This is a genomic window from Rhizobium lentis, from assembly GCF_014200175.1.
GTDB classification, from domain to species: Bacteria; Pseudomonadota; Alphaproteobacteria; order Rhizobiales; family Rhizobiaceae; genus Rhizobium; species Rhizobium mulingense.
Window position 1 is genome coordinate 57,672 of the sequence record NZ_JACHBD010000013.1, and the last position, 97,849, is coordinate 155,520.

The 97,849-nt window shown below is 58.1% G+C and carries 78 protein-coding genes, 24 pseudogenes and 1 riboswitch (1 of these 103 running past the window's edge); of the genes and pseudogenes, 69 read left to right on the forward strand and 33 right to left on the reverse strand.

What is annotated here, in order from left to right; genetic code table 11:
- Together GGI60_RS26140 and GGI60_RS26150 are read left to right on the forward strand one after the other, a co-directional pair.
- Positions 1-575, forward strand: a pseudogene (locus GGI60_RS26140) (lysozyme); it begins 103 nt to the left of the window's first position.
- 71 nt (positions 576-646) lie between these two features.
- On the forward strand, positions 647-1,090 hold the full coding sequence (locus GGI60_RS26150; protein WP_183919301.1) for a hypothetical protein: 444 nt from the start codon (positions 647-649) through the stop codon (positions 1,088-1,090).
- A gap of 601 nt (positions 1,091-1,691) precedes the next feature.
- On the opposite strand, the gene GGI60_RS26155 is transcribed toward GGI60_RS26150, so the two are convergent.
- The gene (locus GGI60_RS26155) at positions 1,692-3,308 is read right to left on the reverse strand and encodes an amidohydrolase family protein (RefSeq protein ID WP_246720486.1); all 1,617 of its coding nucleotides are present in this window, start codon (positions 3,306-3,308) and stop codon (positions 1,692-1,694) included.
- 180 nt (positions 3,309-3,488) lie between these two features.
- Entirely contained in the window at positions 3,489-4,709 is a 1,221-nt protein-coding gene (locus GGI60_RS26160) for an endonuclease/exonuclease/phosphatase family protein (RefSeq protein WP_183919299.1), read from the reverse strand.
- Positions 4,710-5,188: 479 nt separating this feature from the next.
- Between GGI60_RS26160 and GGI60_RS26165 the strand changes: the two genes are divergently transcribed.
- The 5 genes and pseudogenes from GGI60_RS26165 to GGI60_RS26185 all read left to right on the forward strand — a co-directional run bounded on the left by GGI60_RS26165 (position 5,189) and on the right by GGI60_RS26185 (position 11,048).
- Positions 5,189-6,025: a hypothetical protein gene (locus GGI60_RS26165; protein WP_183919298.1), complete on the forward strand. Its 837-nt coding sequence runs from the start codon at positions 5,189-5,191 to the stop codon at positions 6,023-6,025.
- Positions 6,022-8,370 carry a hypothetical protein gene (locus tag GGI60_RS26170; RefSeq protein ID WP_183919297.1) on the forward strand — a complete coding sequence of 783 codons (2,349 nt, stop codon included), beginning with the start codon at positions 6,022-6,024 and terminating at the stop codon, positions 8,368-8,370. The genes GGI60_RS26165 and GGI60_RS26170 overlap by 4 nt, the downstream gene beginning before the upstream one ends.
- Positions 8,371-8,998: 628 nt before the next feature.
- The gene (locus tag GGI60_RS32535; RefSeq protein WP_183919296.1) at positions 8,999-9,907 is read left to right on the forward strand and encodes a DUF3616 domain-containing protein; all 909 of its coding nucleotides are present in this window, start codon (positions 8,999-9,001) and stop codon (positions 9,905-9,907) included.
- A gap of 102 nt (positions 9,908-10,009) precedes the next feature.
- Positions 10,010-10,237: pseudogene (locus GGI60_RS26180) on the forward strand (integrase core domain-containing protein); the annotation flags it as partial.
- A gap of 394 nt (positions 10,238-10,631) precedes the next feature.
- A complete protein-coding gene (locus GGI60_RS26185) occupies positions 10,632-11,048 on the forward strand; it encodes a hypothetical protein (protein ID WP_183919295.1) in 417 nt (138 codons plus the stop codon).
- Positions 11,049-11,285: 237 nt separating this feature from the next.
- Here the strand turns inward: GGI60_RS26185 and GGI60_RS26190 are convergent, their stop codons facing one another.
- On the reverse strand, positions 11,286-12,191 hold the full coding sequence (locus GGI60_RS26190) for a serine protease (RefSeq protein WP_183919294.1): 906 nt from the start codon (positions 12,189-12,191) through the stop codon (positions 11,286-11,288).
- 119 nt (positions 12,192-12,310) lie between these two features.
- On the opposite strand from GGI60_RS26190, the gene GGI60_RS26195 reads away from it, so the two are divergent.
- From GGI60_RS26195 to GGI60_RS26205, 3 genes are all read left to right on the forward strand, one after another.
- Entirely contained in the window at positions 12,311-13,930 is a 1,620-nt protein-coding gene (locus tag GGI60_RS26195) for a trypsin-like serine peptidase (protein ID WP_183919293.1), read from the forward strand.
- Positions 13,931-14,007: 77 nt separating this feature from the next.
- Entirely contained in the window at positions 14,008-17,613 is a 3,606-nt protein-coding gene (locus tag GGI60_RS26200; RefSeq protein WP_183919292.1) for a hypothetical protein, read from the forward strand.
- Between the two features lie 10 nt (positions 17,614-17,623).
- Complete coding sequence (locus GGI60_RS26205) at positions 17,624-17,851, forward strand: hypothetical protein (RefSeq protein ID WP_183919291.1); 228 nt, start codon at positions 17,624-17,626, stop codon at positions 17,849-17,851.
- Between the two features lie 351 nt (positions 17,852-18,202).
- Here the strand turns inward: GGI60_RS26205 and GGI60_RS26210 are convergent, their stop codons facing one another.
- The gene (locus GGI60_RS26210; RefSeq protein WP_183919290.1) at positions 18,203-18,850 is read right to left on the reverse strand and encodes a hypothetical protein; all 648 of its coding nucleotides are present in this window, start codon (positions 18,848-18,850) and stop codon (positions 18,203-18,205) included.
- Positions 18,851-18,926: 76 nt separating this feature from the next.
- On the opposite strand from GGI60_RS26210, the pseudogene GGI60_RS26215 reads away from it, so the two are divergent.
- From GGI60_RS26215 to GGI60_RS26230, 4 genes and pseudogenes are all read left to right on the forward strand, one after another.
- Positions 18,927-19,157, forward strand: a pseudogene (locus tag GGI60_RS26215) (transposase); the annotation flags it as partial.
- 49 nt (positions 19,158-19,206) lie between these two features.
- A complete protein-coding gene (locus tag GGI60_RS26220; RefSeq protein ID WP_183919289.1) occupies positions 19,207-19,860 on the forward strand; it encodes a hypothetical protein in 654 nt (217 codons plus the stop codon).
- Complete coding sequence (locus GGI60_RS26225; RefSeq protein WP_183919288.1) at positions 19,857-20,483, forward strand: pyroglutamyl-peptidase I; 627 nt, start codon at positions 19,857-19,859, stop codon at positions 20,481-20,483. Before GGI60_RS26220 ends, GGI60_RS26225 begins: the two co-directional genes overlap by 4 nt.
- Positions 20,484-20,678: 195 nt before the next feature.
- A pseudogene (locus tag GGI60_RS26230) lies at positions 20,679-21,335 on the forward strand (phosphoketolase); the annotation flags it as partial.
- 233 nt (positions 21,336-21,568) lie between these two features.
- Here the strand turns inward: GGI60_RS26230 and GGI60_RS26235 are convergent.
- Both GGI60_RS26235 and istB read right to left on the reverse strand, forming a co-directional pair.
- A pseudogene (locus GGI60_RS26235) lies at positions 21,569-22,029 on the reverse strand (type III polyketide synthase); the annotation flags it as partial.
- Positions 22,030-22,101: 72 nt separating this feature from the next.
- Positions 22,102-22,629: pseudogene (gene istB / locus GGI60_RS26240) on the reverse strand (IS21-like element helper ATPase IstB); the annotation flags it as partial.
- Between istB and GGI60_RS26245 the strand changes: the two are divergent.
- Positions 22,601-23,128: pseudogene (locus tag GGI60_RS26245) on the forward strand (DNA polymerase Y family protein); the annotation flags it as partial. The pseudogenes istB and GGI60_RS26245 overlap by 29 nt on opposite strands.
- Positions 23,129-23,725: 597 nt before the next feature.
- On the opposite strand, the gene GGI60_RS32190 reads toward GGI60_RS26245, so the two are convergent.
- The 3 genes from GGI60_RS32190 to GGI60_RS26260 form a co-directional block, all read right to left on the reverse strand.
- A complete protein-coding gene (locus GGI60_RS32190; RefSeq protein ID WP_246720487.1) occupies positions 23,726-24,112 on the reverse strand; it encodes a hypothetical protein in 387 nt (128 codons plus the stop codon).
- Positions 24,113-24,452: 340 nt separating this feature from the next.
- Positions 24,453-25,160 (reverse strand): hypothetical protein, encoded by a 708-nt coding sequence (locus GGI60_RS26255; RefSeq protein WP_183919287.1) that lies wholly within the window; start codon positions 25,158-25,160, stop codon positions 24,453-24,455.
- Positions 25,157-25,726 (reverse strand): hypothetical protein, encoded by a 570-nt coding sequence (locus GGI60_RS26260; protein ID WP_183919286.1) that lies wholly within the window; start codon positions 25,724-25,726, stop codon positions 25,157-25,159. Before GGI60_RS26260 ends, GGI60_RS26255 begins: the two co-directional genes overlap by 4 nt.
- A gap of 622 nt (positions 25,727-26,348) precedes the next feature.
- Here GGI60_RS26260 and GGI60_RS26265 point away from each other — a divergent pair.
- The 13 genes from GGI60_RS26265 to GGI60_RS26325 all read left to right on the forward strand — a co-directional run bounded on the left by GGI60_RS26265 (position 26,349) and on the right by GGI60_RS26325 (position 39,662).
- The gene (locus tag GGI60_RS26265) at positions 26,349-28,583 is read left to right on the forward strand and encodes a hypothetical protein (RefSeq protein ID WP_183919285.1); all 2,235 of its coding nucleotides are present in this window, start codon (positions 26,349-26,351) and stop codon (positions 28,581-28,583) included.
- Positions 28,584-28,808: 225 nt separating this feature from the next.
- Positions 28,809-31,652 (forward strand): hypothetical protein, encoded by a 2,844-nt coding sequence (locus tag GGI60_RS26270; RefSeq protein WP_183919284.1) that lies wholly within the window; start codon positions 28,809-28,811, stop codon positions 31,650-31,652.
- 298 nt (positions 31,653-31,950) lie between these two features.
- The gene (locus GGI60_RS26275; RefSeq protein ID WP_183919283.1) at positions 31,951-32,208 is read left to right on the forward strand and encodes a hypothetical protein; all 258 of its coding nucleotides are present in this window, start codon (positions 31,951-31,953) and stop codon (positions 32,206-32,208) included.
- Between the two features lie 50 nt (positions 32,209-32,258).
- Positions 32,259-32,735, forward strand: coding sequence for a hypothetical protein (locus tag GGI60_RS26280; RefSeq protein ID WP_183919282.1), 477 nt, complete (start codon positions 32,259-32,261; stop codon positions 32,733-32,735).
- On the forward strand, positions 32,732-33,556 hold the full coding sequence (sctJ, locus tag GGI60_RS26285; protein WP_088396738.1) for a type III secretion system inner membrane ring lipoprotein SctJ: 825 nt from the start codon (positions 32,732-32,734) through the stop codon (positions 33,554-33,556). Before GGI60_RS26280 ends, sctJ begins: the two co-directional genes overlap by 4 nt.
- A gap of 2 nt (positions 33,557-33,558) precedes the next feature.
- Positions 33,559-34,188, forward strand: a complete 630-nt coding sequence (locus GGI60_RS26290) for a hypothetical protein (protein WP_088396739.1) — start codon at positions 33,559-33,561, stop codon at positions 34,186-34,188.
- A complete protein-coding gene (gene sctL / locus GGI60_RS26295) occupies positions 34,185-34,748 on the forward strand; it encodes a type III secretion system stator protein SctL (RefSeq protein WP_088396740.1) in 564 nt (187 codons plus the stop codon). The genes GGI60_RS26290 and sctL overlap by 4 nt, the downstream gene beginning before the upstream one ends.
- Complete coding sequence (locus tag GGI60_RS26300) at positions 34,741-36,060, forward strand: FliI/YscN family ATPase (RefSeq protein ID WP_088396741.1); 1,320 nt, start codon at positions 34,741-34,743, stop codon at positions 36,058-36,060. The genes sctL and GGI60_RS26300 overlap by 8 nt, the downstream gene beginning before the upstream one ends.
- On the forward strand, positions 36,057-37,076 hold the full coding sequence (locus tag GGI60_RS26305) for a FliM/FliN family flagellar motor switch protein (protein WP_088396742.1): 1,020 nt from the start codon (positions 36,057-36,059) through the stop codon (positions 37,074-37,076). The genes GGI60_RS26300 and GGI60_RS26305 overlap by 4 nt, the downstream gene beginning before the upstream one ends.
- Entirely contained in the window at positions 37,076-37,729 is a 654-nt protein-coding gene (sctR, locus tag GGI60_RS26310) for a type III secretion system export apparatus subunit SctR (RefSeq protein WP_088396743.1), read from the forward strand. The genes GGI60_RS26305 and sctR overlap by 1 nt, the downstream gene beginning before the upstream one ends.
- Positions 37,730-37,788: 59 nt before the next feature.
- Positions 37,789-38,058: a flagellar biosynthetic protein FliQ gene (locus GGI60_RS26315; protein WP_183919281.1), complete on the forward strand. Its 270-nt coding sequence runs from the start codon at positions 37,789-37,791 to the stop codon at positions 38,056-38,058.
- Between the two features lie 10 nt (positions 38,059-38,068).
- Positions 38,069-38,878: an EscT/YscT/HrcT family type III secretion system export apparatus protein gene (locus GGI60_RS26320; protein WP_088396745.1), complete on the forward strand. Its 810-nt coding sequence runs from the start codon at positions 38,069-38,071 to the stop codon at positions 38,876-38,878.
- Entirely contained in the window at positions 38,865-39,662 is a 798-nt protein-coding gene (locus GGI60_RS26325; protein WP_183919280.1) for an EscU/YscU/HrcU family type III secretion system export apparatus switch protein, read from the forward strand. The genes GGI60_RS26320 and GGI60_RS26325 overlap by 14 nt, the downstream gene beginning before the upstream one ends.
- 60 nt (positions 39,663-39,722) lie before the next feature.
- Here GGI60_RS26325 and GGI60_RS26330 read toward each other — a convergent pair whose 3' ends face one another.
- The 4 genes from GGI60_RS26330 to GGI60_RS26345 form a co-directional block, all read right to left on the reverse strand.
- Positions 39,723-40,298, reverse strand: coding sequence for a pectate lyase (locus GGI60_RS26330; RefSeq protein ID WP_245303157.1), 576 nt, complete (start codon positions 40,296-40,298; stop codon positions 39,723-39,725).
- 213 nt (positions 40,299-40,511) lie between these two features.
- Positions 40,512-42,446, reverse strand: a complete 1,935-nt coding sequence (locus tag GGI60_RS26335; RefSeq protein ID WP_183919279.1) for a flagellar biosynthesis protein FlhA — start codon at positions 42,444-42,446, stop codon at positions 40,512-40,514.
- A 23-nt stretch (positions 42,447-42,469) separates the two neighbouring features.
- On the reverse strand, positions 42,470-43,438 hold the full coding sequence (locus GGI60_RS26340) for a hypothetical protein (protein WP_183919278.1): 969 nt from the start codon (positions 43,436-43,438) through the stop codon (positions 42,470-42,472).
- An 88-nt stretch (positions 43,439-43,526) separates the two neighbouring features.
- Complete coding sequence (locus tag GGI60_RS26345) at positions 43,527-43,694, reverse strand: hypothetical protein (protein WP_007636000.1); 168 nt, start codon at positions 43,692-43,694, stop codon at positions 43,527-43,529.
- Positions 43,695-43,949: 255 nt separating this feature from the next.
- Here GGI60_RS26345 and GGI60_RS26350 point away from each other — a divergent pair, with 255 nt between their 5' ends.
- Together GGI60_RS26350 and GGI60_RS26355 are read left to right on the forward strand one after the other, a co-directional pair.
- Positions 43,950-44,498 carry a hypothetical protein gene (locus tag GGI60_RS26350; RefSeq protein ID WP_183919277.1) on the forward strand — a complete coding sequence of 183 codons (549 nt, stop codon included), beginning with the start codon at positions 43,950-43,952 and terminating at the stop codon, positions 44,496-44,498.
- Between the two features lie 9 nt (positions 44,499-44,507).
- Entirely contained in the window at positions 44,508-44,921 is a 414-nt protein-coding gene (locus GGI60_RS26355) for a hypothetical protein (protein WP_183919276.1), read from the forward strand.
- Between the two features lie 144 nt (positions 44,922-45,065).
- On the opposite strand, the pseudogene GGI60_RS32820 reads toward GGI60_RS26355, so the two are convergent.
- Positions 45,066-45,401: pseudogene (locus GGI60_RS32820) on the reverse strand (hypothetical protein); the annotation flags it as partial.
- Positions 45,402-46,048: 647 nt separating this feature from the next.
- A riboswitch (TPP riboswitch) is annotated at positions 46,049-46,179 on the forward strand.
- A gap of 244 nt (positions 46,180-46,423) precedes the next feature.
- On the opposite strand from GGI60_RS32820, the gene thiO reads away from it, so the two are divergent.
- The 4 genes from thiO to GGI60_RS26375 are packed head-to-tail and all read left to right on the forward strand — an operon-like array spanning position 46,424 to position 49,011.
- On the forward strand, positions 46,424-47,404 hold the full coding sequence (gene thiO, locus GGI60_RS26360; protein ID WP_183919275.1) for a glycine oxidase ThiO: 981 nt from the start codon (positions 46,424-46,426) through the stop codon (positions 47,402-47,404).
- Positions 47,401-47,598: a sulfur carrier protein ThiS gene (gene thiS / locus GGI60_RS26365; protein WP_007635990.1), complete on the forward strand. Its 198-nt coding sequence runs from the start codon at positions 47,401-47,403 to the stop codon at positions 47,596-47,598. The genes thiO and thiS overlap by 4 nt, the downstream gene beginning before the upstream one ends.
- A gap of 1 nt (position 47,599) precedes the next feature.
- The gene (locus tag GGI60_RS26370) at positions 47,600-48,373 is read left to right on the forward strand and encodes a thiazole synthase (RefSeq protein ID WP_183919274.1); all 774 of its coding nucleotides are present in this window, start codon (positions 47,600-47,602) and stop codon (positions 48,371-48,373) included.
- Positions 48,370-49,011, forward strand: a complete 642-nt coding sequence (locus tag GGI60_RS26375) for a thiamine phosphate synthase (protein ID WP_183919273.1) — start codon at positions 48,370-48,372, stop codon at positions 49,009-49,011. The genes GGI60_RS26370 and GGI60_RS26375 overlap by 4 nt, the downstream gene beginning before the upstream one ends.
- 194 nt (positions 49,012-49,205) lie before the next feature.
- Here the strand turns inward: GGI60_RS26375 and GGI60_RS26380 are convergent, their stop codons facing one another.
- Both GGI60_RS26380 and GGI60_RS26385 read right to left on the reverse strand, forming a co-directional pair.
- Positions 49,206-50,453 carry a type II toxin-antitoxin system HipA family toxin gene (locus tag GGI60_RS26380; protein ID WP_183919272.1) on the reverse strand — a complete coding sequence of 416 codons (1,248 nt, stop codon included), beginning with the start codon at positions 50,451-50,453 and terminating at the stop codon, positions 49,206-49,208.
- Entirely contained in the window at positions 50,446-50,781 is a 336-nt protein-coding gene (locus GGI60_RS26385; protein WP_007635986.1) for a helix-turn-helix domain-containing protein, read from the reverse strand. The genes GGI60_RS26380 and GGI60_RS26385 overlap by 8 nt, the downstream gene beginning before the upstream one ends.
- Positions 50,782-51,685: 904 nt before the next feature.
- On the opposite strand from GGI60_RS26385, the pseudogene nifH (GGI60_RS32195) reads away from it, so the two are divergent.
- A pseudogene (gene nifH, locus GGI60_RS32195) lies at positions 51,686-51,878 on the forward strand (nitrogenase reductase); the annotation flags it as partial.
- A 251-nt stretch (positions 51,879-52,129) separates the two neighbouring features.
- Positions 52,130-52,615, forward strand: a complete 486-nt coding sequence (locus GGI60_RS26390; RefSeq protein WP_183919271.1) for a NifX-associated nitrogen fixation protein — start codon at positions 52,130-52,132, stop codon at positions 52,613-52,615.
- A gap of 187 nt (positions 52,616-52,802) precedes the next feature.
- On the opposite strand, the pseudogene GGI60_RS26395 reads toward GGI60_RS26390, so the two are convergent.
- The 4 genes and pseudogenes from GGI60_RS26395 to GGI60_RS32540 all read right to left on the reverse strand — a co-directional run.
- Positions 52,803-53,421, reverse strand: a pseudogene (locus tag GGI60_RS26395) (integrase core domain-containing protein); the annotation flags it as partial.
- Between the two features lie 4 nt (positions 53,422-53,425).
- Complete coding sequence (locus tag GGI60_RS26400) at positions 53,426-55,573, reverse strand: peptidase domain-containing ABC transporter (protein ID WP_054185923.1); 2,148 nt, start codon at positions 55,571-55,573, stop codon at positions 53,426-53,428.
- Between the two features lie 27 nt (positions 55,574-55,600).
- Positions 55,601-56,686 (reverse strand): HlyD family secretion protein, encoded by a 1,086-nt coding sequence (locus GGI60_RS26405; protein ID WP_088396771.1) that lies wholly within the window; start codon positions 56,684-56,686, stop codon positions 55,601-55,603.
- Between the two features lie 117 nt (positions 56,687-56,803).
- Positions 56,804-56,929: a hypothetical protein gene (locus GGI60_RS32540; RefSeq protein WP_280950513.1), complete on the reverse strand. Its 126-nt coding sequence runs from the start codon at positions 56,927-56,929 to the stop codon at positions 56,804-56,806.
- 589 nt (positions 56,930-57,518) lie between these two features.
- On the opposite strand from GGI60_RS32540, the pseudogene GGI60_RS32825 reads away from it, so the two are divergent.
- Positions 57,519-57,920 (forward strand): annotated as a pseudogene (locus GGI60_RS32825) (Tn3 family transposase); the annotation flags it as partial.
- Positions 57,921-58,041: 121 nt separating this feature from the next.
- Here GGI60_RS32825 and GGI60_RS32200 read toward each other — a convergent pair.
- Positions 58,042-58,316 (reverse strand): annotated as a pseudogene (locus GGI60_RS32200) (serine recombinase); the annotation flags it as partial.
- Between the two features lie 94 nt (positions 58,317-58,410).
- Here GGI60_RS32200 and GGI60_RS26410 point away from each other — a divergent pair.
- Positions 58,411-58,632: pseudogene (locus GGI60_RS26410) on the forward strand (transposase domain-containing protein); the annotation flags it as partial.
- Complete coding sequence (locus tag GGI60_RS26415; RefSeq protein WP_054185944.1) at positions 58,632-58,928, forward strand: hypothetical protein; 297 nt, start codon at positions 58,632-58,634, stop codon at positions 58,926-58,928. The pseudogene GGI60_RS26410 and the gene GGI60_RS26415, both read left to right, overlap by 1 nt.
- A 325-nt stretch (positions 58,929-59,253) precedes the next feature.
- Here the strand turns inward: GGI60_RS26415 and GGI60_RS26420 are convergent, their stop codons facing one another.
- On the reverse strand, positions 59,254-59,826 hold the full coding sequence (locus GGI60_RS26420; RefSeq protein WP_245303158.1) for a hypothetical protein: 573 nt from the start codon (positions 59,824-59,826) through the stop codon (positions 59,254-59,256).
- 356 nt (positions 59,827-60,182) lie between these two features.
- Here GGI60_RS26420 and GGI60_RS26425 point away from each other — a divergent pair, with 356 nt between their 5' ends.
- Positions 60,183-60,878: a DUF6875 domain-containing protein gene (locus tag GGI60_RS26425; RefSeq protein ID WP_088396759.1), complete on the forward strand. Its 696-nt coding sequence runs from the start codon at positions 60,183-60,185 to the stop codon at positions 60,876-60,878.
- An 83-nt stretch (positions 60,879-60,961) separates the two neighbouring features.
- Positions 60,962-61,483 carry an aminoacyl-tRNA deacylase gene (locus GGI60_RS26430; protein ID WP_054185946.1) on the forward strand — a complete coding sequence of 174 codons (522 nt, stop codon included), beginning with the start codon at positions 60,962-60,964 and terminating at the stop codon, positions 61,481-61,483.
- Positions 61,484-62,181: 698 nt separating this feature from the next.
- Here GGI60_RS26430 and GGI60_RS32830 read toward each other — a convergent pair.
- Positions 62,182-62,262, reverse strand: a pseudogene (locus GGI60_RS32830) (IS5/IS1182 family transposase); the annotation flags it as partial.
- Between the two features lie 404 nt (positions 62,263-62,666).
- Positions 62,667-62,774, reverse strand: coding sequence for a nitrogen fixation protein NifQ (locus tag GGI60_RS32835; RefSeq protein ID WP_141098812.1), 108 nt, complete (start codon positions 62,772-62,774; stop codon positions 62,667-62,669).
- Positions 62,775-63,585: 811 nt separating this feature from the next.
- Between GGI60_RS32835 and GGI60_RS26440 the strand changes: the two genes are divergently transcribed.
- Complete coding sequence (locus tag GGI60_RS26440) at positions 63,586-63,942, forward strand: hypothetical protein (protein WP_082366430.1); 357 nt, start codon at positions 63,586-63,588, stop codon at positions 63,940-63,942.
- Between the two features lie 91 nt (positions 63,943-64,033).
- Here the strand turns inward: GGI60_RS26440 and GGI60_RS32210 are convergent.
- Positions 64,034-64,399: pseudogene (locus tag GGI60_RS32210) on the reverse strand (ATP-binding protein); the annotation flags it as partial.
- Between the two features lie 120 nt (positions 64,400-64,519).
- Here GGI60_RS32210 and GGI60_RS32215 point away from each other — a divergent pair.
- The 4 genes and pseudogenes from GGI60_RS32215 to nodD3 form a co-directional block, all read left to right on the forward strand.
- Positions 64,520-64,679 (forward strand): annotated as a pseudogene (locus tag GGI60_RS32215) (IS110 family transposase); the annotation flags it as partial.
- A 226-nt stretch (positions 64,680-64,905) separates the two neighbouring features.
- The gene (locus GGI60_RS26450) at positions 64,906-65,370 is read left to right on the forward strand and encodes a hypothetical protein (protein WP_141098810.1); all 465 of its coding nucleotides are present in this window, start codon (positions 64,906-64,908) and stop codon (positions 65,368-65,370) included.
- A gap of 458 nt (positions 65,371-65,828) precedes the next feature.
- Positions 65,829-66,854: an LLM class flavin-dependent oxidoreductase gene (locus tag GGI60_RS26455; RefSeq protein ID WP_088396762.1), complete on the forward strand. Its 1,026-nt coding sequence runs from the start codon at positions 65,829-65,831 to the stop codon at positions 66,852-66,854.
- Positions 66,855-67,004: 150 nt separating this feature from the next.
- The gene (gene nodD3 / locus GGI60_RS26460; RefSeq protein ID WP_088396763.1) at positions 67,005-67,913 is read left to right on the forward strand and encodes a transcriptional regulator NodD3; all 909 of its coding nucleotides are present in this window, start codon (positions 67,005-67,007) and stop codon (positions 67,911-67,913) included.
- A gap of 598 nt (positions 67,914-68,511) precedes the next feature.
- Here nodD3 and nodD2 read toward each other — a convergent pair.
- Complete coding sequence (nodD2, locus tag GGI60_RS26465; protein WP_088396764.1) at positions 68,512-69,456, reverse strand: transcriptional regulator NodD2; 945 nt, start codon at positions 69,454-69,456, stop codon at positions 68,512-68,514.
- A gap of 271 nt (positions 69,457-69,727) precedes the next feature.
- Between nodD2 and GGI60_RS26470 the strand changes: the two genes are divergently transcribed.
- A complete protein-coding gene (locus GGI60_RS26470) occupies positions 69,728-69,922 on the forward strand; it encodes a nodulation protein NodZ (protein WP_409527280.1) in 195 nt (64 codons plus the stop codon).
- A 226-nt stretch (positions 69,923-70,148) separates the two neighbouring features.
- Positions 70,149-70,736 carry a nodulation N-acyltransferase NodA gene (gene nodA / locus GGI60_RS26475; protein WP_004679687.1) on the forward strand — a complete coding sequence of 196 codons (588 nt, stop codon included), beginning with the start codon at positions 70,149-70,151 and terminating at the stop codon, positions 70,734-70,736.
- Positions 70,737-71,832: 1,096 nt separating this feature from the next.
- On the opposite strand, the gene GGI60_RS26480 is transcribed toward nodA, so the two are convergent.
- Entirely contained in the window at positions 71,833-72,270 is a 438-nt protein-coding gene (locus GGI60_RS26480; RefSeq protein ID WP_183919270.1) for a GDP-mannose 4,6-dehydratase, read from the reverse strand.
- Positions 72,271-72,640: 370 nt separating this feature from the next.
- On the opposite strand from GGI60_RS26480, the gene nifH (GGI60_RS26485) reads away from it, so the two are divergent.
- The 13 genes and pseudogenes from nifH (GGI60_RS26485) to GGI60_RS26545 all read left to right on the forward strand — a co-directional run bounded on the left by nifH (GGI60_RS26485) (position 72,641) and on the right by GGI60_RS26545 (position 86,687).
- A complete protein-coding gene (gene nifH / locus GGI60_RS26485) occupies positions 72,641-73,534 on the forward strand; it encodes a nitrogenase iron protein (RefSeq protein ID WP_183934862.1) in 894 nt (297 codons plus the stop codon).
- A gap of 106 nt (positions 73,535-73,640) precedes the next feature.
- Positions 73,641-75,143: a nitrogenase molybdenum-iron protein alpha chain gene (gene nifD, locus GGI60_RS26490; RefSeq protein ID WP_183934863.1), complete on the forward strand. Its 1,503-nt coding sequence runs from the start codon at positions 73,641-73,643 to the stop codon at positions 75,141-75,143.
- Between the two features lie 122 nt (positions 75,144-75,265).
- Complete coding sequence (nifK, locus tag GGI60_RS26495) at positions 75,266-76,807, forward strand: nitrogenase molybdenum-iron protein subunit beta (RefSeq protein ID WP_183920303.1); 1,542 nt, start codon at positions 75,266-75,268, stop codon at positions 76,805-76,807.
- Positions 76,808-76,865: 58 nt separating this feature from the next.
- Positions 76,866-78,356 carry a nitrogenase iron-molybdenum cofactor biosynthesis protein NifE gene (nifE, locus tag GGI60_RS26500; protein WP_183920299.1) on the forward strand — a complete coding sequence of 497 codons (1,491 nt, stop codon included), beginning with the start codon at positions 76,866-76,868 and terminating at the stop codon, positions 78,354-78,356.
- Positions 78,357-78,365: 9 nt separating this feature from the next.
- The gene (nifN, locus tag GGI60_RS26505; RefSeq protein ID WP_183920297.1) at positions 78,366-79,721 is read left to right on the forward strand and encodes a nitrogenase iron-molybdenum cofactor biosynthesis protein NifN; all 1,356 of its coding nucleotides are present in this window, start codon (positions 78,366-78,368) and stop codon (positions 79,719-79,721) included.
- Positions 79,718-80,212 carry a nitrogen fixation protein NifX gene (gene nifX, locus GGI60_RS26510; protein ID WP_183920295.1) on the forward strand — a complete coding sequence of 165 codons (495 nt, stop codon included), beginning with the start codon at positions 79,718-79,720 and terminating at the stop codon, positions 80,210-80,212. Before nifN ends, nifX begins: the two co-directional genes overlap by 4 nt.
- A 3-nt stretch (positions 80,213-80,215) precedes the next feature.
- Positions 80,216-80,704, forward strand: coding sequence for a NifX-associated nitrogen fixation protein (locus tag GGI60_RS26515; protein WP_183920292.1), 489 nt, complete (start codon positions 80,216-80,218; stop codon positions 80,702-80,704).
- A gap of 27 nt (positions 80,705-80,731) precedes the next feature.
- Entirely contained in the window at positions 80,732-80,983 is a 252-nt protein-coding gene (locus GGI60_RS26520) for an acyl carrier protein (protein WP_183920291.1), read from the forward strand.
- Positions 80,983-82,176 (forward strand): acyl-CoA dehydrogenase family protein, encoded by a 1,194-nt coding sequence (locus GGI60_RS26525; RefSeq protein WP_183920289.1) that lies wholly within the window; start codon positions 80,983-80,985, stop codon positions 82,174-82,176. The genes GGI60_RS26520 and GGI60_RS26525 overlap by 1 nt, the downstream gene beginning before the upstream one ends.
- Positions 82,177-82,181: 5 nt before the next feature.
- Positions 82,182-83,090, forward strand: coding sequence for an amino acid--[acyl-carrier-protein] ligase (locus GGI60_RS26530; protein ID WP_183920287.1), 909 nt, complete (start codon positions 82,182-82,184; stop codon positions 83,088-83,090).
- 2 nt (positions 83,091-83,092) lie between these two features.
- Positions 83,093-84,055 (forward strand): DUF1839 family protein, encoded by a 963-nt coding sequence (locus tag GGI60_RS26535; RefSeq protein ID WP_183920285.1) that lies wholly within the window; start codon positions 83,093-83,095, stop codon positions 84,053-84,055.
- 63 nt (positions 84,056-84,118) lie between these two features.
- A pseudogene (locus GGI60_RS26540) lies at positions 84,119-85,599 on the forward strand (glycosyl hydrolase 2 galactose-binding domain-containing protein); the annotation flags it as partial.
- Positions 85,600-85,671: 72 nt separating this feature from the next.
- A pseudogene (locus tag GGI60_RS26545) lies at positions 85,672-86,687 on the forward strand (1-aminocyclopropane-1-carboxylate deaminase).
- A 2-nt stretch (positions 86,688-86,689) separates the two neighbouring features.
- Here GGI60_RS26545 and GGI60_RS32220 read toward each other — a convergent pair.
- Both GGI60_RS32220 and GGI60_RS26550 read right to left on the reverse strand, forming a co-directional pair.
- Positions 86,690-86,830 (reverse strand): annotated as a pseudogene (locus GGI60_RS32220) (IS66 family insertion sequence element accessory protein TnpB); the annotation flags it as partial.
- Between the two features lie 5 nt (positions 86,831-86,835).
- Positions 86,836-87,120 carry a hypothetical protein gene (locus tag GGI60_RS26550; protein WP_246720488.1) on the reverse strand — a complete coding sequence of 95 codons (285 nt, stop codon included), beginning with the start codon at positions 87,118-87,120 and terminating at the stop codon, positions 86,836-86,838.
- 124 nt (positions 87,121-87,244) lie between these two features.
- Here GGI60_RS26550 and GGI60_RS26555 point away from each other — a divergent pair.
- Both GGI60_RS26555 and GGI60_RS26560 read left to right on the forward strand, forming a co-directional pair.
- A pseudogene (locus GGI60_RS26555) lies at positions 87,245-87,385 on the forward strand (transposase domain-containing protein); the annotation flags it as partial.
- Entirely contained in the window at positions 87,343-87,633 is a 291-nt protein-coding gene (locus GGI60_RS26560) for a hypothetical protein (RefSeq protein WP_183920307.1), read from the forward strand. The pseudogene GGI60_RS26555 and the gene GGI60_RS26560, both read left to right, overlap by 43 nt.
- Here the strand turns inward: GGI60_RS26560 and GGI60_RS26565 are convergent.
- Positions 87,557-87,719, reverse strand: a pseudogene (locus GGI60_RS26565) (IS5/IS1182 family transposase); the annotation flags it as partial. The gene GGI60_RS26560 and the pseudogene GGI60_RS26565 sit on opposite strands and share 77 nt — an antisense overlap.
- A 177-nt stretch (positions 87,720-87,896) precedes the next feature.
- Between GGI60_RS26565 and GGI60_RS26570 the strand changes: the two are divergent.
- A complete protein-coding gene (locus GGI60_RS26570) occupies positions 87,897-88,928 on the forward strand; it encodes an aspartate-semialdehyde dehydrogenase (RefSeq protein ID WP_183920283.1) in 1,032 nt (343 codons plus the stop codon).
- Complete coding sequence (locus tag GGI60_RS26575) at positions 88,925-90,091, forward strand: uridylate kinase (protein WP_183920274.1); 1,167 nt, start codon at positions 88,925-88,927, stop codon at positions 90,089-90,091. Before GGI60_RS26570 ends, GGI60_RS26575 begins: the two co-directional genes overlap by 4 nt.
- 269 nt (positions 90,092-90,360) lie before the next feature.
- On the opposite strand, the gene GGI60_RS32225 is transcribed toward GGI60_RS26575, so the two are convergent.
- Both GGI60_RS32225 and GGI60_RS26585 read right to left on the reverse strand, forming a co-directional pair.
- Positions 90,361-90,570 (reverse strand): hypothetical protein, encoded by a 210-nt coding sequence (locus GGI60_RS32225; RefSeq protein WP_246720489.1) that lies wholly within the window; start codon positions 90,568-90,570, stop codon positions 90,361-90,363.
- A gap of 1,270 nt (positions 90,571-91,840) precedes the next feature.
- Positions 91,841-92,781, reverse strand: a pseudogene (locus tag GGI60_RS26585) (IS630 family transposase).
- A 374-nt stretch (positions 92,782-93,155) separates the two neighbouring features.
- Between GGI60_RS26585 and GGI60_RS32680 the strand changes: the two are divergent.
- On the forward strand, positions 93,156-93,905 hold the full coding sequence (locus tag GGI60_RS32680; RefSeq protein ID WP_409527281.1) for an aminotransferase class III-fold pyridoxal phosphate-dependent enzyme: 750 nt from the start codon (positions 93,156-93,158) through the stop codon (positions 93,903-93,905).
- A 518-nt stretch (positions 93,906-94,423) separates the two neighbouring features.
- Positions 94,424-94,953 (forward strand): annotated as a pseudogene (locus tag GGI60_RS26595) (transposase); the annotation flags it as partial.
- Between the two features lie 260 nt (positions 94,954-95,213).
- On the opposite strand, the gene GGI60_RS26600 reads toward GGI60_RS26595, so the two are convergent.
- A complete protein-coding gene (locus GGI60_RS26600) occupies positions 95,214-95,585 on the reverse strand; it encodes a hypothetical protein (protein ID WP_183920272.1) in 372 nt (123 codons plus the stop codon).
- On the opposite strand from GGI60_RS26600, the gene GGI60_RS26605 reads away from it, so the two are divergent.
- On the forward strand, positions 95,572-95,748 hold the full coding sequence (locus tag GGI60_RS26605; protein WP_183920270.1) for a hypothetical protein: 177 nt from the start codon (positions 95,572-95,574) through the stop codon (positions 95,746-95,748). The genes GGI60_RS26600 and GGI60_RS26605 overlap by 14 nt on opposite strands.
- A pseudogene (locus GGI60_RS32235) lies at positions 95,735-97,794 on the forward strand (recombinase family protein); the annotation flags it as partial. The gene GGI60_RS26605 and the pseudogene GGI60_RS32235, both read left to right, overlap by 14 nt.
- Positions 97,795-97,849 lie beyond the last annotated feature (55 nt).

The window sequence follows — 97,849 nt, forward strand, 5'->3', positions numbered from 1 at the left end:
TGCTGGAGGACACGAAAGCTGTACTTCCTCAGGGCGTTGCCCTCAGAAAGGTCTATCGAAAAGGCATAGAGCTTACGAAGCAATGGGAAGGTTGGGTGCCGCGGCGCTACAATGATGCTGCGGGCTTCTGCACTGTTGGGTATGGCCATCTGCTGAAGAAGTCTCTCTGTGACGGCACTGGCAATGAAGTCAAGTTCTTAAATGCTATTTCTGAACAGCGCGGAGAAGAGTTGCTGGTGCAGGACATGATGAAGGCACAGATCGCTGTGCAACTGGCCGCGCCGAAAGACCTTACCGATGGACAGTTCGCCGCACTTGTCGATTTCACCTTCAACGCGGGTGGCGGAAATCTCAAAAAATCCTAGTTGCTGAAGGTCGTGGTCGCGAAGCAATTTGATCGAGTGCCTGCCCAGTTTCGCAGATGGACAAAAGCCGGCGGCGTAGTGTTCCAGGGACTTAAGAACCGACGCGAAGCTGAAATCGTTGTCTTCTTTGATGGAAAGCCTGTCCCAAAAGCCGCACCGATGCAAGGCGAGGACCTTTCGCTTGAGGATGTCGATGTGAAGGTGAACTGAATCTAAGATCGGCCACAAGACGAACGACCAAGCAACTGACGGCGTGGCTGCGCGAGGTGGATGCCGGTGAGATGGTGATGATCATCGACGCCTGCCATTCGGCAGGAAGCGTGCCGGCCGGCTTCAAGCCGGGTCCGATGGGCGACCGGGGGCTGGGTCAGCTGGCCTATGACAAGGGCATGCGGATCCTGGCGACCACGCAGGCTGCCGATGTCGCGCTCGAGAGCGGCAAATACGGGCAGGGACTGCTGACCTTCGCGCTGAAGGAGGCACTGACCCGTCCCTCCGGCACCAGGGCGCTTGCCGATGCGGACGGCCGCGACGGCGTGTCGATGAAGGAATGGCTCACCTATGCCGAACAGCGGGTCCCCGGCCTCTACCAGGAGATCATCGACGGCAAGAAGAGCACAAGAGACCCCATCGTCGATCCAACCCTCATCGAGGACGTCACACGACACGCACAAACACCGGCGCTCTTCGATTTTGGGAAGGTGAATACACAGGTTGCAAATTAGCGGTGTAATCAAGGGAGAGAACGTGTGTGGCCGGCAACAAGGAAAAAAGGAGAACTAATCCACTCAATACGCATAGCGCAATATCGGATCTGATCGCATTGCCTGATACGATGGAGGACGTGTGGATAGCTAATCATATGTCGCTTGGCATTTAAACGTGAGAAAGCAGCCGTTTTAGCCAAGTTTGGCTGTGAACACCATCGTGCCGAAATCGCTGTCCAAGAAGCCTACTGAGATCGCTTGATTCCTCGATCCGCGGATAAATGAGGGGCTGGTGTTAGACCGTTTAGCCGCGGCCGCACTGCTTCGACTGATCAAAATGCAGGCGGCCAATTTCCAAAAGGAGGACGCGTGGCGCCGGGTTCCATGCTTGGTTTGGCGGACAGAATCGGTTCAGATCCAAATATACCTTCTATGACTGCGGGATTGCAGCTTTCCAAACCACATTCTCCAATATTTGAAGGCGTTAGCCAAGCTTAGGCGACTTGTCACCGGTTCGGATCCTTTCAAGGCGTACGACCGGAAACCGGCCGTTGGACAGCACCTGGAGAGGAAAGGCGATTACCGTGCGCGTTTCCTCCTTTTCTCAATATTGGGTCGTTCACCGACCAAAGAGACTGGCGACTAGGCGCGAGCTCGCGGAGGGAAGGCGACTCTCATCCAATCTATTTGTTCGATAGTAGGTCAGAAGCCGCTCCCGCCCCAAGCTTCCCCTTTCTAGCGGAAGGAACCGAAGCGCGTTGCGACGGAAGATCTTGTCGCAAATATCGTCCGAAAGACCACAGTCGCTGCGCAGGAAGGCGTTCACGCTTTTGATATAGTGGTTATAGCCTGCTTCCTTCCCGAGCATGATCCAGTCGCTTCCATAGACGATGTGATCGCAACCACGGTCGAACAACTCCAGCCACTTGTTGAAGGATTTCGCGAGGAAGCCCCGTTCTCTCGGTGTGGCCGAAAGTACCTCGGAAAAATAGCTGATGTCGGCGACCACGTTCCGGTCAGAGTTTTCCTTGATGAATTCACCCAGCCTCCATTCCCAACTGCCGTCTGGCAAAGGCATTTCTTCCCGCCCAGCCGACCGAGCGCTGAAACGACCAAAGTGCGCGATACAGACCCGAAGCTTGGGGAATTCCTTGAACACGGGGATCCAGTAGGCCGGGTCGCCCCGCTTCGCGTAATCTGGACCGGAGCCGTTTGATGAATAGCCGTGAGCTAATATTGGGGCATCAAGATCGACACAGAGCGCGTAGAGGTCCCGAAGTGCAGCATCGAGTTGCTCGCTCGGATCAAACCCCAGGGTCTTCACTGTTCGGTCCGGATATGGCGGCTGGTTGCCCGCGGGACGAAAGCCCATCGGCGGATAGAGCTTGATGCCGATGAAGCCATGTTCCATTAAAGCTGAACGGGCCGTCGCAAGGGAGCTGACGCGACTTTTCCCTTTCCGGAAAGCCACTTCCCGGAGTGGATCAAAGCCCATGTAGCCGTGGACGACGGGACCGGATTTCGCATTTGCCATGCGCTGCGAAATCCGATCCATCACCACCATTTGGCGTGGTAATGGCGAGGAATCCACATCTTCATAGAGCCACTCATCATAGTCGACGAGTGCCGGCGTTAACAGAACCGGATCGAAGCCTTGGGCCTTGCTGTCGGCCGCCAGGCGATCGACAAGGACGTGCCGGTAAAGGCGAAAGAGACTGAACCAGTTGAGATACCGACCGACGGGATCTTGCCTGAGGAAGGCGCGCTGACTGGCGCTGCGGGCTTCTCCGATCGTGAGCGCTTCGTTCAAACGCAGAGTCTTGATCGGGTCACCGAGCATGTAGTTGAGGAACTTTTCCTCGGCGGTAGAGGATCGTGTCGCCAGATCGCCCGGGGCCGCCATTGTGACGATCCGTCGTCTCTTCCGATCGAGTTCCAAGAGATGCTGGCTTGTCTCTTCGACCGCCGCTGCGCGTGCCTTCTCGATCGTGAGAGATGCGTCCTTTCCGTTTCTCCCGGTATCGAGAAACGCGATCTCTTCATCCGCCGTTGGTGCGCTACTCGTGCCGAGAAGCTTTAGAAGAAGCGCGATGAATTCGTCGGTTACGTCGGGATCGCGCACTGCGAGAATGCGGGCGGCGGACTGCTTTGGAAAATCTTCGAAAACGACTTGCCGCAGGAAACGGGTAGTCGGCAGATCTGACGCATTGAAAACGTGGCAATGAGCATCGATCAACGGGACGCCGTCTCCCGGGACCGAAGGGCTTGACGGTCCGCAGCCCGCAGTCAATGCGAGAGCAGACAAGGATGCCTGCGTTAGGAAAGTTCGCCGCAACATAATAATCCCCCAACCCGATCTTGATGCAATGTAGACACAAAATCCCCGTCAACTGTTCTGATGGTAACAGGCGAGGAGTCAAAAATTCAGCCGGGCGATCATTGGGCAGTGATCCGAAATCCCCAGCATCTGGTCTTTGCCGTTCGGTGTGCCTGCTTTGTTGGCACCTAGATTTCCAATGCTCAGATGCTCCGCGGGGCCATCGCTGTTGATACCGGGACCGACGAGGATATGATCAAGGCCTACCGGATTACGGCATCCGAGATAATTTTCCGATGCGAGCAGCTGCGTCTCCGGCGTGGTCAGGTCGCGGATTTCAGCCTGGGTGCAAAGTGCCTGCCCGGCATCGCCGATCTGGCAGTGCTCGTCGAGAACCTTGAGATTGGCGGCCGCCGGCTGCCCATCGGCGACTTCTTCTATGAGAGACCGGGAAAGCACGCCCGCCGGTCGCGGCGACGAGGTTCCGCTGGCATCGGTCCTGGCCGGGCGCGGATCCCGCAGTTCATTGTTGAAATCACCGAGGAGAACGATCTTGGCTCCGTCGGCCGGCGCGCCTTCGATCCAGCTTTCGAGCGGATCGATCTGTTGCTGCAGGATGGTGCAGTCCTTGCCCAATCCTTCAAGATTTCCGCCGTCGAAGGGCGACACGCAGCTCGACTTGAGGTGCACATCCATGATGCGCAGCAGTTTGCCATCGATCTTGAGCGTGAGCGCAAGACCTGGACGCGGCCGCTTGTCGTCGGGATTGGAAGGGAGGCTGAGCGCGTCCTCGATGGCGCAGGACACCTTTTCACCGAGCGTCTTGTTCCAGGCGATGACCAGGCGCTGCACCTTGTAGCCCGTCACGGGGCAGAAATCATAGTCGGCACCGCCATTCGGAAGGACCTCCCCGATTGCCTGCTCGCCGCTGACCTCCTGGAACGCGATGATGTCGGCAGGAATGGAGCGCGAGATGAAATTCGCGATCTGCTCCTGCCGCTTGCGGTAGGCCTCCAGATTGACGCGGACACTCCCCCCGGCAAAGTAGACATTGCAGACCGGCAAGCGGCTGACGTCCCAGCCGTCGATCTTGAAGGCGTCGATGTCCCAGCCCGGTTTGAAGCCCGCCTCCTGCGATGGTTTGAACTTGCCAGTGGCAGTATCTTCGACATAGTTCTTCGAACATTCGTTGATCCAATGCTCGGCCGTCAGCAGGTCCATGTGCCAGCCGAGGTTCCATCTCGCAATGCTGACCTGGCTCGCCAGCGCCGCCGTGGATCCGAACAGAACAAAAAGGCATGCTGCTAGATACCTGATCATCGACGTTTCCACCTCGCCCCATAGTTGATCGCGAGGAGTGAATTACAATTTCCTAATCTCTGCAAGAGCTCCGTCAATGCACGGACGTGATTTTCAAACTTGCGGTGCTTGCACAATAGCGAATGGCCTCCCCTCAGGGATAGCCCGACTCAGCTTATCTGCTCCACCGACAGCATTCCAGCCTGACAACGTCGTTGACGTCGGCCTTGCCATTTCGAGAAGTTAACGCAGCCAGCAACTCCAAGGGAGAGTAGCAGCGCCTGAACGCAGTATCTAATGCGAATCACAAATTGTAACAGAGTAAGTATACAACTAGCCCCTATCTCCGATACGATGTATCGTTACGAAATCCTCGGTGAAAGAGGAAATGAACAAAAGTTTCTTAAATAACTGAAATTTTTATAGAAACTAAGCTTCTGATGAAGAACAACTATGTAGGTGTGATCAACTGAAAATCTGTACAGGCAGGATGAATCCCTATGAGCACAAACACAATATGCTACATTGCTGCGATAGTGTTGCCTGTAGCTGTAAATTTATCGGAAGTATACGCACAGGAGCCCGAAACCCTATCAGTTATTCCGCTTGATAGGGCCGCCCCGGAGGCAATCGAGCTCGACACTGCTAAGAAAAACGCCGATTTCATGTCGTTTGCCAAGGGTGGCCCGGCGACCCGCAAAACGGGCAATCTTGGCCAAGCGGTGGTCCAAAACGCTGCCAAAGCGCTTCAGCGCAGCGCCCCTGCTGCGCTTCTGACCCTGACGAATCTGGACACCACGCTTCCGGCCAACCAGGAGAACGAGTTCTTTGCTGTCATTGATGTGCCATCCATCGCAAGGGGCAAAGCTGCGGGTGCCCGAGTATTCAAACTCGAGGAAAGGGCTACCGAGGTCGAAGGAGACTTCCTTACAATAGAGGATCGAACGCAATTCGGCTCACCCGGTCAGGGATGGTTCTCGACCAACTATCCGGAGCTCCATGCAAATCTGCGATGTGATTGGGTCTACAATACGCGGATTTCGCAGGCGATTGGAGACGAAGATCTTAAGGCTCGTGAGGCCCAGCTGGAGGCTGATTATCGTGCTCGGAAGCTGGAAAGAGACAATCCCGACATTAGCAAGCCGCAAGAACCGGAAGCCGGTAACGACCAGGCGGAGGAAGGCTTCATTGGCATGGAGCGGCAGTTCACGCTTGCGGGCAGACCCTGTCTGCTGACGTACCTTTGTGATGACCGGCAAAATGTACCGTGCTCGGAGGAAATTGCCGATGAACTCGTCGAACGTGTCGTGCTTATCAGAACGGGTAGCGAGTCATGAGAGCGATCGTGTGCATTCGAATACTCGCGGCCGCGGTCGCCCTCCTCTCAGCGCAGCCTGCACTTTCGATCGAGATTACCGATCTCGAGCGCTCCCCCGTCACTTTTTCGTACTACAATCTCGGTCATCTTGTTCCGACCGATGGCGGTACCGGGCCGAATGCCAATCCACGATTTGTGGTCAATCCGAACATTCGTCTGCCAATGGCCATCAACCCGGCAGCCGGAGAGCACATGTACTGTAACTCGCAGATCTTCGGATACGGCGGCAATGGTTGGGGAGACAATCGGCCACCGTCCGGTACAAACAGCAATGACCAGCGAAATTACCAGTTTCCGTGGACGACGAACATCTGCGAGATCCGGGGTTATAAGGAAAGGCCTTCCGTCTGCCCGACGAAATACATCCATCAAGGTCAGGATTGTCGCCCACCTCGGCCACAGGACCAACGCTTTGAAGCCGTTGCCGTGGAGGCTGGGACGTCAGTCTTCATGGGCGGGCGCGCAAATACAGTCAGCCTGACCGGGGATAGCAAGGTGATCTGGAACTTCCTTCACATGCGCGATATCGCTTCTGACGGACGGAAGGCTGTCGGTGCGAAGCTTGGGAAAATTTCAAATGTGGCGGAAGGCGGGACATCCATCCATCTGCACATCGAGGCGAAGGTACCTCTGCCAGGTGGTCAGGGCTACAAGCATGTCGATCCCCTGCCATCCTTGATTGTGGCGTATCAGAAGGCCCTCGGCAACCCGGTGACTGTCGACGCCAATGGCTTGCTCGCATACGATCCCCGGTTCGAGATTAGGTCCGGATCCAGCGGCATTGCGAACGTCGATTCGGTTCCGTCCTCCTGCGCAGCCGAGGGTGAGCCATCTATCGGTACCGAACTCACCAACTCTTTCTCGTCGCTCTGGTGTCACAACGGATCCATTGTTGGGTTGGCAAAACAAGGCCAAAATAGGCGCTTCGTTTACTACAAACCGCGTCGCGATCTCGCCGCCTATGTTCGAGACAATCCTATCCTCTTCGATGGCTCGTCCGACAATATAACCTATCAGGGCAGGGCGCGGCACTACAGCAGCCGCTGTGGCGACCAACTCTATGATGTTTCCGGCCCCATCTCTCCATCATTCCAATTCGTGGCCGTTTCAGGTACCAGGAAGGTCTTTTCCGGTGGCACTCGACCGGACGGCACGCCTGATTGCACGTTTGGATTTGTGCAGGACCGACTGGAGTTCTCCTATATCAAGGAGTTCGTGGGTGGCGGCCAAGCTAGCGATACCCCGGAGGTTGGAACAACTGAGTCGACGAGCCCAACACCGGAATGCTCGGGCGTCGACCTGGCCTCAATTACTCCCGGCTCCAGCACCACTTTCGACAGCTTCTGGTTCCACAATTGTTCGATACTAGGCTTGCAAGCTTCGAGTTCTGGCGACCGAAGGCTCGTTTATGTTCGGCCACGGAGCGAGCTCGTCGCCGCAGCCATGCGCCAGCCTGTCCTTTATCGAGGCCGGATTTCGGGAGGCCAATACCTAGGCGAAGCCATCCACGTCGACGACCGATGCGGGGACACTTTTTATGCTGTCACTGGTCCCGTAGATGCCGACCGTCGAGGCGTCAAGATACGTGGGCGAGAACCGCAGTTTGCCCTCCAAACCGGAGTTTGCCATCCTCTTCCTCCAGTCGAATCCTGTCTGCGGATTGTTTTTGCCGGGCGAACACTGGCTGAAGCGCTGTCAAAGCCGCTAGCTGGGCCCTCTTGCCCTGCGGACGATCAGTCCGGATCGGGGTCTGGACCTGGAGATGGCAGCCTTAATTTGTCGCTCGATTGTAGGCCGAAGTCTGTCTGCTCAAATAACTTCGCCGCACTAACGCCGAAGGCAGAACCTGAGGACTATCGAGCTAAGGACTTCGGCTACATCGTCGACTGGCCCGGGTTCACATTGAAGAGCGACTTCCGCGACAGCAAGGGGTTTGTTATTCCCGGCTTTGACAACAGAATCTCGGGCGCCGGCATCTGGTGGTACTGGGTTCGAAAGCGAGCTGGTTTCCAAATCACCGACAAACCGACCTTTCGCAAGATCGCCAAGCTATATGCCGGCATAGATGATGATTCGGCACCGGCAGTGGTCGAATATGCCGGCGCATATCAGACGCACTCGATCCATTATTTCGGCCACCGCGTTGGCCTCGATGAACCGCTACCGCTTGTCGATGCTGATACGCGCTGGCGATTAGCTAAGACGATGTTCCATCATGAGGCCGGGCGGAACGTGAGTGAAGTCACGCGCACCACATTCGACGACGGCATTGAACAGGCTGAGCGAATCCTAGCCGATAACTAAATCCTAACAGCGAGGAAGCTGATGTACAAGGCAACATGCTGCGCAACTGCTTCGGCGATTTCATTGCTTGTGTCTGCTTGCAGTGCAACAGCTCCATCAGGTGAGCAGGCCACTATTTCGACTCAAGCGATCTCTCAATCGCAGGTTCTATGTGGATTTGTCCCCGCCGCGGAGACTGTAATTGCGCTTTTGGCGACGGGTCGGCCCGAACTCAGCGCAGCCGCTGGAATCGCGCAGGCAATATGCGCGGCCGTGGCTCCGACCGAACGCAAAACCCATACGCGTGCAACGCCGATGGTGGCTGGTGTACAGATCAAAGGGCAGTTTGTGCGCTAGGAACCGAACGACAATGCACATTGCGCTAAGGACAACAAGTAACCCAGGGCCTGCCACTACGATCTTGCGCCTGAATTGAATGGAGAGGGCTCAATTGCCGCAAACAGGCTGACGCGAATGATGCCATTGAATTGATTCACGAGCCAAAATGCTGGACTGCCGCCAGCCCTAAATATTGTGCTGCGATAACGGGGATCTAAAGAACGATTCACGCAGTGGAGCAGAAGCCAGTCTAATTTCGCGGGGGCTCCCACGTGATCGGCAACGTCAAGCTTAGGGAAGGGGAACTGACGTGACATCCAAAAGTTGGTTATCTTTGGGCATCGTCGTATTGGGGACCACTTCGTTGGCGGCGCAAAACGCACCGACCAGCTACAAAGGTCTGTGTGAGGCCTCGGCAGGCGTCTACATCGACGACAATCATTTTGTCGTCGCGAGTGATGAAACGAACGTTTTACGCCTCTATGTCCGTGACGATACCTCAATCGGCATAGCGTTGGATTTTCAAGGCGCGAGCGGCTTCGACAAATCCGACATCGAAGCTGCCGCGAAGGCCGGCGACACAGTTTATTGGATCAGTTCACATTCGTTAAACAGCAACGGCGAAGATAAGAAAAAGCGAAAAATCTTCTTTGCAACGAAAATTGTGACGAGAAATGGCTCCACGACCCTGGAATGGGGCGGTTCATTCCTCTTACTTCGTGATGAAATACTCGGCGTCGCCGGAATCCAGCAGTCGGATCTCAACATTGAGGGCATGGCCGCTGCCCCCGACGGTGGATTGTTCATTGGCCTTCGAGACACTCTCGGTGGCAATGCCCTCATTATTCCTTTTAAAAACCCATCCGAAGTGATTGAGGATCCCGACAAGAAACCGAACTTGGGAACGCCATTCACTCTGGCGCTAGCCGGCAAAGGGGTGCGCGGCATGGAACAGACGGAAAACGGGTACCTCATCGTCGCCGGTCCCGAGTCAGACGAAGGTGATTTTTCGCTTTACAGGTGGCCAGGGGGAGCCAAGCCGGCTGTGGAAGTCAAGGAGGACAATTTTGCACCTCTGAGGCCGGAAGCGATAATGCGGGTGCCTGGAAAAAATATCATGCAGGTTCTAAGCGACGACGGGGGGGAGGATTGTGATGACGAAGTGTCGCCAGTCTCGAAAAGAGCATTCAGAAGCCGCGATTTCGAAATAAACGATTGATAGAATCACAATTTTGCTTTGGTTACTTCCAAAAAAAAGATGTCGAAAAAGTTCGTGTTAGTTCTCGAAATTGCTCCATGTGACGTTTTCTGCGTGCCGGACAAGGGCTACACGCCGAAAACAAACGGCAAGGCCGACCGCGTCATTCAGACCGCTCTGCGCTAATGGGTCTATGCGCAGGCCTATCCTTCCTCAGAACATCGCAAGGCGCATCTGCTCAACTGGACCCACATGTACAATAGGCACCGCCGTCACTGCAGTCTGAAATCAAAATCACCAATCAGTCGCTTCGGTCTAGACCGGGACAACCTCTTGAGGCTCCACAGCTAGATCAAAGCTTCGAGCACAGCAATCCCAGCCGGATTGCTACGACGCTTCGTCAAGCTCCTGGTCGACGAGTGGGTGACCGCGCTCGGCCTGCGTCGGGAGGAGTAGGGTTCCCCTCGCTTCGTCGCACCAAGGCACAATGGCTTCGGTAGCCGCGATGGCTGGTTTCGGGGTGCTTCTCAGCCGTACTGTTACGCTGGCCGGCGAGACCTTGTGCGTTTTCGTCCCCTTCGACTGCGCGCTCGGCCGCATCTGAGGCGCGGCCATCATCGACCTCATCGGCCTCGCAGTCGCGCTCGTCTCGGTCCCTATCCCCTCACTAACCTCTTAAACTCAAGTGGTTCTGAGCAGCATGAGCATATGATGGCTCTCGTCAACTGGCTCCGGGATCGGCCCTTTGTCCTTCATCGTCGCATTGCTGATGGAGCCCATCTACCTATATGGCCGGCGTCTTTCAGCGAAGCGAAATCTACAGTTTCCCGTTTGGGACCGGTCGCGTGCCTTCCACGCCAAGATCGCCGCGCTCGATCTCGGCCGGATGTTATATCGAAAAGACCTTCGGCATCGGCGCGCTGACGGCGCACGTTCGAACCACCCTGCGGCACAGGATCCGCGTCGAGAGCCGGCCAAGAACGAGATGGACGGCTTGACCGTCGCAATGCTGCACCAGCTCGTCCAGCAAGTTGAAGAAGGCACCAAACTGACGCCTAATGAACATGATCTGGTCGTGCTGTTCGCCCGGCGCGCCGGCCGCGTCGTCACCATAGGACATTGTGACCTTCGGCTGGCGCGTCGCTCATGGCGAGGATGCTGAAAACTATGGGTCTGCTTCGGCCAGATCCGCGCAAAATCAAACATCGCGTGGCCGAACTGGAGTTATCCGCACTAACCCGGGCGTCGGCTTTAGGTTCATGTCCGGCTGAGCACGATTGCTAGGTAGCCGGTGACACACCGGCGTTATAGCCAGACCTAGCGGAAGGAGAGCCTGGCGAAAGCAACAGGCCTCCCCAAGTCACAGGTCGGCTGTTGAATCCGCAAGCGAGCGGCTTCGTTAGAAGTTCCGCTGCACCTCGGCAATCCATTGCGTGTAATTGGCAACGCGGGTGTAGACGCCGAACAGGCTTGGGCGCGCGCAACCGATGCCGAAGCTGACGACGCCTAGTTGCACCCAGCCCTGACCGTCCGGCTTGACGCCTATAAAGCCGCCGCTGTCTCCCTGGCAGGAATCTGCCCCGCCCTCCGGCCGACCGGCGCAGAACATGTTCTGAGTGATCGTTACGCGCCCGGCACCCGGCATCATATCCGTGAAATCGTCGTAGTTGGTTTGGCAGAGCGCATTATCCTGGATCGCTACTTTGACCTTCATGAGGTTTGGCGTCGTTGAGCCTCCCTCCGTTACCAGACCCCAACCGATCACATCAACATCCATTCCCGTCGAGGGCATTGCGGCGGGCGAGTCCGGGACGCTCGCCGGCTTCAGCGTGTCCGGAAGGGGTTCGCCCAGCTTGAGCAAGGCAATGTCGTTGTCGCTGGTGTCCGGGTTGTAGTTTTGATGGGAAATGACCTTTTCCACGTTTCTACGGATGCCCAGTTGGCCGCCAGCCGCGCCGCTCCCGGTCGGTAGCACGGTTGAGCCCGCGTAGACGTCTATTTCTTCCGGCTTCGTGTCCGGCACGCAATGCGCCGCTGTCAAAACCCAGCCGTTTCCGATCAGTGAGGCGCCACAGAACTGGCCGCTCTGCTCCTGCCCCTCCGGCGCGAGCGCGCTGATTAGCGCCACCTGGAATGGGTATTCGCCGGCCGAAGCGGGCTCCCCGCCTACGATCTTGTCAGTGGTGGTAGTCGCCGTGCCGCCATTGGCGACGCGATCAACCGGTCTGAGTTTTTTTACTTCTTGGGCTGCTGTCTCCGCAACCACAATCGAGAGGATTGCGCACAATGAGAGAAGAATACGCATCTTGGCCTCCACAAATGCCCCTTCCGGAGCCTGCAGAAATCCGCCTCAACTTGCAAGCGAAAAGTATTGCAATTTATGCGGAATCATAAACAATAGGTCATAGAGTAGAGGAGGACATTATGCTTCCCCGGCTTTTCTTGACGCATTCAACTATAGCGATGAGCTTGCTCTTTGCTCTTTTGCTAGGCGGAGTAACGCGGGCCCAGTCGGTCAGCGAGCAAGTCGACGAAAAACTGCGGGCGGCTGCCGCGCGGCTGGCCGATGCGTTCGGACGCGGAGCGGTGTTCGGGCAGTTCGTCGAGCGGGCGCCTGGGAGCTATGTCTTTGCGCCGGAGGATCGCTCCCTGCCGATCCTCGCCGTCGAGAACTCAGCGCGGATCGGCTCGATCGCCGTCGGTCCCAAAGTCGCGGCAATGGCGGAAATCGACGCCGAACAGCGGACGATCAGAATCCTGTCCTATCAGTTGGATGTGCGCGGCGCGGCGCCACCGGATTCGAGGAATGCATCCGGCCCTTTGAAGGATGCCGCGGAAAGCGCCCGCAGCATCATCACTCGCCTGCAGAGCGCCGCCCAACCGGGAGCGATGAGCGTCGAGTCGCGAACGCTCGATAGTGACACGCCTCTTGGAAACGCGACCCTGAAGGACATCGATAGCTTCGTCGCCGCCTACCGTACCGCTCTCGACGCCAGCAGAACGGCTGACGTCGAGGCCATCGCAACGCAATGGCGCACGCTGCGCGGGCAGATTGTTGCAGCTCTGCCCGACGGCGACCATCCGGAATACAAAACCCTGTATGGCGCCGCGGACAATTATGCCCCGTGGCGCTATGATCGTATCTTCACCGACGCGGCGTCCGTCGTGGCGCTCGGCGAACCGGGGGCCAACACACCCCTCTGCAGTGGGGTGCTGGTCGCCGCCGATCTGGTGCTGACCGCGGGGCATTGTTTCGGCGGCGCGCGGGTCAGGCCACCTGAAACGCTGGAGGTCTGGTTCGGGTTTGCGGAGCGGCCAGATGGGAGTTCTCCAAGTCCTGTCAGGCGACCCGTCGCCGAGGCCATCGCGCCGGCTCAAGAAAAATGGCCGGACGTGTTTGCCGGCAAGTTTAGCCAACATCTCTACGACTATGCGCTGATCCGTTTCAAATCGCGACCTGGCGAGGACGTAGTCCCCGAAATAACGATCGTGCCTGGCAAGGTCGTTCGGCCGGCGCCACAATGTCTGCGCGAAACGCCACCGCAGCGGGCTGATCCACTCTACGTTATCGGCTACCCTAGAGGCCGGCCAGCAACCATCCATGACAACGGGCGCGTAGAATTGCCCTATCGGGTTCAAGGGACGGATTTCGATACATTGAGGCTCGACGTCGACGCCGATTTTGTCGGTGAACCCGACCACGACCAGATCCTCTCGGACTTCGACAACAGCTACGTTCTGGATTCGTCAGGCGTGCTGAAATGGCGGTACCTTTTCGATGTGCGCGACAACGGCCAGCCCCGGATGGGAGTCATCGCCGACACATTCCGGGGCAACTCGGGCGGACCCGTCTACGATCACGAGCGCGACCAATGCGTCGTCGGCATATTGAACCGGGGCATGGGCGACACCGGCCAGAGACGCGAAGCGGATTGGAAGGTCCACGAGCGTGTCCTGCCTATGCATGCAATTATAAAGGACCTCGAACAGAATCCCGTAGTCGCCCCGCTGCTGGCTGACGGCACAATCAAGGTGATCCAATGATCCGGACGTGTGTTCGCCTTCTGGTCATTCTGTGGGCGACCCAAGCGTGGGGCGCCGAGGTCAAGAGACCGGACGTGATGTCCTTCATCGTGGGCGTCGAGAACTACGACAACGCCGAACTCAACAGGCTTGTCTATGCGTCGGACGATGCGCAGAAAGTCCACGACCAGCTTGCGATCGTGTCCAATCTGGACAGCAATAGCCGACTGTTCGTCGCGGATGACACGACCGGATCGAAGTTCACGGATGACGACCTGCGGCGAGAACTGATATTGTTCTCGCGCCAGATAAAAAGGGATAGAAACAATCTGAATATCGTTGTTTATCTCGGCGGCCACGGCACTCTATCGCCGGGAAAGAAACTTTGGTATCTCCCGAGCAATTATGACCCGGTCAACCAGCTAAATTTTGTTCCGTTCTCGGAGATACTTGAGTATTTCACAGACCAGGTGGCGACCACAGGTGTCTACGGAACGAAGATTACATTCCTGGTGAACATATGCGGCGCTGGCAACGCGGAGTCGCTCGCAAATCCGGCGCTACGCAGCCAGAACGTTGACAATGAACTGATATCGGTATCTCAACAGATCTATCGTGAACTCGAATTCGGCAGACTGAGCCTGGCGATCGTTCCTGCGACGCCCCGAGACCGAAACGCCTTTGAGGACGAAGCGCTCAAGAGCAGCCGGTTTGCCCATTACCTTCTCGAAGGCATGAAAGGACGGGCCGCTGGCGCCGACGGCGTCCTCACCGCCAACAGTCTTTTCGGATACATCGAGAAAGGTCTGAAGGAGGAGCTTCCCAAAAACACGGGTTTCGCTGGCAATGTCCAGCTGGGCGTCACACGAGGCTTGGAAGGTCGCGCCAGTCTTGAACTGGGCACTGCTCTCTTCGCCGCCGCCGAAAATCTACGCGCCATGGCTGCGCCTCTACCTCCCGACGTCTTGGATCACATCGCGCTTATGCAGGATCTAGCGTCCCTCCAATTGGCTCGGGTCGAAACACGAAATACAGATCTTGGTCCCCGATCGAAGCTTCGCAAGATCAAGGTCGACGCCACTCGCGGGGCGGTTACCGATGTCGGCGGGTCCATGACAGATGGAGAGGGACAACTCCTCGATGCCGCCGAGCTCAAGGAACTCGGCGCTCTGTCGGAGACGGCGAAAACGTTCAACACCCTTCGGCAGTTCAGGGACTCCCTGAAGTCAAATCCCGGATCGAAGGCGCTGCTGCTGGTCGATGACACGCCCGACAGGGGACAAGAGGTCGCGGTCTGGAAAAGGATATTGGCGAATTTGGTCCGCGAATTCGAGTTTCAGACGCTCGATGCGGCTGCCCCCAGGGACCTCGCCTGGGTCGAGGTGTTGCAAAGGGTCCGGAAGGCCGACGACCTACGCCGACGATCCGCGGGGCCGTCTCCATTGCTGGTTATTTATGTCGGTCGATCAGATTTGAGACCTTTGGAAACGAGTCCGATTGCAACGTGTAATCGTCTCGAGAGGAGCCCCGAATGCGACCTCATCCCTTTTGGTATCCGAGATCTCCAGCTTGTTCAGCAAGTATGGGGCGCGCCGTTCACCTTTATTCATGACGCGCCGTTCGGGGGTCATCTTCTCGAGGATCAGCCGGCTCAGGTTTCCTTGCTGGTGGGCGCAAGAGAGTTCAACGGAATGACGTTCGGCGGCTCCCGCGGTTCATCATCTTTGGCTTTAGCGACGGCGTTCGAGGAAGGTGCCGAAGATCCGGCAACCCATCCTCTGGTCCAGAAGACAAGGGCGTCTTTTGTCGACACTTTTGGCTCAACCGGCAACGACTTCGTGGTGGGCACCCCGCTCTGGAAGCCACACGGAACTTTATTGATGGATATTGCCGCGAACCAATTCGGTGCGGCCTCACAACTGGTCTTCCAAGCCGCGTCGGGATGCCTCGCCAAGTCCGACACCGATTGCGGCGCGGCGATAAAAACTCTGATAGGCGAGCAGAATCCCCTAAATGAGCTCGAAGAAGCATCAAAGCACGATCTCAGATCCGAATCCGGCGAAGCGGCCAACGGGTACCATAAGGCCGAACAAGTATTCACCGCACTCCAGCAGCTGCCAGATGCATACGGTGCGGCCGCTACCGGGGCGGAGGTCTCCAAACTCACAGGACTTATCGCGAAGCGGCTCATGGGCGTGCGAAGCAAATTGGGTCGCCACGTGACCCTAGTCACACTATCGATCGGCGACTACCGCTCTCCGCTAATCGCGGACCTGAACAACACGGCCGACGACATCGAGGCATATCAGGAGGCCTTCGCCGAATTTTTCGGTAGGATCGAAAATATCGAGTTCGAGCATATCGCTTTGCCTGAAGACTCCAGCGCCGATGCCATCCTCCAGAGGTTGAGTACACTACGAGAGGCCTCGAAGGACAGGCCAGCTGATCTGATCGTCTTCGTCTACAGCGGCAGGGGGATTGAAATCGGAGGTCGGCGCTTCCTGGTGACGACGCAGGCCGAACCCGGGGAAACCGAGGATCAGATAGGGGGTTCTTTCGCGGGTTTCGCGGGCGGCCTTCGGCAGCAAAACGTTGTCTGGCAACCAACGACGCTGGTCGATTTGGCCGACATCGCCGAAGCGATGCGGGATGTCTGGTTTTTCGGCATCTACGACGCGCAGTTTGCCGCACCTATCCGGGACGGCGCGATAGACAGCCTTCTCCAGAAGCACGTCGATTCCGTCAGGTTGCCGACGAGCCCGGCGCCTACGACAATTACCGCGCAGTCGAACACCTTCCTGTTCGCACCCAGAGGAAACATTCCGGCGCGGCAGGTCCACCTTTGGTTGGAAGGCAAGCTGGTCCAGTCTAGCAGCGCGCCGAACGGGTGCTTGGCGCAGATCGGCGAACCATTGAAGGGCCCGGCTTCTCCCCTTGCGGCCGCCGTCGTTTCGTCATTTGAGACATTCAAGCAAGGGACCTATCGCGACTGGGTGAAGAATGTAGCCCAGGGCAGTTGCCTTCGGAAGGGCGATGCCATCGATGGCGTTCTCACGGCTCAGGGCGACCTCGATGTGCCGTTTCTCGCGAGCGGCGACGGCGCGGATCTCGTGAGCTATTTTCAGGACGGTTCGGCGCGGCGCGAACTAAATATTTCTGCGGCGGCGGCGGTCGCGAATGATGTCCTCGAAACATTCCCCACTGAATTGAACCGGTTGTCCGTGGGGGCTTTAATGATCGCCCTTATGCAGCAAAGCAAACAGCGCAATGACCTGTCGGGACAGACAGCGATGAGCGCCGATTGGTCGGCGACCGCAAAAAAGGTTCTCGAACGGGATATGGACCCGCCCGGGCCTCTTTCGCCTGGAGCCGACGCCGAGAACGCCGAGCTCGAAGCCATGCGCGTTGAACTCATCAGCCGATTCGACATGCTTAACGGTGAACCGGACCGGGCAAGAGACACTCTTTTATCCGCCTCGCCGGACGTGCTCTCGCGGCGAAAATTACCCCAGCGGCTTGCCGAGATCGCGGGAGAGGCGCTGCGGAGGCAGCCTACCGAGATTCTAGGGCAGGCTAATGCCAAGATCGCAAAGCTCCTCGAGTCGCCGAGCCGACAGGCCGCTCTTACGTCTCTCGCCGCCCAGATCGATGCCGAACGCCGGCTGAGAGGCGAGCCCTACAGGATAGGGGTACCAACGCGATGAGCGTCTGAGCGTGCCGCTGTTTGGCTTTTCGCTATTAGATCTTGCCGGTTTCGAATTCGTGCTGGTTCCACAAGGTGCTAAACCGGAGAACGCCATTACAAGGGAGAAGGTTATTTCTGGTATTAAGGATGGGCCATTGGATGACCTTCCAAACAATACCAACCTCGGGGAGCACTTGAAATTCCTGGTGTACCTGCTGAGAGGTAGATACGACGATATCAAGCAGAAATGCTTCTGACGACGACAGGAACGGAGCGACCATATCTGGACCTCATGACATTGACAGAATGACATGCGACGGTGCGGTTGCGCACGGCGAGAAAGGCCATTTGGCCGACGAAGGTTGAACTGAGAAGGTATGGGCGCATTGTGCTGAGCGAGCGTGACGTCCAAGGGAACCGTTCTTCACCAGCCCTATGCCCGGGCATTGTTGCGGGGATGTTCACGTTTTGAGCTAAGAAGATCGCATAATGGATCAAGCGGACTTGCGGCATTTCCGCCTCCGCTCAGGAATCTTTGAGGGGAGAGAGGAAATCAAGATCAATTTGCTGGCTGGTAAACCACTTGCGAGCGCTAATGGAGTCCGGTGTCACGACCCTAAAAAGCGGAACGGCGCGCTCAAATTCTTCCGGCCAATTGAACTTCGAAGACGCTGCGACGGAGTCGAGTTCTTCTTTATCTCCGTTGTCGTAGCCTCGAGCCGTGCTTCTTCGTCAAGCACCGCAATAAACTGGATCTCAGCCCCTCTTGTATTGAAATCAGGAGATGCTGAGACTCGAATGCAACGAAGCGATCTGTAAACTCGCCCAGAATCAGAATTCCTTTTATGCTTGTCCTTCGATTGGCTGCGGATCGCAATTACGGGTCCATCACTCAGGGCGTCGGGAAATGCGAAGCGGCCGTACCGACGTTCCAAGGTGTGAGCGAACGTGCAGCGTGTTTCATCGCTACTGAAGCCTATGGCACGTCTCATGCCTGCAAGGGCCTTCTTTTGGACGGCACAGAGTTTCGTCAGGTCAACAACGAGGTTCTCGCCCGGCGAGTTCTCAAGTTGGGCCGCAGCGGGCGTCGTGCCTTTGGCAACGGCCTGCATCAAGCCCAGCTTGGCTTTGACTAATGGTGCAACAGCAACAAGATCGCGTCCTTCAGCGAAGTTCACGATATCGCATGTCTGAGTCAGAACCACCCAGCCCTCGACCCAGGCCACGTCCATGGAACCATGTTCATTTACGAACATGGTCGGGAACTCGCGCGCGTCGAGAGTGTAGTCTCCCTGACGCCACGATCTGAGTATGTCCTTTTCGTCTTCTAAAAGGCTAACGCAAAAGCGCATGATCTGCAGGGAGTGCGACACGGCGGTAGCGGGTCAGATGCCGACCCTGCCGATCGAACGCGGCAAGCCCGGACCGGGATTGCTCGCCCATATCATGGTCGCCAAATTCGACGATCATATCCCTCTCTACCGCCTATCCGAGATGTACGACCGGCTGGGAATAGACATCTCTCGCTCTGTCATGGCGGACTGCGTTGACCTGTTGCGAGCTGAGACTGGATGAAGCTCGCGAACTCCTTCGCGGGATGCAGAAACTCTGCATGAATAACGAACACGAGTCTCTCTACATGGCGCTCTGCGGGGAGCTATCAGCGATCGAGCAGGACCATGAAAAGACTGTGCAGTACCACGAACGAGCATGGATCAAGCCCCGGGCGGTGACGGCACCATGCACCGCAGAAATGGTGCATGCGATCGCCGTGAATAGGGCGCTGCTCGGAAACGCGGACAAAGCGGCAGCTTGGCTCGCCTTGGGGGAGCAGGCCGACTTCGTGCAACACTTTTGCGGCATTCGAATTACCTTGGTCAAGGCTTGGCTGGATATCCTCGCGGTAGACGGAATAGCCTCCGGTGTGCGATTTGTGGAGATCGAGGACGCCATCTTTAATATACAGGCGCCTGAGTTGCAGATAGAGATGTTGGAACTCCTTGCACGTGCGGAGGTTAGGGGCATCTATGCACCTGCGCGGATCAAGAGCTGGAACGATTATTTCCGGTCGGTTAGACCATTGATGCTCTGCCCTAAGTTCCGGCGGGATTTCTGGCTCGGATTGAGCCGTGTGAAACACGAGGCCACCCGACTCGACCTTGATGCGGGAGCGCGGGCCCGCCTGCTGCAACGGTCCACGTGGGCGAAGGATTGGGGGAACCGAGCAGTCGAGCGAAGAGATTGTTTCCGGAGGGATCCGCAATGAAAGCGCTAGTGACCGGATTCGACGCGTTTGCCGGGCTTCCGTTTAACCCGTCCGAAGAGATTTTGAAAAGCCTAAGACGGCATCCCCCAAACGACCTGTTCGATCTGATCGAGTTTTCGGTCCTTCCAACTTCATACGCGGGAGTCGACAACTGGCTCGAGCGAAGCCTCGATCTCGCCCTGGACGCAGATCTAATCCTAATGCTTGGCCTGTCTGTGTCGACAGATAGGCTTATGCTTGAGCGCTTTGCCATCAACGTAGCCGATTGTGGCGTAGCGGACAATCGCGGCGAGGTTCGCAGTGGAGTCGCGATTGTCGATGGCGGCCCCCGCGCATACGGGACCTCTGTCAATCTTGAACGTGTCGGAGCGCAGCTGGCGGTGGCTGGCATCCCCTATTGCGTGTCGAACAACGCGGGCGACTACGTCTGTAACTATATCTATTACCGCGTACTTAGACGCTTAGACGAAGTGGCGTCGACCGCGAAGGCCCTGTTTGTCCATATACCTTGGGCTTATCCCGTGACGATACAGGAGCATTTCGATTTGCCGCAACGGGACAGGCATCTAGCAGCCATCGGAAAATTACTGCTGGCATGCCGGATGTATCTAGATGAGTGCTGAACTGCACGGCTGTGGTTCGGCGTTGACGGATGACCCCGTGGTTCACGTGGGAGGCGCAGGCGATCAGATCTTGGACCACCGCAACGGGAACTTGCACCCCGCGCATGGGCGGAGGCGGGACAACGGCAGGGAAAACTCGTCATCCATTTTGTGGCCAACAGTGACCGACGCCCGCAGTGAGATAGGATTAGCAGCATACCGCCGGACGCCAATACCCTCCTGTGGGTCGGCGATCACTGCCTGAAGACATACGACCGCGTCAACGTGATCGTTGCCGGCAAGCAGCCGGAGTCCCAGTACCTTACGATCGACGAGGCGGTGAAGCATTGTGAAGAGGGCATTGGCGTCCGGGACTGGGCAAGCTTCGAAAACAATACAATCGCGCCGGACGTCGTGATGGCATGTGCGGGCGACGTGCCAACTATGATAAGGACGGTCAACGTCGTCGATCTACTCGCGCTGCAAGGTCCGAAGGTGCATCCTCATGGCCTCGATGATGCACGGTTCGATAGTATCTTTACGCAGGACAGGCCGGTCATCTTCGCCTACCACGGCTATCCCTATCTCATCCACCGGTTGACGTGCCGGCGCACCAATCACGGCAACATCCACGTGCGCGGGTTCGTGGAGGAGGGAACTACGACGACGCCGTTCGACATGACCGTATTGAACGAGCTGGACAGGTATCATCTCGCTCTCGAGGCGATCGCGCGAGTGCCCGATCTCGCCGAGAAGGTGCCAGATGTAGTGGCAGACCTGCATGCAAAGCTCGACGAGCACCGGGCGTTCGTGCGGGAGCGTGGAGAAGACATGCCGGAAATCCAGAATTGGCGCTGGGCACGCTCCTCCTAGCGCCACCGATGACCGGATTTGGGTAGCGACTGCCACCGCATACTGCCGCAGCCACGCTGGCAGGAGAGAGGATTCGAGTGCGAGGTGGCAACCTCGCCTTCGACTTGGGGTGTCCCAACGGCAAGCGCAGCCTTTGCAGCGTCAGCTTCAGCCTGTTTCGAGTCCTTTTCGCTCTGCAGACGATGCGATCCCAAAACGTCGTAGAGAATGATCGCCGGATCATGCTGCAGCCGTCAACGAGAGGCAGCTAAGGGTGAAGCCCGTAGAAGCTTCTCGAGTACGAACAGCGCGGTTGGCGAGGACATGTTCCCATAGTCCGAGAGAACCTCACGTTCCTGATGAGGGTTCCATGGCTTAGTTTAAGCGCCGATTCCAAGGCGGTGATAACCTTGGATCCACCGGGGTGGCACGCAAACCGGTCAACGTCGGCAGGAGTAAGATCTGATCGGGCGAGTATGGACGTTACGCCCTTCAGCACATGAGTTTCGGCGAACGGTGGTATCGCACGGTCGAAGATCACGCCCAGACCCTCCGGATCGACGCTCCATCCCATGATGTCTAGCGTGTCGGGCCACGTATGCTGGCCTGCAAGTTCGACCTCGGCCAGACCGGTCTCACTGGCACGCACCACGCAGGCGGCGGCCCCGTCGCCGAAGAGGGCGGTCGCCACGATGTTCGCCTTCGTAAGCTTGTCTGTTGGTTTCCACGCGGAACTGAGCCGGTTTTTCCACCGAGAAGTGAGCCACCTCTAAGTATGGTTTTCTGATCAGGCTTTGGTCAATGGGTTGGCCTTTTCTCCTCTCTTTTGTGCCGCGGCAGCCGAGCTGGCTTTGAAGCGGAAGCTGTCGTTCCCGGTTTCCGGGATATGGCAACGGTGGGTCAGGCGATCGAGAAGAGCCGTCGTCATCTTGGCGTCGCCGAAGACTGTGGCCCATTCACTGAAGCTAAGGTTGGTGGTGATGACGACGCTGGTCCGCTCGTAGAGCTTGCTCAACAGGTGGAAGATCAGCGCTCCGCCGGAGGCGCTGAACGGAAGGTATCCCAACTCGTCCAGGATCAGCAGATCGAGGCGAACCAGCGTCTCGGCGATCTGTCCAGCCTTGCCCTTGGCCTTTTCCTGCTCCAGCGCATTGACCAGTTCGATGGTCGAGAAGAAGCGGACCTTTCGGCGATGATGCTCGATCGCTTGAACTCCGAGAGAGGTCGCGACATGTGTTTTTCCTGTGCCCGGCCCGCCGACGAGCACGATATTCGGCGCTCCGTCCATGAACTCGCATCGGTGCAGTTGGCGCACCGCCGACGTGGCTGCCAGACAAGCCGGCGTTCATGTCGGCATGCCGGCGGCGAAAGCGCAGGCGTTATTCCGCGGCCTGATGCTGGTCGATGCGGATCCTGCAACGGATGCCGCAGCACTCGAGCGGATCACGCTCTGGGCTCTGACGCTCTATTGCCCGACCGTCGCGGTCGATGGGATCGATGGCATTGTCATGGATACCGAGGGTGCCGATCACCTGCAAGGCGGCGAACTGCCGATGGTGACGAAGATCGCCAATCAGTTTCTGGCCAGAAAGCTCACGCCCGGCGTCGCCGATACCTGGGGAGCAGCTCATGCCTGCGCGCGCGCCATCAGTCGGGCTACGGTTATCGTGCCACTCGGTGAGACCGTGCGCGCCGTCGAAAACTGCCGATATCGCTTTTGCGCCTTCCGGGGAAGGTCGTCAGCGACCTTCGTACGCTCGGCTTTCCAGACGATCGGCGAATTGGCCCACACGCCGCGCGCGCCGCTGACGCTATCACCTAGCACGTTGCAAAGCGGTCCGCTTCACTCTCCTCGTCGCGGCTTTGTTGCGCCGTCCAGGCCCGATCATCGTGGCCAGAAGCGTATAACCGACTTCATGTGCAAGGATCCATTCGATCGCCCGGAAGAAGAATACGTCGCCGGCGATTAACCTATCGGACCGGAGGTCGGGTTTCGGGAAATAGCTGTTCCATCGGTGGCCCCGCGGCTTGGCCAGCGCCCTCGCCTCGTGGATGAAATGGTAACCGAGTTCCTCCTCCGAACCTTCCACGAAATCCAAGCGAGCCTGGCCGGAGCGACGGGCGTTGAACATCGCTGCACACAAGCGGCCGACACCCGGCGACATGGCCCAGAGGCTGGCAATTCCGTGCCAGTCCGCCGTTACCGAGGCCTCGCTTGGCTTGCACTTGAAAAGCATTGATGAGTGCTTCTCGGTGAACTCTAGCTTAAGAGGAAGATTAACGCTCGACGTTGCGACAATGCTATCGAAGGTCGCTCGGATTCTTGCTTCATAGCCAATGAAGAGGTCTGAAAAATTCGGCAGCGTGTCGCCCATAAATTGTCCCCTCTTCCATCACTTACTGCTCCTGGGTTATTTCTGGGGCGCTGGAGTCCGCACGTAAAAATTGGTCGATCCACCATCTTCCAGCAAAATTTCGGACGGCTCCTCGGCGGAAAGACATAATTGTAGCACGCTGCGATCATCTCTCTCTGCAGCAGTTGACTGGCCGCCGCCAAGGAAGGCTTCCTGCTCGCTTTCTGTCAATTCCGCCCAGAAGCCATCGGTGGCAAGAAGAAGCGTGCCACTGGCCTTCTTTTCCGCGAGGACGTCTGGGGCCATGAACTCCCTGGAACGAAAACTCTGGGTGAGAAGGTGCCTCCTGGTGGATCTTGCGATGGCATCGAGAGGCATGTCGGCCAAGGCGTTTGCAAGGGTGTGGCTTGACTTGCCAGTGTACTTGGCCGTCGTGCCTGCCAAGAAGGCAATCTCCTGAGTGGAGGACCGTCAAGGAGCCTTTGTCCGTTACGTGAAAGAGGATAATGCTGGCGGAACCCCTCGGAAACGATTTTGCGAAGGGCTTGATGAATCTCCCGGAGCTTGGCTTGCATGACCTCGTGGCCCCATGCATCGTCCGTTCCGGCAAACCAGTCGACGACAGCTTCGACGATTGACTGTGCATATCCCCCGTTGTTTGAGCCGTTCGTGGCGCCATCAGCCACAACAGCAAGAAATTCGCCATGTCTCCCGGCGATCCCCGCATGGTCGCGATTGTCGTCGGTGCGCGTTCCCTTTTGGCTCAACCATCGGGCCTCGATTTTCATTGTGCGGGGCCATCCGCACAATGGCTTATCGAGACAAACCTGTCCCGGACGATTTCTACACGACCGGCGGGCCCGCGGATATTGCCATCGAGGAAATCGTCGAAGTCAGCTTGATCGAGGAGCGCACGAAACTCGATGAAATTTTGAACGTCGTTGTCGGCCGCCGTGACCTCGGCAAGGAGCTCCTCCCTGCCGTCGACAATAAGGAGGATGTCTTCAGCGTCACGGCTCATGATCAAGTCGCCGTTTCCCCTTCCGGCATAGGCTTCGAGCTTCGTCGCAAGAAACATTGGCGGCGTCAGGATCCGGATCGTGAGGTCTTCCGAGAGCTGGTAATGCTGTGCCGTCTCGATTCCACTCGCATACCATCGATTTGCGAATCCGAGGATAGCCGGATCATCCGGCATGAAGTCGACCGTGAGCTTGCCGAGACGCATGCGGCAGATCACCGCCTCGTCAGCGGCCTCCATGAAGCCCAGTTGTCGAAGCTCTTCCTGGAGCTGTGCCCAGGCAGGAAGGCCCGCCAGGTCAACGATCAGGTCGATGTCATCTGTGGCACGCACATCCTCGAGCGTGACCGGATCAGTGATGAATAGCGCGGTCGTGCATCCGCCAACGAAGACCAGGCGCGAGCGGAGGTCTTCGCCAGGGGCCGAGGCAACGGCTTTCATCATTTCCAGCAGTTGAGCGCGGATCGCTGTCATTTGCTCATGATCCTTGACTTGAGGTGGTCGGTCGCGAGACCAACTTCCCGCTGGTTCCCGAGCCGGATCGCATCGACCAACGCGAGGTACTCATAGAGTGCGTCGTCCTTCAGGACTGCGTCCGGCACGGTCTTGAAGAGCGGCTCCACCGCCTGCCCCATCTCCCTTCCGTTGGCATAGGGCCAAACGTAGTTGTACGTCCCGCCGCTGATCAGGAGTTCCGTGAGCATAGGTGCGGCGAAGGCGGTCGGTATGCCGCGCTGTATCGGTCCAACTTGGGCGGGGAAGACGAACTTTAGCCCGGTGGTAATGAAGCCGAACAGGTTCCTTCGGCTTGGCCGAGGCTCGTTCCTGCTGTTGTCTTTTCGCGCGATGCCTGATGCGACACTACGCTTGATCGACTGCGCTATTTCGGTCTTGCTGATCCCGAGTTGCGCTTCTAGGTTCCGAACGGAATATGGATCTCCCCCCACGGATTCCGATCGCAACCGATCGATGCCCTTGGTGAGTTCCTGATCTTGCAGGCTTACCAGCTTCAGCAGGACGACGATATCTTGGCTCTTCATAATAGTGTCCTCTGTCCTAGGACCGAGGACACTTAGCCTAAAGCAATTGGTCCTGTCAAATCTGTGGACATCGCCCTTAGGGTTGATCGTCTGGAGCAAAGAGCTCGATGTACCTCACAGTAAGTGCTTGGGCGATTTGGTAGATGATGATGATCGAGGGGTTTCCGAATTGATCAAGACCAGATTTCCAGCCGAAGCAAAGGCGCCTGGCCAATCTCTCGCCGGCACCGCCCCAAATAATATCTAAAATCGCGGGAAAAGCGGAATGGCATTAGCTCGAGATAACGCATACATTTCGCGAGAAACCTACGGGAAACCCTGACCAGCTTTCGGCTTTCACTGAGGTGATTGCCACCGCTGTTATGACATGATGAAACAAAGGTTGGATGACGACCCCACATGTCGAAACTAGAGAATCATATAATCTCGACACAAGCTGTTCTATCAAGATCTCATTTTGCCAAATCACGGTTCAACGGTTCGATTCCCATCAAGGCGAGGGATGAGTTGGGTATGCCGCTCCGAATAGTCCCATTTGTCACATCACTGAAAAACTTCTGACCTAACGAGGCTTTCCGGGCCTCCGCTCAGGGTGCGGCCGTCGATCAGGAGTGACGAAATCATGTTGGAACGTGTTGGCAGCGGATCGAAAGAGGTCGAAACCCTGGTCGTGGACCTCGGCCAGAAAGACGTGACCGGCCGTTCTGCATCGGCAAAAACCATCGACGCCAGCGAAATACGCAAGATCGCGCCGAGCGGCAACGGGCAGGCACTCGACATCTCCGCTGCGCGGGGCTTCGTCGGGTTTACGCCGAGCAAACGCGGCGGCGCCGCGATCCTGGTCGATGCAAAGGTGAGCACGCCCGAAACCGACCCGCGCACCGATCTCAAGATCGACCTCGACGGTTTCTCGCCGCTGCCCTCCAGCAATCTCGCCAGCTATTCGTTCAACGACGTCATGGCGGCGATCATGATCGGCACCGGGCTGGCCGGCAAGGGCATTGCCGCCAACGGCTCAGGCGACGCCGGCAGCGGCGGCGACGCCTGGATCGCCGAGCGCATGTTCGCCACCAAGGATAATGGCTGGAGCAAGACCATCCAAAGTCTCGATCTGCCTTATATCGACAGCGACTATCTGACATCCAGCCTCAAGAAGATGGACCTTGTCATGTCGGGTTCGGATGCCATCGAGCCGGTCGTGGAGCGCCCGATCGACGAGAAAGACATCCTGGAAAGCAGGGTGCTGCGCGGTTACGCTCCGTCGACCGCCTATGAGCCGACGCTGAAGAAGCTCGACGAACTCAAATACGGCATTCTCGGCGACGCCGTGAAGGTCGTGAACCGGGATTTCGTGGCGCCCCACAATATGGACCACCTCGACCAGCTGGCGCCGGAACAGAAGGCAACGCTGCTCTACGATCTCATCGAGATCAAACAGCAGTTCAACGGCTATATGAACCAGTATGGCGACAGCGTGCCCGATGGCGAGCGCGTCGGCAAGGACCTCGACGCGCGGATCGAAAAGCTGACGGCTGATCCCGCGACGCAGCAGCATCTCTCAGATATCTTCGCAAGCGGCATGAAGGAATATCTGCAGCAACCGGAGAATTCCGATCTGCTCACCAACATCGAAGCCGCCTATCTGATCGATATCGGCGGCGGCAAGGCGATCGACCGGGCGCTGAGCGCCGGCAAGAGCTTCGAAGATGCCCTGAAGGATTATTATTCCGAACTCAACACGCTCGTCGATCTCCTGCCCCAGGATTATATCGACGCGCATCTCGACGCCGCGAACGTCACCTTCTCAAACATCATCAAGGAACATTATATCGGCGACGGCCAGGGTGTCGATCTCGAGCAGTTGCTGTCGGGTCCGGATGACACATTTGTGCCCGGCGCAACGAATGACGCCATCAGCCAGTTGGCAAACACCTTCGCCGAGGATTTCATCAGCAAAAACGGCCCGGCAGATGGCGGCGAAACGCTGAAACAGAATCTGGCGCAGGACATAGCACGCGACGTTGACGGCGTTCTGCGCATGGTGCGCGGCGGCATGAAGCTCGACGCCGCGGTCGCCTCCTTCAAGGATTCGCTCGACCTGCCGCGCCAGACCCGCACACCTGCTGGCATCGATGCCGAAGTGTACAAGGCCGGCCTCGTCCATGCGGTCCAGATGCTCAGCATGTCGAGCGTGCTGGTGGCGCGCGGCCTCGGTGTGGGCGGCAAGTGGACGCCGGCCGATATCGCCGCTGCGGTCGGCTCGGCGACGCAGATCGTTGGCATGACGATGGAGGGTCTCGGCAAGAACCTCGACGTTGCCGGCAAGCCGTTCAGCGCCTTCGGCAATCAGCCGGGCAGCTGGGGCAAGGGGATCTCCATGAGCTTCTCGCCGAAGACGATGGAAGCGGCGGGCAAGATTCTCGGTGCCGCCGGCGGCCTCGCCATGGCCGGCCTCGGCTTCTATCTGGCGTCGCGGTCGATGAAGACCGGCGACCGCGCCAAGGGCGCGCTCGAAATCATCGGCGGCATTGCCGGTACCGGCAACGCGCTTATCGGTTTCTCCGAAGCGATGCTCTATCTGACCAATGTCATGTCCCGCGCCTTTTCCGGACTCGAAACGGTGGCGCCGGAAGTGGTGACCATCTTCAGCAACGCCGCCAAAGCCGGCCTTGCTGCGGCCGGACTGGTCACCGGCCTCGTTGCCTCGGCCGTTGGGCTGGCACTTGGCCTGTGGGATATGGCCAATGGCGTGAAGAAGCTCGACAGGATGGAAAAGCAGCTGAACGAGAAGCTTGAGCGCTACACCGGCGAGTCCGTGCATCTCGAATTCCGGCCGGATCCGTCATTCATCTGGTAAAGGCATAGTCGGCGGCAACGATGACCGCCACCCCGGAAAAGCCTGGGAAATGCCCTGCGAGCCTCGGTAAAAATGTGATTTGATCCCCCCGCGCGAGGTCGCTGCATTTATGCAACCGCGATGTCGCGATCGGGCTTGAATTATCGCGCAAAGGTCGATCTTATGCCTAACGTAAGGTAAACGACCTCATCCGCGAAAAGCGGACAAGAAAATCAAAGGGAACGCATGTCATCCATCGCACCAGCATCTTCGGATATCGATACGGTTTCATTTCTCAGGCTAAACGCCAATTCCGATCCGAAGTTCGAAAATTCGACAAGCCAGGGCAAGACCGCGAGCACCACGGTCAAGAAGGCATCGCCTTTTACCTCTGACGGGACGACGACGGCAGGCCTGACGATTCTCTCCTCCATATCGGCGCAGACGAGTAGCCCGAAGTTCGTTTCGCAGGCCGCGACGTCAAATGGCGATTCCAGCCCTACCGCACCGATCCAGCCGGTCATCGATCTCCTGTTCAATTCCGATTTCATGAGCGAGATCAATCAGGGCTTCATGGAAGGGCTGAAGGACAAGGACAAGTCCTTCGAGAGCATCGACGTCGTCAAAAACCCTCAGAATTACACCGCCGAGCAGAAACTGATCATGTATCTCGATCTGCTTCAGACTAAGGCGACCTTCGGCAAATACAAGGACAGCCTCGGCGACAACCAGCGCGGCATCTACAACGACCAGGAGATCCTGAAGGATCTCGACAAGTCGATTGCAATCCTGGGCTCGGACGCCGACGTCAACTCACAGATGACGGAGAAGGCGCTGAAGGCCTTCAAGCTGATCTTCTCCGGTTATCGCGTCGCGCCGGCCGATACCAACAAGGACGCTTTCGAGATCATCAACGACACGATCACCCGTGACGAGAAGATGAAGGACCTGCGTACGAAGGTCGAGGATGCCTTTGAGCGCGACATCGTCAATGGCGGCCTGCTGAATGACGGCCTGAAATCCGGCAAGGACGTCACCACCATTCTCAAGGAATATAATGCCGCCCTCGGCTTCTATTCCATGGTGCTTCCCGACGATTTCGTAAAGCAGCGCTCGGCGATTGCCGACAAGACCTATGCCGAATTCTTCGACAAGAACGTGCTGCCGACGATCTCCGATCCGACGACGGCGCTCGATGGCCTGATCCGCATGGGACTGGCCGGCAACAAGACCGAGCGGGAGCTGAAGGGGCTCGGCTCCATCCTGCCGGTTGTGGATTTCGACCAGTCGCTCGGGCTCGGCGGCAGTCTGTTCCCCGATCTCAAGATCGACCTCGACGGTTTGAAGAAGGTTGCCGCTTCCGAATTCGGCAGCACCGTGCCCAACAACATCACCCACCTGTTCAACCCGACCATCCAGGCGATGGCCAGCCAGTTTCACGGGGGAGACAGCCCCGAGGTGCGCGATCAGTTCAAGGCCGATGTGAAGGCGCTTCTCGGCCCGCTGCTCGACAAGATCGGGGCCGGAAAAATCGGAGTCGGCGATCTTGCCGGCAATCTGGAGCGCATCACCTCGCAGCTGGCCGCCCCCGGTGGCAAGGAGGTCTGGGGCTACCGCCATGCGGTGCAGACCGCGCTCGAAGGGCTCGTCATGGGCGCCAGCCTTGTCTCGAAGATGTCGGCCAATGCTGAGTGGGACAAGAGCGTCTCGCCGCTGCCCTCCAGCAATCTCGCCAGCTATTCGTTCAACGACGTCATGGCGGCGATCATGATCGGCACCGGGCTTGCCGGCAAGGGCATTGCCGCCAACGGCTCAGGCGACGGACGCTTCTTCGCCGGCAGCGGCGGCGACGCCTGGATCGCCGAGCGCATGTTCGCCACCAAGGATAATGGCTGGAGCAAGACCATCCAAAGTCTCGATCTGCCCTATATAGACAGCGAATACCTGACATCCAGCCTGAAGGACATGGGACTTTTCATGTCGGGGCTGATGAAGACGCTGATGCCCGGCACGGATGTGATCGATCCGATCATCGTCGACGGCAAGACCGCCGAAGAGGCGATCAAGAAGATCATCGCTCCGAGCCTTGATGCGCTGGCGGAAACACTGTTCAAGGGCAATGCCGAGGCCATGGCGCAATACAAGACCAATTTCACGACGATCTTCACCGCGCTTTGGGCGACGATGCGCCCGGGCGGCAGCGTCGAAACCATCAAGGCCGACCTTGCCAAGCTGATCGACAAGACTGCGACGGCAGTGCCAGCGGGGGTCGATCCTGTCAAATACAAGGCGGCGCTCTCTTCCGGCGTGATGTCGGTGCTCACAGCCTCCCGGTCCATCTATGCCGGCCTCAACGTGACGAGCCCGACCTGGGACAGCATCGGCATCGTCGTTCTGCACGCCCTTGGTGCGCTGGCGCATATGGGCAGTGCGCTCGGCTCGGCGATCAAAGCCTCGAATTTTTCGCTGCTGGATGGGATCGGCTCGCTCGTCGGCGTCTCCGACGAACTGGCGCGGGCGCAACGCAGCGTGCTCTCCGCCTTTTTCAAGAATACCGGGACGACGGTCGGCGCCGTTGCCGGGGTCGCCTGGCTGCCGGTGGAATATTACCAGTTCCTGCAAGGGCTCACGAGCGGCAAGGGCGACCCGGTCGATCTCATTTTCATGGGTATCGGAACGGTAGCGGACACGGTCGGCGCGATCGAAGGCATTGCAGGCGTTGCCAACATGCTGGTGAACTCCACCTTCCTCGGGCGCACGGGTGCAACGGTTGCCCTGGTCTCCGGCGCCTTCTCGCTCGGTTTTGCCGTTGCTTGCGCGGTGTCCTGGGCGGCCTGGTCAGGCTTTACCATCTACCAGAGCATCAAGCAGGAAAAGGCCTTCCACAAGCAGACCGACATGATGAACGACATGCTCAAGCGCACGGTCAACGACACGGTCGGCATCTACGCCAAGACCGGGCCGATCGTCGGCGCCAAGGGCGGCGTCACCCCCGCGCCCCGCGACCCGGAACAGCGCGAGCTTACGCCTGAGAACTGGGACGCGATCACCGCCGATGTCGAGAAGCGCCGCGGTACGGCGGTGGGCTGATCCGGGACGCTTTCGCAACACCAAATATTTGAGTGTTCACAGGCCCGTTGGCGTAGAGGCGGTCGGGCCTGTGAACATTCGAACAAATTTAAGTATAAATTTCATGCGCAATCTGGATATCTGCTGCGTTTTATGGATAAAACGTTCCATTTTAATATAAAGATCGCTAAATTTATCATAGCGGACTGTACGTTCTGGAAATTAACCATCGGTTAAGTTTAAACAATTGACCAGCCGTTTTTTTATCCATATCAAATCATGCATTCATTTTGATAATTCCTTGATGGGGAGTGCTCATATGGCCGTGGATGCGGTGAATTCCGACCTGAACTTGGCGCCTGCAAACCCTGTCTCGGTGGAGCTGACGACTGATAAGACGGGTTCCACAGGCACCACCGGCAGCACGACGAAAAAGGTCAATCCGAACAGCGAGAGCGAGGTTCTCTCCGCTGCCGTGGACGCATTTCTGCCGGGCATGATTTCCAACACACTGATGCTGAACAATTCGCTTTTCAATTTCGCCAAGGAGGCGATCGACGAAGGCAGCGACGAGTAGCGTTCCTGTTCATCGTTTGCAGTTGACATGTACCGAGTTGAGGAATTGCAATGAGTGGAGAAGTACTTTCCGGCCGCGCCTTCACGCCGCCCTTCGATGGCGTATCGACGGGCAATGTCCTGAAGACCTCGGAGATCGTGGCGGAGCGGATCGGGCTGCAGCCGGCGGATTTCGCTGGCATTCGGCCAACCGAACTCACCTCCATTCCCAATACCCAGGGCCGCAAGATCGCGCCTGAGTCCGACGCCGTCCTGCCCTCCTATTCACCGGAAGGCAATACCACGCCCTCCAGCATTCTCGACCGGCTGTCGGCTTTCTTCATGCCGGTGGCCGGAAACGGCCAGCCGGAGACGCCGCTGGTGCGATTTGCCGCGGACAAGGATCAGAGCAGCCCGAAGATCGAAGACATCACGACATCAATCGACCGGCTGGAGAAATCACAGCAATTCGCAACCGGCACGACGCTGCTGTCGTCGCTCACCCAGTCGGTGATGTCGTCATCCAAACGGCTGACGCAGGGCCAGTGAACATCATGATCACATCGGCCCTTTCGAGATCATCGATCTCTTCGCCCGCGCGCAAAGTCCTTCCGAAGGCCGCAATGCTTGCCCTCTGCCTGTTCCTCGCCGCCTGCAGCCAGGACGTGCTCACGGGGCTCGATCAGCGCGATGCGCTGGATGCCCAGGTGCTGCTCGAACGCGCCGGCATTTCCGTCACCATGAAGAGCGAAAAGGGCGGGACCTATGCGATCACCGCTGAATCAACCGATCATGCCCGGGCGATCGAGCTGCTGGCGGGCGCCGGTCTGCCGCGTCAGTCGTTTGGAAATGTCGCCGAACTCTTTGCCGGCAACGGCTTCCTCGTGACACCTTACGAACAGAAAGCCCGGATGAGCTACGCCATCGAGCAGCAGCTTGCCGAAACGCTTTCCGGGCTCGACGGCGTGGCGACGGCGCGCGTCCATGTGGTGCTGCCGGAGGAGAACGGCCGCGGGCTCATCAAGGAGAAGGCGAGGGCAGCGGCCGTGCTGCAATATCGCCCCGGCGCCAATCTCAACGAGATCGACATGAAGAGCCGGTCCGTTCTGGTCAACAGCATCCGTGATCTCTCTTACGAAGATGTCTCGGTGGTGGTCAGCCCCTGGTCGGAGGTCGGCGCGCCGGCGGCGGTAGCGGCGGCACCGGCCCCGGCGGCAACCGTGACGCCGGCGCCCGCTACAGCGCCATCCTCGATGGTGCAAAGCGCTCTCTCGGCTTTCAAAGGCCCCAATCTTGCCGTGATCGGCGCCATCATCCTCGCCATCGGGGCATGCCTGCTGCTGCTGTTTCCGCAGCGGAAGGAGCGCTGAGCATGCGCACGCCGCGTGCGGACGGCGAGGCGATCTCGAATGCGGCGAGGATCCGCAAGGCAGCGCTGCTTTCCGCGGATATGCTGACGGCCGCCCGATGGGATGGGATCGCGCCGCTCCTTGCCGACGGATCCACCCTGTCGCCGCGGCTGCATCGGCGGCTTTTCACTGAGATAGCGGAAGCCCATGGCGATCCCGCCACGTTTGCCGACGGCGCCCGCCGCCTGACTTCCATGGCCACGGACGGACGCGCAACGGCCGCGCTCCGGGCGGGCCTCGCCTATCATCTCGCAGCCTTCTGCCCCGCGGTCGATCGCCCGACCCTTACGAGGCTCAGGGCCGCCTACGGCGAGGAAGCGGTCGCATTCGCTCTCGGCCACATCAATCTTTCCGCGGCAACGCCGCCGCTCGATCTGTTGAGCGAGCAGGCAAGGCAGGTCGTCGAGGCCGATGGCTGGTCGATGCTGGCACTTCTGGCAGACGAATACCGGATCTCCGCGGCTTGGCGGTCGGCGGGCTGGCGCGACATGGCTGAAAACGGCTCGGCTTCCCTCTTAAAGGGCCCGGCGCTCGCCCTGGCGGCGGCAGCCGTCGACGAGGTCGCCGCCTTAAAGGAAGGCGCCGGACGATGAGCTCGGGATTTGCACGCCACGACCGCATCATTCCGGCGGAGAGTTTCGGCCAGATCACAGAGGCGGCGCAAATTCTGGAGGCTGCCCAACGGGACGCCGCCCAATCTCAGGCCACACTTGCAGCCGCCAGCGAGCAAGCCGCCCAAAACGGCTATCGCGACGGGTTCGAACAGGGCGTTCGCGATGCCGCCGCACGGCTTGCCGCCTCGCTCGGAAAAGCCGAACGGGAAATTGCCAATCTCGACAGCTGGGTCGAGGCGGTGGTTCTGAAATCGGTCGGACTGATCCTCGGATCGATGGAGGCCGACGAACGCACGAGGCGATTGGTCCGCCACGCCATATCCCAGACCGCTGAGGCGCAGGAGATCGTCCTGCATGTCGCCCCCGACAATGCCGCCATGATCGCCCGGGCAATTGCGGACATCGATCATCGCATCACCATCGAAACGGATCCGCTGATGTCTGCCGGCGAGATTATTCTGGAGACGTCGGCGGGACGAAGCCAGATCGGCTTGAAAGACCAGCTCGCCACCGTGACCGAGGCCCTCGTCCATGGTTGACGCGTTGCTTCGGATGGAGCGGACACTCGAACAAACGGACGTGCGGCGGCAGAGCGGCCGCGTAAAGAGTGTGTCGGGCCTGCTGGTGCGGGCGCTCATCCCCTCGGTCAGGATCGGCGAGCTTTGTGAACTGCATGAGCCGGGCAGGGGTCGCATCGGCCTTGCCGATGTCGTCGGCATCGACGGCGAGACGGCGCTTCTCTCGCTTCACGGCGAAACCCGCGGCATCTCCCAGCGCACGGAAATCATCCCGACCGGCCGGGAACCGACGGTCTCTGTCGGCAGTTTCCTAATCGGCGCGATCGTCGACGCACACGGTAATGTCCTGCGTCCCTCCGCCAATCCCGGCGGCGAGGACGCGCGCTTCCTGCAGCCGCTCTATGGCCAGCCGGTCGATCCTCTGTCGCGCCGCCCCATCCGCCAGCCGTTTACCTCGGGAATTGCTGCCCTGGACGGATTGCTGACCTGCGGCCAGGGCCAACGCATCGGTATTTTCGGCGCGCCCGGCGCCGGCAAGTCGACGCTGGTGTCCCAGATCGTCGCCAACAGCAAGGCCGATGTGATCGTCTGCGCCCTGGTGGGCGAACGCGGACGCGAGGTCGGCGAATTCGTTGCCGGCAACATGCCGGAAGGCGTTCCGTCGAATGTGGCGCTGGTTGTCGCCACATCCGATCGCCCGGCGCTGGAGCGGTTCAAGGCGGTGATGACAGCAACGGCGATCGCCGAATATTTTCGCGAGCAGGGAAAACATGTGCTGCTCGTCATCGACAGCGTCACCCGCATGGCCCGCGCCTTGCGCGAAGTCGGACTTGCTGCCGGCGAACCGCCGGTGCGGCGCGGCTTTCCGCCTTCCGTATTCGCCGTCTTGCCGCAGATCTTCGAGCGCGCCGGCAACAGCGCAAACGGCACGATGACGGCTTTCTATACGGTCCTCGTCGAAGGCGAAGAGCAGGACGATCCGATTGCCGAAGAAACCAGGTCGCTGCTGGACGGCCATATCGTGCTCTCCGACAAGATTGCCAGGGCGGGCAATTTTCCGGCGATCGATGTTCTGGCCAGCCGAAGCCGGACGATGAGCGCGGTGGTGAGCGAGAGCCATCGCCAGGCAGCCGACAAGCTGCGCGCCCTGCTTGCCCTCTATGACGAAGTGGAACTGCTTATCCGCGTCGGCGAATATCGCCAGGGGCGCGATGCCGCTGTCGACGAGGCCGTCGCCAAACACGGCCTCATCCAGCGCTTCCTGTTTGACGGCCAGGGCAAGCCGCAGCCGTTCGGCGCGATCGTCGAAGCCCTCGATGAGCTTGTCCGATGAATGTCGCCGCGCCCGCATGGCCCCACGCATCGATGGCCGGGAACTTCTTTTCCCGTTCCGGCACGATGATGCGCGCCGCCTGGCAAATTCCGGTCCGGGAGCAGACGCTTTCCGTTCGCCCGCTGGCCCCCGATATCGCAGCCGCGCGGACCACCGATCCGGTCGGCATTCTCTGCCACGTCGGTAAACGTGAGCAGATGCTGATTGCGTCGGCCGGCGCATTGCGGCTGCTGGCCGAAAGACTGGAACCGCTGCTCCTATGGGAAAAACTGTCGCCGTCTGAAAAGGCGGCCGTGGTCGAACACCTGTTCGCCGAGGCTTTCGAGGCAATCGAGAATAGGATCGGCATGAGCCTGTCGCTGCTGCAGATCGACGCCGAGACGCAGCCGGATGTCAGCTGCAATTTCGGCTTCGACATCGGCTGGAACGGCATGAGCCTGCCCTTGAGCGGCCGCTTCGATGAAACCGCCCTTGCCGGCCTGGTCGGCTGGGCAAGCCGCCTGCCGCGCCGCACGCTCAATGTCCTGACGACGGCGGTCAGCATCCGGCGCGGTTATGCCGTGCTGTCGGTCAGTGAAATCAAATCCCTGCGGTTGGGGGACGGCATCGTCATCGATGGCGGGGCACCGGAGACCGTGGTCGCGATCACGGGTGAACGTTACCTTGCAACCTGCATGCGATCGGACAAAGGCGCGGTCCTCACCGAACCACTCCTGTCGACGCCAACCGGACCAATGAGGCATTTCATGACAAATGAAACCGTCGATCAGGAATTGCAGGGCGAGCCGCGTCCGTCGCCTGTCGACAGCATCCCGATCAAGCTGGTCTTCGATGCAGGACGGCTGGAGTTGCCGCTGCGCACACTCGAAATGATCGGCGAGGGTTATGTGTTCAACCTCGACAGGCCATTGTCGGACGCCGTCGATATCATCGCCCAAGGCCGCGTTATCGGACGGGGCGAAATCATCTCCGTGGATGGATTGAGCGCCGTTCGCGTCACGGCGCTGCACGACTGATGGAACAGAGCTTTCCTCTTGCCCAGAGCCTCGTGGCGATGGCGGCGATCTCGATGCTGCCGGTTATTGCCGTGATCGCGACCTCCTTCACCAAGATTTCGGTCGTCCTGCTGATCGTGCGTAATGCGATCGGCATCCAACAGACGCCGCCGAATCTCCTGGTCTTTGCGATTGCCATCGTGCTCTCGGCCTTCGTGATGAACCCGGTGCTGCAAAACAGCTGGCAATTGCTGCTCGCCCATAGCGGCGATTTCGGCACGGTCAGTGGCATGGTGGACGGCATGATCAAGGTGGCGGCACCGCTGAAGGATTTCATGCTGAAATTTTCCGACGCCGAGGTGCGCGAATTTTTCGTGCAGGCGTCGCAGAAGATCTGGGCAAACGCGCCGGCAACCCCCATTGCCTCCGATGACATCACCGTGCTGACGCCGAGCTTCCTCGTTTCGGAACTGACGCGGGCCTTCGAAATCGGATTTCTGATCTATCTGCCCTTTCTGATGATCGACTTTGCCGTTTCCGCCATTCTGGTGGCGCTCGGCATGCAGATGATGTCCCCGACCGTGGTGTCGACACCGCTGAAGCTGCTGCTGTTCGTCTCGATCGATGGCTGGCGGCGATTGCTGGAAGGTCTGGTGCTGTCCTATGCGCAGTGAGCATCGCCCCTTCCCGAAAACCCCGGTTCGCGTGCCTGCCACGCGAAAGGCTTGCCGTCATGGGTGAAGACAAGGTCGCAGCCGAAATCGGCATGTCCGTCATGGCGACCTTCGCCTTGGCCGGCCCCATTCTGGGCCTGGCCGCGCTTCTCGGGCTGATCATCGCCATTTTCCAGGCGGCGACGCAGATCCAGGAGCAGACCATCGCGCAGATCGTCAAGATTTTCGTGATCTCCATCACCCTGCTGCTGTTCGGCCGGGTGCTGGCAACGCCGCTGATCGAACATTCCGTTCATATCCTCAACGACTTCCCGACCATGGTTCAGTGAGGCGAGGCGGATGGGGCCGGATCATCTTCCGCTCGTCGGCATCGAGGTCGCGGCACCGGCCGCAGCCATGCTCGGCGCCGCGCGTGCGCTCGGGATCCTGCTGATCTTCCCGCTCTTCTCGCTGTTCAGCATCGTCGGCATTCTGCGTTTCGGCCTGGCAATCGGCCTTTCGGCGCCCTCCGTCGCCTTCGCCTATTCGGTGCTGGCTCTCGGAGATACGTCCTGGTTCGATCTGGCCACCCTTTCGATGAAGGAGCTTTGCTTCGGGGCGCTGATCGGCATGGGGCTCGGCATTCCCTTCTGGGCGGCCCAGGCGGCGGGCGATATGACCGATGTCTATCGCGGCGCCAATGCCGCCAATCTCTTCGACCAGATCAACGCGCTGGAAACCGCGCCGCTCGGCTCGCTGATGATGTCGATCGCCCTGGTGATTTTCGTCAGTGCCGGCGGCATCATCGATCTGGTCACGATCTTCTATAAGTCCTTCGAGCTCTGGCCGCTCTTCAAGCTCATGCCCACTATCCCCGACGATCCGCTCGACATGATATCAGGTGTTTTCGGCCGGCTGTTCAAAGCGGCCGGGTTACTCGCCGCCCCGTTCATGATCGTCACCTGCGCGCTTGAATTATCGCTGGCCTTCGTCGGCCGCTCGTCCAAACAATTCCCGCTGAACGACAGCCTGCCGGCCATCAAGAACTTCGCGGTCATGGTCATCCTCGTGATCTACACGGCCTTCATCTCCAGCTATTTCCACGATCTCTGGATCGATGGATTCAACGAGGTCAAAGCCATGCTGGAGGTGACCGATGGCCAAAAATGACGATACCGAGGAAAAAACCCTGCCGCCGAGCCGGGTGAAGCTCGATCGTCTTCGGCGCGAGGGCCAGGTTCCCCGCTCGAAGGAAATCCCGGTTGCGATTTCCGTCCTTGCCATCGCCGTCTACGTCACCTGGGGCTTGCCTGATATCCTCGAGGATTTCACCCGCAGTTTCGATGCCGGCCTGCAGTCCGCCGCGCGGGCCGACCTCTCCGACGCCGTCACTGTCGGCTTGAGCGAAACCGGCGTGGCGCTGCTCGATCTCATCTGGCTGCCGCTTGCCATAGGTCTTGCCGCAACCATCCTGGTCGCGATCCTCGACGGGCAGGGGTTTCCCGTATCGTTCAAACATATGAGCTTCGATTTTAACCGGCTCAATCCGTTCGAGGGCATCAAGAGGCTTTTTTCGCTCGCGAGCATCGCTGAGTTCGTCAAGGGGCTCGTCAAGTTTGTCCTGCTCGCGGCGGCCGGCGGCGGTGCGATCCTCTATTTTCTCAACAGCATCTTCTGGTCGCCTCTTTGCAGAGAAGCATGCACGCTCTCCGCGGCAGCCCATCTCCTCGGCTCGATCCTCGTCATTGCCGCCGGCATCATGGTAGCGGCGGCGTTTTTGGATATTCGCATTTCGCGCGCGCTGTTCAGGCACGAACACCGGATGACCAGGACGGAGGCGCGGCGCGAATACAAGGATACTCAGGGGGACCCGAAGCTGAAATCGGCGCGCCAGCAGATCGGCGCGGAAATGCGTAGCAGCTCGCCGCGCAGGCAAGGGCCTGCCCGGCAATGAAAAAGCGGGAGCCTAAGGCGCCCGCTTGATCTCAATTTGCGGTTCCAGTCGTCGGGCGTCTCAAACGCCCGATTGATTGTCACCCACACGCGTACAATTCTTCACATCGTCCAGCGTGATCTCGGACAGGAACGTCGCGCCGGCAAGCGAGCTGTCGGTGCGGAAGACGTTACTGCCGTTGGAGAACGCCCCGCCATCGATGGTGACGTCGCCGGCGCTTTTTACCGTCAGCGCATCCTCGCCGACATTCTGCCAATTGACGTTTTCGAGCGTCGGGCCGCCATAGACGTGAATGCCGTCGGGGCCATTCTCGCCGAGATTGACATTCTTGAGCGTCGCGCCGTTCTTGAAAATGAACAGCGGCGATTGGGTTTCGGACTGGCCGCCATCGCCGAGCTTGGACGAGGCCGTATAGGTCGCCCCCTTGCCGTCGAACACGCCTCCATCCACGACGATCGGCTCATTGACCACGATGACGCTGCCCTCTTTCGAGAGGTCGGGCATTTCCGTCGTGGTCTGCAAAGTCGTGGCCTGTTTCTCGTCGGAGTCTGACTGCCAGTTGATGTGCTTGCGCAGCACATCCTTGGGGTCGGACTCAGTGCCGTTTTCCGACGTTTCCCGCGAATTCCGGCACATAGGAAGTCAGCATCGGCGGGTTGCCGGAGAAATCTTCGAAGGGCGAAACCTTGCGGGTTCGGATGGCGGTGAAATCCGTGTCGGCCCTATTGCTGCCGCCAAGGCAACCGGACTCAAGGTCGAAACGGGACGTTCTGTCGAAGTCTATGGGCCTTTGTCCATCTACGCCACACATTGCATTCACCCCAGTTGGTCTCGTCTACTTCACCTGCTCTATGAGCCTGGCCTCTGTTTGGAGCCGGCAGCGTTCCGGATTTGCCCGATCTCTCCGACGGTTTCGATCGTTATATCCCTGTCGATCTCCGCCGCCGCCAGCACCGGAATGCGGCAGTTGTGGTGGATCATCAGCGTCTGGGTGAGCAGGCGCCATTCGCCCGGCACGATGATGACGGGATCGTAACCCCGCTCGTTGGTGTCCTCGAGAGCCTGCCTGGCTTTTTCGGCCAGCAGGCGCAGTCTTTCGGCTATCTCGATCTTCTCGGTCGCTCCAGCGGCATCATAGGACCGGATGAAGTGGTCCCATTCGGCCGGAAGCACCAGCGCCGGCAGCAATCCGCGCCGGTCGAGAAGCCCGAAGGCGATCTGCTTGACCAGCGCGGCGCGCGCCATTTCGGCCACGGCATCCGGCGCGTGATCGGTGCCGGCGTGCAGCATCACTTCCAGCAGTCCGCGCGGCTGGGAAAGCGTCACGCCGGAATCCAGCAGGCGCCTGACGACCGCGACCGTCAGCATCAGCGGCACCTGGGTGGCGACGTCGATCGCCAGTTTGCCGAGACGCGGTTCGAGGCTCCCCAGCCATTGTGCCGCGTCGTCGACGCTGAACAGGGCGCCGATATGGCGGCGGACGATGCGCACGATGTCGTCGGCAATCTGTTCGGCCGTCCGTTCAGGACCGCAGTTGACGAGGCCGGCGGGCACATTTTCGACCTGAAGATGGATCAGATCCTCGGCCATGCGGGGATCGGCGTTGAACGTCGGCACCGTCACGGAGACGCCGACGGCGCGCGCCGCCAGGCGAATCCGCGCGTCCAGCATTTCGCCGAGCCGCATCGCCTCAAGCCGCGCCAGCGTTTCCACCGCGCCGGTGGCGATGACGGGATCGCCATATTTCGCCCTGTCGAGCGGATAGGAATTGGCGCTTTCCACGGCATTCGCCGATCCGGCCGCGGCAGGGCCCGCGCGCCGGCGATGAATCATGAAGGCTAGGCCCGCCAGACACAGGCCGATCGCGGCGAGCACGCTCGTCGGAAATCCCGGGACGAAGCCCGCGCAGATCGTCAGCGCCGCCGCAATCGTCAATGCGCGGGGCTCCCGGAAGAGTTCGCGGCCGATATCGCTGCCGAGACTGCCGTTGCCGTCATCGGACACGCGGGTCACGACGATACCGGCCGAGACTGCCATCAGAATCGACGGAATCTGCGACACCAGACCGTCGCCGATCGACAGCAGCGTATAGAGATGGGCAGCCTCGGCGAAGCTCAGCCCCTTCTGGAAGATACCGATCGCCAGGCCGCCTATGAGATTGACGGCGACGATCACCAATCCTGCGACCGCATCGCCCTTGACGAAGCGCATGGCGCCGTCCATCGCGCCGAAGAACTGGCTCTCCTGTTCGAGACGCGACCGGCGCTTTTGCGCAGCTTCCGTGGTGATATGGCCGTTGCGCAGGTCGCTGTCGATGGCGAGCTGCTTGCCCGGCATAGCATCGAGCGTGAAACGCGCGCCGACCTCGGCGATACGCTCGGCGCCCTTCGTCACCACGATGAACTGCACCAGCGCCACGATCAGAAAAATGATCAGGCCGACGACGACATTTCCCGCAACGACGAAATCGCCGAAGGCCATGATGATCTCGCCGGCATCGGCATCCGTCAGCACGAGCCGCGTCGAGGAAATCGTCAAGGCCAAGCGGAACAGCGTGCCGATCAGAATGACCGCGGGAAAGGTCGAGATTTCAAGCACGCTCTTCAGATAGGTCGTGGTGATCAGCACCACGAAAGCGAAGGAGAGATTGAAGGCGATCAGCACGTCCAGAACGATTGTCGGAAGCGGCAGCACCATCATCGTCACGACGGAGGCGAAAAACACCGCAAGCAGCATATCGGTGCGCTGCGCAAGCATGGCGATGGCGGATGACCTTACCTTCATGATCCGGCTTCCGACGCCATCGCCTATTCTTGTTCGCTGCTGGAAATTTCGGCGAGCTTCGGCTCGGCACTGCCGGCGGAGGCGAAATTGACCGTATCGTCCTCACTGTCACGGGAAACGATCATCTGGTCTTTGCCGATCTCCTTGATCCGCCAGCCGCTCGAAACGACATCGCCTTCCTCGTATCGGCGGCCGTCGGAGCCGATGATGAACCTGACTGGCGTATAGCCGGCGGCGGCGACGAAGCCGTCGAGACCGGAAGAGAAGGCGGTGAGATCGACGATGGAAACGGAACCGCGCCGGCTCATCGAGGCGATGATGCTGCGCAGCTTGGTCTTGTCGGGCAGGCCGAGAGGCCGCGATCCTTCGCCGATGCGAATTTCGTCGGCGGTGGCGACGATGCTCAGATCTTGGGGAAGCTGAGCCATGCGAATGGCCTGGCGGATTTCGGCAGCGATCGCCGCCGATGACGGCGCCGGTTCGGGTGCGGCGGAAACCCTGACGGCCGGGCCTTCGTGAGCCGGCGCGTCGCTGTTGTAAAGGCCGACCAGCAAAAGCATCGCCGCGAGCCCGAGAAGGCCGGCAGCCGCAATCCGGCGTCGCGCGAACCGCCCGCGCCCGGCGCCGAGACCTTCGAGTTCGCAGGCCGTGCCGTCGAAGGAGATGCTCTGTCTCGTTGTAAGGCTCATCGTTCGATCACGCGGGATGGAATGACCATCGATCACCACGTCATCCCGCAGCGCGGTCAACGACACCGCGTCGGAGCCGCGGGAGCGCTGCAGACTGATGGCAAAGGCGGGTTCCGGTTTGGCGCCGAGGATGATCAGGTCGCAATCGGCGCTGCCGCCGACAACCTGCCGCTCCGCCGTCAACGGCAGAATGGAGCTGCGCCCGGCGCGCGTGATACGCAAGACCGGTCCGCCGCGGCCTGTCGCAGCGTTGCCGGCGTTACCTCTGAATGTCGGCGAAGAGGGATCTAGATTCATAGCCATCTTGTTCCCGAACCGTCCGTCGAGCGGCTTTTATTGTCTTCGAGAGCGGGGAAGCGAGACGGGCGAACCCGTCGCGCCATTGTTTCAATCAGCCTGGGCCGATCTTCTTGATGGCGTTTGCGACGCCGTTGATCTTGGTGATTTCAGTTGCAACCTGCAGGCTCTGCGCGGTCGCTTCGTTCTGGGCCGACTTGAAGGCGGAAATCGCCGAGCCGATACCCGCATCGAGTGTCGAAGTACTAGTGCTGGTAGCCATGTCTTGAACTCCTTGCATGGTTTTGGCGGCCAAAACCTTGCAGAATTCCGGATCGAATTCAATAGCTTATGTTAAAAAGTTATTAATTCGCGATATGTACAACAATTGCGCGAAATGGATATCCGTCCTGTTCCCAGCGGACCGATCATCTGCAACAGTAGATCAGATAATTAATAACAGACTGGATTTCGCAGCCCCCTGATTTCCTTCGTTCATTAGTTGTCGGGCGGCATCCGGATCGTGAGGTAAACTCAGATGTTTGCGCGTTTTGTTTACATGGCCGCTATCGGACTGCTGGTCTCCTTTCCTCCATCAGCCGGCGCCGGCGAGCGGGAGGTGCGCCTGGATGTCGTCTCCCTGCCGCTTGGCGATGTCGTCGAGACGCTGTCCTTCATGTCTGGCATCCCGGTCACGACAGTCGGGACGCTGAGCGGCAAGGTCGAGCACTGGTCCGTCCGAGAAAGCGGAGCCAAGGCCTTCGTCAAGCTTGGCGATGCCAGCAATCTCTTCGTCGCCTATGACGGCAGCCGCATCATCATCGCGCCTAAGCAGGAGGTCTCCACCGTTGTCCTCGATCGCGGCGACCGCAGCTGGAAGACCGAGCAAAACGCCATTCGCGCGCTGTTCCCGCTACTGCCGGACGATGCACTGCGTGAAGATCCCGCCAGCGGCTTGGTGCTGGTGCGCGGCCCCGCCGTCTTCACCAAGGCCGTCGAAGACGTGCTGAGCCGGCAGGAAGCCGACAGCATCAAGGTCATCAAGGGCGGCCAGCTGGAAATCCTGACGACGAACAACGGTGCCTGAGCGGCTGATATGAAGGCGCTGAAGTCTCTCAGGCAGTTACTGGAGATCCGCAGCCTGCGGGCGGACAATCTTTCCCGCAGCCTCTCCGAGGCGCGGGCGGACGCCGAAAACGCGCGGGAGCGGGAAGCGAAAGCCTCCGAAGCGCTCGACATCGCAGCAAGCCGGGCCGCAGGCAATCCTATCGTCGACGAATTGCGCAAGAGCGGCGTTATCTCCGCCGCCAAGCTTCAGGACGCGTTGATGCGACAATCCGTATTGCGCAGCCATGAAGCCGATGCCGGCCGATCGCTTGCGCAGCGCAAAGACGCCCGGTGCGCCGCGCAAGAGCGGGCAGAACAAGCCGCCGCCGATTTTTCGCGAGCACAGAAGGCGGTATTGCGCGCCGAATTTTCGCTTGAAGCAGCGGAGAAAGTCGACCGGTAGAGAGCTAAGAACCAGCAGATGAACCAACCGCCTTGGCAGCGAACCAGCGTAACCGCTGTCCTGATGCAACGTTCCGCGTCATCGCTTGATCATTGATGTTCAGCCTCAGCTTGAAATTAGTGCTCACGTTACGAATGCGAAACCTACCCGGGCTCCCCTCTTGTTCAGCAATGGCTGGATGGTGAACTTCGAGCGCATCACGATACGGAGTTGATCCGCGGCGTCGACCGGCCGTAATGGCTCCGCAGCTGGTGTCTTAAGCCAGGGTCCGAGTACGGCACGCTCATTCCAGCGCGTTTCCTCCGACCGCCATCTGTTTTTCTCCCGCCAAGCCTGTTTGCTCATCGTAGCTAGGAACTGCTCAACGGCCATGCCAATGATAACGCCCTCAAACAGCGCGGCGATTAGCAGTTCAGGAATTTCGAAGTCTGCAATGGCTATACCGCCCGAAGCGCCTACTGCGGCAGCCCCGATGATCAGCCGAGGTGCTGCTCACAGCACCAACCTTTGGCCATATTGCATGCCCCTCTCCGGATTTCCCGCCGCGATAGTACAACGCGCGTACCATATCCAAAAAAATGAGGTCTCGACCGCATGAAGCTTCCCCCGAGAAACCGATATTGGCTCTAGAGGACAGTCGACATCCGCTTCCGCTCAGGACGTTCCTACGTCGTGGCACGGCGCGATTTCGAGGCCAGCGCTCCGGCTTGTTGCTATGGAGCTCACGTTTTGGACGAGGAAGATCGCATAATGGATCGTCGGGGACGGCGTGATCGCGCTGCTTGTGGGGTCGATTCGGATCCAGCCGGTGGGATTCGGGTGGCGGAAGCGCTCGCGCACTGAGAGCCTGCGCAATCGACAAAGCTAAAAGCACCTTCGCGGGCCGAAGGAACCTGTCTTAAGGAAGGGGCGGGCCCGGCATTTCTCGCCTCGGTGGAGGTGGCGAATATCCGCCAGTTAGGTTCCTATTGCGGCGCGCATATCGCGCTTGTGAAATGCAATTAGCGGAGGCACGGAGACTTCCGGTTTCAACGGCGATTTTAGACGGGAAGCCGTCATGCTTGACGAGCAAGAAAAATATGCATTAGGCCTTGCTTGACAGAAGGGCAGCTCCGGTCTTTCATGGCGGCATTCACCAGGGGGGCCCGGCAAGGGGCTGAGATACTGCTGAACAATAAGGTGTTGCTTGTTGTGGCGCAGTGACCCGTTGAACCTGATCCAGTTCATACTGGCGTAGGGACGGTGCAAGCGCTCCAAGGCTTCGGATTCACGCGTGGAATCCATGCCGGCGTCTTTTCATCATTCCGGCTGACTGGGTCTCCAACTTTCAATTTGGAGCCTCAAACTATGACATTGCCGCAAAAAACTTCACCCCAACCGTCACCACCGGCCCGCTGCCAGTGTCGCGGAAGGCTGGACGCGATGGCGGCGAAATACCGACAGGGCGGCGATCTTTACATGTCGGTCGTAGAGGCCGCTAAAATACCGATTGGAGGATGACCATGCGCGTTCTTGTCAAGGGGGCCGGCGTTGCCGGCCTCACCGTGGCCTGGCAGCTTTATCGCCAAGGCTTCCGTGTCACCCTTACGGAGCTGGCCGACAAGGTCGGGGGCGGCGCCTCCGGCCTTGCCGGCGGCATGCTCGCCCCGTGGTGCGAACGGGAAAGTGCGGAGGAACCGGTGCTGACGCTCGGTCGTAATGCCGCCGATTGGTGGGAGGCAGCATTGCCCGGCCACGTCAAACGCCGAGGAACGCTGGTGGTCGCGGGTGGGCGAGATACCGCCGAGCTGGACCGCTTTTCCCGCCGCACAAGCGGATGGGAATGGCTGGACGAGGCGGCGATCGCAGCTCTGGAGCCTGATCTCGCCGGCCGCTTCCGCAGGGCGTTGTTCTTCCGGCAGGAAGCGCACCTCGATCCACGGCAGGCGCTCTCGGGACTTGCGGCAGGACTGGAGAACGCCCGCGTGCTTCTCGTGTTCGGCGTCACGGGCAATGCGAACGTTGCCCATTATGACCGGGTGATCGACTGCACCGGTGCCGCCCAGATTGGCCAACTGCCCGAATTGCGTGGTGTTCGAGGCGAGATGCTCTGCGTCGAAACGCGCGAGGTCAGCCTTTCTCGCCCCGTCCGCCTGCTGCATCCGCGCCACCCGATCTATATCGTGCCGCGCGAAAAGAACTGCTTCATGGTCGGTGCGACGATGATCGAAAGCGACGATGCCGGCCCGGTTACCGCGCGTTCGCTGATGGAATTGCTGAACGCCGCCTACGCCTTGCATCCTGCCTTCGGCGAGGCACGGGTTACGGAAACCGGCGCAGGCGTGCGGCCCGCTTATCCCGACAATCTGCCGCGTGTGACACAGGAGGGACGCACCCTCCATGTCAACGGCCTCTATCGCCACGGCTTTCTGCTGGCGCCGGCCATGGCCGGAGAGGTGGCGCGGCTTCTTCTAACAGAACAAGCGGAAAGGAGGGCGCCATGACCTTCATCATCAATGGCGAGGAACAACAGGTCGCGGCCGCGACGCTCGCAGATCTGCTTCTCGCTCTGGACTACGAAGGCGGGTGGCTCGCAACCGCGGTGAACGGCGAACTGGTACACCGCGAGGATCGCGTCGATTTCATGCTTGGCGAGCGCGACCGCATTGAAATTCTCTCACCGATGCAAGGAGGCTAAGATGCTGAAACTTTACAGCGTCGAGGTCCATTCCCGGCTGCTGCTTGGCACCGCCCGCTACCCGTCTCCGGCCGTGCTTGCGGAAGCAGTGAGACGATCGAAGACCGAAATTGTAACTGTTTCGCTTCGGCGCGAGGCCGTCGGCGGCAAGGCGGGCGGCGCCTTCTTTGAGCTGATCCGCGAGCTTGGTGTGCGCGTGCTTCCCAACACGGCCGGATGCCACAGCGTGCAGGAGGCTGTGCTGACGTCGAAGATGGCGCGCGATGTTTTCCGCACCGACTGGATCAAGCTCGAAGTGATCGGCCATCACGATACGCTGCAGCCCGATGTTTTCGGCCTCGTCGAGGCGGCACGCATCCTGACCGGCGAGGGCTTTCACGTCTTCCCCTATACGACCGACGATCTTGTCGTCGCCGAAAGGCTGCTGGACGCCGGCTGCCGCGTCCTGATGCCTTGGTGCGCGCCGATCGGCTCTGCCATGGGAGCGGTGAACCCGATGGCGCTGCGGGCATTCCGAGCACATTTTCCGGATGTGCCGCTCATCGTTGATGCCGGCATCGGCCGCCCATCTCATGCCGCCGCCGTCATGGAATACGGCTATGATGCCGTTCTTCTGAACACCGCCGTTGCCGGCGCGGGTGATCCCGCCGCCATGGCCGAGGCCTTCGCGTTTGCCATCAATGCCGGCCGCATCGCGCATGGCGCCGTGCCGCTGGAGCCGCGCGACATGGCCGTTCCTTCCACTCCCGTCATCGGAAAGGCCGCCTTTTCATGAAGCTCGATCCCTTCTATCTCATCGTCGACAGCGCCAACTGGGTCGAGCGTCTCGTGCCGCTCGGCGTCAAACTCGTCCAGCTGCGCATCAAGGACCAGCCAGAGCCGGTGCTTCGCGAGGAGATCCGGCGTGCGAAAGCCGCCTGCGCGGCAGCGGACTGCCGATTGATCGTCAACGATTACTGGAAGCTCGCGATCGATGAGGGATGCGATTTCATCCATCTCGGGCAGGAGGATCTGGCGGCAGCCGATCTGGCTGCAATCGGCCGCGCCGGCCTGAAGCTCGGCCTTTCCACGCACGACATAGCGGAACTAGAGACGGCGCTGGCCGCCCGTCCGGATTACGTGGCATTCGGACCGGTCTGGCCCACGGTGCTCAAAGAGATGAGATGGACGCCACAAGGCGTCGAACGCATTGCGAACTGGCGGCGGCGTGTCGGGCCGATGCCGCTCGTTGCCATCGGCGGGATCACCGCCGAGCGCGCGCCGCTGGTACTGGAAAACGGCGCCGATACCGCTGCCGTGGTCACCGATATCACCCGCAACCCCGATCCCGAAGCCCGCACACGACAGTGGCTGGCCGCGACCGCGCCTTGGCGGTCCGTGACTGAGAGGCCGCACCTGGGCTCTCTACAATGAAAAGGCAACAATAAAGAGGACCAAAAGGCGGATGCGTCAGGGGCTCGCGACCACCGCTCGCTGGTTCAGACGCTGACTGAGGCACCATCGGAAGGTTACTATCGAACATCCGATCTTTGCAACGCAACGATGCCGCAGTGGTTCAGTGATCGGGCTGGCCGAGGGCGGGTCGAAACTTTGAAGTAAGGCTCTCTTCATAGAGTTAGCGCTCGCTGCAAATCATCGTGCTCGAACGCACTGGCCATACGGTTGATCTCGGCTGACCGCGCACCGACCGCCTTTGCGGTCTCGCGCCACCTTGCTGTGGAGGTCGCGACTTCCTTAATGATCGCGCGAGCCTGGGCGAGCGTGAGGGCGAAGAACCCGGCAGTTTCTTCCAGCAGATCAAGGGAGCAGGTGCCCTCATCAAGATCTATGTTGGTCGTCAGGACGCGCGCCTTGACGTCAGTAGGCACTGGATTGAGGTCATAGGCAGGGGACAACGACCAGCCGGCTTTGCCGAGCCACAGAAAGCCGTGATTTCTCAGGTGGTCATCGACGTTGGAAATCAGCACATTGAAGGCGACGCGGCGATAAAGCGCGTGCGCATCGGTCTTTCCCTGCGCGCCGTGTTCGGCCAAGGCGTCTACGATCTCCGGATAGCTTCCACGCTCGCCGTCCTTTGCGCCCATCATCGCCATCGCGGACAGGAAGGGGATCCGGACAGCACCATCACGGTCGAAGCGACGCGAGAGCATGACCTTCTTGCCGGCGACGTCGATGAGCTCGTGGAGGGGCGTGACAATGCCGGCTTGTTCAGCCAGTTGCAGAGCGACCTCTTCCGATGTCTCCATGCTGTAGTCGTCGGTTTCCTTAGGAAACTTGGCGATCGAGAGATGGCCATGTTGATCGATAACAGAAGCCTTCGGACGCGCTCCACCAAGCGAGGAGCCAGGCGCGAAGATAAGTTGGAGGTCTTCGTCGGTTTCCTCATCGCGCAGAATACGTTCGGTGATCTGCAGTAGGCGGCCGAGCTCGATGAGGGCGGGAACGCCGGCACGGATCGGCGCCTGGAATTCCTCGTCGCCAACCCGGCGGAACCGGAGCGCGCCGAGCCGTATCTCGTCGGCGACCCCAAGCAGATAGTCGCTTTCGGCCAGCGTGCGAACGGCCCGGCCATCGCGCTCAGCCATGCGCCTTTCCGAGCGTTGCATGAGGCGTCGGCCCCATGTATCGGGTGCCGAGTCACCAATAGAGCCAAAGTTTGCGAGGCCGGCGGGTGGGGCGAACGCTCCCCGGCTCAGAGCTAGAGCGGGCTCCAGCGAGAAGCGGCCGGGGTCCTCTAGCCAGGCACGGTCATACTCAAACACGATCGTTTCGGCACCACGGACGCGATTGCTTCGCGCCAGTCCGATCGGACGGGTGTGACCGTGAAGGTCGAGATGAACTTCAAAATCAGCCATCGCGTGACGATCCCGGCGATCGCTTTGGGTGAGCGTGCTTGGGCAACTCCGCACTGGCCAAAGATTGGCCGACGCTGTCGTTACTGATGTCGGCGACTTGGCTCAGCCCAACTAGCAGGCCGAGTGCCTGGAGGACGCCTGCATAGATGCCGATGCTGACATTGGTGTCGCCGGCCTCGATCTTTTGAAGCGTTGAGCGTGAGGTGAAGGCACGTTCGGCTACTACCGCCATAGGCAGGCGGCGACGTCGACGTGCGTCGTGGATGTCTGCGCCCAGTTTGCGCAGCGCGCGCCGCACAGCGGCCGGAGGGTTATGAGGTGTAGGCATTTGTCACCTTCGCACTGCAGATAGGCCTAATATGTAGCACGAAGATGACAATTTTGCCAGAGGGATGGTCAGGTAGAAAAGCCGTTCGTCGAGCGCCACCCCGTCTGGTTCGTTTGCCGAGCAATCCTGCGATTAACTAGCGGTGTCCAATTCTCACCCTAAACTTCATCAGCAAGCAAGCAAGCAAGCAAGCAAGCAAGCAAGCAAGCGGAAAGTGAACCGTATCTTTGGCAACGTCAAAGATGGTGGAGTCGATATCGTTCGGCGTCCCGCTTGCCGCCAGGTCCCCCTTGTCCCTGATAAAGTTACGAACGTTCGCATAAGGTATCAAAAACGCTCTTCCGGGCTGTGCAAAGCAAATGACCGGGAACAACGAAAATCGCCTCAGCGGTCATGCCGAGCGGGCGCTGCTCCATGACGGCCGCTGCGGAGGGGAGCTTCGGCCAGTGATGCATGCGGGTTTCGGAGCCCATCGTCTCACGCACGAAGGAGATCATGTCTAAAGCCGGGATCCAGGGAGCACTGGGACGCGCCGTTTAATCGCCAAGCAGCGAAGATCGGCCGGCTGCACCTCGCAAGCGCCCGGACATTGCGCCTAAGCGGCATTTGGTTGCTGACGTGGCCGGAGAGATAGGCTTCCGCCGCTGCACCGGTATGCCATTCCTTCAATGTTACATCTCCGTTACGATCCCCACCGCATCTTGTCCGGTTCACAACAATGCTGTCCTCGATTAATCCTTCATAGGCTAGCTAAGAAGCGGAAAATATTACAGATTCCGTGTTCCGAACCTCACCGGAGGAGACTGGCATGAGTCTTGAACTCCTAGAACTAAGCGGCGAGCAATCCCCGTGGTGGAACGTGTCGCGTACGGTCGAAGTCTTTTGAATCTTGAAAGGGAAATACATGGCAGGTCTGCGTCAGTTCGCACTCTACGGAAAGGGGTATCGGCAAGTTCACGGCCTCTCAAAATACGCCCACTGCCCTTGTCGACCTCGAGAAGCTGATTCAACCCGCCTAATTCTAAATCCGAAAGCCCAGGACACGGTGTTACAACTGGCGGCGAATAGGTCCGGTTGAGGATCTGGAGTTCGCGGAGAAACATACCGCCACTGAAATATCGAGACGGAATCTCGCTTGTGAAGCGCTTTTCGTCAACCCCGTCGGCGCATGCCAGCCGCTTGCCGGTGTTGTTGCGGCCGCCCGGTTTCGAGGGGGCCATGTCTTTCGTCCGGGCCAAGTTGCGTTTCGCCACAGGTCCCATTTGTCGCACCATTTTAAGGAAGGTGTTATCGGAGGCGGGTGTGGCCGTGGTTAAACCGCATCCAGCACTCAGGAGGATTTAAGCTGATGTCAAACGTCACCCCTGTCCCCGACAATGCTCTATTAGATGAGAAAGACGCTCTCAGCACGCCTTTCGTTAAGTGTCTCTTGCGACTGATGCGTGCTCAAGACACCTTTGAATTGTGGCAAGAAAAATCGGACGCCGATTTGGTCTGTGATTTCATCGTGACGAGGCAGCAGCGTAGGGCGATTCCTCTCATCGGGGGACCTGACCTGGAGGTGCAGTGGCGGCTTGAGATCTTCTATGCCGCTGTGGCACTTGCTATAGAGGAGCAGTCCGGACTGATCGCGTCACCGGTGTTGACTGTGAACCATGAGGGATTCGGTCGGATATTACTTACGGCTGGGCGGCTCGTCGTACTGTCGAAGACGCTCCGCGACGTGCATCGATTTGGCTTCGACAACCTGCGAAAGCTTGCCGAGGCGGGAACTGGCCTGGTCGATAATGGCTTAACAACAATTAAGACCTATTCAGATGTAGCGCGCGTTTGAGTGCGGTTGAAATGGCTCATATAGGGCGGAATTCTTCGCTAATCTGGCCAGCAATCAAGCCGATCAAAGGGGACCTTACAGCTCTTGGCGCGGGGGGCGACATGGAGGAGCCCGCATGACAGTGCGTTCACTACTCGTTACGGCTCCTCTTGGCTCCGGCGTATCTTACAAGCACTGATCAAGCGACGTGTATTGGCTGCTCAGCCCATTCGGCAATGGCGCTTCGGGCATTTGGCGGACGAGGAAGAGGCTTTGGTTGACCAGCTCGTCGCGCATCTGCCGTTGAAGCTCTCGACATAAGCGTTTTGCATCGGCTTCCCGGCGTGATGTCGTGCCACTCGAGCTTATGATCTTTCGACCGGGCAAGGGTGGCATTCGAGGTCTTGTCCGAGAGATCATTGCGAGTTTGCCGCGTCGTTCGATGAGGGTCGTCAGCTCTCGAGCGACGCGACGACGCAAGATCGAGGTGTCCGGGATCGCCGCCAGGCATTCGCGCGTCACATCGTCGACGATGTTGAGCACGCGAAACCGCCTTCCGCAAGCGAACTGGTCGTGAACGAAATCCAGCTACCAGCGGGCATCGGCTTTCGCTTCGACCAGGACCGGGCGCGCGCGCCGACAGCATGCCGCCTGGCTTTCCGGTTGCGAACGAAAAGTCCTTCTTCGCAATAGAGAGGGTAGATGCGGTTGACCCCAGGCGGCTCTCCCTCCCGCCGAAGCAGACGAACAGTCGCCGATAAACCATGACGTTCGCAACCGTTTTTCAACTTGGACAAAATCCCCGCTTCGAGCCGACATGGCCTACACGGATCAAGACCTTTGCGCCCGCCACAATCGAGCGTAAGGACCATCAGTTTTCAGCAGGTCAGCGTGCTTTCCCTCCTCGATGACCCGCCCCTTGTCCAAGACCACAATATTGTCCGCCCCACGAACGGTCCTCAACCGATGAGTGATGACTATGATGGTCTTCCCAGCGCGAGACAGATCCTCAACAACCCGCAGCACAAATTCTTCGGCTGCCGAGTCCAGGGAGGAGGTCGCTTCGTCAAGGATTAGAACGTCGGGATCCCGGTACAGGGCCCGAGCCAATGCGAGGCGCTGCTTCTCGCCTCCGGAGAGGCGAACCCCGTTCTCGCCCAGATGGGCCTGGAACCGCCCGGGCCAGCGCTCGATGCACTCCCGCAGTCCTATTCGATCACAGATACGTACGATCTTATCGAACTCCGGTTCGAACTCGCCCAGGGCGATGTTCTCGATCACGGAACCGGAGAAGACGTCTATCGATTGCGGTACTGCAGCCATGACCTTGTGCAGTGATGCGCTCGAGAGGTCCTGGAGGGCATATTGGCCGATCCGAATGCATCCATCCTCAAGCTGGTAGACATTCTGCAGCAGAGCCGCAAGGGTGCTTTTGCCCGAGCCGCTCTCACCCACGACGGCCGTCAACTCTCCTTGGCGAAAGGAGACGCTTAGATCGCTGAAAACCTCCGCCTGCGCGCCATAGCGGAACGTGACGTTCTCCAGGCGAATATCTCCGAGATCGGTCTTCGTGGCATCGATGCCGCTGCTGCTTGCCGACTCCAGTTCAAAGATCTCGAAAAGTCTATCCGCCGCGATAAACGCGTCTTGAACGATCCGGTTGGTCTGGATCAGGCGGGCGACCGGCCGGGTGATATAGCCAAGCAACGTATAGCAGGACAGCAATTCGCCGGGCGTGACGGCCTGTTCGAGCGCAAGCGTGGTTCCAAACCACATCAGCACGATGGTGAACAGGACCGACAGGAACGTCGAGGCGTTGTCGCCGCAGATTAAGATCAGCCCGGAGCTGTAAACGGAATGCAGCATCTTTACGAAGCGGGTCTCCATTTTGAAGTTTGCGAAGCTCTCGACGCCGGAAGTCTTAATGGTGAAGACGGCTCCGAGTGATTCTACCAGTTGCGCCTCGAGTTTGGCGTCATTTTCCATGATGACACGTTGGAGATTTCTGTTCATCCGATTGATGGCCCAATATGCCAGGATGTACATTGGAATGGCGAGCGCCACGATCAAAGCAATATCCCAAGAATAGATGAACATCATCCCGAACGAGAACAGTATCATTAAAACGTCAACAAACATATTTATCGAAACGTCGTTCAGGAAGCTCCTGATTTTCACAGCGTCGTTCATGCGCGACACGATTTCTCCCATGCGCATGCTGTCGAAGAACTTCTGGGGCAGGGCCAGGATGTGATTGTAATAGCCGAGGATCAAGCAGACGTCGATCTTCTGCCCCGTCTGCAGGACGAGTCGGCCTCTTAGGAGGTTGATCAGGATCTGTATCACTAGGATCAGCAGCATTGCGATGCTCATCAAGTTGAGCAGGTTGCGGTTTCCCGCTGGGATCACGTGATCAACGATCTTCTGAACGTAGATCGCCGTCGAGAGACTGAGGACGGTCGTCACCAGCGCGCCGGCGAGAGCCTGCGCCATCACCGTGCGGTGTGGCGCGAGTAGGCGGGCGAATCGGGCGAGGGGCGACGTGGTCTCGTCTCGGCGATTGAATGTGTCTGCCGGAACCAGCAGAACCAGGACGCCGGTCCATTGCTCCATGAATTCCTGATGCGGCACTTTGCAGATTTGGCCAAAGGCCGGGTCCATGACGATAACCCACTTGGCGTCGATCGCATGGACCACTACGAAATGGTGCAGGCCCTCCTTGACGACGTGCGCGATAGCGGGCTTAGGGATCTTGTACAGGCTGTCGAAGCCACCTTTGACGCCTTTCGCGATGAAGCCCAGCTTCTGCGCCGCCTCCGTGAGCCCCAGCACGCTCGTACCGGAGCGGTCGGTCGACGCATACTGGCGGATGCGCGCCAATGGCAACTTGTAGCCGTAGAAGGCTGCGACAGAAGCAAGGCTGGCGGCGCCGCAATCCGTGATGTCACGCTGCTTGAACTTAATGGCCTTACTCGACATGGAGGCTCGCTGACTGTTGGGACAATATTAGCGCCCCGCCAGCATCGGGTTGAGCCAATCGTCTGCCTCGTCGTAGAGCAGTTGCAGGAGAGTGCGATTGGCCAACAGAAAGCGAGCCCGCACGGTCATGCCTTTCTTCAGGTGGCCGATGGCCCCGCTCTTTAGCGCGAGATCGCTGCGAGAGAGCGCGCACTGGACCTTGAAGACCGGGTTCCCGTCATGCAGAGTGAAGTCCTGCGCCACCTCGAGCACCCTTGCTTTGATGACACCCCATTGGTTGTAGTTAAAGGCATCCACTTGGAGCCGCACCGGCTGACCAGCCTGCACAAAGCCAATGTCGTTGGGGGAGACGTAGATTTCCGCCACCAGATCGTCGTTCGGCGAGATCCAACCAACGGTTTGCCCGATCTGAACGTAGCTTCCGTGCGCGAGGCCGGAGAACTGCTCGAGAGCACCCGATACTGGGGCGCGGATGCGGTGCAGGTCCCGTTCGTGCTCGAGCTGATGCAAGGTGGCCGTGAGTTCCTTTAAGCGCAGGTTAGCATCAAGGAGCTTCTGGTTCCAATCAGCGGTTTTGCGTCGCACGAGGATCTCCCCTTGGACCTCGATATTTTGGAGAGCGAAAGCCTTCTCGTCAACGGCCTTCGCCGGCGCCGCAGCAGCCGAGACAAGTCGCTTTGCGCGGTCGAGTTCCGCCGCGGCGTTACTGCGCGCATATTGGTTCTCGCGCAGCAAGTTGAGAAAATGCACCCTTTCAGCCGTCGCGGATTCGGTTTGGAGGGGGGACGAGACGCTGATCCTTGCGCCGGAAGAAATCAGCGTTTGGAAGTCATGGGCAAGATCGCTCTTGGCATGAATGTCGGCTAAAACGCCGCTGAGCTTTTCCTCGATTACATGATCGTCAAAGGCGATTATTTCCTTCCCCTTAGCAACGACATCGTTCTCAAAGGCAAGGACACGGGAGATGCGTCCGGAGACGGGCGCTATCAGGGGCGTCTTCTCCACGATCGGGCGAATAGTACCGGCACTCTGCATGGAGACCGGTATGGTGACGAGTGGCAGTGAGCCAAATGCCGCGACGACGAAGAGCAAGATCGCCCTATAAATGCTCAGGGATCGTCCTGATCGTCGCGACAGTATGCTTTCTGCGGTGCAGCTGGCCGTTTCAGCAGAAAGGGGAACTGCTAGTCTATAGTCATTAGGAGCCATCGAGAGCCAGCTCGCTTTGTATCAACCAAACAAGTGCCCGTAACGTCGCAAAAACAAGTAAACCCAAAAATACAAACCTCCGGAGGTTTCAGCTGCTTCTTGAGGGGTTAATTCAGTTACACGATAGGCCGCCATGTTGTTCATCATTGGTGTCTCCGTTCAGAGCTGGATTGAGAAGATGCCAAGGCCCCGTTGGGAGCTCCTATCGGCGCGCAACAAAAAGGTTCAAGATTCGTGCCAATGCAGAAAGAGCGAAAAGCATCAGAAAACTGTTCTGAATGTTATTCAATGGCTGCCCTAGAGCGCCGAAACGTGCCAAAACGCACATCACGCTGTCGCAAGCACGACAAACCGAGTAGGGTTCTGATTGAACGTCTTGAACAGGATCGACAGCTCCGAAGTTCGGTGGGGGCGGTACAGTTGAGGCCTAGAACCTCGGCGCTCAGTGAGCACCCCAATCCGCGTGGCCCCCCATCGAGCTTGCCGTCGATTTTTGTTGTTGCTGATGCACCCTGAAACCTGTGAATTGTTAACGGACTGTGGCCCTCCGCACGATAGTGGGTGCGGATGCGCCGCTTCTGGTGCCGCAGGCCTTGTCCCTGTTAACAGATGCTATGGCCGCATGCGTCAAGTAAAAGATCCACCGGATGCGACAAGAAACACGAGACACCTATTGGGGAATGCCTGGCCGGGTCCCGATGCTATAGCGATCTCAGACCTGCACCTCGATTGCGAAGGCGTCCTGTATAGAGAGAAGCTCAAAGTCGCCGCACCGGACGGCTTTGAGGACGTGGTACTCGATCTCTACAAGCAAATCCCGCCCACGCGGATCACCTATGTCCAGACGTGGATGCTGCGACTGGCTTCTGCGAAGCATTCAATCATCTGCGGAGCGCCCTGCGATGAACGTCATCCTCGCGGAAGGGACTAACTTTGGCCTGCGCATGATGGCCGATGGCACAGAGACACTCACACCTTGTGGGTGTTAATCCGTATTCGACAGTGGCATGTCGAGGGCGAAGCCTACGACCGGGGCTAGCCAGGGTGGTCGAGGCGCAGGCGGGGTTACCGATCCATGAGCACTCAGGCTTCGAGCGACGGCCTATTATTTGCCGCCACCGCGCAAGGCGATGCCATTAGAGGGTACTGTTCAGAATAACCCTGACAGACCGGCCCCAAAACCTTCAGAAACCGACCTGTCGCTCTTTCTTCGACGCGTCGAATGGAAACCCTCTGGCCTTGGATGCAAGCGATAGTTAGGCTGATTTGTACGCGTGGATCGCACGCACCCGCCTTACAGAAGCGACCCGATGCCCGGTCCAGGTTTTTCCTTGCCCCGTTGGCATGCCCATTCGATTAAGCGACGCGGCGATATGTTCATCGGAGCAGCGACCAGCCATGCTGCGCATCACCGCCAGGGCATCCTCAGTGGTGGCACAACCGTGTTCACCGGTCTGAGGCTTACGGACCTTGAGCTCCGAAGCTGACCGCCCTTCCAATGGATCGTCAACACCACGTCACGCACCGCATCGTCGTGCCGAATGGAAACCCTCTGGCCGAAATACGGATGCCAGCGATAATAGACCTCGACTTCATCGCCGACATGGGCAGAATGAACGGGCTTTGGCGTTGGAAGAGGGAATTGGCTCTTCGCAGGAGCCGATACGGGAGCGGAGACCTTGGCTCCCGCCATGACGAACATCGAGACAGCAAAGATGAATGGTCTTGATCCGCAGGCCTATCTGGCTGACGTGCTCGATCGTATCCACGATCACAAGATCAGTCGGTTAGGCGAATTGCTTCCGTGGAACTGGTCGGCGATCACCACAATCGACGCAAAGGCAGCCTGATGGCGACAGTCACCCACGTCCGTACGATCAAATTTGTTGCCGAAATTCTCGAAGAGGACCCGGAGCTTCTTCAGGCAATCGTCTCCAACGATGATAATCTGAGCTATGGCAGCATTATCTCCGTGTGCACTGGCGACGACGAATCCGTGACCGCACTGACAGACGACGGCATGGACGAATTGGAGCAGATGCTCAAAGACGCCCGCCGGTCATCCCAAGAATGGAACGACTTCCTCGACAGCTTTGTTGACGACGAGCCGCTCGTCGCTCGCATCAAAGCAAAATCTCCGCGGTAGCAATCGGGCCGGTTACGATCGAGGCGACGACCCTGGGTTCCCACTCGCCACCATCTCATGCACTGTCTCGACCAAGAGATGGACGGCCGCGTTAGCGGTTTCCGCCTCGCCTAAATAAGACAGCGTAAATGCCAAGGTATGCGCCTGAGGACGCCGCCGAACCTCCCGCGCGGTTTCCTGGCAGAAACGACGATACAGCCGCTCCCCCGTAGCAGCGCCTGCACCGGCTGCCTGGCCGGCTGGGCGATGTGGGTTAGCTCGATGAAGCTTGTATACGGAGGGGACATTTGATTGATGAAAGGCTAATCGCGCGCGAGACGGCTTCTTACTTTTGCTTCCCCACAATAGAACTCGCTAAAATTGCCTGGGCTTTTAGATCGGCTCTCTTTTGAGAGGAACCCACAGGTGCTCCAGAAGACGCTGGCGATTTATTAGTAGATGAAGACCGTGCCGTTGCCATTCCTTCCTCAGGAAGCGTAGCTACTTGAGCGGCACTGTCAATCGCTCTACGGCAGTCATCAAGGAAGTTAGCTATATATTCATTGACATAGACAACCAACGGCTCTTTTGGAACAACAATCAGACGCCGTTTGTCCGTTTTGTCCCGAGTGATGTCGATGAACCCACGCAGATGCGCTGCCTCGACATACTTTTGGCAAACAGTCTGGTTTTTAAAAGGTAGATAGCGACACGCCTGCATTTTCGTCATGGGTCTGTTATTAGCATGCATATGATATACTTTAAGCAGCAACCCAAGAATGTTCCTCAGGAAAAGTTTTTCTTCGGAATTTTCGCTAAAGAGATCTGACAAAAACGAGTCAATTTCCTCAAGCTTATGCTTTACGCCGACGTCGATCTGTTCTGGCGTATATATTACTCTTCGTGTTGTTTTCGCCACGGCCACGCCTCTGCGCAATGGGTCGTTCTGTTTTCACCCAAAGCCTGTTACCGGATCCCCTCGCGGCGACATTTATCATATGTATGTCTTTATAACTACGACGAATGTAGAGTTTTTGGCGGTCGTGCGACTGACCTTCAGGGTGCACGAGCCCCCGCTCTTGTTTTCACATCCATTTAAAAAAACAGTTACACAAGTGTAACTACCAGTGCTATTAAAAAATTCGGGAGCTTCGCTTCCGATGGAAGGTCGGTCTCTTAGTTGGCCCCCGATCCAGCTCGCCCGCCGCCCGAGCTGGCATGAAAGAGCCCGACCTTCCGTTTTGAACGTGTGGCTTTTCGAACGAGGGATCCGAAATGACCAAAGAGATCTGGACAGATTACAGCCTACCGTTCGGGACGATCGGTCCATTGATGACAGTGGGCGAAATTCTGGAAAAGAACATTGATGCCGGATACAATGCCTACGATGAGTATACAAACGCAGCTCTTCAGAAATTTGCTCGGTATGCCTCGGACTTCCTCTCCAATCCACATCCTCGCTTGGGTCGGGACGGGAGCGTTTGCCCTTTCGTTCCCGAAGCTCTGACGAAGGGACTCTTACGGATTGCCGCGTCGCAAGTTGTTGCAGTTGACGAAATCGAAAATGAGATGGCGCGTATGCTCGCCGTCTTCAGCCAGATGAAACCCGTTATGTCCTTCAACGATCGAACGGGCGACTGGATCTATAAGGCGATTATTATTGCCCTTCCTGGAATTCAGGATGAAGGAGAGATCAACATGATACGTCAACTGCAGAAACGGCTGAAGCCCGACTTCATTCAGGAAGGTTTCATGATCGGTGAATTTTATCCAGGTTGCCCTGAACCTGGGTTGCACAATAGGATGTTTCGACCGCTCGACACGCCGGTTCCAGCCTTGGCTATTCGGCATATCACCAAATATGATGCTCCTTTCATGCTTGGCAGCGATAAGTGCCTGGAGGCTTACTTCAGTATTTTTGGTGACGAGGGTCGCCGCCGCATTAGGCAACTTTTGGAGCGAACCGGCTGAAACCTACTCGCAACCGCGGTGTACTCGCAGTCGCATACAGCCATGCTCGATCATCCTACCATATGAAACGGAAGGAAACGACTATGTTGGATGTTCATCCGAACGTACTCGCTGAACTGCACCAGATCGGAGCGTCGACGGTACGATTGTGGCGATATAGTGATTTCGCCACCCCTATTACATCCCCTTCAGATTTAGCCTCTGCTATCGGGCTTCCCGTCGGACGCGTTGCAAAGACAATGATTGTTGCGGAGCAGCAAGCAGACGATGTGATGCGCCGATTGGATCCTGGACGCCACCTTTGTGCCGTTTTGCTGCCATCACCTGCAAAGATCGACATGAAAGCGGTTGCTGGCACGTATGGATGGAAACGAGCCGAACTGGCTCAGAAAGAACAGGTACTGGATCTCTTCGGCTACCCGTCAGGAAGCGTATCACCATTCGGTCTCCAGAAGATCGCCGTACTGATTGACACCGCCCTTTTTGCTTATCCTACCGTAGTCACCGGTGCGGGCAAGTTTGGAGTCGAGCTTGAGATCGACACAAGCATGCTTTGGAAGATCGGGCAGCCGTTGCAGACTCGTGCACGAGCCACCCAAACCTAACGACTCCGTCACCTATCAAAGAGAGGCCGTGACCAAGGTTAGGTTATTTTTCGGAAGAGGAAATGCGGGTCGACATAACGGCGTCTTGATAGATAATGAGGGTTCCAATACGTATGCCGCGTAACCGGCTCACAGTCCACACTATAACGAAATTTGTCCGGAGCCGCCCGCTCTAAGGCCGAAACTCAATCAGTCGAGCGCAAGCTTCAAACGTAACGGCACGTGGGCCGTCCTGAGGATAGCTGAACACGCGAAAAAACCTTCGAGCATCTACTCGCCGGCGCATGGAATTTCTAAGTACGGATCGTACGAGTTCGCGCTGACTGGTTGTTTCAACGTGAATATCTAGTGGACTATGTCTGCGCATCGGCTCCCCATGAGTGGTAGAACCATGCGCCATGCCGGACTCGGCGCTAGCGCATGCATTTCCAACCTGAGTTCGTTCCATTAAACGCGCTCTCGATCAGATGCTGCGCTCGGTATCGTCGCTGATCAAAGCGGACAACCTTTTTTCGGTTGCGCCGACTAGGAATGATCGGTGTGCATTTCTTCGTTTGCAGCGAGCAGCGCAATTTGCCCAGCGTAATACTTTTTGGCTCCCAACAGATAACGCATTGGGCCAGCGCGGGCGATCAAGCCTGGCGTACGCATTAACTGTCTGACGTCTCCTGCTGTGAAATTGCGGGCGGGAATCACATGGTGAGCGCATAGATTTTGGTGGTCCGGCCACCGCGACAACGGCCAATGGCTTGTTCTTGCGCCCCCTTTCCACCAAATGCCGCCGCGGGTCGTGCACAATTGGCGCAGTCCGCCGTACTCTTCGTCACTGCGCCAGTCTGCACGAGCGACTTCAGCCAGGAGCCTCGTCGCGACCATCAACGGGTTGAGCGATTATAGACCTCGTCGGTGGGTCATAAGCGGCCAGGCAATCACACCAGCTGCAACCGACCTTCTGAACGTGGATGATGCCGGAATCACGCGACGGTCATCCACCCCGCGTGCACCTGGCTGGTTTTTCGGCAAGTGCGACTCCATTGTTAACCGCTCTTCCTTCGACAGCTTAGACAATTCTAGTCGTTTCTCCTGATCAATGCCCGGCAGTGAGTCAGGTAAGAAAACTTCATCAATAGCTGATTGGATTTTGACCGAGGGACGCGACGCATGGCTTTTATGCCTTATGTAGCTACGTCGGTTCCGTGTCATACTCGTCGGAACGAAAGCAGCTCTGGAATTCCTCGCATTGTTGGTAATTCGGAGGGGAGCACAGAATGAAACCTGCAGATTGACAGATTTGGTGGTAGAGGTTTTTCTTCCACTCATATTGTGGGTGTTCTCAGCAGCGAGCTGGGGGAAATGATTGGCGACCAATCTGGTTCGTTCGCCCGGGTCGTGAGGCCGAACTCCTTCTATAGGTCATCATCTCGCAAGCGCGAAGCGCAATAACTTTGGCAAATAGGCTGCTGATGAGCTCGTGCGGCCGGGCGTAATTCAGCAACAGACCATGCAACAGTCCTTGTCGACGCCAACCTCTGCATCCCGCACGTTTTCAACGGCAAATGACAAAGTAAGCGTGGTTAGATAGCGCATCTCGGAGTTCAATCTGCGAAATCCGGCACCTCCGTAGCCGTCGCCTCGCCGGCCTCAACCTCCTCCAGTGCCCGCGAAAGTACGCAAGTGATCACATACTGATCGAAGCCAATTTCGCCCTTCAGAAGGGGGTAGTGAGACAGCCACCGCTTCAGAGCGTCGCTTTGCAACGCGAATTTTTCGGAAGCTCCACTCCTGCTCACCCCGATCGGGTGCTATGGAGCTCAGCAGGATGCCTTCGCCGCGGCGGAGCCCGGAGGTACCATTCGTGCGGTCGGCGCGGCAGAAGATTGGCTTCACTTCCAGGCAGCGGAGCAGTATCCTAATGGCGCCGATGCTCACTCGCCTCTATGTGCCTCTACGCACCATGGCGATGGTCCTAGAGGCGCAGGCGTTTCTGACCCGGAAGTGTCCGTGACAAAAAACGACGAGGTATCGAAAAGACGCGCGTTCTTGGCAATCAGTGCGCAACCTCCCGGCGTTTTTTCGAGGGGCTGCCTCTAAGGAGGTATGTAATGACACTCGCCACATCAACAGTGCTGCTGATCACACTTGGGGCGATCTCCGTCTGTACTATCGTTCCAACCGACGCCCATCAAGCGAAGAGCGGCTGGACCTATCCTCCGGCGTGCTGCAAGGCCCACGGTTTGAGTGGAGATTGTCAGTCCATTCCGACTCAGAACATTCGTAGAGGGCCCCGCGGTTTTTCCGTCTTACTGCATGCGGGCGACCACCACCTCGCGACAAAACCACATCTTTTCTTCATTCCGTATGGGGACGAAATCCCTTCCGGAGATGGCCGGTATCATATCTGCCTTCACCCGACTGAAAACGACGTGAACTGCTTCTTCTCGCCGCCTGACAGTACCTAACTACCTTTGCCAACTTGGCCACCGCTAGCTTCTCCACTCGTATCACTGGCCCTGAATCAGTACGCATTCTCCATTTCAAATTGGTTCTGAATTAGTTAATGACTATGGGCCAAGTGCGTATCCCGACTTTAGCTTTGAAGCGGTTTTTGAAGCGCCAGGACTCTTTCCCAATTTCTACAATGATGAGTCAAGCAATCGAGCAGTGCTGTTGGCATCACCGAACGCCGGCGGGCCGTTCACCGAAGGCCATGTTCGCCGGTGACGGTGAGCGAGGTGCGCTCGTAAAGCCTGCGGATAAGGTGGAACAGGAGCGGGCCTCCGGCCTGCGCGAACGGCAGATAGCCGATCTCATGGAGGGTGATGAAGTCGAGGCGTGTGAGGTAGTCGACTATCCGCCTTGCTTGTCGTCACGGTTGACCAGATCGATGACATTGAAGAAACGGCCGCGCATCAAGTCCATGAAGCGATCTATAGAGTCTGATCTGCCAGCCCCTACGCGGCGTCTCCTCATCTCCCTATCGTAACACCTTTCATCCTATAAAGCTAAGATCTGGAAATGCAGGGACATACAACCGCACTGGCTCCTGATCCTTGCACCTTCAGAAGGGCCCGTGATTTCGCCCGGGTCGGCCTTACGCCACTTCGATCGACCGAAGGAAAGCAACGGTTCGGACGAACATCCAAAATGGCATCGAACGCTTAGACGCCTTCTGAACATCGGGGCGAGCGCTGTTGTGCCCTGGGTCAGACGTGGCAAGAAGCGTTGACGTTTGAGCAACCCTTTGAATGTGGAGATCCCGGGTTATTCACCTGGTGGATCAATGCCATACAAACAATTAATTTTACGAAGCCATGGGATGTTATTAAACACCTCGACTATGAATTTGGGGATACCATGATGTTGCTCCACCGGAGAGCAGCCGAGGGCAAGGTCACGGACCTGGCCGACAAATGGAGACGGATATGGCCAACGTGGAAATGCAGAACGCACTCTCGTCTGCCAATCAAGTGCGGAGACATAGCTCTGGGTCCTTTCTTCCCCTACTGCAAGAGCCTCCTCGCATTACACCGAATACCAGCCATAACCCGTTCGGGTCGCCACAAAAGCTGAACAACCACTATTCGAACTTCCCAATCCTTGGGTTCTCAAAAGTGAACGGAGCTGTGGGTATGCGAGATGGGGTGTTACTCGCCGCGAAGTCATACAGGAAATACGAAGGATCCATATCATTTCAACGTGAGCATTACGTTCAGCTCATCGGCGTCAGCATCGTTTTCAGAACCAACAGCTTTACGAAGAGAACCGCAAGGATGTTAAGTATGGGTGAGGTAGTGAGCCTGGCGCTTTCGATCACCCTTTCGAAATTAACTTCGTACTTTTTAGGGCCCGGGCGGGTAAAAATGGAAGGTTTTGGCAAAGGGAATTAGAACGGAAAAATTTATACTGGCAATGTTTCCGAACGAAGCTCTTTGCCATTCCATATGCGTTATCGGTACGGCAACGCAGATAAATCCATTGATGAAACTGTAGACTGCATTTTTGGAGCAGCCACCTGATTGCGGACGCGAGAGCCGTCGCCAGCAATCGCATGCTCGTAACGGTAGATGAAGCGGGTGGCGTCCTAGTCTAGGGGGTGAAAGCTGAGCAGGTTCAATAAACTCGAAGCCCCCAACAATTATCGGCTCTGGAGGTGCGGCCTCCAATTCCTGCCAGACCCTCAAACCAACCTAGCGCAACGGGCTTCGGATAGATTTTCCGGCGCCGCCGTAACCATAAGATAATTCAGTGCAAACTTAAGAACGGCGAATATTCCTGGCGAAAGATATCGGGGCCACCCTCCGGTCCTGGCCACCGAAAACTCGCCGCCAAACTTGGAGACATTCAGATGACAAACTCTCTTCCCGCAAAGCTGATGGTTGGCATTTTCGACCATTTGGACGAAGACGGCAGAGAGATTGCGCGCCAATATGAAGATCGCATGAAGTTGGCAGAGGTTTGCGATCGCCTTGGCTTTTATGGATATCACGTCGCAGAGCACCACTGTACCCCCCATGGTAGGGGACCTTCGCCGAATCTATTTCTAGCAGGCGTAGCTCAGCGCACGCAGCATCTTCGTCTCGGTCCGTTGGTTATGCTATTGAACCTTTATCATCCGATACGTGCGTTCGAAGAAATTTGCATGCTGGATCATCTGAGTGGTGGCAGGCTCGAGTTGGGCATGGGACGCGGCTCCTTACCAATCGAATGGGGCTTTTTCGGTATTGATGAGGAGGTGGCGACATCGCGCTATCTCGAAGCCAGCGAGATCGTCATCCAAGCGATGAAGGGAGGAGCCCAAGCTCTTTCCTACAAAGGCGACCACTTTGAACTCGACAAAGTCCCGTTGATGTTGAGGCCACACCAACGTCCTCAGCCTCCGACATGGATTACAACCAGTCGTCCTGAGGTTGCGCGGTGGGCGGCTGAGAACGATACAAATCTTGCCTGCGGCGGCCCAGCTTCTGCTGTTCGCCAGATCACTGATGCCTACCGAGCACACGAGAGACATACCGCCGGGGGCAGGAAACGGGCGCCATTCCTTGGGTTGGTCCGAATGGTGGTGGCCGGCAGCACGACGAAGCATGCCATTTCGCTCGCGGCCCCGGCTTATCAACGGTGGCTTCGGAGCTTTAAGTTTCTGTACGAGTTAAACGGGATACAGACTCCTCAGAACCTCCCGCCAGATTTTGATGCAGCAGTAGACTGTCAGTTGTGCGTAGTTGGTACTGCGGCGTCAGTTAGGCAAGATCTTCTCGATCATGTCGAGGAAGCAGGTGCTAATTATCTTCTTTGCCAACTGGCGTTTGGCGATTTGCCATTGGAAGCTTCCTATTACACTGCAACGAGCGTTCACTCTGGAGTTATGGCTTAATCTGGACTGGCCTCAGGTTGCTTTCCGAGCACAGAGATTAGGTCTCTGTGGCCGCGCCCTCAAATCGGTTGAGGAGCGCCAAGGCGAATTCAGCCATCGCCGTAGGAACAACCATTGTGGAAGGGCTGCATTATTGGATAGTTAAAAGATATGCGATTTAAGGGCCTCGATCTCAACCTCCTTGTCGCGCTCGATGCACTAATGATTGAGCGCAACCTTACTGCGGCGGCACGTAGCATTAATCTAAGCCAGCCCGCAATGAGTGCAGCCGTCCGCCGGCTCCGCTCCTATTTCCGCGATGAACTTTTTACGATGCGTGGTCGTGAATTTGTTCCAACGCCGCGTGCGGAAGACCTCGCGCCTGCGATTCGTGAGACTTTACAGCATATTCGGCTCAATATCATATCCTGGGATGAATTTATTCCTGATCAATCAGATCGTCATTTCAGAGTAAGCTTGTGCGATTTCGTTACAGTTGTTCTTTTTCAGAAGATACTGGAGCGTCTTGCGCGGGAGGCGCCCGGCATTAGCTTTGACTTGCTGCCTCTTACTGACAATCCAGACGAGCTCTTGCGACGCGGCGACGTAGACTTCCTTATTAGCCCACCGTTATTCATGTCGAGCGCGCACCCTAAGATAGATCTATTTCAGGAACGACTGACTTGCGTCGGCTGCAGTAATAACAAACAACTTGAGGAAGCCCTTACTGCCGAGGAGTATTCATCGATGGGGCACGCGGTAGTTAGGTTCGGTCGGACGCAGCAGCCTACCATAGAAGATTGCTTCTTGCAGGAGCATGGCCTCAAGAGGCGGGTCGAAGTCGTTGTTTCAAGCTTTAGCATGATCCCCGCCGCCCTGATGGGCACTGATCGCATCGCAACCATTCCGTTACGATTAGTTGGGCTTTTTGAGGACATGATACCATTGCGGATGACTGCGCCCCCGATAACGCTGCCGACATTCACCGAGGCGGTCCAATGGCCGGTACTTCAAGACAAAGATCCGGCAAATATCTGGATGCGAGATATAATGGTTCAGGAGGCAGCGCGATTGCCGTGACCATCTTGAAACCTAGGAAGCTGGGCTGCGTTGGATCGATCGACCCGCGACGTAGCCGATTAGCTGAAGACGGAACCACCTGCGACTGACCCGCAGGCCATTTTATCGACGAAGCTGAGCGCCAAGTCCGTCGCCGGTCGGCCGCCCTTCGGACGATTGCGCGACCTGCGGTCTAGAATAGCACCTTCGGCGGCAAAGCGAAGGGTGCTGGGGGACCACAATTGCTGGTATTGTTCGTTTCTGATGGTTTTTGGTGGCATCTGCTAAGCTCCGACGCTGCTCCTACGTAAGCAGGGACGGAGGCCTCGGGAATGTGGCCAGTGTTCACGTTTAACCGCTTCACAGGGGATTGGATCTCGAATTCTGAACTAGATAGCAGCCTTTCTAACCGCGGCTTCTTCAGCGATCCAATGCGAGCGCTCCAATGTGAATTTTCATGCGTTTGGGCTCTGAAACGCCTGTTTGGTGGGTGCAGTATCATGACGGATCTAAATACCACATGCTCTCCTTCGGCCTCGGCCGCGAATTCTCCGCGTTAGTTGAACTTGTTCAGACTCGGCAGATCGTACTCAAGCAGGAACCTCCGTCAGGGACCGGATTATTGCAGCGAGCCATGTATTTTAGGTGCGTTGGAGGAAATCATATGGGAAGCTTCCTCAACCAATATCTCCCTAAACCAGATGCTCCCTGGATCGGCATTATGTAGCGCTGGCCATTGAACAGCTTCGCTGAAGACGGGAAGCGGTAACGGAAGGTTGATGATCCGCAGAGGGAAAGTACTTTCGTAATGCTCGACTAAGCGAAGCGGTAGGTTAGCTATGCGTTTCGTGCCACGCAGGACTGATGGTATTAAGCTAAACCCTTGCACGACGACCTCCACCCGCCTCTGAATCCCATTCTCGAGCAAGAACCAGCCCTCGACCGATGGCTTCAAAAAGCGCCCAAACGCGGCAGCGACGTGTCCCATGGAAACATATTGCTCAATCGTCAGCGCTGAAGGTAGGTCCACATTTGTCGAACAGGCTACACATACAAATTTCTCTGTGAACAGCTTTGCGCTCGGATGTGCGCCCGAGAGAAAAAATTCAGGCAGGATGAGGAAATCGACGTCACCGCGGCTAAGCATTTCGTACGGATCACTATCTAAAGGCAGCAACTCGAAGCTGACTGCGGGCGCTTCTCGAGCAACGCGCTCAATGATCTTATTGAAGTATATCAGCATCATGAAATCGGACAGAACTATTCTAAAGCATCTGTCAGACTTCGACGGGTTAAATGGCTCCCAAGAGATGATTGAGCATTGTACTTGCAAGAGAGTTTCGCGCACTGCCGAGGCAAGTCCTTCGGCACGTGGCGTCAGCCGAAGTTCTCGACCATTCATTGTAAACAATTCGTCGCGGAAATAGTCTCGCAGCCTGCCAATGGCGGCACTCATGGCTGGCTGACTTAGATTGATACTACGTGCGGCAGCCGTTAGGTTGCGCTCGGTCGTGAGCGCGTCCAGTGCAACGAGCAGGTTTAGATCAAGGCCCTTGAAACGCATCTTTAGTCACATCCAAACATCGGATATTTTATATCCAAACAATCAATTTTTCCAGTACAGAACCTTCCAGCGTAGATCCAATGAAGGTTCGTCAAAAAGGCTTAGGTTAGTTTGACGATCTATTAAGTAGCGTGCATAGTTACGATAGACGTTATAGTTGCAGATATTCTAATTTAAGTATGGAAAGGCGCCTTAGCAATAGGCGATGTGGAGCGGCGTCACTGAGCGAGATGACATTCGGAACGCTAGTGAACGGAATGGGCGGAAGTAGGTGCATCATATCGCGACACCGGAGGGCTTTGGTGATTATCTATGGTCGCTCGCGGCGGTCGGGCGCTATGCGCAACGGATGAGCCGCACGCTGGCTATCGACGGGCGGGGCTCCTTCTGTTTGGAGCCGGTTCAAGATATTGGTGGGGTGCCAGTAATCTGTGATGAAAAGATCAACGCGCCTGAAGGCGCTTGAGGAAGAGCCGACATGTTCACGAAGAAGTTGGAGCGCGGCCGCTTCATCTGGCCGTCGGCAGCCGACGGCAGGCCGATTGATCGGAACGCATCCATTGGACGGATGAGTTCCATCCAAACAAATGATTTCACTTGCTTATACCGGTGCCATTAGAAGCGCTCAAACAGTGCGTATCAAGTAGTTGCTCTGTCGACGCCTGGACAGAGTATTAAGTGGAGGTTTAGGTATGAGCCCTCAGGTGCGGTGGAAAGTGTGCTGGGAAAACGAGTTGGAGCTCTCTGACCACACGGAGCTCGCAGATTTCTTTCGGAAGACCTATGGGCCAACTGGCGCTTACAACGCCCTTCCATTCGAAGGTGCTCGTAGTTGGTCAGGAGCTAGGCCCGAGCTTCGCGTAATAGGCTATGATGCGCACGGTGTGGCCGCTCATATGGGGTTGTTGCGTCGTTTCGTTCGGGTTGGCGAGGTCGATCTACTCGTATGCGAGCTTGGATTGTGGGGCGTGCGTCCAGATCTTGAGGGGTACGGCATCAATTCAATGCGCATTGTTTACCCAGTGCTGCAGCAACTTGGCGTTCGGTTTGCGTTCGGCGGTGTTCGGCAGGCGTTGCGCAACCTTGTTCTCAGGCTCTGCCGAAATGGTCTTGCGACTGTTTTGGAAGGGGTACGCGTGCGATCCACCCTTGCCGATGTTTATCTCAACCTCCCGCCGACGCGCTGTGAAAACGTAATTCTGGTAGTATTCCCAATAGGATGCTCAATGAGTGACTGGCCATCGGGGACCTTGATCGAGCGGAATGGCCCTGAGCTATGAAAGAGCATGGTCCCATAGCTGAAGTTATCCGAAGAGACGGTGGCGGCCCAGTGATCGGTGCGTCTATCTAACCCTCGATGACGGACCGACCCACACGATGACACATCCCGACCTTTCGATCTGCGAACGCTAAGACGTCAAGCGTGAGATATTCGAGACAAGCAGGACCATCAGGGACATATGCCCCGAAGCCTCGGTACCGCAATCCGGGCACCTGGAGCGAGGACGTATGAACATCATCGGCTAATGCCGTATTTTTGCGCGCTCGCGGGCTTACGATCCGCGCTCCCCGTTCGACCCACTAACGGACTCCTCATGAATCCGCTTCGTGGCAATCTTGTTGTATGCAACACTGTCAGCTGCCTACAAAGGCATGCAAACCTTTCTGTTTAACGAAAAAAAACCAACTCGGGGTCACTCTCCCCACTCGTGTCCTCTTCGCTGCCCAGCGCCTACGTCATCATCCCCTATTATAACGAAGATCCGCATTCTCCTTCCTCAGTTCGCTTCCGTTGCAGATCAAGACTATGCAGGCGATGCGACTACCTTGTCGACGATCGTTCTGGCAATCGCGACGTAGTCACACCTGTGCACGGATACTGTGGGCAGGCGCTTCGCGGTTTAATGTCATTCTCCCGCCAAAGAACATGGGCAAACGCAAAGTCCAGATTGTTGCTATCAGGGGATCATCGGAATAGCTCTCACCGTCGATGCGACATGGAGAATTATTCACCTCGTGCCGTAGTGGTGCTTGCGCCGCCACGGCTTGTCGTCGATACCAATCACCGAGGGCGGGGTCGATGCGGTTCCTTGCCTGCGGATGACACAGAGCAAGGTGTCGTCTCTAACGGAGGCATCAGCCGCTGGGCAAACCGCGCCGCCGGCGTCCTCCAAGCGCCAACTGGTGAACGACATGCTCGAGGCGCCCGTCTGTCATAGGGCGGCAGCAGATCGTCAAACCGCTCAGCGAATACTGGCTGCCGCAGAGCACGGCATCGGAGCCTGCGCACAAGCGCACTGCCGACCATACTGCGATGGCCGACAACCCAGATCTTCTTGTTGGACAAGTCGTACACTTAGAGCTCTTGCCGGCTGTTCAGGGCCTTCCAGTGCTTGACACCTCGCGCACCTTCTCGGCGACGAGCTCCCGAACCGGGTTCTTGTGTTGCCAGCTCAGCTTCTGGCGGGCCTTGGTCGGATCACCGGCAGAAGATCGACTTCCGTCGGGCGGAGGTATCGAGGATCGACTTCCACAAGGCAGGCACCGGACGCGGAGTCGTAGCCATTTCGTCGACGCCGGACGCCATTCCAAAGCAATGTCCACTTCGGCAAAAGCCCGCTCGAGAAATTGGCGGACATTCGTCATCTCGCCGGTCGCCAAGACGTGGCCATCCGGCTTGTCCTGCTGCAGCATGCGCCACATGCCCTCGACATACTCACGTGCGTGGCCCCAGTCGCAGCTCCTGGCGCTGTTTTTGGCCAGCTGTCGGGCGCTGTGGGCCTGCGCGATCGAAGTTGGCTTGTTCAGCCACATGGCGAAGCTCTATCACCTGGACGCTCGCAGCGTCGCCCGTGCGATACGCCATTTCTCTCTTGGCTACAGGGATGTGCGAATGTCTCCAGTTTTCGGAGCTTCGTTTGATCCTGCTGATAGTCGCGGTCTCCCTGCCGCGCGGTCAGTGATGCCCTTACGACACCGTCTGTCGGCTTTGTCTTGTCGGCGACATTAGGGTTGTGGCCAGTTTCCTGTGCTGGCTCGGGCTAACTTCCTGAAACCCAACAAAAAGACCTTTGCTTCGGCTCGATCGGCCCACATGGCACGGGTTTTGAAGACTGCCCTGGGAGGCGGCGCGAGCTGCCGGCCTTTTACTCAGCGATGGATGGAACGAAAGAAGGAAGGCGATATGTCAGGTTTGCGTCAAATCGCATTTTACGGCAAAGGGGGGATCGGCAAGTCCACCACCTCCCAAAATACGCTCGCAGCGCTTGTCGACCTCGGGCAGAAGATCCTGATCGTCGGATGCGACCCGAAAGCTGACTCCACCCGGCTGATCCTGAACGCCAAAGCACAGGACACGGTTCTGCATCTGGCAGCCCAGGAAGGTTCGGTGGAAGATCTTGAGCTCGAGGACGTGCTCAAGGCCGGCTACAAAGGCATCAAGTGCGTGGAGTCCGGCGGTCCGGAACCGGGCGTCGGCTGCGCCGGGCGCGGCGTCATCACCTCGATCAATTTCCTCGAGGAGAACGGCGCTTATGACGATGTCGACTACGTCTCCTATGACGTGCTCGGCGATGTGGTGTGCGGTGGCTTCGCGATGCCGATCCGTGAGAACAAGGCCCAGGAGATCTACATCGTGATGTCCGGCGAGATGATGGCACTCTATGCCGCCAACAACATCGCCAAGGGCATCCTGAAATATGCCCATTCCGGCGGCGTGCGGCTCGGCGGCCTGATCTGTAACGAGCGCCAGACGGACCGCGAGCTCGACCTCTCCGAGGCGCTGGCTGCCAGGCTCAATTCCAAGCTCATCCACTTTGTGCCGCGTGACAACATCGTCCAGCACGCCGAGCTCAGGAAGATGACGGTGATCCAGTACGCGCCGGACTCCAAGCAGGCCGGGGAATATCGGGCGCTAGCCGAGAAGATCCATGCCAATTCGGGCCAAGGGACCATTCCGACCCCGATTACCATGGAAGAGCTCGAAGACATGCTGCTCGACTTCGGCATCATGAAGAGCGACGAGCAGATGCTGGCCGAACTACAGGCCAAGGAGTCAGCGGTGGTTGCGGCTCAATAACTGCCGCTGTCGACAGGACGCGCTGGCCCTTGAGCCAGCGCGTCCTTCCACGAAAGACGCTTCGTCGACGACGACCTAACCCGAACCTTGAAAGGGGCAGGGGCCCATGAGCCTTGATTACGAGAATGACAGCGTTTTGCATGAAAAGCTCATTGCGGAAGTGTTAGCGCAATATCCAGACAAGGCGGCAAAGCGCCGCAAGAAGCACCTCAGCGTCGCAACGAGCGGCGACGAGCCTGGCGATGAGCTGAAGGCGCTTTCCGAATGCGACGTCAAATCGAACATCAAGTCCATTCCGGGCGTGATGACGATCCGCGGCTGCGCCTATGCCGGCTCCAAAGGCGTGGTATGGGGGCCGGTCAAGGACATGGTCCACATCTCGCACGGCCCGGTCGGTTGCGGTCATTATTCCTGGTCGCAACGCCGCAACTACTACGTCGGCCTGACGGGCATCGACACGTTCGTGACGCTGCAGTTCACCTCAGACTTCCAGGAAAAGGACATCGTGTTCGGCGGCGACAAGAAGCTTGAACAGGTCATCGACGAGATCGAGGCGCTTTTCCCCCTCAACAACGGCATCAGCGTGCAGTCGGAATGCCCGATCGGGCTGATTGGCGACGACATTGAGGCGGTGTCGCGCAAGAAGGCCAAGGAGCACGAAAAGACGATCGTGCCGGTGCGCTGCGAGGGCTTCCGCGGCGTCTCGCAATCGCTCGGCCACCACATCGCCAACGACGCCATCCGTGACTGGGTTTTCGACAAGAACGAAGTTGAGTTCGAGACCGGCCCTTATGACGTCAACGTCGTCGGCGACTACAATATCGGTGGCGACGCGTGGGCTACGCGCATTCTATTGGAGGAGGTGGGGCTGCGCGTGGTCGGCAACTGGTCGGGTGATGCCACGCTCGCTGAGGTCGAGCGCGCGCCAAAGGCCAAGCTCAACCTCATCCACTGCTACCGCTCGATGAACTACATCTGTCGGCACATGGAGGAAAAGTATGGCATCCCGTGGATGGAATACAATTTCTTTGGTCCGTCCCAGATCGAAACCTCCCTGCGCGAAATAGCCAAGCACTTCGGTCCGGAAATCGTCGACAAGACCGAGGCTGTCATCACCAAGTACCGGCCCCTGGTCGATGCTGTCGTCGACAAGTACCGGCCGCGCCTCGAAGGCAAGACGGTGATGCTCTATGTCGGCGGCCTGCGTCCTCGCCACGTCATCACGGCCTATGAGGACCTCGGCATGCGGATCGTCGGCACCGGCTACGAGTTCGCCCACAACGACGACTATCAGCGCACCGGCCATTATGTGAACAAGGGTACGTTGATCTATGACGACGTGACCGGTTACGAGCTGGAAAAGTTCATCGAAGGCATCCGCCCCGACCTTGTTGGGTCCGGCATCAAAGAGAAGTATCCGGTGCAGAAGATGGGCATCCCCTTCCGCCAGATGCACTCCTGGGATTATTCGGGCCCGTATCACGGCTATGACGGCTTTGCCATATTCGCCCGCGACATGGATCTGGCCATCAATAATCCGGTGTGGGATCTCTACGACGTCCCCTGGAAAAAAAAGGCCGCGCCAGCTGAGGCGGTTGCGGCCGAATGAGAGCCTGGCCTGTCTTGGGAGGGGGCAGGCCAGGCCCTTCCATCGGCCTTGATCCGCACTCGTGACAGATGACATCCCATTGCCGCCACCGGTGCGGCGCGATGAAAAGAAAGGTGCTTACTATGCCGCAGTCGGCGGAAAAAGTTCTCGACCATGCTCCCCTGTTCCGCGAGCCGGAATACAGGCAGATGCTCGCCGAGAAGAAAGCCAATTTCGAATGCCCCCACCCAGATCAGGTCGTTGCCGATCAAAACGACTTCACGAAGACCTGGGAGTATCGCGAAAAGAACCTGGGCCGCAAAGCCCTGGTCGTGAACCCGGCCAAAGCCTGCCAGCCGCTCGGTGCCGTCTTCGCAGCCGCAGGCTTTGAGCAAACGATGTCCTTCGTCCACGGCAGCCAGGGCTGCGTCGCCTATTACCGTTCGCATCTGTCGCGTCACTTCAAGGAGCCTTCATCGGCGGTCTCGTCCTCGATGACGGAGGACGCGGCGGTGTTCGGCGGGTTGAAGAACATGGTCGATGGGCTCGCCAATACATACAAGCTCTACGATCCGAAGATGATCGCCGTCTCGACCACCTGCATGGCCGAAGTCATTGGAGACGATCTCCACAGCTTCATCGAAAACGCAAAGAACGAAGGGTCGGTCCCGCACGACTTCGATGTTCCTTTCGCTCACACGCCTGCCTTCGTCGGCAGCCACGTCGATGGCTATGACGGCATGATCAAGGGCATTCTGGAGAACTTCTGGAAAGGCAACGAGCGGAAGGAGGTTGCCCAAGCCATCAACATCATTCCCGGCTTCGACGGCTTCTGCGTCGGCAACAACCGCGAACTGAAGCGCCTGCTCGACATGATGGGCGTATCCTACATCTTCATCCAGGATGCCTCCGACCAGTTCGACACGCCGTCGGACGGTATGTACCGCATGTATGACGGCGGCACGAAGATCGAGGACGTGAAGTCGGCATTAAACGCCGAAGCGACACTGTCGCTGCAGCACTATAACACCCGCAAAACGCTGGAGTATTGCAACGAGGTCGGTCAGGCTACGGCCTCGTTCCATTATCCGCTGGGTGTCCAGGCGACCGATGAATTCCTGATGAAGGTCTCGGAGATTACCGGCAAGGAAATTCCTCCGGCACTCGGCCTGGAGCGCGGCCGTCTCGTCGACGCTATGGCAGATAGCCAGGCCTGGCTGCACGGGAAGAAATACGCGATCTACGGCGATCCTGACTTCGTCTACGCTGTTGCCCGGTTTGTCTTGGAAACCGGCGGTGAGCCGACCCACTGCCTTGCTACCAACGGCACGTCGGCCTGGGAAGCCGAGATGAAGGCGTTGCTCGCATCCTCGCCCTTCGGCAAGGCTTCCCAGGTCTGGGCGGGCAAGGACCTCTGGGCGTTGCGCTCGCTGCTCTTTACCGAGCCGGTAGATCTTATGATCGGCAATTCCTATGGCAAGTATCTCGAGCGCGACACCGGCACCCCATTGATCCGGCTGAGCTTTCCGATATTCGACCGGCACCATCACCACCGTTTCCCGCTCATGGGCTACCAGGGCGGCCTGCGCGTCCTGACGACGATCCTCGACAAGATCTTCGACACGCTCGATCGCGAGACGAGCGAGCCGGGTGTGACGGACTATTCTTACGACCTGACCCGCTAGGAGCGGCGGCGGTCGGCCTTGCGAGGCCGGCCGCCTTCATCTGAACTTGGAGACCGCAATGCCCTCGCTCAATGCTAAAGTCCAGGACGTCTTCGACGAGCCTGCCTGCGAGAAGAACCGCAGCAAGGATTCCAAGGCGCGTAAGAACGGCTGCTCGAAGCCGCTGATCCCCGGGGCGGCAGCCGGCGGATGCGCTTTCGATGGCGCCAAGATCGTGCTGCAGCCCGTCACTGACGTCGCGCACCTGATCCACGGGCCTCTCGGCTGTGAGGGCAATTCCTGGGACAACCGAGGATCGGCTTCCTCAGGTCCAACGCTCTGGCGAACGAGCTTCACGACCGACCTCACTGAAACCGAAGTGGTGATGGGACACGGCGAGCGGAAACTTTTTAAAGCAATCCGCGAGATCAAGGAGGCCTATGCTCCACCGGCGGTCTTCGTCTATTCGACCTGTGTGACAGCATTGATTGGCGACGACATCGAGGCGGTCTGCAAGCGGGCCGCCGAAAAATTCGGCCTTCCGGTGGTGCCGGTCAACGCTCCGGGCTTTGCCGGCTCCAAGAACCTTGGCAATAAGCTCGCCGGTGAAGCGTTGCTCGATCATGTGATCGGCAGCGTAGAGCCGAACGACGTGACCGCCTACGACATCAATATCATTGGTGAGTTCAACCTATCCGGCGAGTTTTGGCTGGTGAAGCCGCTTCTTGACCGGCTGGGGATCAGAGTGCGGGCCTGCATTCCAGGAGACGCTCGATATCTTGACATTGCTTCTGCGCATCGCGCCAAGGCGTCCATGTTGGTGTGCTCGACAGCACTCATCAACCTCGCCCGCAAAATGGAGGAGCTCTGGGATATCCCGTTCTTCGAAGGCTCCTTCTACGGCATTACCGACACCTCTGAAGCACTCAGGCAGATCGCCAAGCTGCTCGTGACGCAGGGGGCGGATCCCGAAATCCTCGAGCGCACCGAGGCATTGATCGCGGAGGAGGAGGCGATTGCCTGGAAGAAACTCGCAGCATATCGACCAAGGCTTGAAGGCAAGCGCGTGTTGCTCAACACCGGCGGCGTGAAGTCCTGGTCGATTGTCGATGCGCTGATGGAGGTGGGCATCGAGATCGTCGGCACCTCGGTTAAGAAATCCACGCCTGAAGACAAGGAACGGATCAAGCAACTCCTGAAAGACGAAAACCACCTGTTCGAGTCGATGGCGCCGCGCGAGCTTTATAACATGCTCGCCGACGGTAAAGCCGACATCATGTTGTCTGGCGGGCGCACGCAATTCATCGCGCTGAAGGCCAAGACACCTTGGCTCGATATCAACCAGGAACGCCACCAGCCCTATGCCGGCTATGACGGCATGGTGGAGCTCGTTCGCCAGATCGATCTTGCTATTCACAATCCGATCTGGATGGAGGTGCGGGAGCCGGCACCGTGGGAATGCCAGCATGCGGTGGAAGAAGAACTGACGAATACCAAGAGCGAGAACGAGACTGGGTACGCCTTGCAAAACTTTGTCGGCGCGGTCGCCGGCAGCTTCGGCAAGCGTTGAGGAAAGTCGATGGTTCAAGTCTTTCCCCAGACCAAATCAGCTGCGGTCAATCCGCTGAAATCGTCGCAGCCGCTCGGCGCCACGCTCGCCTTTCTTGGCGTCGAGCGTGCAGTGCCGCTGTTCCACGGCAGCCAGGGCTGCACCAGTCTAGCTCTCGTACTTTTAGTCCGGCACTTCAAGGAAGCCATTCCCTTGCAGACAACGGCATTGGACGCAGTGGCGACGATCCTCGGCGGCGCAGGCAATCTGGAAGAGGCGATACTCAATCTCAAGAGGCGCGCAAAACCAAAGTTGATCGGAATCTGCACGACAGCCCTGGTGGAAACCCGCGGCGAAGATTTTGCAGGCGATCTCACCAACATCAAGCGGGATCGTGCCGATGAGCTTGCGGGTACGGAGATCGTGCTGGCGAGCACGCCGGATTTCGAGGGAGCGATCGAAGAGGGATGGGCTAAGGCCGTCACCTCTATGATCGAGCGCATCACAACGCAAGGCGAGCAGAGCCGCGACCAAAAGAAGATTGCGATCCTACCAGGATGGCATGTGACAGTCGCCGACATCGAGCTTCTGCGCGAAACGGTCGAAAGCTTCGGTCTGAAGCCGGTAATCCTGCCGGACATTTCCGGCTCGCTCGACGGCACGGTGCCTGACGATCGTTGGGTGCCGACCACCTATGGCGGTACTCCCGTCGGCGAGATCCAAGAGCTTGGCACGGCGACACAATGTATCGCGATCGGCGAGCATATGCGCCGCCCCGCAGAGTTACTGCGGACCCAGACGGGAGTGCCCTACATATTGTTCCAGTCGCTGACCGGATTGAAAAGAGCCGACCGGTTCGTCTCGTTGCTTTCAAGGATCTCAGGTGCGCCGGTGCCGGCAAGCATTCGCCGTCGCCGAGCACAGCTGCAGGACGCCCTGCTCGACGGGCATTTCCATTTCGGCGGCAAGAAGATCGCAATTGCTGCGGAGCCGGACCAGCTCTACCAATTTGCTACCTTCTTCACCGGCATGGGCGCCAAGATTACGGCGGCAGTCACCACGACCGGCACCTCAAAAATACTCCAGGAAATGCCGGTCGAATCGCTCCAGGTGGGCGATCTTGGCGATCTCGAGGAACTTGCCGTCGACGCTGATCTTCTTGTTACGCATTCGCATGGGCGACAGGCGGCGGAGCGCCTTGGCATTCCGCTTATGCGGGTGGGCTTCCCGATTTTCGACCGACTCGGCAGCCAGCATAAGATCACAAGTCTCTATCAGGGAACGCGCGACCTGATCTTCGATGTTTCCAACATCTTCCAAACCAACCAGCGCGCGCCGTGTGCCAGATCGCTTGATCCTTTTCGCAAAGGAGAATTGCCCAGATGACCGCCGCCCGTCGCCTTTCCCTCGTCCCTGACGGGGCTCACTCGTCAGCTCCCAAACGCGAGGCAGGCGCGTTGCGCGTCGCAATCGCCACTCAAGATATGAAATGTCTTGACGCCCATTTCGGATCGGCTAAGCGCTTCGCGGTCTTTGACGTCAGTCCCGACGATTGGAAACTCGTGGAAGTCCTGTGTTTCGAAGACGTTTCCGATGAGAGCGGAATGCATCGAAACGAGGGCGACGATCGCATTGCCCCCAAGGTGAAGGCATTGGAAGGCTGTCACCTCTTGTTCTGTCTGGCGATTGGCGGGCCTTCGGCAGCAAGGGTCGTTTCGGCCAAAATCCACCCGATCAAAGTACCCGATGCTCGATTGATTGAAGACGTACTGTCCCGAATTCGGGCGATGCTCAGGACGGCTCCGCCGCCCTGGTTGCGCAAGGTGCTAATTGAAGCAGGCGCCACCGAAAAGAAGCCTTTCGATGAGGAGGACTAGGACATGGGTACATTGACAGGAAGTACGGATGGCCCTGCTGTCAAGGAGGATGGGGATCTCGCCACCCCTTTTCTCAAATGCCTCATAAGGCTCATTCGCGCTCAGGATGCCCATGGGGCGTGGGAGGGCAAATCGGACGCTGACCTGCTGGCCGACTTCATCCTCACCAAGGAGCAGCGCCGTAAGATCCCGATCATAGGCGATCCCGATCCGGATGTGCTGTGGAGGCTCCAGAATTTTTACAGTTGCGCGGGGCTTGTGATCGAAGAGTGCACAGGCCTGTTGGCATCGCCGATCATGACGATCGGCCATGAGGGCTTCGGCCGCGTGCTGTTCACAACCGGGCGGTTGGTCGTTCTGTCGAAGACCCTGCGCGATGTCCACCGGTTCGGCTTTGAGACGCTTGGCAAGCTCGCCGAGGTCGGCAACAAAATGGTCGATGACGCGATTGCAGTTATCGAAACCTATCCCGACGTTGCGCGGGCATCATGAAATCAGTTTTCGAGGAGGGCCCACAGGATGAATGAGACTATTCGCGATTTGCTGGCCAAGTGTGGTGCGCTCCCCGTCATGACGGATCAGATTGCCGACGACGCCGATCTCTATGCAGCGGGCTTGTCTTCCTTTGCGTCGGTGCAACTCATGCTAGGCATCGAAGAGGCTTTCAATATCGAGTTTCCGGACAATCTGCTGAACCGAAAATCCTTTGCCAGCATCGTTGCGATCGAAAAGATAGTCTGCATGCTCCTTAATAGCCGAAAGGTCGTTTGATGAACGTCGAGGGCGCTCCGATTGAAGCCAGGGTCGGAGACGCCGCGGAGGCGCGTGCCGCGCGCGTCTCCGCGATCGCCGGCAAATATGCTGATCCTGTCGACGTCGAAGGCCGCTTCCCGCGCGAGGCGGTGAAGGCGATGCGCGCCGAGAAGCTTCTGTCGATCCAGATCCCCACCGATCTTGGCGGCGAGGGTGCGTCGATCACCGAGATCGCCGAGCTCTGCTCGATCCTCGGTCAGACCTGTGCTGCCAGCGCCATGGTTTTCGCCATGCACCATATCAAGCTGTCGAGCCTGGTCGAACACGGCGCCGGCAGCGACTGGCACCGGAACTTCATGGGCCGCATAGCTAAAGAACAGCTTCTGCTGGCCTCGGCGACGTCGGAACGCGGGATCGGCGGCAATCTGCGCAACAGCATCTGCGCCCTCAAGTTCGAGGGCGACACCTGTTTTTTGGAGAAGGATGCGACCGTCATCTCCTATGGCTCGCATGCCGACGCCATTCTCATCACCTCGCGTGCCCACGCGCAGGCGGCTTCCTCCGATCAGGTGCTGACAGCCTTCCTCAAGGATCAGTACACGCTCGAGAAAACGCATGTCTGGAATACGCTCGGCATGCGCGGCACCTGCTCCGACGGATTCCTCTTCAAGGGGCAGGCGCCGGCGCATCAGATCCTGCCGAAGCCTTTCGCCGAGATCGCCGCGCAATCCATGCTCGCCTCCTCGCACCTGTTGTGGAGCGGCGTCTGGTACGGCATCGCCGTCGACGCCGTCGCACGCGCTCAGGCTTTCGTGCGCGCCGCCGCCCGCAAGACGCCGGATGCCCCGCCGCCGGGAGCGCTCCGCCTCGCCGAGGTTTCGAACCTGCTGCAGATGGTAAAATCCAATGTGGTTGCCGGCCTCAAGGCCTATGAGGATGCCAAGGTCGATGTCGACAGGCTGTCTTCGATGGGATTTGCGGTGACGATGAACAACGTCAAGATCGCCTCGTCCGAGACGATCCTGGAGATCGTCAACCATGCCATGCTGATCTGCGGCATCATGGGCTACAAGAATGGCACGCCCTTCAGCCTGGGACGCCATCTGCGCGACGCCCATTCCGCGCAGCTGATGATTTCGAACGACCGCATCCTCGGCAATACGTCGAGCATGCTTCTTGTCCACAAGCAGGACACTAGCCTACTGGGGTAACAGTCATGGATATGCAGACCTCGTTTCTCGACCGGCTTTTCGAATCCGGCCTGCTGATCGATACGGGCATCGACGGGCTCTATGGCCGCAGCGGCCAGTTCGAAGAGGTGATCGCCGCGTTTGAGCGCCTCATCGACAAGGTCGGCGGCGGCGACGGTGCGGAGGCCATGCGTTTTCCGCCCGGCATGAACCGCGCCTTTTTCGAAAAGAGCGGCTACATGAAGAGCTTCCCGCAGCTGGCCGGCACGGTGCACAGCTTCTGCGGCAGCGAACTCGACCATGTCAGCCTGTTGCAATGCATGGAAGTCGGCGAGGACTGGACCAAGGGGCAGGAAGCGACCGATATCGTGTTGACGCCGGCTGCCTGCTATCCGCTCTATCCGACGGTCGCCAAACGCGGCAATCTGCCGAAGACCGGCGGCCTCTTCGACCTGCAATCCTATTGCTTCCGCCACGAGCCGTCGAAAGACCCGGCCCGCCAGCAGCTGTTCCGGATGCGCGAATATGTCTGCATGGGCACCGAAGAGCATGTCACCGATTTCCGCCAACGCTGGATGGAACGCGGCGTCGAGATGATGAAGGCCGTCGGCCTCGAGGTGACGATCGATATCGCCAACGATCCGTTCTTCGGCCGCGCCGGCAAGATGCTCGCCAATAATCAGCGCGACCAGAACCTGAAGTTCGAACTGCTGATCCCGATCACCTCGTCCGCCAATCCGACCGCCTGCATGAGCTTCAACTATCATCAGGACGCCTTCGGCACGAAATGGGGTCTCAACCTCGAAGACGGCAGTGTCGCGCACACCGCCTGCGTCGGCTTCGGACTGGAACGCATCGCCCTTGCGCTTCTCCATAATCACGGGCTCGATACCGTGGACTGGCCCGAGAGCGTGCGCAAGGCACTGTGGGGTTGATCATGGCTTCCGTCTTCAGGGACCTCGATCCCGCTACCCATAAATCGCACGTGCTGCACGCCAGCGAGCGCATGTGGCCGGAAACCAATTGCTATATCGACCTCTGGATCGAAGTGCTGAGCACGCTTAGGTTTCCTCCGGAAGCCATGCTCGGCTTCACTGTGACTCTGGATTTCGAGGGCGATCAGTTCCCCTTCTTCAAGGTGCCGCTCGAAGATCTCGAAGCGATCTACGGCATCCGCTGCACGGAGTTGGCGATCTACAACGAGGTCCAGCATCACGTTGCCGAACAGATCGGTCGTGGCCGGCTTTGCTTGGTGGAGATGGACCCCTTCTTTATGCCGGATACGCAGGGCGTCGGCTATCGCTGCGAGCACGGCAAGACGACGATGGCGATCAATCGGCTTGATATCGCGGGCCGTTCGCTTGACTATTTTCACAATGGCGGCTTCTTCAGCCTTTCGGGCGAGGATTTCGACGGGCTGTTCCAGCTGCATCTGACGGAGAACGATCCGCCGTTCCTGCCCTATATGGAATTTGCTAAATTCCCGGAAAAGGCGCCGGGAGAATCCGCCATTCGGCAAACATCGCGGCAACTCCTGGATTTCCATTTCTGCCGCCGCCCCACGGCCAACCCCATACGTGCCTTCGCAGCGGTTCTCCCGGCGCAGGCGGAAGCGGTGGCCGAGCGGTCCTTCGGCTTTTTCCATAAATATGCCTTCAATACGCTGCGCCAGCTCGGCGCCAATTTCGAGCTGACGGGCAGTCATCTCGATTGGCTGTCGGCGGATTTCGCTGAGGCGGCTGGTGAGGCACGGCGGATTTCGGAAGTGGCGAAATCGGTGCAGTTCCAGCTTGCCCGAGCGGTGACGCGTAAGAAATTCGAGCCGTTGCAGATGGCACTTGAGCCGGCCGTGGACGCATGGGATTCCATGATGGCTTGCTTGAACAAAAGCTGTAGTTGAACATGATCTCCTCCAAAAAAGTCGCTTTTCACTTTTTGGGTCATGTTTTGGGTTTGGGATCCAATACAAGGGCGTTTGGCTAATATCCGCGGCGATACGCTGCAGAGCGATAGGTGGATCTGGTTCTGAGGGATGCGGGCGCCTGCTGTCGCCTTCGGCTGTCATCCCGGCGCCGGTGCCGGGCACCGTGGCGGAAGCGCTGGAAAAGGCCGGGCTTTCGCCCGGGAACATCCTTATCCGTTGGACGACCGCGACGCCTAGTATTTCTGCCGGTTGGTCGATGTCAATGCCGGCGATGCCGTCTTGCGGCTGGAAGGTCTGGCAACGCTCTGCGAAGTCTTCCTGAACGGCCAGAAAATTCTCGTCTCCGAGAGGATGTTCGAAACCGGTGATCTTGCCGTTCACCTGCATGGCGGCGACGAACTGGCATTGTGCTTCCGTCGCTGGAGCCGCGTCTTGGCGAACCTGGCCCTCGGGCCCGCTGGCGTCCGCAAATGATCACGCCTCCGGGGTTGCGCCTGGTGCGCACAACGCTGCTCGGCCATATGCCTGGCTGGTGCCCGGAAATACAGGTGGTCGGACCCTGGCGGCCGGTGTCGCTGCTGCATCCGCATAAGCCTATCGTTCGACACCTTTCGTTACGGCCTGATCTGCTGGAGGATGGAGAGGGACGGCTTTATGCCTCGCTTTCGATTGAAGGGCATGGCAGCGAGGTTACCCTTCGCTGCGGCGATATCGAGCAGGCCTTCGAGCGGGACAGCCACGGCGGCTGCGCTGCGATCCTGAAGTTCCCTGGCGTGACGCCATGGTGGCCGCACACTCTAGGAATACCGCACCTCCATCAGGTCACGCTGATCATCGATGACGTCGAGCACACGCTCGGTCGCACCGGCTTTCGCCTGGCTGGCGATCGATCGCGGCGCCGATGGCCGGGATTTCGGCCTCCTGGTCAACGGCGAACGCATGCCGTGGCGCGGTCTGGACCACGCGGATATCGTGCGGCTGCCCGGCGGCCGCGACGATTATGAGCCGTGGCTGCGGCTGGCGGCGGAGGCCGACATGAACATGATCCGCATCGGCGGCACTATGGCCTATGAGACGCCGGATTTCTTCCGTCTGTGCGACGAGTTCGGCCTGCTGGTGTGGCAGGATTTCATGTTCTCCAATTTCGACTACCCGAAAGGCGACAACGCTTTGAACACCCATGTCGAGGCGGAAGTGGCGCAGTTTCTTTCCGCCACGCGGCTGTCGCCATCACTCGCCGTCATTTGCGGCGGCAGCGAAATCCATCAGCAGGCTGCGATGTTCGGCCTGCCGGAGCGATTGTGGGCGAGCCCGATCGTGGAGGAGATCATCCCGGCGGTTGCCCGATCGCTTCGGCCGGACGTCCCCTATGTCGTCAATTCGCCCTTCGGCGGCGCCATGCCGTTTTCTTCGAATGAAGGGGTGACACATTATTACGGCGTCGGAGCCTATATGCGTCCTCTCGATGACACACGCCGCGCTGATGTCCGCTTTGCTGCGAAAGCTTGGCTTTCGCGCACCACCGGTCAGATCAGAACCCTGGGTGGCCGACGATAGTCGAAGTCTGATCAAGGTACGTCACTGGAGAGAACATGCTGAACAAGTTCGAACGATACCCGCTCACCTTTGGACCTACGCCCATTGAGAAGCTCGACCGCCTCGGCAAGCATCAAGGGGGAAAGGTGGAAATCTACGCCAAACGCGAGGACTGCAACTCCGGTCTCGCGTTCGGCGGAAATAAGCTTCGCAAGCTCGAATACATCATCCCCGCTGCGATCGCTTCGAAAGCCGATACGCTTGTCTCTATCGGCGGCGTGCAGTCCAACCACACGCGGATGGTCGCGGCGGTCGCCGCCAAGATCGGCATGAAATGCGTGCTTGTACAAGAGAGCTGGGTACCACATGAAGATGCCGGTTACGACCGAGTCCGAAATATTCTCTTGAGCCGTATCATGGGAGCAGAGGTGCGGGTGGTCGATGAGGGCTTTGACATCGGCATCCGCGGCAGTTGGGAAGCGGCACTCGACGAGGTCAAGTCAAGAGGAGGTAGACCCTATGCAATACCAGCCGGGGCATCCGTTCACACATTGGGTGGTCTCGGCTACGTCGGCTTCGCCGAGGAAGTCCGTGCACAGGAGAAGCAGCTTGGATTTGGCTTCGACTATATTGTGGTTTGCACGGTGACCGGTTCGACGCAAGCAGGTATGGTGGTCGGGTTCGCCAGAGACGGGCGACGGCGCAACGTGATCGATGCCTCCGCTACCCCCGCCCAAGCCAAGGCGCAAGTGCTAAAAATTGCCCGGCATACTTCAACGCTCGTTGAGCTCGGCGAGGAGATCGACGACGACGACGTGCGTTTGCTCGAGGGATATGCGTATCCTAGTTACGGCATTCCGTCCGAGGAAACGAAGGAGGCCATCCGCTTGTGCGCGCGGCTGGAGGGCATGATCATCGATCCCGTCTACGAGGGCAAATCAATGCAAGGGATGATCGACCTCGTGCAGAAGGGCTTTTTTCCAGAGGGATCGAAGGTCCTCTATGTGCATCTGGGTGGCGTGCACCGGCGATCAACGGTTACAGCTATACCTTTCGCAACGGCAGACCTTGAGATCAGCGCCCAGTCTGAACATGACCCAACGCTCCTATGATCGCAGTCAATGCCTCTACGTCACCGCATTCCAACGTCAGCTTTACGCCGTTCGGCAGTGACGCGCTCACCTTCGCTGGAGAAGGCAGCGGCCGGTTCCTCTCTGCTTTTAGCGGCGGAGTGCCGCTCGATCGCCCGAGTCGGGCTTCCAGTGCTTGAAACGATGCTCAAGAAAGCGGTCGACGTGAACCTCGCTTAAATCCTGCGGAGCATGTCCATTGCCAACATGCCAGTCCATCAGATCCCGAAACAGGTTCAGCGAGCGCCACGTGCATTGCCGACCCAAACCTTCGTTCGACATTTTGGCGGCGTAAACGCCCGCAAACTCCCGATACGGACCATAGACCAGCTTCCGGTATAAGGCGCTGCGATTCAAATAGTCAGTTGCGTTCATGTGTCCTCTCCTTCGCGTCAATAGCGACGGAGAGACCCTAAACTATGCCTACTAGCTGCCGGCTATGATGCCGGAAACGTTGGCAAAAAGTTGATTAATCGGCATAGTTCGACGGTCGGCATAAACTGCCAAACTCCATGGCCACAATCCGGAGGTCTATCTGACAGACGTCCTGACCCGGATCCAGAGCCATCCAAAGGATCGGCTCCAGGAATTGCTGCCGTGGCAGTGGGCGCCGGCGAAAGACCGATACGAGGCTGCGTGATGGCACGCTCAAAGTTCAGCTACACGTTTAAAGAAGTCGCCGTCATGATCGGCGAGAACCTTGAACTGCTCGGGGAAATCACCGCCAACTCGGACAATATCGCCGAGGGCGAATTCGTGTATGTCCGCGATGGCAGTGAAGATGGCACAAAAGGCCTGACGACCTTCGAGATCTCCTCGCCGACATACGGACGTGGGATGGTGGAATCCGCCAGTTCCTTGTCGATGAACAATGCGATCCCGAAATGATCAAGCGCATCATGGCAGATGAGGTGAAGCGCGTCCTATAGCTTCGGCCGCTCGACCAGGCGAAAATGCTTTCGCCGGACGCGCACATTCAATCTGCCCCTACCGAACCTAGTAGTTCTTGATGATTCCATCATCACATAGAGTGTGGGCGGTGATCTTCCACCATACCCCAGTCAGGAGCCTGACACAGCCTCCGTAGGAGCAGTGAACATAGCCACGCGGGCAGCGAGTTGCCCGGAACTGCCTTCTGGAGGTCGAGTATCATGAGAGCCTTGGATATTTCTATCATTGGAGCCACGGGGGCCGTCGGAGCTGAACTGATCAAGCTGCTGGAATCGAGCCAGCTTCCGGTTTCTCGTTTGCGGTTGCTAGCATCCCGCACCTCGCTCGGTCGCCAAACAAGGTTTCGAGATGAAATCTGCATCGTGGAGCCACTCGACGAGATCGACGATACCCAAGCCGATATTGCATTCTTTTCCGCAGGGGGCGCCGTAAGCGCCAAATATGGACCTCTGTTCGCAGCCCAGGGCGCCCTCGTGATCGACAACTCGAACGCCTTTCGAATGAACCCGCACGTACCACACCTCGTACCACAAGTTAATCCTGATGCGCTCGCGGTTCGCCTGCGTTCGGGGATAGTGGCAAATCCAAACTGTTCAACGATTCAGCTGGTCCGCGCTCTTATACCATTGGTAACTGCTTTTGATGTTCATCAGATCATTTTGACCACTTATCAGGCGGCCTCGGGGGGCGGCCTGAAAGGGATCGACGAGTTATTGGAAGGAACGAGAAGCGCGTTGCGTGGACGCGCGCCGCCACGCGCGGGGCATTTCCCTTTCCCCCTTGCGTTCAATGTAATACCGCAAGTTGGTGAGATCGCCTCGGAGGGCGTGACTTTAGAAGAGCGCAAGCTCGTTCAAGAGTCTCGAAAAATCTTAGGTCTGCCTCATCTGCGGTCAACCTCCACCTGCGTTCGAGTTCCCGTAATAAATGGCCATTCGGAGGCGGTGTATCTCGGGCTAGAAGAGCCCGTTCCCCTGGAGCGGATTCATGAGTTGCTGGCGATAGAGCTCGATGTCCTGCTCTATGCAGACGGAAGTCACGGTGAATATCCGACGCCGCGCCTTCTCAAAGATCCTACTGTTGTTCACGTCGGGCGCGTGAGAGTAAACCCCGAGAATCCGTGCGGCCTCTGGCTCTGGATCGTCGCAGATAATCTTCAGGTTGGAGCGGCGCTTAACGCACTTCTCATCGCAAAGCTTGCAATTTCCAACAACATCATTGGTGGACAATGAAGGCAACGGTTCTGAAATTCGGAGGCTCTAGTTTTTTGCATCCCGAAGACTTCGGTCGAGTCGCTCGACATTTAGCCGATCGACTAGCGACGGGCGAAAACAAAATCGTTGCCGTGGTCAGCGCAATGGCGGGAACGACCGACAACCTCAAAACAGTCATGCTCGGCGTCAACAAGCAAGTAAAACCATCGAACCTCGATGCGGCACTCGCAACCGGAGAGATGCTCAGTGCCTGCCTGTTGGAGGCCGCCGTGAGCCGGCAAGAGATTTCCGTAATGTCTTTAAACGGCTATTCTCTCGGGATACGCACGAATTCAGACTTCGGTCGCGCTTCAATAGAAAGCGTAGATCCTGGTTCAATTATTGCAGCATTACAGGAGAATGACATTGTCATTGCCACGGGCGGACAGGCAATTAATCAGTCGGGCAGGTTAACGTTTCTCGGCAGAAATAGCTCTGATCTGACAGCTGTCGTAATTGCCTCCATGTTGGGAGGGCGCTCCTGTGAAATATATTCGAACGTTCCGGGCGTCTATACAGCAGACCCTTATCTTGTGCCGGGAGCGAGACTGATTCCGGAGATTGCCTATGGGACAATCGCACGGATGTCGAGATATGGCGCGAAAGTGCTGCACCACAAGGCGGTGGAGTATGCCGAAAAGCACTCGGTCACCATTGCTTGCAAATCGCTCACGAGCGACGGTGTAGTTAGTGGCACGGTTGTCACAGGGCATGGGAACGCCCCTTCCGTGACACTGGCTCGCGACGCAGCGGTGGTGTCGTGCGGCAGCATTGCAGCACGCAACAAGCTCCTTGCGCTTCTTGATCAACAGGACGTCAGCGCAATCTGCACGGATGACAACCGCGGGGCCGGCATATGCATTTTAAGCGACGTTGATTTTGCCCTTCGGATTGTCGCGCTGACCGGCAGCCGCTCGGTCCCCGTTCGTTTAAAAACCGCAGTGACTGAGCTCGATTTTTCAACGTTGCGCGTCCACTTGGAAGACGATTATACGCGGGCGATTTCCCGGGCGCGCGAGATCCATGAACGAATCTATCCCGGATCAGACGGCGAACCAGTTGCGCCGAGAGCGGCTAAGCAGCGCTCCACTCATAGTTCGATGCTCATCCGGACAAATGATGCCTCGGAAAATGCACAATGATGCCGTCGAAGGTGCCGAAGAGGATGAGTCCACAGCTCAAAAACACTTGAGGCCCGGCGCCTGAGGCAATGCGTAAAAAGGCAGGAATAAGCGGATATTCAGCCTTTCCCGGTGTTGAATAGTAAGTCGCATCCCAACTGATTTGATGGTATGGAACGGCTCCGTTCACGAACGATACTATCACTATTGGGATTGATCTGCGAAGAATGGGGATTCTCGCCCAACCATTGGTGTAATTGAGGGCACGGGAGGGACACAGGTCGACGAAGCTACCTAGAGTCAAAGTACCTCGCGCGCCCACTCGGAAAGCGCGCATCCGACGGACCATACGGTTCGTATGAGATGCCGCCGACCGTTTTGAGAGCCGCTCTCCAGCGACCGATGTGAACATCGATGGTGCGGGGGCCAACATGAACAGCGCGCAGCCAAGCTGCGTCCCGCAGTTCATCTCTGAAGTAAACCGGATAGGGGTTCTTCATGAGATGGTGCAACAGGCGAAACTCGGTTGGAGCGAGGTGAATCGTGCGGCCGTTTCGCCGCACGCGATAACTGCTGACATCCAGTTCGAGATCGAGAAGGTCAAGAGTTCTCGTGCGCCGAGGGCGGGAGCCCGATTCGGGTCGTGCCAGATCGCGCCAATACTTGTCATGAGTGTCTCGGGCGAGAATGGTCTGGTTAGAAACTGGTCGGCACCAAACTCGAGCATTTTTTGCCGACTTGCTTCGTCACCTTCGACGGCAAGGCGCGATAATCGACATTGACCGCGTCCGGCGGTGGTCCAGGCGGAGGCGTTCACAGAGCGTCTGCGTCTCCACACCGGGTATGCGTGATTCGAGAAGCAGAAGATCAGGGGGTATTGTCTGAAGGCGCTTGGCCAGCGCCTCGCCATCGCTCACCCCCGTAACAACGGGGCCCTTGCTTTTAACCGTATATTCCAAAACGTGCGAAAGCTATCGTCTGCCGCAGCGATCAGCACGATCGGCGGTGGCAGGGAACCCGACTAGTAGCGTCATTCGACATCGCGTAGAGCCTTCAGATGTGCCTTCGACCGGCCGCTCTATTTGCGCTTCTGTCGCGAGTTTGAATTTTGGACGCTGACAGCAATGTACTGCGACTGATGAGGCCACGTGATTTCGATTGCTCAGAATGGTGGACAAGGATTGTAGACTTACTGAATTTCCGCCGACACGAAGCTTTCAAGTCAGCATGAATCGCATTGGACCACGGACTTTGACGTAGTTCTTGTCAAGATGACAGTTCCCGGTGGGGTCGTGCATCCGTTGAACCGCTCCAGCAGTTGAGTAGAGACGGGAACAATGCACCGGTTGAACCCGCAGATCCCGTTCAGCAATCGTATCGGGCCACCTGAGATTGGTCCAGGACCAAGCCTTCGTCGGCTCAGCGACTTGGGAAAGAGCGGTTTGGTCGGCGACAGCATTGTTGATTATCATAGGACGATCTCTCCTCGGTCTGTGATGCATCTGCTTATCATCACGCATGCACCGTGCCAAAGCAGGCTGCGGTTCTAAAACAATACGATGGTGTAAGCGTTGTTGTCGTATTTGCGACGTCCCCGACATCGGGCAATGCGGAGCGCGGCTGGTATGGCACGGGTGAATTCCGCTGAAGGTATTTAGAGGCCGTTTCCTGGCCGGATACTCTGTCGCCGATGACGCCGGGAACCCGACACCTACTGTCGGGTTTGTCGAATCCAAGATATCGTAAATTTTGACCTAGAGCAAATCCTGTTCAATCTGGGTCATATCCAGCGTGCCTTAAAGTAGTTTGCGCATTCTGCCGCAGTGAAGCGAGGCATCAAGGCCCCGACCGCATCCCATAGAGCATCGATCTTTCGCTCGGCCTCGCAACATGGCTTTCAGCTTCGAGAATGCGTTCTCGATTGCATTGAAGTCCGGGCTATAGGGCGGAAGAAACATGAGCTTGGCGCCGGCACGTTCGATGGCATCGCGGACACCGGCTATCTTGTGTGCAGGCAGGTTATCCATAATGACCACGTCGCCGATCTCCAGGGTCGGCACCAGCACCTGTTCGAACATAAGCAAGGAAGACGTTGCCGTTCATCGCGCCATCGTAGACGAATGGTGCGGTCATTCCGCAGAGGCGCAACGCACCGGTGAAAGTCGTTGTTTTCCAATGGCCGTGCGGCACGCCGGCCCGGCAACGCTCACCTCGCAATGCACGTCCGCGCAGACGTGACATCTTGGTCGAGAGGCCGGTTTCGTCGATGAAGATCAGTTTCTCCGGATCGAGGTCCAATTGACCATCGAACCAGGCGCGCCGGCGCTTCAGGACGTCCGGTCGGTCCTGCTCCAGTGCGTGTGCGGTCTTTTTTTAAAGGTCCACCCACGGCCTCGGAGCCAGGCGCCAAGTGCGCTGCGGCTGATCTTCACCTGCCGCTCGACGGACAAGCGCTCAACCATCTCATCGAGCGTCACATCCCTACGCTCGTCGATCAACGCGACAACGAATTCCTCGTGTGCATCCACTGCCGAAGGTCGTCTCCAGCCCTGTGGCCGAGCAATTAACTCACCCTCTTTCGCTCTTGCGATCCAGCGGATCGCTGTCGAAATCCCAACACCGAAACGAGCCGCAGCCTGCCGAGCCGACATGCCCGACGCAGACGCTTTCAAAACCCGTATTCGGAGATCATCGCTCAGGGCCTGTCCCATCATCCACCTCTCCGCTGTGGATGTTGAATCAGCTTCGACCGGCCCCGTCACCTCACAATCGATTCATCAATCGCAGGACATGCTCTAGCTGCTGATCAGCGGCATAATCTATGTCATTGATAAAAAACGCCGAACATAGTCTATTGAGGCTGTAGCTGCCAATTTGGGCCGATTTTTGAAGCTCCATCGTGGCTAGGCTGTAGGAACTGTCGACCTGATGGGACATCCCAGGTCTGCATAAATCCGCATAACGGTGCTATTAGCGATGCCGCCCTGCCAAGGGCGGCAGAGCCGTAGCCCAGAGCCGAAAGCTTCGTGCACCAGTAACAACATCTGGTGCACTTAAGGAGCGACTATGGAACGCCGACGGATGAATGCGGTCGCTCAACTTCGAAGGCCAGCAGCAAGAGTGTCCGATCCATCTTCTTTGGTCCCGTCGCTGCCTTTCCCCAAGACAGCGACCGAGGCGCTTGCTGTCGAGTTTTGCCGATTTCTCGACCAGGCTGATGCCGTTCCCCGATCCGATCAGTTGTTCGATCTGTTGTCTATTAGCAGTGGTGTTGACCTGCCCGCAGCCGAGCAAAGACTGGCTGCAGTCGCTCGAGCGGATTTGCAAAAAGAATGGCATCCTCCTCATTGTCGACGATATTCAGGCGGGCTGCGGGCGAACGGGAGATTTTTTTAGTTTTGAATTTGCGGATATATCTCCAGACATCGTTCTTTTGTCGAAGTCCCTCAGTGGCTGTGGGCTGCCGCTGTCCCTTTTTGCTGCTCAAACCCGAATTAGACGTTTGGCGACCGGGCGAACACAGTGGGACTTTCAGAGGCAACAATCTTGCACTCGTGAAGGACGGATCTTGAGCGAGCGCCTTCGGGAAGTCGCTCAAAGCAACCGAGATCTTAAACTTTCCGTGCGTGGAAGGGGCATGATGCTGGGGCTCGACTGCAGTACGGGCAAACTGGCCGAGAAAATCGTCCGCCGAGCCTTCGAAGACGGACTTGTGGTAGAACGATGCGGCGCGGATGGCGCCGTCACGTTTCCGACAACGATCAAGTTCGCCGTCGAACATGGGATGCTGGCGGCACAACCGGTGCATTACGTCACCAATCACCTGCGAGAATGACCACAAGTTCGCCACGTCGGGCCCACAGCACCGACCTTGCCAAGGCAGACCTCCGCCACCATCCGGTCACACCGCCGGCCGCCGAACGGCCAAGATCGTCATCCACCGTCTCAATGCGCGATCACCCAAGTGCAGTCAGGCGATCGCGCATGGCGTATTGAAGGCCACTGCTTTCGCGATTGTATAGAACCTGGTGGGCCGAGAACCGCCGAACATACAGGATCCCTTGCGTTCCAGGTGGTGTAAAACGATTTTCTCATGCATCATCACCGGCCTCCTTCTGCTGCGGGGAGCTCTCGCCGTTTGCGTGGTCGACGAGCAGTCGCACTATGTCTCTCCGGCATTGCGCTTAGCCTCTTCAGCCTACAGCTTGAGCGAGTTGACGCAAACGCAGCACTTCCTTTCGTACCGTCCCGAACGAGTTCGTCCATAAGGAAGCGCGCGGCGCTTTCGGCAATGTACGATCTCGTCGACTTGCGTTTTGTTAGCGTCCGGCGAACGCATTTTCGCGCGCTGCCGAGGCCCGCAAAAAGGAGCTGGAGGATCAGATCGCTGTCATTTCTCAAACATGGTCCCTGGCACGTACAGTGATGAACCTGCAGGCTTTCAAAGGCATAGGCTTGGTTATTGCCGCAACACTGGTCGCCGAGGTCGGAATATTTTCTCGTTTCGACAATCCCCGGAAGCTCATGGCATACCTTGGACTGGTCCCCGGAGAGCCACTCAAGCGGCGGTTCCGTTCGGCCACGCGGGATAACGAAGACAGGCAACTCCGCCCTTCGAGCCGTGCTCTTCGAAGCTGCCTGGTCCTACCGTGTTCAGGCCAAGGTTGGGAACTGGATGCATAAGCGACGCCCGGACGTCCCGCAGGCGATTAATGACATCGCCTGGAAAGCCCAGGTGAGGCTGAGCGCTCGATTGCCGCAAATTAGTCGGATCAGGTAAGAAGAGTAACGTGGCCATCACCGCGGTCGCTCGCGAGCTTGTCGGCTTCCTATGGGATGTTGCTCGCAAAACTGAAGTCGAAACAATGTCACCTGCTGCTTGAGAGCTAACCCCATAATCAGCGATCGGGAATGGCCAGGGCGTCGGGAGCGGAGAAGGAATCCTTGGGCAAAAATTTGGACGGGTTTATCCTATGTCCGCAGCCAGATTGAGGCAGCCTTCCGACGTATCGTCACCATTGGGTAGCCAATCCCAGGACAAGAGTTTGAGCAACCGTCGAGTATTCCTGGCGCTCTGACCCATCCCGACCGTAACGCAATGCTAAACGCTGCCTGCTTTGCAGGTGGTGTTTTAAAGTGCGCCTCAAACCTTGATAATGGTCATAAGAGTTTTTTCTTCCGATTCCAATGCCCCGTTCATTCTGCCCATGTCGGCGATGAAGTCGAGGTCTCTTATCGCTGGCATCCGTATTTTGGCCAGAGGGTTTCCATTCGTCGCGTCGAAGAACGAGCGACGGGTCGGTTTCTGAAGGTTTTGGGGCCGACAGGTGTCGTGGTCTCGATTTCGGGCTGGATGATTGATCCTGTGGTGTGCGGCGTCATGACCATGGGTCTTGCACGTGTCGATCTTGCGGCGCTGATCGAACTGAACAGGCTGGTCACCGGCGGCGACAAGCCTGCACTCTTCCGAGGTGGACGTAGAATCACTCAGGAGGAAGACGATGAGATCCCGCAATATGGTGCCGGCGTCACGCCGGCAGCTCGACCTGATATTCAAACCTCGGACGCTCGACGGACTGAGCGACAAGGACCGCAAGAAGGCGGTAGCAACTCTGGCTTGCCTGCTGATGCAGGCGGCCGGTCTGGTCGTCGAGGAGCTCAACGATGACCAGCACTGATCTGATTCCGACAGTGCTGCTCGCGCGTAAGGCCGTCGTTTATGTGCGGCAATCCACGCAGTCGCAGGTTATAACCAATCTGGAAAGCCAGCGACGGCAATATGATCTTGTTGACGTGGCGCGACAACGCGGCTTCAGCGACGTCGAGGTGATCGACGACGACCTGGGTCGCTCTGCCAGCGGAACGGTCGCGCGCCCCGGCTTCGATCGTCTTGTCGCCCTACTGTGCGCCGGCAAAGTTGGTGCCGTTTTCTGCTTCGACGCCTCACGGCTCGCACGCAACGGCCGCGACTGGCACCATCTGCTCGAACTATGCGGCCTCGTTGAAGCCCGCGTCATAGACCACGACGGCGTCTACAATCCGTGCCGGCCCAACGACCGTCTGTTATTAGGCATGAAGGGCAGTATCAGCGAGTTCGAATTGGGCGTGCTGAGAGCCCGCATGCTCGATGCCGCCAGATCCAAAGCGCGCCGTGGCGAATTGCGACTTTCCGTTCCGTTCGGCTACATCTGGCATCGCGAGGCCGGGCTCGGCTCGATCCTGATCTGCGTCTGCAAGAGGTAATCCGATCCATCTTCACCCGCTTCCACGAGCTTGGAAGCGCGCGTCAGGTGCTGCTGTCGATGACGAAAGATCAGATTCACTTCCCTCGGCCCTCGGATGAAGGGCGCATGACCAACTTCGTATGGATGCCAGTCCGTTATCGCAATGTGATCGGCATCCTCAAAAACCCCTTCTACGCGGGCGTTTACGTCTATGGGAAGAGCGAGAAGCGGACTGCCATCGTCGATGGACGGGCTCGTCGCAGTTATGGTCACGGCAAGCCCGTCGGTACCTGGGAAGTGATGATCCGGGACCATCACGAAGGTTACATCAGTTGGGACGAATACGAGCGTAACCAACAGCAGAGATGGCCCTCAATAATTATGGCCGCTCGGGTGGGACTAAATCGGGCCGTGGCGGCAAAGCATTGTTATCGGGTCTCCTAACCTGCGGACGGTGTGGGCGGCGACTGAGTGTTGCCTATACGGGAAATCCACAAAATCCTGTCTATCGCTGCTATAAACAGAACCTGATGATGGGCTTGCCCCGTTGCATGACGTTCGGCGGCTCGAAGGTCGATGCGGCGGTTGCGCGCGAGTTGTTGCGCGCGGTAGAACCATTAGCGATCGAGGCGACTTTTGAAGCAGAGCGGATGCATCGGGAGCGACAGGAAGACCAGCGCCACATTCACGATTTGGAGCGACAACAGGCCCGCTACGAGGCTAGCCTCGCCGAGCGCCGCTATGCGGCATGCGATCCCGACAACCGTCTGATAGCTGCACAGCTTGAGAAGAATTGGGAAACGGCGCTACGCCGCGTCCGTGATCTGGAAGTGCGCAGGCCTGCCGAAAGTCCTTCAACCATCGAAGTTGACCCAGGCACTTTCGCAAACCTCGCCGACAATCTGCAGGCGGCCTGGGAGTCGCCGGATGTCACCATGCGCGTGCGCCAGCAACTGCTGCGTACCTTGATTGCCGACATTGTCGTTGATGTCGACGATGAGGTGCGTGACGTGGTGCTGACGATTCATTGAAGGCGGCAAGCACTCGGAGTTGAAAGTTCGCAAACCTCGGACTGGTGAACACGGCTGTGCCACCACGGAAGATGCTTTGGCAGTGATGCGGAGCATGGCAGGACGCTGGTCCGATGAACATATCGCCGCGTCGCTGAATCGAATGGGAATGCCCACGGGGCAAGGAAAAACCTGGACCGCACACCGGGTCGCTTCTGTAAGGCGCGTGCGCGCGATCCACGCGTACAAATCAGCCGGCAAAGATGGCGAATGGCTGACCATGACAGAAGCTGCGGCGGTTTTGGGCGTAACCAACCACCGAATACGCCACCTGATCAACACGAACGTGTTGTCTGCCGAGCAGGTGGTTCCCGGCGCGCCGTATCAAATCCGGGCCAGCGACCTGACTTCGGCGACCGTCCAAGCCGCGATAGCCCGAAAGGGCCGCCTTGGCAGCGTCGAAAGCGTAGCCTCGATCCAGACCTTCAGCTCTCCCAGTATGGGCTTGGCATGTTGTTGGCGCAGTTTGCGTCGCTCGTCGGCAG

What these genes read in the sequence shown, in the direction of transcription:
- GGI60_RS26305 (WP_088396742.1), top strand. Translation starts at nt 36,057, where the DNA reads ATGAATGTCGCCGCGCCCGCATGGCCCCACGCATCGATGGCCGGGAAC.
- GGI60_RS26450 (WP_141098810.1), top strand. Translation starts at nt 64,906, where the DNA reads ATGGCCAACGTGGAAATGCAGAACGCACTCTCGTCTGCCAATCAAGTG.
- GGI60_RS26530 (WP_183920287.1), top strand. Translation starts at nt 82,182, where the DNA reads ATGGATATGCAGACCTCGTTTCTCGACCGGCTTTTCGAATCCGGCCTG.
- GGI60_RS26195 (WP_183919293.1), top strand. Translation starts at nt 12,311, where the DNA reads ATGCTTCCCCGGCTTTTCTTGACGCATTCAACTATAGCGATGAGCTTG.
- GGI60_RS26315 (WP_183919281.1), top strand. Translation starts at nt 37,789, where the DNA reads ATGGGTGAAGACAAGGTCGCAGCCGAAATCGGCATGTCCGTCATGGCG.
- GGI60_RS26415 (WP_054185944.1), top strand. Translation starts at nt 58,632, where the DNA reads ATGGCGACAGTCACCCACGTCCGTACGATCAAATTTGTTGCCGAAATT.
- GGI60_RS26400 (WP_054185923.1), bottom strand. Translation starts at nt 55,573, where the DNA reads ATGTCGAGTAAGGCCATTAAGTTCAAGCAGCGTGACATCACGGATTGC.
- GGI60_RS26515 (WP_183920292.1), top strand. Translation starts at nt 80,216, where the DNA reads ATGGGTACATTGACAGGAAGTACGGATGGCCCTGCTGTCAAGGAGGAT.
- GGI60_RS26480 (WP_183919270.1), bottom strand. Translation starts at nt 72,270, where the DNA reads ATGTGGCTGAACAAGCCAACTTCGATCGCGCAGGCCCACAGCGCCCGA.
- nifN (WP_183920297.1), top strand. Translation starts at nt 78,366, where the DNA reads ATGGTTCAAGTCTTTCCCCAGACCAAATCAGCTGCGGTCAATCCGCTG.
- GGI60_RS26535 (WP_183920285.1), top strand. Translation starts at nt 83,093, where the DNA reads ATGGCTTCCGTCTTCAGGGACCTCGATCCCGCTACCCATAAATCGCAC.
- GGI60_RS26200 (WP_183919292.1), top strand. Translation starts at nt 14,008, where the DNA reads ATGTCCTTCATCGTGGGCGTCGAGAACTACGACAACGCCGAACTCAAC.
- GGI60_RS26425 (WP_088396759.1), top strand. Translation starts at nt 60,183, where the DNA reads ATGACCAAAGAGATCTGGACAGATTACAGCCTACCGTTCGGGACGATC.
- GGI60_RS26320 (WP_088396745.1), top strand. Translation starts at nt 38,069, where the DNA reads ATGGGGCCGGATCATCTTCCGCTCGTCGGCATCGAGGTCGCGGCACCG.
- GGI60_RS26430 (WP_054185946.1), top strand. Translation starts at nt 60,962, where the DNA reads ATGTTGGATGTTCATCCGAACGTACTCGCTGAACTGCACCAGATCGGA.
- GGI60_RS26605 (WP_183920270.1), top strand. Translation starts at nt 95,572, where the DNA reads ATGAGATCCCGCAATATGGTGCCGGCGTCACGCCGGCAGCTCGACCTG.
- thiO (WP_183919275.1), top strand. Translation starts at nt 46,424, where the DNA reads ATGCGCGTTCTTGTCAAGGGGGCCGGCGTTGCCGGCCTCACCGTGGCC.
- nifE (WP_183920299.1), top strand. Translation starts at nt 76,866, where the DNA reads ATGCCCTCGCTCAATGCTAAAGTCCAGGACGTCTTCGACGAGCCTGCC.
- GGI60_RS26210 (WP_183919290.1), bottom strand. Translation starts at nt 18,850, where the DNA reads ATGTTCGTAAATGAACATGGTTCCATGGACGTGGCCTGGGTCGAGGGC.
- nifK (WP_183920303.1), top strand. Translation starts at nt 75,266, where the DNA reads ATGCCGCAGTCGGCGGAAAAAGTTCTCGACCATGCTCCCCTGTTCCGC.
- GGI60_RS26390 (WP_183919271.1), top strand. Translation starts at nt 52,130, where the DNA reads ATGTCAAACGTCACCCCTGTCCCCGACAATGCTCTATTAGATGAGAAA.
- sctR (WP_088396743.1), top strand. Translation starts at nt 37,076, where the DNA reads ATGGAACAGAGCTTTCCTCTTGCCCAGAGCCTCGTGGCGATGGCGGCG.
- sctL (WP_088396740.1), top strand. Translation starts at nt 34,185, where the DNA reads ATGAGCTCGGGATTTGCACGCCACGACCGCATCATTCCGGCGGAGAGT.
- GGI60_RS26300 (WP_088396741.1), top strand. Translation starts at nt 34,741, where the DNA reads ATGGTTGACGCGTTGCTTCGGATGGAGCGGACACTCGAACAAACGGAC.
- GGI60_RS26260 (WP_183919286.1), bottom strand. Translation starts at nt 25,726, where the DNA reads ATGAAGAGCCAAGATATCGTCGTCCTGCTGAAGCTGGTAAGCCTGCAA.
- GGI60_RS26280 (WP_183919282.1), top strand. Translation starts at nt 32,259, where the DNA reads ATGAGTGGAGAAGTACTTTCCGGCCGCGCCTTCACGCCGCCCTTCGAT.
- GGI60_RS26275 (WP_183919283.1), top strand. Translation starts at nt 31,951, where the DNA reads ATGGCCGTGGATGCGGTGAATTCCGACCTGAACTTGGCGCCTGCAAAC.
- GGI60_RS26170 (WP_183919297.1), top strand. Translation starts at nt 6,022, where the DNA reads ATGAGAGCGATCGTGTGCATTCGAATACTCGCGGCCGCGGTCGCCCTC.
- GGI60_RS26345 (WP_007636000.1), bottom strand. Translation starts at nt 43,694, where the DNA reads ATGGCTACCAGCACTAGTACTTCGACACTCGATGCGGGTATCGGCTCG.
- GGI60_RS26455 (WP_088396762.1), top strand. Translation starts at nt 65,829, where the DNA reads ATGACAAACTCTCTTCCCGCAAAGCTGATGGTTGGCATTTTCGACCAT.
- nifX (WP_183920295.1), top strand. Translation starts at nt 79,718, where the DNA reads ATGACCGCCGCCCGTCGCCTTTCCCTCGTCCCTGACGGGGCTCACTCG.
- nifD (WP_183934863.1), top strand. Translation starts at nt 73,641, where the DNA reads ATGAGCCTTGATTACGAGAATGACAGCGTTTTGCATGAAAAGCTCATT.
- thiS (WP_007635990.1), top strand. Translation starts at nt 47,401, where the DNA reads ATGACCTTCATCATCAATGGCGAGGAACAACAGGTCGCGGCCGCGACG.
- GGI60_RS26355 (WP_183919276.1), top strand. Translation starts at nt 44,508, where the DNA reads ATGAAGGCGCTGAAGTCTCTCAGGCAGTTACTGGAGATCCGCAGCCTG.
- GGI60_RS26160 (WP_183919299.1), bottom strand. Translation starts at nt 4,709, where the DNA reads ATGATCAGGTATCTAGCAGCATGCCTTTTTGTTCTGTTCGGATCCACG.
- GGI60_RS26440 (WP_082366430.1), top strand. Translation starts at nt 63,586, where the DNA reads ATGACACTCGCCACATCAACAGTGCTGCTGATCACACTTGGGGCGATC.
- nodD2 (WP_088396764.1), bottom strand. Translation starts at nt 69,456, where the DNA reads ATGCGTTTCAAGGGCCTTGATCTAAACCTGCTCGTTGCACTGGACGCG.
- GGI60_RS26380 (WP_183919272.1), bottom strand. Translation starts at nt 50,453, where the DNA reads ATGGCTGATTTTGAAGTTCATCTCGACCTTCACGGTCACACCCGTCCG.
- GGI60_RS26370 (WP_183919274.1), top strand. Translation starts at nt 47,600, where the DNA reads ATGCTGAAACTTTACAGCGTCGAGGTCCATTCCCGGCTGCTGCTTGGC.
- GGI60_RS26255 (WP_183919287.1), bottom strand. Translation starts at nt 25,160, where the DNA reads ATGACAGCGATCCGCGCTCAACTGCTGGAAATGATGAAAGCCGTTGCC.
- nodD3 (WP_088396763.1), top strand. Translation starts at nt 67,005, where the DNA reads ATGCGATTTAAGGGCCTCGATCTCAACCTCCTTGTCGCGCTCGATGCA.
- GGI60_RS26225 (WP_183919288.1), top strand. Translation starts at nt 19,857, where the DNA reads ATGAAAGCGCTAGTGACCGGATTCGACGCGTTTGCCGGGCTTCCGTTT.
- GGI60_RS26520 (WP_183920291.1), top strand. Translation starts at nt 80,732, where the DNA reads ATGAATGAGACTATTCGCGATTTGCTGGCCAAGTGTGGTGCGCTCCCC.
- GGI60_RS32540 (WP_280950513.1), bottom strand. Translation starts at nt 56,929, where the DNA reads ATGATGAACAACATGGCGGCCTATCGTGTAACTGAATTAACCCCTCAA.
- GGI60_RS26350 (WP_183919277.1), top strand. Translation starts at nt 43,950, where the DNA reads ATGTTTGCGCGTTTTGTTTACATGGCCGCTATCGGACTGCTGGTCTCC.
- GGI60_RS26290 (WP_088396739.1), top strand. Translation starts at nt 33,559, where the DNA reads ATGCGCACGCCGCGTGCGGACGGCGAGGCGATCTCGAATGCGGCGAGG.
- GGI60_RS26385 (WP_007635986.1), bottom strand. Translation starts at nt 50,781, where the DNA reads ATGCCTACACCTCATAACCCTCCGGCCGCTGTGCGGCGCGCGCTGCGC.
- nodA (WP_004679687.1), top strand. Translation starts at nt 70,149, where the DNA reads ATGAGCCCTCAGGTGCGGTGGAAAGTGTGCTGGGAAAACGAGTTGGAG.
- GGI60_RS26270 (WP_183919284.1), top strand. Translation starts at nt 28,809, where the DNA reads ATGTCATCCATCGCACCAGCATCTTCGGATATCGATACGGTTTCATTT.
- GGI60_RS26575 (WP_183920274.1), top strand. Translation starts at nt 88,925, where the DNA reads ATGAAGGCAACGGTTCTGAAATTCGGAGGCTCTAGTTTTTTGCATCCC.
- GGI60_RS26190 (WP_183919294.1), bottom strand. Translation starts at nt 12,191, where the DNA reads ATGCGTATTCTTCTCTCATTGTGCGCAATCCTCTCGATTGTGGTTGCG.
- GGI60_RS26525 (WP_183920289.1), top strand. Translation starts at nt 80,983, where the DNA reads ATGAACGTCGAGGGCGCTCCGATTGAAGCCAGGGTCGGAGACGCCGCG.
- GGI60_RS26340 (WP_183919278.1), bottom strand. Translation starts at nt 43,438, where the DNA reads ATGGCTATGAATCTAGATCCCTCTTCGCCGACATTCAGAGGTAACGCC.
- GGI60_RS26375 (WP_183919273.1), top strand. Translation starts at nt 48,370, where the DNA reads ATGAAGCTCGATCCCTTCTATCTCATCGTCGACAGCGCCAACTGGGTC.
- GGI60_RS26570 (WP_183920283.1), top strand. Translation starts at nt 87,897, where the DNA reads ATGAGAGCCTTGGATATTTCTATCATTGGAGCCACGGGGGCCGTCGGA.
- GGI60_RS26150 (WP_183919301.1), top strand. Translation starts at nt 647, where the DNA reads ATGGTGATGATCATCGACGCCTGCCATTCGGCAGGAAGCGTGCCGGCC.
- GGI60_RS26330 (WP_245303157.1), bottom strand. Translation starts at nt 40,298, where the DNA reads ATGTGCCGGAATTCGCGGGAAACGTCGGAAAACGGCACTGAGTCCGAC.
- GGI60_RS32225 (WP_246720489.1), bottom strand. Translation starts at nt 90,570, where the DNA reads ATGAAGAACCCCTATCCGGTTTACTTCAGAGATGAACTGCGGGACGCA.
- GGI60_RS26165 (WP_183919298.1), top strand. Translation starts at nt 5,189, where the DNA reads ATGAGCACAAACACAATATGCTACATTGCTGCGATAGTGTTGCCTGTA.
- GGI60_RS26550 (WP_246720488.1), bottom strand. Translation starts at nt 87,120, where the DNA reads ATGAACGCAACTGACTATTTGAATCGCAGCGCCTTATACCGGAAGCTG.
- GGI60_RS26220 (WP_183919289.1), top strand. Translation starts at nt 19,207, where the DNA reads ATGAATAACGAACACGAGTCTCTCTACATGGCGCTCTGCGGGGAGCTA.
- nifH (WP_183934862.1), top strand. Translation starts at nt 72,641, where the DNA reads ATGTCAGGTTTGCGTCAAATCGCATTTTACGGCAAAGGGGGGATCGGC.
- GGI60_RS26335 (WP_183919279.1), bottom strand. Translation starts at nt 42,446, where the DNA reads ATGAAGGTAAGGTCATCCGCCATCGCCATGCTTGCGCAGCGCACCGAT.
- GGI60_RS26325 (WP_183919280.1), top strand. Translation starts at nt 38,865, where the DNA reads ATGGCCAAAAATGACGATACCGAGGAAAAAACCCTGCCGCCGAGCCGG.
- GGI60_RS26265 (WP_183919285.1), top strand. Translation starts at nt 26,349, where the DNA reads ATGTTGGAACGTGTTGGCAGCGGATCGAAAGAGGTCGAAACCCTGGTC.
- GGI60_RS32680 (WP_409527281.1), top strand. Translation starts at nt 93,156, where the DNA reads ATGCGGTCGCTCAACTTCGAAGGCCAGCAGCAAGAGTGTCCGATCCAT.